Source organism: Microbacterium sp. (genome assembly GCF_051860965.1).
In the GTDB taxonomy this organism is placed as follows: Bacteria; Actinomycetota; Actinomycetes; order Actinomycetales; family Microbacteriaceae; genus Microbacterium.
The window spans coordinates 57,672-167,883 of the sequence record NZ_JBIMKU010000004.1 but is presented as its reverse complement, the minus strand read 5'-3'; the positions used below and the strand labels follow the sequence as shown (position 1 = coordinate 167,883).

Sequence of the window (110,212 nt, the reverse complement as noted above, 5' to 3'; positions counted from 1 at the left end):
CCGCGGGTTCCAGGTCCTCAACCCCGCCTATCCCGCCATCCGGCGCTGGGTCGACATCCCGGACCTGGGACTGCGCCGCTTCCCGGTCGGCGTGCGGGTGCGGCGCAGCGAGCGTTCCGTCGACCTGCGGCATCCCGTCCGGCATCCGCTGAGCATCCCCCGCACTCTCGCATCCGGCCTCGTATCGCCCCGCGACGCGGCGGCGCTCGCGCGCTGGATCGCGCCGGCACTCCTGCACCCGCGGCGCATGATCGCGGGCGCGGACCGCCCCTTGCGGGAGGGGTGGAATGCCGCGGGCCTGCGCGGCAGGCTGCGGACCGAGGTGCTCGAGCCGTTCCTCGCGGGCGTGCTCGCCGACGACACGGGCGGGACCTCCGACGTCTTCGCGCGGCTGCTCGTGCGGATGTTCGCGATCGGCGCCCCGGGCGTTCCCGATCGCGGCATCGCCGCCCTCCCCGCCCAGCTCGCCCGCACCGCCGAGGCGGAGGGCGCGACGATCCGGCTCGGCGCGCGTGCGACGGGTGTACGGCGCGCGCGCGGTCGCATCGAGATCGACGTCGCGGGTGCGGATCCGCTGCGCGCGGACGCCGTCGTCGTCGCCGTCGGCCCCGAGCGGGTGAGCGACCTCGTCGACGTGCCGCGGCCGGCGACGAAGGGCCTGCAGACGTGGTGGTTCGCGGCGGATGCGGCGCCGACCGGATCGGCTCTCCTGGCCGTCGACGGGCGCCGGTCGGGACCGATCGTCAACACCGTCGTCATGTCGGACACGGCACCCTCCTACGCCCCTCCGGGCGCGCACCTCGTACAGGCGACGTGTCTGCTGCCCGGCGACCGGCGCGACGCGGCGACCGAGGCGCAGGTGCGTCGCCAGCTCGGCGAGATGTGGGACGCCTCGGCGACCGTGTGGAGGCTCGTCCGACGCGACGACATCGTGCACGCCCTGCCCGTGCAGCCGCCTCCGCTGCGCGTGACCGCGCCGTCCCGGCTCGCCGAGGGGATCTATCTCGCCGGTGATCACCGCGACACCGCATCGATCCAGGGAGCCCTCGTCTCGGGGCAGCGCGCCGCGGTCGCCGTGCTCACCGATACCGGCCGTTCCTCGACCACGAGACCGCAGGAGACACCATGACCGAGAGCTCGCACGTGCCCGCCATCGCGACCCTCGTCGCCGCGGACGCCGTCGACAAGCCCACGGCGCTCGCGACGATCGCGCGGGCCGTCGGGTCCGCCGTCGACGCCACGCGTCCGGCCCGACCTCGGGTTCCGCTCGCCGGCGGAGTCTGGGTCGAGATCGACATCCCGAAGTTCGGCGAGCCGCCGCCCCTCGCGATCGACGTGCACTCCCCCGCCGGGTTCGAGGCCGCCAAGCGGAGTGCGCTGGCGCTGTTGGAGGTTCTGCGCGCCGCGACGGACTGGACGATCGTGACGGATTTCGACCGGGTGTACGACGTGCAGGGATAGGCCGAGAACGAGAGAAGCCCGGTCCTGTGGACCGGGCTTCTCTCGTTGGTGACCCCAGCGGGATTCGAACCCGCGTTACCGCCGTGAGAGGGCGGCGTACTAGGCCGCTATACGATGGGGCCGTTCGCGACAACCGTTCGATTATGCCATGCCTGCCGCACCCCGGCCAAATCGACGCGGGTTCGGCGCGCACCCTTGCCGCGCTCCCCCGCGAACGCTTGACTCTCCCTCATGCGAGTCACGAAATTCGAGCACGCGGCCCTCCGCGTCGACCTCGAGGGGCGCTCCCTCCTCATCGATCCCGGATCCTTCACGCTGCCGCTCGACGATCTGGCGCACGTCGTCGCCGTCGTGCTCACGCACGAGCATCCCGACCACTGGACCAGCGACCACCTGGACCGCATCCGCAAGGCCGTGCCGGACGTGCCGATCTACGGCCCGCAGGGCGTCGCGAACGCGGCGGGCGGCTACGACATCATCGTCGTGAGTCCCGGCGACACCGCCACGGTCGAGCCGTTCACGCTGCGGTTCTTCGGGGGCACGCACGCGGTCATCCACGAGTCGATCCCCGTGATCGACAACGTCGGCGTCCTCGTCAACGACGAGCTCTACTACCCCGGCGACTCCTACTCGGTGCCGAAGGGCGTCGAGGTCGGCCTGCTCGCCGCGCCGATCGGGGCGCCCTGGCTCAAGATCGGCGAGGCGATGGACTTCGTGCTCGCCGTCGCTCCGCGCCGCGCGTTCGGGACGCACGACATGACCCTCTCGGTCGCCGGCCACACCATGCACCACGCGCGGTTGAAGTGGGCCACCGAGCAGGGCGGCGGCGAGTACCTGGCTCTCGCGGCGGGCGAGTCCACCGAGATCTGAACGACGACGAAGGGCGATGGATGCGGCATCCATCGCCCTTCGTCGTGTCGGACGCTACTCGGCGTCGAGGTCCGTCTCGAGGAGCGCGACGAGCTCGTCGAGCGCCTGCTCGGCGCCCTCGCCCTCAGCCTTGAGCGTCACGACCGTGCCGTTCGAGGCGCCGAGCCCCATCAGCGACAGGATGCTGCCGGCGTTGAGGTCCTTGCCTCCTTCGACGGCGATCGTGACGGGGATCTTCTTCTCCTGCACCGCCTGCACGAAGAGCTTCGCGGGGCGGGCGTGCAGCCCCGAGCTGCTCGCGATGGTGGCTTGACGCTCTGCCATGGGTTCTCCTTCTTCGGCGTTCCTGCATCCACTCTGTCGCATGCCGGCGACGGATGCGAGTGATCAGACGGCGACGGCGACCGCCGAGGACTCCTCGGCCTCGCGCAGCTCCTTCGGGGCGACGTACTTCTTCAGCGCGATGATGAGGAGCGCCGAGACCACGGTGCCCGCGAGCAGGGCCAGGATGAAGCCCCAGATCGGGTTGATCGCGAAGAGCACGAAGATGCCGCCGTGCGGGGCGTAGGACTGCACGCTGAACACCATGCAGAGCGCACCCGTCACCGCACCGCCGACCATCGAGGCAGGGATGACGCGCAGCGGGTCGGCAGCCGCGAACGGGATGGCGCCCTCCGAGATGAACGACGCCCCGAGCAGCCAGGCCGCCTTGCCGTTCTCGCGCTCGACCGGCGTGAAGAGCGGACGGGCGAGCACGGTCGAGGCGAGGGCCAGGGCGAGCGGCGGCACCATGCCGGCGCACATGACGGCGCCCATGATGAGCAGCGGCGCCGGGTTGTCGGCCGATCCTGCGGCGAGGCCGGCGACGGCGAACGAGTACGCCACCTTGTTGACGGGTCCGCCGAGGTCGAAGCACATCATGAGGCCGAGGATCACGCCCAAGCCGATGGCGGCGCCACCCGACTCCGTCAGGCTCGTGAGCCAGTCGGTCAGCCACACCATGAGCGTGGCGATCGGTCGACCGAGGAACAGGATCATGAGACCGGATGCCACGATCGAGCCGACGAGCGGGATGATCACCACGGGCATGAGGCCGCGCAGCCAGCGCGGAGCCGGGAGACGACCGAGCCACCAGGCGACGACGCCCGCGAGCAGGCCGCCGATGATGCCGCCGATGAAGCCCGCGTTCATGAGCACCGCGACAGCGCCTGCGACGAAGCCGGGGGCGATACCGGGGCGATCGGCGATCGCGAAGGCGATGTAGCCGGCGAGGGCCGAGACGAGGAAGCCCATCGATGTCGCGCCGATCATGAAGGCGACGGAGCCGAGATACTGGCCGAGGCCTCCCGCCGGAAGATCCCACAGCGAGTTCTCGATGATGACCTTCGACGCGTCGTTGGTCACCTCGTAGCCCCCGAGCAGGAACCCGAGGGCGATCAGCAGACCGCCGCCCGCGACGAACGGGATCATGTAGCTCACGCCCGTGAGCAGGATGCGCTGGATGTTCGCGCCCCACGACAGCGTCTGGGTCGATCCGCCGCCGGCTCCGGCGGCGGCGGCCGTGCCGGGCACGCGCGCCCCGTTCGGGTCCTTGGCCGCCGCGATCGCCTCGGCGATGAGCGCGTCGGGCTGCTCGATGCCGCGCTTGACGCCCGAACGGACGACCGGCTTGCCCGCGAAGCGCTGCGCTTCGCGCACGTCGACGTCGTTGGCGAAGATGACGGCATCCGCACCGTCGATGATCTCGCGCGGGAGCGCCTGATAGCCGCTCGAGCCCTGCGGCTCCACCACGAGGTCGACGCCGGCCTTCTTGCCCGCCGCGGTCAGTGCGTCCGCCGCCATGAAGGTGTGCGCGATCCCGGTCGCGCACGACGTGACGGCGACGATCTTCGCGGGACGACCGTCGATCGTGTGGCTGCTGTCGGCGGAGGACGGCGCCGAGGCGGCGGCGGCCGGCACGGCGGCGGGAGCCGCGGCATCCCCTTCGCCGATCGCGCCGCGCACGATCGCCACGACCTCGTCGTTCGTCTTCGCGGCACGGAGCCCTGCCGTGAACTCGTCCTGCATGAGGCTGCGGGCGAGCTTCGACAGCACGGCGAGGTGCGCCTCGGCCGCGTTGTCGGGCGCGGCGATCAGGAACACCAGATCCGCCGGCCCGTCGGGTGCTCCGAAGTCGACGCCCGGCGTCAGACGCGCGAACGCGAGCGAGGGCTCGGTGACGGCGGCGCTCTTGGCATGCGGGATCGCGATGCCGCCCGGAAGCCCCGTCTCGTCCTTCTCCTCGCGCGCCCACGCGTCGGCGAAGAGGGCGTCCGCGTCGGTTGCGCGCCCTTCCGCGACGACGCGGGCCGCGAGGGCGCGGATGACCGCGGCCTTGTCGGCGCCGAGATCGGCGTCCAGGCTCACGAGAGCCGGAGTGATGGTGTCGGACACGGTGACCTCCAGTGGTCGATGTGGTTTCGTGTGGTTTTCAGTCGAGTGCCGAGACCGGCACGTCTGCGGAAGGAAGGTCGAGCGGACGCGGGGCCTGCGTGCCGGCGAGGGATGCCGCGGCCGCCCCGTACCGGATCGCCCGGCGGAGACGCTCCTCGGGAGCCGCGCCCTCGGACTCGGCGAGCAGGTAGCCGGCGAGCGAGCTGTCGCCCGCGCCGACCGTGCTCGCGACGCGGATGCGGGGAGCGGCCCCGCTCCACGCGCCGTCGCCGGTCACGAGGATCGCTCCGCGCGCACCCAGCGTCACGAGCGCCGCACGCGCGCGGCCGGGCACGATCGTGCGGGCGATGCCGAGCACGGCATCGGGCAGATCGGGCCCGCCGAGCCCGCCCCCCGCGAGCTCGGCGAGTTCTTCGTCGTTCGGCTTGATGAGGTCGGGAGCCGCCCGATCCACGACCGCCCGCAGCGCAGCGCCGGACGTATCGACCGCGATGAGCGGCGCAGAGGCGCCGTGCGCCGCGCGCACCGCCTGGATCACCTCGACGTAGAAGTCGTCGTCGACCCCGGGTGGCAGCGATCCGGCCAGCGCGAGCCAGCGCGCCCCCGCCGAGGCATCCACCACCGCGGCGATCAGCGCGAGGGACTCCCCGCCGGTGAGGGATGCGCCCGGGAGATTGATCTTGGTGGTCGTGCCCGCGGGGTCGGTGATCGTGAGATTCGTCCGGGTGCGACCCGCGACGGGAACGCGACGCGCTGCGATCCCCGTGGCGCGCAGCGCCGCGTCGAAGGGATCGTCCGGTGCGAGCGGCAGGACCGCGATTGTCTCCCGGTCGGCGGCGGCCACGGCGCGGGCCACGTTGATGCCCTTCCCGCCGGCGTCCTCACGCTCGCCCGTCGCCGACTGCACCTCGCCGGGCTGGAGTGGGGCATCGAGCCGGATCGCCCGATCCAGTGCGGGGTGCGCCGTGAGAGTCACGATCATGCGAGCCACACCTCCACTCCGGCCTCGTCGAGCGCGGCGGCAAGGAGCGCGTCGGGCTCGGCATCCGTCACCAGCACGTCCAGCTGGTCGAGAGGCGCGAACGAGACGAGCAGCTCGCGACCGAGCTTCTCGGCATCCGCGACGAGCACGACCCGACGCGCGGAGCGGACGATGGCGGACTTCACGGCCGCCTCGTCGGCATCGGGTGTGCTCGCGCCGAACCCGGCCGACAGGCCGTTCGTGCCGAGGAACGCGACATCAGGACGAAGGCCCGTGATCGCCTGGACGGTGCCGGATCCGACGGCCGCCTCGGTGAGGGGTCGCACACGGCCTCCGATGACCGAGAGCGACACCTGCGGGACGGAGGCGAGCGCGTTCGCGAGCGGCAGCGCGTGCGTCACGACATCGATGCGCGCCGTCGTCAGGCGGGGTGCGAGCTGGGATGCCACGGCGGCCGTGGTCGTTCCGGCGTCGAAGAAGACGGATCCGCGGAAGCCCTCGCCGAGGGCGTCGAGGGCGCGCCGTGCGATCGCGGCCTTCGCGGGCGCGTGGCGCAGCTCGCGCTCGACCAGCGACGGCTCCGAGGTACTGGCGCGTTCGCTCGGCACAGCGCCGCCGTGCACGCGACGCAGGGAGCCCGACTGCTCGAGCAGGTCGAGATCGCGCCGGATGGTCTCGGTCGTCACACCGAATCGGCGAGCGAGCTCCACGACGCTGACGCGCCCCTCATCGCCGAGCAGTCGCTCGATGAGATCGTGCCGCTCCGTTGCGTACATCCTGCGCGCCCTCCGTTGGTTTCCCACACAGTACAAGGCATTGCAACATAAAACAAGACTTCCGCGTGGAATAGTGTCGATGGATGCCCGACAAGCCGGCCGCAGAGGTGCTCATCGACGAGGCTCTCGTGCGCACCCTGCTCGCGCAAGCGGGGGCCATGATCCCGGATGCCGCCTCCCGCGCGCTCGTGAAGACCTCGGAGGGCTGGGACAGCGAGGTCTGGCGGATCGGCGACGACCTCGCCGTGCGGCTCCCCCGCCGCGCCGTCGCCGCACCGCTCGTCCTGCACGAGCAGCGGTCGCTGCCGGTCATCGGTCCGCGGGTCGAGGCGACCGGCATCCGGGTGCCCCTCCCGGTGTTCGCGGGGTCTCCGTCGTCCGAATATCCCTGGCACTGGTCGATCGTGCCGTGGTTCGAGGGCGCCCCGGGGCTTCACGTGGCCCGCGCGCAGCGCACCGGCTGGGCCGAGTCGCTCGCCGCCGCCCTGGCGGCCCTGCACGCGCCGGCGCCCGCCGACCATCCCGTCAACCCCTTCAGCGGTGTGCCGCTCAGCCACCGCGCTCCGCAGGTCGGGGAGCGCATCGCGCTCCTGCGTCGGACACGCACGCTCGCGCCCGGGGCGATCGACGCGCTCGAGGCGGCCTGGCAGGCCGGTGTCGACACTGCGCCCTGGAGCCGTCCTCCGGTGTGGATCCACGGAGACCTGCATCCGGGCAACCTCGTCGCCGACGGCGGGAGGCTCATCGCGATCATCGACTTCGGCGACGTCACGGCGGGCGACCCCGCCTATGACCTCTCGGTCGCGTGGCTCGCCTTCGACGCGGACGGACGCTCCCGATTCAGTTCGGCCCTCGACGGACGCTACGACGCGGCCACCTGGGTGCGCGCCCGCGCGTGGGCCGCGGCGATCGCGATGATGCTCGTCGTCCACAGCGACGACGATCCCGACTACAGCGCGCTCGGCGTGGAGTCCGTGTCGGAGGTGTCGCGCGGCTGAGTCTCGCGCGCGGGCGCTTCGCGCACCCACACGTCGATCCGGTCGTCGCGCCCCACGAAGCGCAGCAGCATGCCGTCGCGGAGCTGATCGTTGAGGATGCCCAGCATCCCGGACTGGACGGTGAAGTCGACCACGGGGTCGAGGTCCTGCGCGGCGCAGCCGATCGTGAAGGGTCGTCCGCGCGACGACAGCAGCACGCAGGGAGCGCCGATCCGGCTGCGCAGCTCCCACACGTCGATCTCGTGGAAGTCGCCGAAGTACTGCATCGTGGACGGATCGCCGTCGAATCCGCGCACGCGCTCATCGAAGTCGGCGCCCGTCTCGGGGGTCGACGACTCCGGGACGAGCGTGGCGTCGGGCCGGTCGGCCGCGAGATTCACCGCCGAGAGCGCGATCGCCGCGCCGATGCCCGCGCTCGCGAGCGCGATGACCCACACGGGGATGACCCTCCACCACTGCTTGCGCGGGGTCTCGGCAGCACGTGTCCCCTGCTCCACCGCGTCGTCGGCGGAGGTCGTCTCGATGGGCGGAGGATCGAGGCGGGGCGTCTCGATCGGGGCGGCTCCCCCACGACTCGCGTCGTCGTCGTCCGGGCGCGGTCGCTCCCGCACGGCAGGTTCCACCGGCACCGACGCCGCGGGCTCGTGCTCGTGCACCAGTTCCTCGAGGGCGCGCAGTCGCGCCACCGCCGTCGGATCGGCCGCGATGTCGGCGCCCGGTCCGTAGGCGCGTCGACGCAGCTCCGCGAGTTCGCGGGACTGCTCAGACGCCTGCGGCCGAACCTCCATCGCCCCATTATCGCCGCCCCCGAAGATAACGGTTGATCACGGTTTTGTCGCCTTCACACAAGAAATCGAGTCTCACTCCCCGTGAGACTTGGTGCCACCCCCAGCACGGGTGTGGAGAACGCGGATGCCGCGGCATCCGCCTGTTACATTCGCACCGCTCTCACGACAGCGACCTTCTGGGGTCCGTGCACCAGCGACGGTGCACGGTTCGAGGTGACCGCGACCCGCGGTCCGCTGTCGACCGGCGTCAGTCGGTGCACCCATCCACGCCTGCGCGCAGGCGCGACCACCCTTGGAGTGACTCAATGACGAGAACCGAAACCCACGCGCACGGCCTGGGCATGCGCATCGCCGTCATCGTGCTCAGCGTTCTGCTGGCTGCGATGATCGCGATGTACGTGCTCACGACGACGAAGATCTCAGCCGGCGCCGACGAACTCGCGGCCGGCGCTGCGCAGGCCGACGACGGATCGCAGCAGCTCGCCGACGGATCGGTCCAGCTCTCCGACGGCGCGGGCGAGCTCGCCGCGGGTGCGGTGAAGCTCGATGCGGGCGCGGCTGCCGCAGACGAGGGTGCCGCGAAAGTGGCCGCCGGCGCGAGCAAGGCGTCGTCGGGCGCAGCTCAGCTCGCCGACGGCGCCGTGACCCTCTCGGCCGGCGCGTCAAAAGCCGCCGACGGCGCGAGCAAGCTGGCCGCGGGCAGCACGGATCTCCGGAACGGCATCAGCGAAGCATCGGCCGGCATCGCGAAGCTCGATGCGGGCGCGCAGAAGCTGGCGGCGGGCGCGGCGCAGGTGAACGGCGGCGCTGCTCCCCTCATCGGCGGCATCCAGTCCGTCAGCATCGGCGCGGGCCAGGTCGCGGGCGGCGCGGCGACGCTCGCCGGCGGCACCAGCCAGGTGAGCGCGGGGGCCGCCCAGGTCTCCACCGGTGCGACGACGCTCCTCGGCGGTGCGAACGAGGTCTCCACCGGCGCCGGCCAGCTCGCCGACGGCACCGGGCAGCTCGCCGCAGGTGCGTCGTCACTCGCCGCCGGCTCTGCACAGGTGGCGGGCGGCGCAGGTCAGGTCTCCGGCGGTCTCGCCGCGCTCCTGTCCGCTCTGTCATCGGCGCAGGCCGATCCTGCGCTCATCCAGCAGGTGTCGCAGCTCTCGGCAGCTGCCGCTCAGGTCGCCGGCGGCGCCGCCTCGGTGTCCGATGGCGCCGCGATCCTGAACAGCAATGTCCAGACGCTGAAGGTCGGGGCGGACTCCCTGGCCGGCGGAGCCTCTCAGGTCGCTCAGGGCGCTGCGCAGCTCTCGGCGGGAGCGAGCAACGTCGCCCAGGGCGCAGCGGACGTCGACGCGGGCGCCTCAGCGCTCGCAGACGGAGCAGGCGCGGTCTCGGTCGGTGCGAAAACGCTCGCCGCGAAGTCCGCCGCGCTCACGGGGGGTACCGCGAGCGTCCAGGCGGGCGCGACCGAGATCGCCGGTGGTCTTGCGCTGCTGAACTCCAAGACCGGCAAGCTCGTCGACGGGGGCGTGACCATCAACACGAAGCTCAACGAACTCGCCGCCGGCAACAGCACCCTGTCCGCCGGTGCCGCGAAGCTCGAGAGCGGTGCGAGCTCACTCGCGACGGGCACGAGCGAGCTCTCCACGGGCGCGACCGCTCTGTCATCCGGCATCTCCGATCTCGCCGACGGCGCGGGCGAGCTCTCGGTCGGCTCGCAGCAGCTCGCCGACGGCTCGGGCGAACTGTCGGCCGGGGCCACGACCCTCGCGGACGGCAACGGCAAGATCGCGGACGGTTCCGACCAGCTCGCCGATGGCGCGTCGGGCGCGGCCCCGAGCCTGCTTCCGTGGATGCTCGGAATCGCTCTCGCAGGGCTGATCGCGATCGGCTTCTGGGTCGGTCACCGGGTGGAGCACCGCCGCCGCGCGGCCACAGCGGTAACCGCCTGATCGACCATCACGACGCAGGGGCGTGGGCTGGAGCATCCAGCCCACGCCGCCTTCGTCACGTCACGGACATGGCCCTGCAACCGTGTCGGCGCAAACGAAAAACCCCCGGATGACCGGGGGTTTTTTCGAGCTGGGGTACCTGGACTCGAACCAAGAACAAAGGTACCAGAAACCTCCGTGTTGCCAATTACACCATACCCCAATGGCCTCGACCGAAGCCGTGCCGAAGATCAAGCTTAGTCGACTTCGACGGCGAGGCCAAACCCGGCGTGTCGGGTCGGTCAGCCCACGCGGGCCACGAGCGCACCCAGCCGGCGGATGGATTCGGCCTTGCCGAGGAGCTCCATCGACTCGAAGAGAGGGGGCGAGATGCGACGTCCGCTGATCGCGACACGGGGCGGGCCGTAGGCGACGCGCGGCTTGAGCCCCAGGCCGTCGATGAGCGCCGTGGACAGCGCCTCCTGCACCGCGGCGGCGGTGAACTCCGCCTCGGGCACGAGCTCGAGGGCGCCGACCGAGGCGACGAGCACCTCGCCCGCGTTCGCGGGGAGCGCCGACAGGGCGTCCTCGGCGTAGGTCAGCTCGTCGGTGAAGAGGAAGCCCAGCATCCCCGGCACCTCTCCGAGAAGCTGCACGCGCTCCTGGACGAGTGGGGCGGATGCCGCGATCAGCGCGCTCTGCTCGGGAGTGAGCTCGTCGCCGAGCACCCCGGCCGCGCGCAGGTAGGGCACGATGCGCGCGGCGAAGTCATCGGGAGCGAGCATGCGGATGTGGTCGCCGTTGATCGACTCGGCCTTCTTCTGGTCGAAGCGCGCCGGGTTCGGGTTGACGTTCACGATGTCGAAGGCCGCCGTGAACTCCTCGAGCGAGAAGATGTCCCGGTCGGGGCCGATCGACCAGCCGAGCAGGGCGAGGTAGTTGAGCAGACCCTCGTGGATGAAGCCCTTCTCGCGCTGCAGGAACAGATCGGCCTGCGGGTCGCGCTTGGACAGCTTCTTGTTGCCGGTCTCGCCGAGCACGAGCGGCATGTGGCCGAATCGCGGCACGAAGTCGGTGACGCCGGCATCGATCAGCGCGGCGTACAGCGCGAGCTGGCGGGCGGTCGAGGGCATCAGGTCTTCGCCGCGGATGACGTGCGTGATGCCCATGAGCGCATCGTCCACGGGATTGGTGAACGTGTAGAGAGGCTGTCCGCCCGCGCGCACGACGACGAAGTCGGGGAACGACCCTGCCGGGAAGGTCACCTCGCCGCGGATGAGGTCGACGTAGGTGACGTCGTGCTCGGGCACGCGCACGCGCCACGCGGGCTCGCGGCCCTCGGCGCGGAAGGCCGCCTTCTGCTCGTCGGTCAGCGTGCGGTCGAAGTTGTCGTAGCCCAGCTGCTTCGCCCGGCCGGCGGCCTCGTTGCGCGCATCGATCTCTTCGGCTGTCGAGTACGACTCGTACACCGCACCCGCGTCGATGAGCTTCTGCAGGACGCCCGCATAGATCTCACCGCGCTGCGACTGACGGTACGGCTCGTGCGGACCGCCCTTCTCGACGCCTTCGTCCCAGTCGATCTCGAGCCACGTCAGCGCGTCGACGAGCTGGCGATAGCTCTCTTCGCTGTCGCGCGCGGCATCGGTGTCCTCCACGCGGAAGATCATCTTTCCGCCCGTGTGCCGTGCGTACGCCCAGTTGTAGAGCGCCGTGCGGACCATTCCGACGTGCGGAAGACCCGTCGGCGAGGGGCAGAACCGGACGCGGACGTCGGCGCCGGCTGCGGTCGTGGTGCGGGGATGGGGTGAGGAAGGCATCCTCACGATTCTACCGACGCCGATGCGCGGACCTCTCGCGCCACGTAGGCTCGGGCACAGCAGCTCCCACAGAGAGGCACGTCATGCTCCGTCGAACTTCTCTCGCCCTGGCGGCGTGTGCCGCCCTCGCCCTCGCTCTCGCGGCGTGCGCGACGGATCCCGGCGGCTCCGCCACGACTCCCCCGCCGTCACACAGCCCCGGCCCCTCGCTCACTCCCTCGCCGGACCCGACCGATCCGCCCTCCGCCGCGAACCTGCCCACCGACTGCGCCCAGGTGGGCACGGCAGCAACTCGCGCGGCGACGGTCGATCAGATGACCCTGCAGGGCGACGGCGTGGGTTTCGTGCGTCCCGCGCCGCAGGGCGCGACGCTCGCCCTGGGCTGCGACTGGATCCAAGGCGACGCGACGGGGTTCCTGCTGCTGATCAGCACGACCGACACCGCCGCCGCCGACGCGGCGATCACGGACCTCGGCGCGCAGGGCTGGACATGCGGAGCAGGACCGCAGGGCGAGGGCGACACGTGCACTCTCACGACCCCCAACGAGCAGTTCCCGGTCGACACCGTCGAGACCGTCGTCACACGCGGCGACGTGTGGATCTACTCATCTGCCACCAACGTCGACGGCGCAGCGTTGCTCAGCGACCTGCAGACCTCGATCTGGGCATCCTGATCTCGATCCAGGTCAGCTAAGCGAGCGCCGGAGAGCGCCGCCCGAGGGGCGAGAGCGCGGCGACGGCGACGACGAGCACGCCGACCGTGAGCGCGAGCCCGCCGTACCCGATCCAGCCCAGCACCACACCGGCGAGGATCGCGCCGACGCCGGCGACCATGCTCATCGTGAAGTCGCTGAGCCCCTGCCGTCGTGTGCGCCGCTCCTCCGACGACGCCTCGGTCAGGAGGGCGGAGCCGGCAACCGTCGTCGCGCTCCAGCCCAGCCCGAGCAGCACGAGTCCGACCGTGACCGCCGCGTTCGACTCCTGCCCGAACGACGCCGTGAGCAGCGCCGCGACGAGCAGGGCCTGCCCGACCAGGATCGTCGACACGCGGCCGAGCCGGTCGGCGAGGACGCCGAAGACCGGAGCGAGCGCGTACATGCCCGCGATGTGCAGACTCAGGGTGAGGCCGATGATCGCGAGGTCGGCGCCGTGGTGCAGGAGGTGGACCGGCGTCATCGCCATGACCGACACCATGACCCCGTGCGCGGCGGCGATCGCGAAGATCGCATAGCGGGCGACGGACGGCCGATCGGCCTTCGCGATGGCGCCGCCCCGGGCCGCGCTCTCCGCACGATCGGCGACGATCCGCTGCGCCAGAACGAGCGGATCGGGTCGCAGCAGGACCAGATACAGCCCGATCGCCAGCAGCTGTCCGACGATCGTGAACAGGTAGGGGCCGCTCAGGGGCGGCATCCCGATCGCATCCCCGACGAGCTCCCCCGGCCCTGTCAGATTCGGCCCGAGGACGGCGCCGATCGTCGTCGCCCACACCACGATCGACAGGTCGCGGCCGCGCGTCGCGTCGGTCGCGAGGTCGGCGGCGGCGAAGCGCGTCTGCAGATTCGCCGCCTGCCCGCCGCCCACCAGCAGAAAGGAGACCAGCAGCAGAGGGAACGACCGCAGGCCGATCGCCGTGACGACGAGCACGACGCCGACGAGGGCCGTCGCCATGCCGCTCGTGAGCGCGACTCGTCTGCCGAACCTTCGCGCGAGCGCCGCCAGGGGCACGGCGATCGCGGCGGTGCCGAAGGTGACCGCGGCGGCTGCCAGACCGGAGAACGCCTCGTCACCCGAGATCTCCGCGGCGAGCACGGCGCCGAGGGACAGCGTCGCGCCGAACGCGATGCCGCCCAGGACCTGGCCGAGCGACAGCACCCAGACGGTGCGGCGCTGGATGCGTGCCAGATCGAGGGAGGTGTCGGTCATCCCGCGTCGCGAGCGGTGTTGCGCAGGATGCCGAGCCCTGAGATCTCGACCTCGACGACGTCGCCCGCGACGATCTGGCCGACGCCGGCCGGCGTGCCCGTGAGGACGACGTCGCCCGGGAGCAGGGTGAACGCCGCCGAGGCGTACTCGATGATCTCGGCGAGCGAGAAGATCATGTCGGCGATCGGCCCCTGCTGGCGAACCTCGCCGTTGAGGCGCGTCGTGATGACGGCGTCGCCGGAGGGGTCGAACTCGGTCTCGATCGCCGGGCCCAGCGGACACGATGTGTCGAAGCCCTTCGCACGCGCCCACTGCCCGTCGCTCTTCTGCCAGTCCCGCGCCGTGAGGTCGTTGCCGATCGTGTAGCCGAAGACGTAGTCGAGCGCGTTCTCGGCCGACACGTTCTTGGCGATGCGCCCGACGACGGCCGCGAGCTCTCCTTCGAAGCTGATGAAATCGGAGTGCTTCGGCAGCACGACGGCGTCGCCGGGACCGACGACCGAGGTGTTCGGCTTGAAGAACAGCATGGGTGCCGTGGGCACGTCATTGCCGAGCTCCGCCGCGTGATCCCGATAGTTGCGGCCGACGCACACGACCTTGGAGCGCGGGATGACGGGCGCCAGGAGCGCGACGTCGCCGATCGGCACGCGCTCCCCCGTCGTGTCGAAGCCCGCGAACATCGGGTCGCCGTTCAGGACGACGAGCTCGCCCCCGTCGACGATGCCGAAGCGGATGGCGTCCTGATGGCTGAAGCGTGCGATCCTCACCCGTTCAGCCTATCGACCACTCCTCAGCCGTCGAGGCGGACGAGCCAGCCGTGCTTGTCCTCGCGGCGGCCGTACTGGATGTCGGTGAGCTCCTCGCGCAACGACAGGGCGAGCTCGCCGAGGGGCTGCTCGTCGAAGAAGTCTCGGCCCTTGAGCACGCCGATCGGCGTGACGACGGCGGCGGTGCCGCACGCGAACACCTCGACGATGTCGCCGGATGCCACGCCCTGTCGCCACTCGTCGAGTGACACGTTGCGGCCCTCGACCTTGTGGCCGCGGTCCTTCGCGAGCTGCAGGATCGAGTCGCGGGTGATCCCCTCGAGGATCGACGGCGACTCGGGCGTCACGATGGTGCCGTCCTTGAAGACGAACACGACGTTCATGCCGCCGAGCTCTTCGACGTTGCGATCCTGATCGAGGAAGACCACCTGGTCGCACTCGTTCTCGTACGCCTCGGACTGCGGCAGCAGCGACGCGGCGTAGTTGCCGCCGGTCTTCGCCGCTCCCGTGCCGCCCTTGCCGGCGCGGGCGTAGTCCTCGCTCAGCCAGATCGAGACGGGGCGCACACCACCGGTGAAGTACGCCCCGGCCGGAGACGCGATGACGTAGTACCCGACCTTGTTGGCCGGACGCACGCCCAGGAACGCCTCCTTCGCGAACATGAAGGGCCGCAGGTACAGGCTCTGGTCGGCGCCGGAGGGCACCCAGGCCCCGTCGACGGCGATGAGCTCGCGGAGGGACTGGATGAAGTAGGTGACCGGGAGCTCGGGCAGCGCGAGCCGGCGCGCGGAGCGCTGCAGGCGCCGGCCGTTCTGGTCGGGGCGGAACGTGTGGATCGAGCCGTCGGCGTGGCGGTAGGCCTTGATGCCTTCGAAGATCTCCTGCCCGTAGTGCAGCACCGCGGCGGCGGGATCGAGCGAGAGCGGGCCGTACGGCTGGACGCGCGGGCGGTGCCAGCCGCCGCCTACGGACCAGCAGATGTCGACCATGTGGTCGGTGAAGCTCGTGCCGAAGCCCGGGCTCTGCAGGATCTCGTCGCGCTGCGCGGTGGTCTTGGCGTTGAGGTTCTTCGTCACCGCGAACTGCAGCGGGGCGAGTCCCGTGTCGGGATCGGAGTCGATGAGGGTCATGTCACGTCCTGTGGTCTCTTGCGTCGAATGTTACGCCTGCAGCCGAGCGACGATCGCGTCGCCGATCTCGGACGTCGGGCGGGCAGTGCCGTCGCGGTGCGCGATGTCGGCCTCGACCGCGGTGGTGACGCGGTCCGCTTCGTCCGTGAGCCCGAGGTGATCGAGCAGCAGGGCGATGGAGAGGATCGCGGCCGTAGGGTCGGCCTTCTGTTGTCCTGCGATGTCGGGCGCCGATCCGTGCACGGGCTCGAACATCGAGGGGAACGTGCCGTCGGGGTTGATGTTGCCCGAAGCGGCGAGGCCGATGCCACCGGTGACGGCGCCTGCCAGATCCGTGAGGATGTCGCCGAAGAGGTTGTCGGTGACGATCACGTCGAAGCGGCCCGGGTTCGTGACCAGGAAGATCGTTGCCGCGTCGACGTGCAGATAGTCTACGGCGACGTCGGGATGCTCCGATGCCACGGCATCCACGATCCGCTTCCACATCCCGCCGGCGTGCACGAGCACGTTCGTCTTGTGCACGAGCGTGACCTGCTTGCGGCGCTGCTCGGCGAGGTCGAAGGCGAACCGCACGACGCGCTCGATGCCGTAGGCGGTGTTGACCGAGGTCTCGTTCGCGACTTCGTGGGGCGTGCCGCGGCGGATCGACCCGCCGTTGCCGACGTACGGGCCCTCGGTGCCTTCGCGCACGACGACGAAGTCGATGTCGCCCGGCTCGGCGAGCGGTCCGGGAACGCCGGGGTAGAGCTTCGACGGACGCAGATTGACGTAGTGGTCGAGCTCGAAGCGCAGCTTCAGCAGCAGTCCCCGCTCGATGTTGGCGTCCTTCAGGCGCGGGTCGCCGGGCACGCCGCCGACGGCGCCGAGCAGGATCGCGTCGTGCCCCTTGATCGCCTCGAGATCGGCGTCGGTCAGCGTGTCGCCGGTGTCGAGGAACCGGTCGGCGCCGAGGGAGAAGTGCGTCTTGTCGAAGCGGATGCCGCTCCCCGCCGTCGCGGCGTCGAGGACCTTCTCGGCCTCGGCGATCACCTCGGGACCGATGCCGTCACCAGGGATGACGGCGAGCTTGACGGTGTCGTTCGGGAACGTGCGCGGCATCCCGCCAGCCTACCGGCGCGGATCCTCATCCTCAGTTCTGCGCGAAGCCACCCACTTCTCGCGAATCCACCCGCCTCAGCGCGCAAAACGGGGTGGGTTCGCGAAAAGATGGTGGGTTCGGCGAAGCGGCGCACCGGTCAGGACCGGCGGCGGCCGAGCGTCATCGCCGCGATGACGGCGGCGAGCACGACCAGACCGGCACCGATGAGCGCCGTCGTGCCGACCCCCGCGTCGAATGCGTGGGCCGCGGCATCCTGCACCGCCGCGCCCAGCGATCCGCCGATCTCATCCGCCGCATGGACCGCGCCGGCGAGCGTCTCGCCCGCGGCGTGCGCCGCCTCGACGGGCAGCCCCGCGGGCAGAACGAGGTTGGCCCGGTAGAGGGCGGTGAGGATGCCGCCCAGCACGGCCGTTCCCAGGACCGCACCCAGCTCGTAGGCGGTCTCGGACACCGCGCTGGCTGCGCCCGCCTTCGCCGGAGGCGCGCTCGCGAGGATGAGCTCGTTCGAGACGGTCTCGGCCGCGCCGATGCCGATGCCGAGCGAGACGAACGCGCCGATGAGCAGCGCGAGGCTCTCGGGACCGGTTGCGAAGGCGACCGCGACATAGCCGAGCACCGAGAACGTCAGAGCGGCGGGTACGACGATCCGCGGCGGCACGCGCTTGGCGATCGGCACCACGATGAGTCCCGAGGCGATCATCGCCGCAAGGCCCGGCACGAGCGCGAAGCCCGCGACCATCGGGCTCAGCCCGACGACCAGCTGCAGGTGCTGCGCGACGAAGAACAGGAATCCCACGAGGCCCACGACGCTCAGGAGGTTCACCAGCAGCGCCCCGCTGAAGGTCGCGTTCTGGAAGAGCCGCATGTCGAGCATGGGCGTCTCGGCCTTGAGCTGGCGGCGCACGAAGAGCCACCCGAACACGATGCCGACGGCGAACCACACCCACGCGAGCGACGCGACGCCGTGCACCGCGAGCTCCTTGATCGCGTAGACGATCGGGATCATGGTCGCGAGCGACAGCACGATGCTGATCGGATCGATGCGCCCCGGGTTCGGGTCACGGCTCTCGGGCACGAGGATCGGCGCCAGCAAGAGCAGCGGCACGAGCACAGGGACGGCCATGAGGAAGACCGCGCCCCACGCGAAGTGCTCGAGCAGGATGCCGCCCACGATGGGCCCGAGCGCCGCGCCCGCCGAGAACATCGACGCCCACACCGCGATCGCGAAGCGTCGCTGATCACGATCGGTGAAGATGCTGCGCAGGAGCGACAGGGTCGACGGCATCAGCATGGCTCCGAAGACGCCCATGAGCGCGCGCGCAGCGATGAGCAGCTCGGCGTTGGGGGCGAACGCCGCGAGCGCCGACACGGCCGCGAAGCCGGTGGCGCCGATCAGCAGCATCCGTCGCCGTCCGAAGCGGTCGCCCAGGGTGCCCATCGTGACGAGCAGACCGGCGAGCACGAGCGGGTAGGCGTCGATGATCCACAGCTGCTGCGCGCTCGTCGGCTCGAGATCCAGGGCGATCGCCGGCAGGGCGAAGCTCAGGACCGTGTTGTCGACCGACACGAGCAGCACCGGGAGCATGAGCACGACGAGCGCCGCCCAGCCGCGCCAGCCGACCCGCTGGGTCTTCTCAGCGCGGATCGCCTCGGTGATCGTTTCGGTGGTCATGACAGTGCCTCAGTTTCTATACCGTCCAGCCGGTATAGTATCAGGGTCATGACCACGCTGTCGATACGATCGAGCCCATGAGTCGCCCTCCCCTCGCCCGCGAGAAGGTGCTCGACGCGTTCGAGGGGATCCTCGTGGAGGACGGCGAGAGAGCGGCGACGATGGATGCCACGGCCCGCGCCGCGGGCGTCTCGAAGGGCGGCCTGCTCTACCACTTCGCCTCGAAGGAGGCCCTCGAGGCCGGCATCCTGGCCCGCCTGCGTGCGCTCGTCGACGACGATGTCGCCGCGATGAACGCGGCCCCCGACGGAGCGGTCGCCTACTTCCTGCGATCGTCCGTCATGCAGAACGACCCGATCGATCGCGCGATCCTCGCGACCGCGCGACTCGCGCAGTCGGGCAACGCCGCCGCCTCGGACGCCCTGCGCAACGTGCGCGAGCTGTGGGCGGATGCGATCCGCCCGCATGCGAAGGACGAGGCGTCCCTCGATCTCGTGATGCTCGTGAGCGACGGGCTCTACTTCAACAACGCCCTCGAAGGCGGCTCGATCCCGGGTCCGGTCCCCCGCGGCGCCGCGATGGAGGCGCTCGTCGCGCTCGTGCAGCGCGCCATCCGCGACTGAGCGCTCACGCCCCCTGGAGCCGCCGCAGCTGCAGGAGCAGCGCGGGCCCGGAGCGATCGAGCACGGCACCGCCGACGCGTACGCCGACGAGGAGCGCGGCGAGGCCGACGACGACGCCCACGACGAGTGCGCTCCAGCCGAACACGGCCGATCCGGTGATGAAGCCGAGGATCACCAGCACCGCGGTCGGCACGAGGAGGGCGAGCACGACGCCCCACACGACGAAGATCTGCAGACCGGTCGTGAACGTGGCACCGGGCGCCGACTTGAAGGGGTTGTCACCGGCGGCCGGCACGGGCATCACGAACCGCGCGGACGAGATGCTCACGGCGCCGAACCCGGCCAGGAGCGCTCCGAGAGCGAGTCCGAGGATCGACGGCAGGTGCTGCCATTCGCCGGTGAGCGCGACCCCGCCGATCGAGAAGAGCACGGTGATCGGCACCGCGAACGAGGCGAGCGCCCCGAGCCGCCCGAGCCGATCCGCGCGCCCGCGGACGCCCGCGACGAGGTGCGTCGCGAACGCCGTGCCGTCGTACGAGATGTCCGTCGCGAGGGCGAGGGCGAAGATGAAGCCCGTGAGCGGACCGACCCACAGCATCAGCGCCGACGAGTCGTTCAGGCTCGAGTAGAACCACAGCAGCAGCGGGATGAGCTGCACCGAGATCAGCTGCCGCGTGTATCGGGGGTCCCTGCGCCAGTAGCTGAGACACCGTGCCGCGACGGCTCCGGCGGGCGTCTGCGGCACCCAGCCGAACGCGCCGATCCGGCCGCTCGCGACGGCTCGCGTCGTGGCGCGCGCCGGAGAAACGAGGGCGCGCGAGAGCGCTGCCCGCCACATCAGCACCAGCAGCGCGAGCGTCCCGCTCGCGATCAGCAGCCTCAGCAGCGCGCCGCCCGCGTCACCGGCCGCGACCGCCCCGGGAACGGCCCATGCGGCCCCCAGGGGCGACCAGCCGAGCGCGGTCGCGACCGCGGGGAGCACATCGATCGAGCTGCGCACGCCCTGCATCAAGCCGACGATGATGGGCCCCAGGAGGATCAGCGGGATGAGGATCAGGATGCCGGTGAGCTCGCGTGCTCGTCGGCTGCCCTGCAGTCCCGTGCTGGCCGAGGCGACCGCGCGCGAGCCGACGATCGCGATCAGCACGCCCAGCAGCGAGCACACGACCGCTGCGGCCGCCGCGACGGGATGGCGGAACCACGCGGCGGCGGTGGCGAGGCCCGCGACAACCGTGACGATGCCCGGGATGCCGAGCACCCCGACCGCCGTGAGGGCCACGAGCAGCGTGCGGACGGGGATCGGGAACTGAGCCAGCCGCGAGGGATCGAGCGTCTGCTCGATGCCCGTCAGCAGCACGGGGAAGGCCGTCCACCCCACGGTGAGAGCGGCACCCCCCAGGACGATGATGGTCGTCGTGACCTCGACGGGCGCGGCGACGCCGAGGGCGATGCATCCGGCGACGAGGAGTGCCAGCATCCCGAGCGCGTACAGCCCGCCGATGATCGTGGCTACGAGCTGCCACGTGCTGCGACGCAGGTTGTTCGCGAGGACCTGCAGCCGCAGCCTTACGAGCGTCGCAACCATTCCGGCTCCTGTGCGTGGTGGCGCCCTCCGACGAGCTCGACGAAGCGGTCCTCGAGGCTCTCGCCGCCGCGCACCTCGTCCACCGTCCCCGCCGCGAGCACGCGCCCTGCCGAGACCACCGCGACGTGGTCGCACATCCGCTGCACGAGATCCATGACGTGGCTCGAGACGATGACCGTCCCTCCGCCGCGCACGAACTCGGTGAGGATGTCGCGGATGTTGGCCGCCGATACGGGATCGACGGATTCGAAGGGCTCGTCGAGCACGAGGATGCGGGGCGCATGCACGAGCGCGCACGCCAGCGCGATCTTCTTGGTCATACCGGCCGAGTAGTCCACGACGAGCGTCCCCGCTGCATCCTCGAGGTCGAGGATGCGCAGCAGGTCGGCTGCGCGCTCTGCGACGGTCGCGCGGTCGAGACCGAACAGCATCCCGTTGTAGGTGATGAGCTGCTCGCCCGTGAGGCGGTCGAAGAGCTTGACGCCGTCGGCGAGATTGCCGATGAGCGCCTTCGCGCGCACCGGATCCCGCCATACGTCGATCCCGCCGACGACCGCGGTGCCGGCGTCGGGGACCAGCAGCCCCGTCGCCATGGCGAGCGTCGTGGTCTTGCCCGCGCCGTTCGGGCCGACGAGCCCGTAGAACGATCCGACCGGCACCGTGAGGTCGAGCGCATCGACGGCGAGCTTCTCGCCGAATCTCTTGGTGAGCCCGGTCAGCTGGACGGCGGGCGATCCGGCGTCGGCGGGGGCGGTCAGGGGCGGGGGTGGCGCGGCGTCGGTCACGGGGGTCCTATCGACGGGGTCGTTGTCACCGTACGGCACGGCCTCGGCGCCGAGCCAACCGTGGACGCGCGTGCCGCGGCCGTGCTAACGGGCGCTGCGAGCGGTCATGCCTCGGTGATCTCGATCTCGCGGAAGAGGTCCGCGTGGATCGCCGAGCGCACCTCGTCGAGGAGCGCGTCCGGCACGGGAGAGTCGACCGTCAGCACCGAGAGCGCCTGGCCGCCGGCCGTCCGACGCGCGATCTGCATGCCGGCGATGTTGATGCCCGCCTCGCCGAACTTCTGGCCGTAGACCGCCACGATGCCGGGGCGATCGGTGTAGAGCATGACGATGTGGTGCTTCTCGATCGGCAGCTCGATCGCGTAGTCATTGATCGCGACGAGCTTCTCGACCTGCTTCGTGCCCGTGAGCGTTCCCGACACCGAGAGCTGCGAGCCGTCCGACAGCGCGCCGCGCAGCGTGATCACGTTGCGGTACTCGGGGCTGTCGTCGTCGACGAGCAGACGCACCTCGACACCGCGCTGCTCGGCGAGCAGGGGCGCGTTCACGTACGACACGGTCTCGCTCACGATGTTCGTGAAGAGGCCCTTGAGAGCCGCGAGCTTGAGCACCGACACGTCGTACGCCTGCAGCTCGCCGTGCACCTCGACGTCGAGCGACGTGAGCGGCGAGTGGGCGATGGCGGCGAAGATCTGGCCGAGCTTCTCGACGAGCGGGATGCCGGGCCGCACGTAGGGGTCGATGACGCCGCCCGCGACGTTGACGGCATCCGGAACCAAGTCTCCGCCGAGCGCCAGGCGCACCGAGTTGGCGACCGAGACGCCCGCCTTCTCCTGCGCCTCCTCGGTCGACGCGCCGAGGTGCGGGGTCACGACGACGTTCGGCAGGTCGAGGAGCATCCGCGCGGAGCCGCCCTCCACGGGGGGCTCGGTCGTGAAGACGTCGAGCCCCGCGCCGGCGATCTCGTCGGTCGTGAGCGCCTTGAAGAGCGCCTCCTCGTCGATGAGGCCGCCGCGGGCGACGTTCACGACGTAGGCCGTGCGCTTCATGAGGCGGAACTGGTCGATGCCGATCATGCCCGTCGTCTCGGGCGTCTTGGGCATGTGGATCGTGATGAAGTCGCTCTGCTCGACGAGTTCGTCGAGCGAGACCAGCTGCACGCCGAGCTGCTGCGCGCGGGCGCTCGTGACGTAGGGGTCGTACGCGATGACGCGCATGTCGAACGCCTGCAGGCGTGCCGCGATGAGGGCGCCGATGCGGCCGAGGCCGATGATCCCGACCGTCTTCTCGAACAGCTCGGTGCCCGTGTAGGCGCTGCGCTTCCACTGCCCCTGCGCGAGGGAGGCGTGCGCGGCGGGGATGCGGCGCGCGAGCGACAGGATGTGGCCGATGGTGAGCTCGGCGGCCGAGATGATGTTGGATGTCGGGGCGTTGACCACCATGACGCCCGCCGTCGTCGCGGCCTTGATGTCGACGTTGTCGAGGCCGACGCCCGCGCGGGCGACCACCTTGAGCACGGGTGCCGCTGCGAGAGCCTCGGCATCGATCTTCGTCGCCGACCGCACGAGCACCGCGTTCGCCTCAGCGAGCGCCTCGAGCAGGGCCGGGCGATCGGTGCCGTCGACGTGGCGCACGTCGAAGTCGGGCCCGAGTGCGTCGATCGTGGCGGGCGAGAGTTCTTCGGCGATGAGCACGACGGGCTTCGTCACGGGTGGATCCTTTGTGGCTGCGGTGCGCGACAGCGCGAGAAGACGACGGATGCCACGCCGCACGCCATCGGGGCGAGGCTGTCGCAAGCCTACCGGCCGCACATGCCCCGGCCCGTACGTGTGACGCTCTGTCACAGGCTCCGTGGTCGCCGTCAGCCGCCGTAGATAGAGAAGCTGGTGGTCGCGAACGCAAGCACGTTGAGCCACAGCACCGCAACAAGTGCGAGGCCTGTCAGGAGGATCAGGGCGAACTGCCATGCGACTCGCCGCCAGCCCAACGCGAAGGCGGCGGCGAAGACCAGGATCGGGAAGACCACAGCGAACAGGAGGACGAACCATCCCAGGCCGTTGAGACCGAGGTAGCCGTTCGCCTGCAGGATGAGGAAGTCGAGGGCCGTCCAGACGGCATACGCGTAGAAGAGACCGAAGAGGCCAGCGATGGTCGCGATGCGCCACGTCGGCAGAGCCGGGCGACGCGCGTCGCCGATTCGTGCGCTCACTGTCCCACCATCCCGACCATCAGGAAGGGCCACGGCACGAGCAGGACCACGCCCGCCAGGTACCAGACGATCCGCAGCCACGCCTTCGACCGGCGGGTGAGGAGATAAGTCGTCGCGAACCAGAGAATCGGCGCGAGCACTGCGAAGAGCAGCGACGCGTAGTACGCAGGCGCCGCGACCGCCGCGACGGCGAAGAACTCGAGCCGCAGGCCGCCGATGATCCAGCCGATGACGTACAGCAGGTAGACGCCGCCGAAGACGCCGAGCGCGATGAGCGCTGCGTTGCTCATGGGCTCGCGGTCCCCCGGCATGACGACGCTTCCGTCGGCCTCGATGCGACCGACGTCGGCACTCCCCTGTCCGACGGCCGTGTAGCCCTTGGGCAGCGCGACGGGTGCGGCATCCATCGCCGTCTCGGACTCGTCGATCTCATCGGCGCGCTCGATCGCGCCGGGCGTGCCGACGTCGAGGGTCGGATCGTCGTCGCCCGACCAGCTGAGCGCGTCGTCGTCGGGGCGTGGTGTCACGGGCACCAGCGTAGCGTCACCCGCGGCCCCGCCGAGGTGTGCGACCCGATGGGGATGCTCGCGGAAAGAGGCCCGGCCATCGCCTCCGGGTGGGAGGTGATGGCCGGGCCCGAGACCGATCCGATCAGGAGCGGTGGTCGTGACGGGGACTCAGCGTGCGGCCGAGCCCTCGGTGTAGTCCGAGTCCGTCTGCTTCCAGGCGAACAGCGCGCGCAGGTCGCGGCCGACGGCCTCGATGGGGTGCTTCGCGGCCTTCTCGCGCAGCTCGAGGAACTCGGGCGCCCCGGCGTCCTGGTCTCCGATGAAGCGCTCGGCGAACGCGCCGGACTGGATGTCCTTGAGCACCGCCTGCATGTTCTCCTTGACACTCGGGTCGATGACGCGCGGGCCCGAGACGTAGTCGCCGTACTCGGCCGTGTCGGAGACCGACCAGCGCTGCTTGGCGATGCCGCCCTCCCACATGAGGTCGACGATGAGCTTGAGCTCGTGGAGCACCTCGAAGTAGGCGATCTCGGGCTGGTAGCCGGCCTCGACGAGCGTCTCGAAGCCGTACTGCACGAGCTGCGACGTGCCGCCGCAGAGCACCGACTGCTCGCCGAACAGGTCGGTCTCGGTCTCTTCCGTGAAGGTCGTCTTGATGACGCCGGCACGCGTGCCGCCGATCGCCTTCGCGTACGAGAGCGCAGTCGCCCACGCGGAGCCCGAGGCATCCCGCTCCACCGCGATGATGTCGGGGATGCCGCGGCCCGCGACGTACTCGCGGCGCACCGTGTGGCCGGGGGCCTTCGGCGCGACGAGGATGACGTCGACGCCCTCGGGCGCGTCGATGTAGCCGAAGCGGATGTTGAAGCCGTGCGCGAACGCGAGCGTCTGGCCGTCGCGCAGGTAGGGCTTGATGTGGTCGTTGTAGATGCCGCGCTGGTGCTGATCGGGCGCGAGGATCATGATGAGGTCCGCCCACTGGGCGGCGTCGGCGACGGACTTGACCTCGAAGCCGTCCTCGGTCGCCTTCTCGATCGACTTCGAGCCGTCCTTGAGGGCGATGACGACCTCGACGCCCGAGTCGCGGAGGTTCTGCGCGTGCGCGTGACCCTGCGAGCCGTAGCCGACGATGGCGACCTTCTTGCCCTGGACGATCGAGAGGTCTGCGTCTGCGTCGTACAGCAGTTCAGCCATGGGTGTGTCTCCTTGATTGCTGGGGTTCAGATGAAGCGGATGGATGCGTCAGCCGCGCAGGACGCGCTCGGTGATCGATTTGCCACCGCGGCCGATGGCGAGCAGGCCCGACTGGGCGAGCTCCTTGATGCCGAAGGGCTCGAGCGCGCGAAGGAAGGCGTCGACCTTGCCCTTGTCGCCCGTGACCTCGACGACGAGCGCGTCGGGCGCGTAGTCGACGATCGATCCGCGGAAGAGGTTCACGACCTCGAGCACGTTCGAGCGCGTCTGGTTGTCGGCGCGCACCTTGACGAGCATGTGCTCGCGCTGCACCGACGTGCTCATGTCGAGCTCGACGATCTTGATGACGTTGATCAGCTTGTTGAGCTGCTTCGTCACCTGCTCGAGGGGCAGTTCGTCGACGTCGACGACGACCGTGATGCGCGAGAGACCGGGCACCTCGGTGACGCCCACGGCGAGCGATTCGATGTTGAAGCCGCGACGGGCGAACAGCCCCGCGACACGGGTCAGCAGACCCGGCTTGTCCTCGACGAGGAGGCTCAGCACGTGACTCGACATGGTCAGTCCTCCTGCTCGAAGGCGGGCGCGTGGTCGCGCGCGTACTGGACGTAGCTGTTGCTGACGCCCTGGGGAACCATGGGCCACACCATCGCGTCGGCCGAGACCACGAAGTCGATCACGACGGGGCGGTCGTTCGTCTCGAGGGCGGTCCGGATCGCGGCATCCACGTCCTCCTCCTTCTCGACGCGGATCGCGAGGCAGCCGTACGCCTCGGCGAGCTTGACGAAGTCGGGGATGCGCACGGTGCCGTGCCCGGTGTTGAGGTTCGTGTGCGAGTAGCGGCCGTCGTAGAACAGCGTCTGCCACTGCCGCACCATGCCGAGCGAGGAGTTGTTGATGATCGCGACCTTGATCGGGATGTTGTTGATCGCGCAGGTCGCGAGCTCCTGATTGGTCATCTGGAAGCAGCCGTCGCCGTCGATCGCCCACACCTGTCGGTCGGGCTCGGCGACCTTGGCCCCCATCGCGGCAGGAACCGAGTAGCCCATCGTGCCGGCGCCGCCGGAGTTGAGCCAGGCGTTCGGCCGCTCGTACTTGATGAACTGCGCGGCCCACATCTGGTGCTGTCCGACGCCGGAGGCGTAGATGCCCTCGGGTCCGGTCAGCTCGCCGATCCGCGAGATGACGTACTGCGGCGACATGAGGCCGTCGGTGGGCTGGGTGTAGCCGAGGGGGAACTCGTCCTTCAGGCCGTCGAGGAACGCCCACCATTCGGCGATGTCGGGCTTCGTGGTGGCGGATGCCGCGCGGAACGCCGACGCGAGATCGACCAGGACGTCCTTCAGGTCGCCCACGATCGGCACGTCGGCCGTGCGGATCTTGGAGATCTCTGCGGGGTCGATGTCGACGTGCACGACCTTCGCGTTCGGGGCGAACAGAGCCGCCTTGCCCGTCACGCGATCGTCGAAGCGCGCGCCGAGCGAGATGAGCAGGTCCGCGTCCTGCAGGGCCAGCACGGCGGGAACCGTGCCGTGCATGCCGGGCATTCCGAGGTGCTGCGGGTGCGAGTCGGGGAACGCACCGCGCGCCATCAGGGTCGTCACGACGGGCGCGCCGGTGCTCTCGGCGAGGGCGAGGAGCTCGGCGGACGACTGCGAGCGGATGACGCCGCCGCCCACGTACAGCACGGGCCTCTTGGCCTCGGCGAGCAGCTGGGCCGCCGCCTGGATCTGCTTGCCGTGCGCCTTGGTGACGGGACGGTAGCCGGGCAGGTCGATCTTGGGCGGCCAGACGAACGGCGCTTCGGCCTGCTGGGCGTCCTTCGTGATGTCGACGAGGACGGGACCGGGCCGCCCCGTGCCGGCGATCTCGAACGCGGCGGCGATCGCACCCGGGATCTCGGAGGCGTCCTTCACCAGGAACGAGTGCTTCGTGATGGGCATCGTGATGCCCACGATGTCGGCCTCCTGGAAGGCATCCGTCCCCATGAGGGTCGAGAACACCTGGCCCGTGATGCACACGATCGGCACCGAGTCCATGTAGGCGTCGGCGATCGCCGTCACCAGGTTCGTCGCACCGGGACCGGAGGTCGCGATCGCGACGCCGACCTTGTTCGACGCCGCCGCGTAGCCCTCGGCGGCGTGACCGGCACCCTGCTCGTGGCGGACGAGGATGTGGCGCAGCTCGGTCGAGTCCATGAGCGGGTCGTAGACGGGGAGGATGGCGCCGCCGGGCAGACCGAAGACGTCGGTCACGCCGAGCATCTCGAGCGAGCGGACGACCGCCTGGGCGCCCGTGAGCACGGGCGCGGAAGAGGCGCGGGCAGGGGGCCGGGGAACAGCCGGCAGGGAATCGGCAGTCATGGGGTGATCCTCGATAGGAAGCGGGATGCGGGGTGCTACCCGGTCGTCGCGCCCTCCGCAGCGGAGCGCACGAGTCGGGAGTACTTGGCAAGGACGCCACGGGTATAGCGCGGGGGTAGCGGCTCCCAGCCGGAGCGGCGGGAGGCGAGCTCTGCATCATCGACGAGTAGGTCGAGCGTGCGAGCCGCGATATCGACCCGTATCAGATCACCATCGCGCACGAAGGCGATCGGACCAGCGTCCACCGCTTCGGGTGCTATGTGGCCGATGCACAGGCCGGTTGTGCCGCCTGAGAATCTGCCGTCCGTCAAGAGTAGTACATCTTTTCCGAGCCCAGCGCCCTTGATGGCCGCCGTGATGGCGAGCATCTCGCGCATGCCCGGCCCGCCCTTGGGCCCTTCGTAGCGGATGACGACGACGTCGCCGGCGGCGATCTCGCCCGCCTCGAGGGCATCCATCGCCGCACGCTCGCGCTCGAAGACGCGCGCCGGACCCTCGAACACGTCCGCGTCGAAGCCCGCCGACTTGACGACGGCGCCCTCGGGCGCGATCGAGCCGTGCAGGATCGTGATGCCGCCCTTGGCGTGGATCGGGTCGTCGAACGAGTGGATGACGGTGCCGTCGACGGGATCGGGGTCCAGGTCGGCGAGGTTCTCGGCGAGCGTCTTGCCCGTGACCGTGAGAGCGTCGCCGTGCAGCAGCCCCTCGTCGAGCATCGCCTTCATGATGACCGGGATGCCGCCGTGGCGGTCGACGTCGTTCATGACGTACTTGCCGAACGGCTTCATGTCGGCGACGTGGGGCACCTTGTCGCCGATGCGGTTGAAGTCGTGCAGCGTGAGATCGATGTCGGCCTCGCGCGCGATCGCGAGCAGGTGCAGGACGACGTTGGTCGAGCCGCCGAGCGCCATCGCGAGGGCGATCGCGTTCTCGAACGCCTCCTTCGTCAGGATGTCGCGCGTCGTGATGCCCTGGCGCAGCAGGTTGACCACGGCCTCACCGGAGCGGTGCGCGTAGTAGTCGCGGCGACGGTCCGCCGACGGCGGCGCTGCCGAGCCCGGCAGCGACAGGCCGAGGGCCTCGGCGACGGAGGCCATCGTGTTGGCGGTGTACATCCCGCCGCACGCGCCCTCGCCGGGCGCGATCGCGCACTCGATGCGCTTGAGGTCCGCTTCGCTCATCTTGCCCGCGAGGCACGCGCCGACCGCCTCGAACGAGTCGATGATCGTGACGTCCTTCTCGGTGCCGTCCGACAGCTTGACCCAGCCGGGCGCGATGGACCCCGCGTAGAGGAAGACGCTCGACAGGTCGAGGCGGGCCGAGGCCATGAGCATGCCCGGGATCGACTTGTCGCAGCCCGCGAGCAGCACCGAGCCGTCGAGGCGCTCGGCCATCATGACCGTCTCGACCGAGTCGGCGATGACCTCGCGCGAGACGAGCGAGAAGTGCATGCCCTCGTGGCCCATCGAGATGCCGTCGGAGACCGAGATCGTGCCGAACTGCAGCGGATAGCCGCCGCCGGAGTGCACGCCCTCCTTCGCGCCCTGCGCGAGGCGGTCGAGGCTCAGGTTGCAGGGCGTGATCTCGTTCCAGCTCGACGCGATGCCGATCTGCGGCTTCTCCCAGTCCTCGTCGCCCATGCCGACGGCGCGGAGCATGCCACGTGAGGTGGTCGCTTCGATGCCGTCGGTGACGACGCGGCTGCGGGGTTTGATGTCGATCTGGTTCTCAGTCCCGGGCATCCTCGAAGTCTATTCCCGCTCGTATGCCCTCTCGGTCGCGAGCTCGTCCAAGAACGCCGCGAGATCTTCGACGTCATCCACGAAGACGGATGCCGCGCTCTCGCTCGCTCCCACGTGCACGCCGAGATCGGCCTCGCCGAGACTCACGAGCGCGTCCTCGTCGGTGACGTCGTCGCCCGCGAAGATCACGGCCGTGGCGCCGACGCGTTCGCGCAGAGCCGCGATCGCCGAATCCTTGCCCTCGTGCCGGAAGGCGTACTCGACGATGTTCTTGCCCGTGCGGCGGCGCCAGTGCGGTGCCTCGGCGGCCACGATCGCATCGACCGCGGCATCCGCCGCCGCCGCCGTCTCGGGCGTCGCGGTGCGGGTGTGCACGCCGAGCCCGAAGGTCTTCGGCTCGATCCAGACGCCTTCCATGCCGTCGGTCGCCGCGACGGCGTGCCGGTACAGCACGTCGCGCAGCTCGTCGTCGACCTCATCGGCGTCGGGTTCGAGAGCACCCTCCCCCGGCACCCAGAACTCGGCGCCGTGACTGCCCGCCAGCAGGATCGGCGAGTCGTCCCCGTGCTCGGCGATCTCGCGCAGGTCGTGCAGGCTCCGCCCCGACACGAACGCGATCGTCGTGTCGGGCAGAGCGGAGAGGCGCTCGATCGCCGCTCGCGCGGCGGGGATCATGCGCGCCTTCATGGGCTCGTCGTGCAGGTGCGAGAGCGTGCCGTCGAAGTCGACGGCGATCAGCAGCCGATCGGCGTGCGCGATGCGGCCGAGGCCCTCTTCGCGGCTCAGACGGGTCATCGGGTCTCCCTGCGGGCGTGGGATGCCGCGGCCAGCGCGTCCAGGAATGATCGGGACCACGCGGCGACGTCGTTGTCGAGGACCTTCCGCCGGAGAGAGCGCATGCGCCGCCCCTGCTCGGCGGGCGGCATCTCGATCGCCCGCACGATGGTGTCCTTCAGTGCGTCGATGTCGTGCGGGTTGATGCGCAGGGCCGTGCCGAGCTCGTCGGACGCGCCGGCGAACTCGCTCAGGACGAGGGTGCCGCGATTGTCGACGCGAGCAGCCACGTACTCTTTCGCGACGAGGTTCATGCCGTCGCGCAGCGCTGTGACGAGCATGACGTCGGCCGCGAGGTAGAGGGCGACCATCTCCTCGCGCGGGAAGCCCTGGTGCAGATAGCGGATGGCGGTGTGACCGAGCGTGTCGTAGTCGCCGTTGATGCGCGTGACCATGAGCTCGATCTCGTCGCGCAGTTCGATGTAGGCCTGCACGCGCTCGCGGCTGGGGCTCGCGACCTGCACGAGCGTGGCGTCCTCGACGTTGATCCGTCCGTCTTCGATGAGCTCGCCGAAGGCCTTCAGGCGATGCCGGATGCCCTTCGTGTAGTCGAGCCGGTCGACGCCGAGCAGGATGTGCTTCGGGTTGCCCAGGCTCTCGCGGATCTCTGCTGCACGGGCCTGGATCTCGGGCCGCTTGGCCATCTCGACGTACGACTCCGCGTCGATCGAGATCGGGAACGCCTTCGCGACGGCGACACGCGTCGACCCGTCGGGCTCGGGGACGCGGATGCCCGTCGCCCGGGTCTCGTAGCGCAGCTGTCGACGGACGGCGCGCGCGAAGTTGCCGGCATCCGCCACCCGCTGGAAGCCGATGACGTCGGCGCCCAGCAGACCCTCGAGCACCTGCCGCCGCCAGGGAAGCTGCGAGTAGAGGCCGTATGCGGGGAACGGAATGTGATGGAAGTAGCCGATCGTCAGGTCGGGCCGCGCTTCCCGCAGAAGGCGCGGCACGAGCTGCAGCTGGTAGTCCTGCACCCATACCGTCGCGCCCGGGGCCGCGGCATCCGCCGCCGCCTTCGCGAAGCGCTCGTTGACGCGGACGTAGGCGTCCCACCACACGCGGCGGTAGCGCGGAGCCGCGATGACGTCGTGGTACAGCGGCCAGAACGTGTCGTTCGACATGCCCTCGTAGTAGAGCTCGACGTCGTCGGCCGACAGCGTCACGGGGATGAGGTGCGTGCCGTCGTGGTCGAACGGCTCGTGCTCGAGATCGGCCTGGCCGGGCCATCCGACCCACGCGCCGTGCTCGGCGCGCATGACCGGCTCGAGGGCGGTGACGAGTCCTCCCGGCGACGTCCGCCAGGACTCGTCGCCCTCGGCATCCACCACTCGGTCGACGGGCAGACGATTGGCGACGACGACGAATTCGGCCTTGGTCACGGAACTCCAGACGGCTGCGGGCGGTCCGTTCAGGCTATCGCAGGGGTGCCGGCCTCTCCGGCGCTTGACATCGTCGCGCGCGGTCGTCAAGGGCCGCGACGAAAGTCCCTCACGCGATAGCGTGGTGCCATGCGGAAGTACATCTTCGGAACAGGTCTGATCACGGCCGTCACGGGCGGCATCACCCTGCTCCGCGGGCTCCGCGAGAACGAGCCGTTCACGTGGCGCACGGCGCTCGCGTGGCTCAGCTGGGGCATCTCCCTCTCGCTCGCGATCGGAGCGGTCGTCGACACGCGGCGTGCGTCCCGCGGGCGCCTCGTCGCGGGCGACTCCCCCGTCCACGGCAAGGAGCAGAAGCTCCTCAAGCGGCGCGTCGGCCGCTAGGCCGACCCGATCTCCGCTGCGATCACCGGCGCGATCGCAGCAGCGCCGGCATCCGACATCACGATCGTGTAGTGATTGACGCCGTCGACGCGCTCGTGGACGACGTCGTATTCGGACAGCACGCGCGCGAGATGAGCGGGCGCGTACAGTCCCGGCTCCTGGTCCTGCAGACCGCGGGGCGCCGTGAGGAACCGGACGGGATGCCGCAGCCCCGCGAGTGCGTCGGTGAGCGTCGTGCCCGTGTTCTGGTCGATGCTGTCCTCGACGGTCGTCTCGTAGCTCGTCGCAGGTCGCAGCATCCCGTCGCCGTCGTCGACGAGGTCGTACGCCAGGTACGACTCGAGGGCGGGCGTCCAGGCGTCGCGGAAGGCCGGGTGATCGCGCCAGAAGTCCAGGTAGGCGTCGGTGTCGGCGAACCGCATGGACAGCCGCGCGGCGGTGGGACCGAGGATCGAGGAGACCATCGTGTCGGCGTCGAGGCCCGCCGGAACGTCGAGCGGCAGTCCGCCGTCGACGAGCACGAGGCGCGACACGCGCTGCGGATGCAGGTGCGCGAAGGCGACGGCGACGAACGCGCCCATCGAGTGGCCCACGACGACGATGCGGTCGATGTCGAGCGCGTCGAGGACGGCGGCGAGGTCGTCCGCGTGCGCGCGCATCCCCGCCTGACCTTCGAGCGCGTTGCTCGCGCCGCGGCCGCGAAGATCGGGAGCGACGGCGCGGACGCCCGGGAGCCGGTCGACGACGTACGGCCACGCGAGGTGCGAGGAGGTCACGCCGTGGATGAGGAGGACATCGGCCGTGCGGTCGCCCTCGGGGTCCCACACGGCGACCCGCAGATCGCCGCCGGAGACGGGCACGTCGAGCGTGCGATAGGAATGACCGGTCATCGCGCCGTCCAGCCGCCGTCCATCGTGTAGGAGGCGCCCGTGACCATGCCGGCCCTGTCGGAGGCCAGCCACCCCGCGAGCGATGCCACCTCGTCCGCTTCGACGAGCCGCTTGATCGCCGTCTCGGTGAGCATGATCTTCTCGACCACCTCGTCCTCGGGGATCCCGTGCAGCTTCGCCTGGTCGGCGATCTGCTTCTCGACGAGCGGTGTGCGCACGTACGCGGGATTGATGCAGTTGCTCGTGACGCCGTGCGGTCCGCCCTCGAGCGCGGTGACCTTGGAGAGCCCTTCGAGGCCGTGCTTCGCCGAGACATAGGCGGATTTGAACGCGGACGCCCGCAGGCCGTGGGCGCTCGAGATGTTGATGATGCGCCCCCATCCCCTCGCGTACATGCCGGGGAGAGCGGCGCGCACGAGCAGGAACGGCGACTCGAGCATGAGGCGCAGCAGCAGCCGGAAGGTGTCGGGATCGAACTCCTCGATCGGACTCACGCGCTGGATCCCGGCGTTGTTGACGAGGATGTCGACGTCGAGCTCCAGGTCGTCGAGAGCCGCGGTGTCGGAGAGGTCCACGACCCATGCGTCACCGTCGACCTCGGCCGCGGCGCGGGCTGCGGCATCCGCATTCAGATCCGCCACGGTGACGTGCGCGCCCCGCGCGGCGAACTCGTGCGCGCACGCGAGGCCGATGCCGCTCGCACCGCCGGTGATGAGCGCGCGCTTGCCCGCGAGATCCTGGTCTGTCACTGGTCTTCCTTCGGGGTGTCGCGCGGTGCGAGCGCATTGTCGATGAAGCGGGTCATGCCCGCGAAGACGACGGGGTCGAGCTCGACGGGCGGCTTGCCGTCGGCATCCCGCTCCCACAGCAGGAACCGCATGCCGATGAGCTCACCCATGCCCATGAGGGCCCAGGCCGTGGTCTCGGGATCGAGCGCACGGTCGACGTCGCCCGCCTGCTGCGCGGCGCGGAGGCCCGCCTCGTAGCCCTCGACGATGCGGGTGTAGTGCAGCCGCAGCACCTCCGGCGAGACGAATTCGGCTTCGCGGACGACCCGGTACAGCGCGGGATGCTCCGCGGTGAAACGGAAGAACCCCGCGAACCCCGCCCGTTCGGCCTCGAGCCGCGACCCGGCGCCGCCCATCGCCTCCGACATCGAGTGGCGCACGCGCCGGTTGAGGTCGACGACGAGAGCCTCGAAGATCGACTGCTTGCTGTCGAAGTAGAGGTAGAAGGTGCCCAGGCCGATCCCGGCTCGCTCGGTGATCTTGACGATGGATGCCTCGTGGTACCCCTGCTCGGCGAACACCACCTCGGCCGCTTCGAGCAGTCGCCGTCGCGTCGCCTCGCCGCGCTTGGTCAGCGGGCGACCGGTCGCCGGCGAGACGAGTTCATCGGTGTCATCGGGAACGCTCATGCCGCACCCCTTCCATGAGGTCCGTCGCCCGGGCCCGCAGACGCGAGCGGGCGAGCTTCTCGATCGTCGAGCGCGGGAGCGCCTCGACGAACTCGATGTGCACCGGCACCTTGAACGCGGCGAGATTGCGCCGCGCGTGGGCGACCACTTCGTCTCGCGAGAGCGACGCGCCCGGCTCGGCGACCACGAAGGCCACACCGCGCTCGCCCCAGACCGCGTCGGGAACACCGACGACGGCCGCCGATGCGATGAGGGGATGCAGGCACAGCGCGTACTCGACCTCGGCCGGCGCGACGTTCTCGCCGCCCGAGATGTAGATGTCCTTCAATCGGTCGACGATGCGGATGACACCCGCGACATCGCGCTCGACGAGGTCTCCCGAGCGCAGCCACGGCCCGCTCATCGCGGCCTCCGTCGCGGTCTCGTCGCCGATGTAGCCCGCGAAGACGCTCGGTCCGCGCACCCACAGCTCGCCGGTGGCCGCTCCCTCGAGCGGCAGTCCCGACTCGACGTCGACGATCTCGACGGCGACATGCGGATAGGGCCGGCCGACGGCACCCGGGTTCGCCGCCGCCTCATCGGCGGGCAGGTGCAGCACGTTCGGTGCGGCCTCGGTGAGCCCGTACCCCTGCGTCAGCGGGATGCCGCGACCGGCCCACTCCCGATGGAGGGCGACGGGCATCGTGGCGCCGCCCACGAGCGCGAGGCGCAGCGACGAGACCTCGGTCGCGTGCCAGTCGCGGTCCGCGGCGAGCAGTGCGTACTGCGTCGGCACGCCCATCATCGCCGTGACCCGGCGCTCCTCGATGAGCTGCAGGATGCGCGCGGGCTGGAAGGATCGCTCGAGCACGACCGTCGCGCCCACCCACCAGGCCAGGAGCGGCTGGCAGTTCCACGCCGCGACGTGGAACTGCGGCAGCATCGCCAGGACGACGTCGTCCTGCGTCAACGGCAGCGCCTGCGCGAGCGCGAGGTTGTTCCAGAAGCAGTTCGCGTGAGTGAGCACGACGCCCTTGGGTGCGGCCTCGCTCCCCGACGTGAAGATCACGAGCAGCGGGTCGTCGTCGCGCACGTGGCGACGAGTGCCCGGGAGGACGGCGCGCGGGACGGATGCTTCGATCCCTGTCGTGCCGAGCGCGGCCACCGGGGTGTCGATACCGCGGAGCGCTTCGCTCGCGACCGCCGCGTAGTCCTCTTCGACGAGGACGAGCGCGGGTTCCGAGCGCACGAGCACATCGCTCAGCTCCCGGGGTGTGAGCCGCCAGGAGAGCGGCACGAAGGCGACGCCCGACAGGGCGCACGCGAAGAAGGCGACGACGTGGTCGGTCGAGTTGCCCGACACGGTCGCGATGCGGTCGCCGGGGCCGTAGCCGGCATCCCGCAGCCGTTCGGCCAGACCGGATGCGCGCAGCGCGAGCGTTGCGTAGTCGATCGTGACGCCTCGGTCGTCGATCGCGATGCGCCGCGGCGACGTCGCCGCCCGATCGGTGAGCCAGCGGCCCACCGTGTGCGGATCGTCCTCGACGATGTCGTTCCACGCGATGCCGTCCATCGTCAGACCTTCACCTCGTCGGCGAGCTCCGCGGACTCCTCGAGCGACGGCAGCGACGTGCGCGCCCGCTCGCCTCGGCGGCGTCGCACAGCCTTGTCGACGGTGCCGGCGATGCCTCCGGGCAGGAACATCACCACCAGGATGAAGAGCACGCCGAGGATGAAGAGCGGCTCGGAGAGCGGGATGCGGAGGATGTCGGGCAGCCCCGCGATCGCCTCGGAGCCCGCGAGCACCGTGAGGCGCTGGTCGAGGAGCGTGTACAGCACACCGCCAACGATCGCACCCCATCGGAACCCGACGCCACCGAGGACGACCATGACGAGCACCGTGATGGTGAGATCGGCCGAGACGGCGCGCGGCACGGTGCCCGATTGCAGGAGCATGTACGCGACGCCGGCGAGACTCGCGAGCACCGCCGCGATCACGAAGACGACGAGCTTGACCGTGTACGGCCGCAGTCCCAGCACCCTGACGCGCTGCTCGTTCTCGCGCGTCGCCTCGGCGAGGTGTCCGAGCCGTGAGGTATCGACCCACAGCGTGACGAGGTACACGATCACGAGGATCGCGAGACACAGCCAGTAGAGGTTTCGGGTGTTGACGACGCCGATGAGGAAGTCGGGCACGTGCTCGGTCGGCAGGCTGAGGCCCTCCTCGCCGCCCGTGATCTGCGGATTGCGGCGCACGAGGACCGAGCCCGCCTGGGCGAAGGCGAGGGTGACCATCGCGAAGGGGATGCCCGACACCCGCATCGCGACCGCGCCCGTCGCGAGGGCGATGATCATTCCGCCGATGAGCGCGATGAACACACCGGGCCACAGGGGCACGCCGAAGTACTCCAGGGCGATGCCGAGGCCGTAGGCGCCGGCGCCGAAGTACAGCGCGTGGCCGAACGACAGCATGCCGGCGGTGCCGAGGAGCATGTTGTACGACAGCGCGAGGGCGGCGAACACCATGCACAGCGACAGCAGTGCGAGCGTGCCCGGCATGTAGGTGGGCGTGGGCAGGATGCCGGGCAGCGACAGGTTCAGCAGCGGCAGCACCGCCATGAACACGACGAGCGCAGCGCCGACGACGGCGGGCAGGAAGCGACGGATGTTCACGTCACGCCGCCTTTCCGAGCAGGCCCGCAGGCCGGATGAGCAGGACGAGGGCGAGCAGGATGACGACGATGAAGTCGCCGGTGCCGCCGAGGTAGAAGTTCGCGAACTGCTGCAGCACCGCGACGAGGACGGATGCGATGGCCGCTCCCGTCAGCGAGCCGAGGCCCCCGACGACCGTGACGATGAACGCGAAGATCAGCAGGGTCTGTCCCAGATGTGCCGAGACGAACGTGGAGTAGTGCATCGCGAGCACCCCGCCGATGCCGGCCGCCGCGCCGCCGATCGCGAAGACGAGGGTGAACGAGCGCCGCACGTCGATGCCGAGCGCGGTCACCATCGACCGGTTCTCGACGCCGGCGCGGATGATCATGCCGTAGCGGGTCTTCTTGAGGAACAGCACGAGTGCGGCGAGCACCAGGACGGCCGCGATCATGAGCACCCAGTAGGTGTTCGGGATCTTCGCACCCAGCACGTCGGTCGTCTGCTTGAGCCAGGGGGGACCCGCGATGTTGATGGCATCCGTCCCCCAGATGCCCTCGAAGAGGGCGACCGCGGCGAAGGACAGACCGACCGTGACGAGCACCTGCTCGATGTGCCGTTCGTAGAGGGGGCGGATCAGCACGAGCTCGGTGAAGGTCGCGAACAGGGCTCCGACGACCGCGCCCACCAGGATCGACAGCAGGAAGGATCCCCACGACTCGGTGCCGAGCGACGAGGCGACCCACCAGCCGATGAAGGCCGACAGCGTCAGGAACGCGCCGTGCGCGAAGTTCAGCACGTGCATGAGCCCGTAGATGAGCGACAGGCCCGACGCGACCAGGAAGTAGAGGGCGCCGAGTCCGACGCCGGTGATGAGGGTCAGGATCAGGGTGCTCACGCGGCGGCCTCCGTGTGCACGCCGAGCAGGCGGCGGGTCAGTTCTTCGTCGTCGAGGATCTCGGTCGCGTCGCCGGTGTGCACGACCCGGCCGCCGCTGATGACGATCGCGCCGTGCGCGAGACGGCGCACGACTTCGAGGTTCTGCTCGACGAGCAGGATGGGGACGATCTTGGATGCCTCGGCCAGCGCGTCGGCGACCTCGGTGACGAGCTTCGGCGCGAGGCCCTTCGTCGGCTCGTCGACGAGCAGGATCCGGTTGTCGTTCATGAGCGCGCGGGCGACCGAGACCATCTGCTGCTGCCCGCCCGACAGGCTGCCGGCCATCTGGTCGCGTCGCTGCACGAGGTCGGGGAAGAGCTCGGCGACGAACTCGCGGCGGGGGTTCTTCTGCCGCTCTGCCAGAGCGAGGTTCTCGGCGACCGTGAGCTTCGCGAAGACCTCGCGGTCCTCCGGCACGTAGCCGACGCCGCGCTGCACGATCTTGTAGGTGGGGAGCCCGTCGATGCGCTCCCCCGCGAGGCGCACCTCGCCCCGGCGCTGGATGAGGCCCATCAGGCCGCGCAGGGTCGAGGTCTTGCCGACGCCGTTGCGACCGAGGACGGCCGTGATGCCGGTGGCGGGAACCTCGAACGAGACGTCTTCGACGACCTGCTGCCCCGCGATGGAGCAGCGCAGACCGCTGACGGTGAGGATCGACGACGTCATGCGGCGGTGCCCGTTCCGAGATAGGCGCTCTGCACGAGCGGGTTGTCCATGATCGCCTGCGGGGTGTCGTAGGCGATGATCGTGCCGAAGTACATGACGGCGACCTTCTCGACGAGCCCCATGAGGACGTCCATGTGGTGTTCGACCATCAGGACCGTGCAGTTCTTCTCGGCCTGCAGGGTGCGGATGTTCTCGACGAGGCCCGCGACGTCGCCCGACGCGACACCGGCCATCGGCTCGTCGAGCAGGACGATGGATGCGTCGGTGGCCATGAGCACCGCGATCTCGAGCTTGCGCTTGTCGCCGTGCGAGATGTCGCCCGCCGCGGTGTCGGCCTTGTGATCGAGACCGACGGCGTGCAGCTGCCGCAGGGCGAGCTCGGTCGCGGCATCCGTCCGCTTCGGGAAGCGGAACAGGGACGCCGAGCCGCCGAGGCCGACCTGCGCGGCGAGCCGCACGTTCTCGAGGACGCTCAGTCGGGGGAAGAGCGACGAAGTCTGGAAGGTGCGCCCCAGTCCCGCCCGCGCACGGGCGGTCACCGATGCCGACGTGACGTCGGCGCCGTCCATCAGGATGCGCCCCGACGTGGGCTTCATCAGCCCGGAGATCACGTTGAACAACGTGGTCTTGCCGGCGCCGTTGGGCCCGATCACGCCGACCAGCGAACCGGCGGCGATGTCGAGGCCGACATCCTTGAGGATCGTCGCTCCGCCGATCTGCAGGCCGAGGCCCTCGATCGACAGCGCGGACGGGACGGGGGTGCTCACGACTACTTCGCCTCTGCCGGCGCGACGTCGTCGGCCGAGACCGTGTCGACGAGTTCGGGCACGAAGCTGCCGCCATCGGCGACGAGCTTGACCTGGTACATGTCCTGGATGAGCGCGTGGTCACCGGCGCGCACCGTCATGGTGCCCTTCGGACCCTCGAACTCGAAGCCCTCCAGCGCCGCGATCATCGCGTCGACGTCGCCCTTGCCCTCTTTCACAGCCTGGACGATCATGATGGCCGCGTTGAACCCGTCAGGGCTGAAGAGGTCGGGCGTGCCGCCGGCCTTCTCGATCGCGTCGACCATCGCCGTGTTGACGTCGTTGTCGGGCGCGCCCGGGAAGTAGTGGTTCAGGAAGCTGATCTTCTCCGACGCCTCGCCGTACGCACCGAACGTCGCCGAGTCGCCGAGACCGGTGACGACGGGGATCTCGTCCATGACTCCCTGCTGGCTCAGCGCCTGCCACATCGCGCCCGAGGTCGCACCGGCCCACGCGACGAACACGAGGTCGGGGCTGCCCGCGAGCACCTGCTGGGCGAACGGCGTGAACTCGGTCGCATCCTCGGGGACGAGCACCGAGTTGACCGTCGCACCCTGGGCGCCGAGGATCGCGGTGACCGCGGCCTCGTTGCCCGTGCCGAACGCGTTGTTCTGCGCGAGGACCGTGATCGTCTTGCCCTCGATGTCGTCGAGGAAGGTGCCGGCGGTCGCGACATCCTGCGCCGACTGGCGGCCCGAGCGGAACGTGTACTCGTTGATGCCCGTGATCGCGTCGGCCGCGGCCGGACCCGAGATGTAGAGCACCTTGTTCTGAGCCGCCTGCTCCGCGACGGCGAGCGCGACGCCCGACGAGGCGGTGCCGGCGATGATGTTGACGCCCGCGCCGACGAGTTCCTTGACGGCCGTGACGGCCTTGTCGGGGTCGCCCGCGTCGTCGCGGTACTCCACGACGATCTTCGTGCCGTCGACCTCGTCGGTGCCGTCGGTGGCGTACTCGAGGCCCGCCTTGAACGCGTCGAGGTACTGCTTGCCGTAGCCGGCGAGCGGACCCGTCTCGCTCGTGACGATGCCGACCGTGATCTCGGCGGGGCCGGCCTCACCGGACTCCTCGCCACCACCGGGCGCCGTGGACGGCGCGCACGCCGTGAGGAGGAGGGCGGCCGTGGCGACCACGGATCCCAAGAGCAGCTTCTTCGTAACCCGCATGTGCGTGCCTTTCACCATTGGAAGGATCTGGTGCCCGGGGAGGGCCTACCTGAAAACCGATTCAGGTAGTGGAAATGTATGAAACGAGACCTCGATCGTCAAGTCGAGGAGCCTCGCGTCGGCGTGTCGTTACCTGTTCGCGATGATCGCCGGCGTTGCATCCCATAGTTATATATCGTTGGTATGCTTATGTCGTGACTCATCTGGAAGACATCGAGACCCTGATCACGGCATCCGCCACCCTCACCCGCATCGCCGCCCTCGAGACCGGCAACGAGACCCCTGCGGCGCAGTGGCGCACGCTCGCGCTGCTGCGCGATCACGGCGCGCTCCGCGTGGGTGCGCTCGCGACCGTCAGCCGCGTGAGCCAGCCCGGCATGACGAGGCTCCTCGGCCAGATGGCCGACGCGGGACTCGTGGAGCGCGAGCAGGATGCCGCGGACTCCCGCGTCTCGATCGTCACCGCGACATCGGCGGGGCTCGCGGCGCTCGACGAGTGGCGCGATCAGCTCACCGCGGCGCTCGCGCCGCACTTCGCCGACCTCGATGAGCGCGAGTGGGAGGCGCTCGCGATCACGGCATCCATCCTCCGACGCAAGACCGTCGTCGCCGAGGTCGTCCGATGACCGCCACGACCGGCTCTCCGTGGCGCCAGCCCGCGCAGGTGTGGGCCGTCGCCTTCGCGTGCGTCGTCGCGTTCATGGGCATCGGGCTCGTCGATCCCATCCTGCCGGCGATCGCCGACTCGCTCTCGGCATCGCCGGTGCAGACCGAACTGCTGTTCACGAGTTACCTCGTCGTGACGGGCCTCGCGATGCTGGTCACGAGCTGGATCTCCAGCCGGATCGGCGCGAAGGCCACGCTGCTCGCGGGCCTCGCCCTGATCGTCGTGTTCGCGCTGCTGTGCGCATTGAGCGGCAGCGTCGATGCGATCATCGGCTTCCGCGCGGGGTGGGGCCTCGGCAACGCCCTGTTCATCTCGACGGCCCTCGCCACGATCGTCGGCGCGGCGTCGGGCGGCAGCGGTGCGGCGATCGTGCTCTACGAGGCCGCCCTCGGCCTGGGCATCGCGGTCGGCCCGCTGCTGGGAGGCCTGCTCGGCGAGATCAGCTGGCGCGGCCCGTTCTTCGGCGTCGTCGCGCTCATGGCGATCGCGTTCGTCGCGGTGCTCGTCCTGCTGCGCGGGCCGAGCGAGAAGCGCACGCCCGTGTCGCTCTCAGCGCCGTTCCGGGCGCTGCGCGAGCCCGCCCTCGCGGTGCTGGCCGTCACGGCGCTGTTCTACAACATCGGCTTCTTCGTGCTGCTGGCGTTCTCGCCGTTCCCGCTCGGCTTCGGCGCGATGGGCATCGGCCTGACCTTCTTCGGATGGGGCCTCGCTCTCGCGGTCACGAGCGTGTGGGTCGCGCCGGTCCTCGTGCGGCGGATGCCGCGCACGACCGTCATCCTCGTTGTGCTGCCCCTGCTCGCACTCGACCTCGTCGCGGCGGCGGTGTTCGTCGCGTCTCCCGCCGCGCTCGTCGCGTGCATCATCGTGGGAGGGCTGCTGCTCGGCATCATGAACACGGTGCTGACCGAGTCGGTGATGGAGGCGACCGACCTCCCCCGTTCGGTCGCGTCGTCGGCGTACTCGGCGGTGCGCTTCCTCGGAGGTGCGGCCGCTCCCCCGCTTGCGGCGCTGCTGTGGCACCTCTATGGTCCGAGTATCCCCTACGTGTTCGCGGCGGCATCCATCGTCGTCGCCGCACTCACGATCATGATCGGACGCCGCGCGCTCGCGCGGATCGACGGACGAGAGCCGGATGCCGCGGACGAAGCGGCGGCGGTGCTCGTGGGCGACGCCGCCTGACGGCGGCTTCGCAGGTTCCCGGCCGGCCGTTTCGCCGCGTCGGGTCTATAGGGAGCGGGCCCTCCGCGCTGACGCGGGGTGGCCCGTTCTCGTTCCTCCGCTCCCCTCTCGAACGCGAGGTAAGGAGAATCACGCCAGACAAGGATGATCCGGCCCGATCCATCCTCATCTGAGCGGATTCTCCTCATCTCGCTCACGCGTCGACGGGCTGCAGGCCCACGAATCGCATGCGGGGTTCGCCGAAGAAGCAGGACTGCAGCGCGACGTCGCCGCCGAGCCCCACGAGCTCCTCGGACGTCACGCCGGACTTGGCCGTGACGCGCACATCGACGACGCGGTGGATGGATGCGGTGCCCCCGGCATCCATCACCACGATCTCGTCGCCGATCTCGAGCGGCAGCACGACATCTCCCCCGGCGTTGTTGTGGGCCGCCCAGACGGGCGGAACGCCCTCGCGGTCGTAGGCGACCATGCGGGTGAATGTTCCGTCGAAGCGGTCGAGCTCGCGCTGTCCGCCCGTGGCGCCGAGCCGCGCTTCGGGGAGCGCGACGGAGTTGACGACCTTCGCCACCGTGACCTGCACCACGCCGTACGCGCGCTCGACGACCTCGGGCGCGACGATCGTCGTCGTGCCCACGGCGAATGCGGCGGCCACGATCGCGGCGCCGACGGTCGTGAGTGCAGTACGACGTGGTTTCGACATGTGTGCTCCAGGTTCGAGGGTGGCCATTCCAGCGTGTGGGACAGCACCCGCGAGAGCGCGCGAGAGGACGCGACTTGCGTAGTCGGCACGGCAGACCTGCGGCTTTCGGGATGCCGTCTGCGTACCGCGACGGGCAGTCGTGCCGAAACGACGAAAGGCCCCGCCACGCGGAGCCTTTCGGAGTGGTGCACCCCCTGGGACTTGAACCCAGAACCCACTGATTAAGAGTCAGTTGCTCTGCCGATTGAGCTAGAGGTGCAGGCGATCCGCGCGAGGCGAACCGAGGATAAACGTTACCATCACGATCGCGTCACTCGGAAATCGAGGGCGCTCCCGGGCGGTTATCCTTGGCTGGTGACCTCCCCCTCCATCGCACCGTCGTTCGACGCGCCGTTCGAGGGGGACCTGCACGCCGACCTCGACCTCGCGCTGCGACTGGCGGATGCGGCGGACGCGGCATCCATGCCCCGCTTCGACTCCCCTGATCTCGATGTGCAGGCCAAGCCCGACGCGACGTTCGTGACGGATGCCGACCTCGCGACCGAAGAGGCGATCCGCGCGATCCTGGCCGTCGAACGACCCGCAGACAGCGTGCTCGGCGAGGAGTTCGGAACGACCGGCGACTCGAACCGCCAGTGGATCATCGACCCGATCGACGGGACGCACAACTACCTCAAGGGCATCCCGATGTGGACGACCCTCATCGCCCTCGTGATCGACGGCGTGCCGCGCGTCGGCGTCGTGAGCCAGCCCGCGATCGGGCGGCGCTGGTGGGCGGCATCCGGCGCCGGCGCCTGGACGAACACGACGAACGCCCCGAAGCGCATCAGGGTGTCCGACACCGCCGAGCTCGACAAGGCGAGCGTGAGCTTCCAGAGCATCGAACAGTGGCGGGATGCCGGTGAACTCGACGCCCTCCAGCGACTCACGAGCAGCGTCTGGCGCGACCGCGGCTACGGCGACGCCTGGCCCTACATGCTGCTCGCCGAAGGCCGACTCGAGCTCGTCGCCGAGTTCGGCGTCAAAGAGTACGACATCGCCGCTCTCGTCCCGATCGTGACCGAGGCCGGCGGCAGGTTCTCCGCCTATTCGGGCGCTGACTCGCTGTCGGAGCGCTCGTCGCTCGCGACGAACCGGGTGCTCCACCAGCCGTTCCTCGACCTGCTTCATCCGTCCTGACTCCTCTCCCCCACCTTCACGGAGCCTTCTCGAATGACTTCCCGCATCCCCCGCCTCGGCGCCGCCCTCGTGCTCGCCGCGACGGCCTTCCTCGTGACCGCGTGCAGCTCCGCAGCCCCTGAGCCGACGCCGACGACGACCACGGCATCCAGCCCGACGCCCACCGAGCCCGCGCCCGAGGCGACCGAGACCGAGGCGCCCATCGCCGAGGACGCCACGTGCGAGAACATCATCCTCGAGCAGACGGTCGCCGACTTCGCGTCGGTCGGATGGACGTCCCAGGCGAGCCGGTTCTATCTCGGCGACCTCGAGATCGCCGACGGCATTCAGTGCGTCTGGGCCGACTTCGAAGGCCCCGCCGGCGATCATCTCCAGCTTTTCGGCTGGGCCCCGGTCTCCGATGAAGATGCCGCCACCGCGCAGGAGTCCCTCATCGCACAGGGCTGGATCCGCGAAGATGCGCCCGAGGGTATCTACATCACCGAGAACCCCGACACGACGATCGCGACCGACGAGAACGGCTACGGCATGACGTACCTTTTCACGCCCGGCAACGTGAAGCTCGCCGACACGAAGCAGGGCATCCTGCTCATCGACTGGCCCAAGGGCTGACGGAAGCCGTAGACCCCGAGCCGCGCCTCGGGTAGACACGGTGCATGTCTCAGACCGAGGAATGGCTCGACGGCTACATCCGCGCGTGGACGACGAAGGATGCCGCGGACGTCCGCGCGATCTTCACCGACGACGCGCAGTACTGGTTCCGACCTGACGATCCCGACCCCGTGATCGGGATCGACGCGATCGTCGAGATGTGGGGCGAGGACGAACCTCCGAACCCGCAGTACGAGTTCGACGTGCTGATCGAGGACGCGCGCCTGGGCATCGTGAAAGGCCACGTCGACTACCCGGGGCACCAGTTCTACTCCAACCTCTGGGAGGTGCACTTCGCGGAGGATGGGCGCGCCTCGAAGTTCGTCGAGTGGTTCATGACGCCCCGCAAGGAGGAATGATCGACGCGGATGTCACATCGCGCTCTGCGATGCCACGACGTGGCGCATCCTGCGCTTCGACGGTGGGCTGGATGCCGCGCAGACCGACTGCGTGATCTTCGAGCTCCTCGAGCCGCTCCTCCAGTCGTGAGCAAGTCATCGCCTGACGCTGAGCCGTTCCTGAGGGTGTGCGGCTAGAGTTTCGCGGACCACGAATCGTGAATCTGGGGGGAAACACGTTGTCGGACATCTGGACGCGCTGGGGAGCGCTCACGAAATCACTGATCAGCACGCGAATCGCTGTCGAGCGCGAACGCGCGCTCTGGGACGACCTCGACGTCACCGAGAAGTCGCAGCTGCGCCTGAAGACCTCGGCGCGCGAGAGCGGGCTCACGCTCGTCGACCACGTCGAGGCGCTCGACGACGAGAGCACGGTGCTCACCGCGACCTTCGTGCTCTCGTACGCACTCGCTGAGGCCGCCGCGCTGAACCGCCTCGGCTACGACTTCCGCGCGGGCTACGGCGTCGAGGACTGGGGCTCGCGTCTGCTGCTGGATGCCGGGCGCAGCTGGTCGGATGTGCCCGACGGGCTGTCGGGAGCGGTCGAGGTGGCGGTCATCCGCAACCTGATCCTCCACGGCCAGACCCAGGTCGACGTGCAGAGCTGCGTGCGACTCGCGACGGCGGGATGCATCTCGTACTCCGTCGGCGATCCCGTCACCCTCGACTACGAGCAGGTCGAGATCTTCCGCCGACGCCTGCGCGATCTGCTGACAGCGGGCGGGCTCGGGGACTGACCCCTCACCGGCCGTAGCGGTCGAGTCGCGTCCACGGCCAGTCCGCATCGATCCACGCGGCGACGGCATCCGCGAGCGGCCCGTCGAGTTCGGCGCGATCGGCACTGACCCACGACTGCACCGAGACGTCGAAGTCGGGCGACGAAGACGGGTAGAGGTAGACGCAGCCGATGACGTGATCGTCGTCGGGGTCGAGCACCGTGAAGGTGAATCCCTTCTTCGCCACGAAGTCCGCCGAATGACGGACGAGGTCGACGAGGTTCTCATCGGGCGTCATCCCCTCCAGCGGCGGCCAGCCGTCGTCCGGGTAGCTCGCCGTCGAGCGGATGTGCGCGATGCTCGAGGACCACGCCGCGAGATCCGAGGCGTTGTGCTGCGGACCCAGCGGCTCGAGCCGGAAGCCGGGAGCCGCGAGCGATGTCGGGGGCTCGAAGTCCTCCGGCACGAACCGGGGCCGGCGGCTGCCGATCGTCACCTCGACGCCCGAGGTCGAGGCCGCGGCCTTCCACGCGCGCCCGACACCGCGCACGCGCGTCCGGCCGTCCGGGTGCACGACGTACGCCGTGTGCTCGTCGACGGCGACGCCGAGCGGCGTCAGCCCGGCATCCACCGCCGCGACGATGCGCGAGAGCGTGCCCCACTGCGCCGCGTGCACGTCGATGCTGCCAGGCACGAGACCGAGCCCGTCGCGCACGTCGAGATCGTCGAGCTCCTCGCCGGTGTCTTCGGGCGCGACGATGACCCCGTCGAGCAGGTACCCGCCGACGATGGCTCGGGATGCCGCGACCGCCGCGCCCGCCGAGAACCCGGCATACGGCACGCCGGCGTCGACGGCCGCGCGGATCTGCGGCGCGATGCCGATGATCGCGTCGTGGTAGGCCGGGGTCAGTCCGCCGCCGACGAAGACGCCGTGGACGCCGTCGACCGCGGCCGCGTTGAAGGACTCCCCCTCGACGATCGCCTCGACCCTGACGCTCGCGACCGGCGCGCCCGCCGCGACCAGCACCGAGCGGAACCGCTCGATGCTCGAATCGTCGTCCTCCTCGAGCACGAGCAGCAGCGCGATGACGGGTTCGGCGGGGTGCGCGGCATCCATCGCCTCTCTCACGAACGGGGCCAGCACGGCCGCGCACAGCGATTCGTCGCGCCCGCCGCCCACGAGGTGAATGCTCATGCGTTCGACGCTAGCGCGACCCCGAGTTCTTCGCCCCGCATCGTCGCGAGCCGTTCGACCTCGGCGCGGAGAAGCGCCTCGTCGATCGGTGCGAACGCGTCGACCGTGACGACGCCCTTGCGGATCTTCCAGGTGCCCGCGACGACGCCGCCCATCACAACCAGGTTCGCTCCGTTCGAGACGAGAGACCGGCGATCGGACGGCACGATCCTCGCGTCGGCGGTGCCCGGGCCGGTCACCCAGGGGTCGTACGCCGGCAGCAGCCGCACGTCGGTCGAAGGCGCCACCGATACGATCTCGTCCACATCCGCGCGAAGGGCGTACGCCGGAGCCCGGTCGACCTCGACCGTCGTGACATCATCGCCGAGATCCGCGATCCACGAATGGACCCGCTTGCGCGGCACGCCGAGCCCCTCGGTCAACCAGGCGGCGATGTTCGCATCCGTCGCAGGCGCATAGGCATGAAGGTACGCCCGCACGGCACGCCGCCCGGCGTCGTCGAGGTCGAGCGCTTCCAGCGGCGGATCGACCAGCTGGAACGTCGCCGTGCCCTCGCGATTCGGCCCGAAGGTCATGTCGCCCCACCAGTGCAGGGGCTTGTACAGGGCGTCAGCGCCTGCCCCGCAAGCCGCGCGCGCGAGATGACGGAGGGCGGGCATGCCGTCGAGCTCTGCGCTCAGCTCGGTTCTGCTCTTCGGCCCCGTGCTGAGCAGGTCTCGCACCGCCTCTCGGAACGGCTGCCAGTCGTCGAGCGCGAAGCCGCCCTGCTTCTGCCAGCGCTCCGTCTTCCAGACACCCGTCGCGGTGCGCACCGTGAGCAGGATCGCCGCGGTCTCGCGCGTGAAGACGTACTGCCCGCCGCCGAAGGCGTAGCTGCGGATGACGTCCCCGCACGCGAGAGCTGCATCGAGCGCCGCGGGGCCCGGCTCCGCGCGGCGCGCCGCGATGGTGAGCCCCGCATTGTCAGGCGGCCACGCGCGAAACGCGATCACGCGGTCGGCGACGTCGGCGACCGACACCGCGTCGGGCTGCTGGAGCCCGTGTCGACGCAGCCGCCACGCGAGCGCCCGCGCCAGGTCGATGGAAACCGTCACCATCGTGCGACTCTACGGCGCAGGCCGGACACGCCAGCCAGGGACTCGCGATCCCTGGGTAGAGGGGGCCTTCATCCGGTGCGAGCCGATGCAGACGATGGATGCATGCCCAAGAACCACGACATCACCGTTCCCGACCTGACCGGAAAGCTCGCCGTCGTCACCGGCGCGAGCGACGGCGTCGGCCTCGAGATCGCCGCGCGCCTCGCCCGCGCCGGCGCCGAGATCGTCATGCCGGTGCGCAACCGCGCCAAGGGCGAGGCCGCCGCGGCGCGGATCCGCGAGCGGACGCCGGATGCCGGCACCCAGGTCCGCCCCATGGATCTCGCGTCGCTCGCATCCGTCGCCGCGTTCGCCGACGAGCTTCTCGCCGACGCACGCCCGATCGACTACCTGATCAACAACGCGGGTGTCATGACGCCTCCCACCCGGCAGGTGAGCGCCGACGGCTTCGAGCTGCAGCTCGCGACGAACCATCTCGGCCACTTCGCGCTCGTGGGGCGCCTGCGCCCGCTGCTGCGCAACGTCACCAGTCAGGTGAGCATCGCCGCCGACCAAGGCGCGATCAACTGGAACGACCTGCAGTGGGAGAACGGCTACGACGCCATGAAGGCGTACAGCTCGTCGAAGATCGCCTTCGGCCTGTTCGCGACGGAGCTGCAGCGGCGATCGGATGCCGCGGGCTGGGGCATCCGCAGCACCCTGTCGCACCCCGGCATCACGCCGACGAACCTGCTGTCGGCGCAGCCCGGAATGGGGCGCCCCGACGACACGACGGCCGTCAAGGTGATCCGCACGCTCTCGCGCCTCGGCCTCATCGTCGGCACGCCGGAGTCCGCCGCGCTGTCGGCCGTGTACGCGGCGACCAGTGCTGACGCCGTGGGCGGGCACCTCTACGGACCGCGGGGCTTCCGCCACCTGGGCGGCCCTCCGGCCGAGCAGCCGCTCTACTCGCGATTGCGGGATGTGGATGCCGCGGCCCGGGTGCGGCGCGAGTCCGAACGCCTTACGGGGGTCACCGTCGCCGCGTGAGACAGGGATCCCCGATCCCTTGTTCCCCGCATCCCGATCTCGGAGACTCGAACCATGGACAGAGCACAGCTGGCCGACTTCCTGCGCCGTCGGCGCGAAGCGCTGCAGCCCGAGGATGTCGGTCTGCGGCGAGGGTCGCGACGCCGCACATCGGGCCTCCGGCGCGAAGAGGTCGCCGCGCTCTGCGACATGTCGGTGGACTACTACAGCCGCCTCGAGCAGAGCCGCGGCCCCCAGCCTTCGGAGCAGATGCTCGCCGCGATCGCTCGCGGACTGCGGCTGACGCTCGACGAGCGCGATCACCTGTTCCGGCTCGCGGGTCATACCGCGCCGGTGCGCGGGCTGCGCGGCGATCACGTCTCGCCCGGCACGATGCGGGTGCTCGATCGGCTCGCCGACACTCCCGCGCAGGTCATGACCGAACTCGGCGAGACCCTGGCGCAGACACCGGCCGCCAGAGCGCTCTTCGGCGACGAGACGCGCTTCGAGGGTCACATGCGCAGCGTCGGCTACCGCTGGTTCATGGACCCCTCCGCGCGGAACGTGTACCCGGCCGAGGATCACCCCGAGCACTCCCGGGCGTTCACCGCCGACATCCGTCGCGCGTACGCGAAGCACGGCGCGCGCTCTCGCGCGGGCGCCATCGTCGACGCGCTGCTCGCCGAGAGTCCCGAGTTCGTACAGCTGTGGGAGGCCCACGAGGTGGGCACGGGGCACGCGCGCGAGAAGCGCGTGCAGCACGCCGAGATCGGCATCATGGACCTGCAGTGCCAGTTCCTCGTGGATCCCGAGCAGGGCCAGACGCTCCTCGTGCTCACCGCGACGCCGGGCACGGAGAGCTACGACAAGCTGCAGCTGCTCAACGTCATCGGAACGCAACAGCTGGCGGGCGGCGAGCGCTAACGTTTCGGGCATGGAGCGTTTCGACACGATCGTCATCGGTGCGGGTGTCTCGGGCCTGACCGCTGCCCGTCTTCTCGCGAAGGAAGGCCGTCGCGTCGTCGTGCTCGAGGCGCGCGACCGAACCGGCGGCCGCGTGCACACCGACCGCACCGACGGGCGCATCACCGACTTCGGCGCATCCTGGATCCACGGCATCACCGACTCCCCCGTGTACGCGGCGGCGCGGGCCTTCGGCATGCGCACGGTCGAGTTCACCGTCGGCGGCTACCAGCCCGACAGCCGGCCGATCGCCTACTACGGTCCCGACGGCGTGCGGCTGACGGATGCCGAGGCACGGGCATCCATCGCCGACATCCACGCCGTCGACGCGACGCTCCTCGAGGTCGTCGCCGATTCGGCTCCGGATGCCTCGTACCTCGACGTCACCGACGAAGCCGTCGCGCGACAGGGGTGGGATGCCGAGCGAGCCGAGCGCGTGCGCGAGTACATGCAGCACCGCTCCGAGGAGCAGTACGGGGCCTGGATCGCCGACCTCGCCGCCCACGGGCTGGACGACGACTCGATCGACGGCGACGAAGTCGTCTTCCCCGACGGGTACGACCGCCTGCCGACGCACCTCGCCGAGGGCCTCGACGTGCGACTCGAGCACGTGGTCTCGCGGGTGGCATGGTCGGGCGACGGAGTCGTCGTGACGACCGACCGCGGGGAGTTCGCCGCGGCCGACGCCGTCGTCACGGTGCCGGTCGGCGTGCTGCAGTCGTCCGACTTCGTCATCGATCCGCCGCTGCCCGAGCCGAACGCCTCGGCATTGGGCCGGCTGACGATGAACGCCTTCGAGAAGGTGTTCCTGCGGTTCGACGAGAAGTTCTGGGATGACGGGGTCTACGCGATCCGCCAGCAGGGCCCCGAGGGCGTGTGGTGGCATTCGTGGTACGACCTCACGGCGCTGCACGGCACGCCGACGCTGCTCACCTTCGCCGCCGGTCCGGCCGCGATCGCAACACGCTCGTGGGCGCCGGATCGCGTCGTCGATTCGGTGCTGACGCAGCTGCGCCGGCTGTACCGAGACGCCGTGCCGCAGCCCACGCACGTCGACATCACGCACTGGCAGGACGACCCGTTCTCGCACGGCTCGTACGCGTACATGACAGTCGGGTCGACGACCGATGACCACGAGGTCATCGCGACACCGGTCGGCGACGTGCTGCACCTCGCGGGCGAGGCGACGTGGACGGACGACCCTGCCACCGTCACCGCGGCCCTGCTCTCGGGCCACCGCGCGGCGGAGCGGGTTCTCGGTCGCTCGGTCGCGGTCGAGAGGCTCTGGTCGGACTAGCGCCTGCCCCTGCCCTTGCTCTTGCGCTCGAGCTCCTTCGAGATGGCCCCGCCCGACATGACGCCACCGGCACTCGTCGCGGACATGACCGAGGCCACCGACACCCACGACATGATCGCGAGCAGCGACACGGCCGAGCCGATCCCGAGGATCGAGCCGAAGGAGCCGATCGATCCGATCGAGCACGCCGAGCCGACGCTGCCGATCGACAGGACGGAGTTCTTCGACGCGATCGAGAGGACGGATCCGCTCGACCAGAGCGAGAGCACGGACTTCTCGTTCTTCATGGCACTCCCCTCGTTCGCGTCCGAGGCTACTCGCGGGTGCGGTCGCGGCGGAAGCCACGTGCAGGTCGCGGTGGATGCTCGATCTGAGCTCAGCCTGAGCGCTATCGTGGGCACGTCCGAACCCCGCAGTTCATCCCGCACACGAATCAGGGAGTCCTGATGGCCACTTCACGACCTTTCGGTGTCACCCTCGTCGCGATCATCGCGTGGATCACCGGCGCACTGCAGATCATCACCGGCATCTTCTCCCTCTTCGGAGCCAACTTCGCCCTCGGGATCATCGCGATCGTGGTCGGTGTCATCACGATTCTGGTGAGCCTGGGCCTCTTCGGCGGTAGCAACGGCGCTCGACTCATCGTGACGATCGTCTTCCTGCTGAACATCGCGGGCTCGATCTACCTGCTGGTGACGCAGCCGGGTCAGGCCTGGAGCGCGGTCGGCAGCATCATCCTGCCGCTCATCGGCCTGATCCTGCTCTACACGTCCCGCGCGAACGCCTTCTTCAAGAGCTGAGCCACCGGCGTCTCGACGCGCGGAGTCAACGCCGTCGATGCTCGACGCCCACGCGGTCGTGAGTGCCCTGCGCGATGGCGAGGGCACTCACGAGCGCCGCAGCGCCGGTCTTCGAGCCGAGAGGGTCGGCGCGTCAGATGCTGAACCCCGGATGCGTCGCGAATGCGCCGTCGATAACGACGTTGGCCCGCTGGCGAGCGGCCTGGCGGAGGGCGCTCGTCGTGCGCGCACCCTGGGCGTAGTACCACCAGAGGTAGAGGGCGCCGTACATCCACGCGCCGTTGTAGTCCCACGTCGAGTCGGCGCCGTCCTTGCCTTCGCCGAACGTCGAGCCGGCCGGGAACTTCGCGTTGTGCGACTTGGCCGAGTGCCGCGACTCGTGCAGCAGCGTCTCGGCCCGCCCGGGCACGTGCTTCGAGTAGAAGAAACCGAGATAGAGCTCGACCGTTCCCCCTGAGAAGCTCGCGATCTTCGAGCCGTCGCCGCACTTCGAGCGCAGGTCGTCGATGTGCTCGCGCACGTAGCGACGCGCCCAGTTCAGGCACGCGCCCGAGTACGAGTCGTTCTGGTAGTCGGATGCCGAGTACGTCAGCGCGTAGCATCCGTTGAACGCCCGGGCGAGCGGCTGATCGGTGTTGCAGGGGTCATCCCATCCGAAGCCGTCGTCCCAGTAGTTCTTGTTGCCCGAGAATCCGTAGGTGCCCCAGAAGTAGTCGATGTACACCTGATTGCAGATGGATGCTCCGTAGAAGCTGTCGCCCGACGCGTTCTTGTCGGGGACCGTGTACGTGCAGTGGACCATGATGTTCTCCAGATCGTCAGATGCGAGTGTTCGTCAGCCGTCGAACGGCTCGGGAAGGGGGCGACGCGGTCGGGGCTTGGCTCGCCCGATCTGCGCGCGATCGGCCTGCGGCGCTTCCTCGACGGGGATGCGCTTCAGCTCGGTGATCCAGGAGTCGCCGCGATCCCCCAGGATGCTGCGTGCCTTCTCGATCGCGTCGTCACGACCGCCGTCGACGAGTGCGAACCACGAGGCGCGGCGCAGCGAGACGTAGTCGCTCGCCGAGATGGTCTCGAGCAGCGTGTCCGTCGTGTCGACGTCCCGATGCTGAAGCCGGGCGAGACCCTCGATCGCCGTGGTGCGGAGGATGACCTCCTCTGTCACGGTGCTCAGGCCATGCGACGGATCCTCCGCCTTCTCGGGCGGGATCGGCGCCCGGACGAGCTCGACCAGCGCGTCCGCGGCATCCGGACTCTCGAGGTCGACGATCAGCTGCGTCAGCGCCCATCTCTCCTCGTAGGCGTCCTCCTCCAGCGAGCCCGCGGTCTTCGCGACGAGCGTCACGAACTCGGGATCGCCCGAGGCGCGCTTGAGTGCGCGTTGATAGAGGGCGTCGGCACGGGCACCGCTCGACGTCATCGTGCCGATGATGTCGATCAGTCGTGCGTAGGCGTCGGGATTGCCGGAGATGTCGGGGATGACCCGCCGCGAGCCCGCTTCTGCGAGGTCTCCTTCGGCTTCCCTTCGTTCACCGCCCAGGCTCGGGGTGTCATCGTTGCGCGGCATGACCGCTCCTCTCCACCGGGCTCGGGGTCGAACCCGTCTTCACACCTGAAGAGGGCATCGCGGGCGAGGTGATACGCGATGAGATCTTTCCCAGGACGGTCGAAGCCCGGATGCTTTACCGCGCGAGCGTGCGTCTCGGCGCTAGAGGTTTCGACCTCCGCGGTACCGGGCGGCCGGGTGTCGATCGGGAAGCCGTGGGCCATCGCCGAACAGTCGTTCGCGGAGCGTTTCGCCCGCGACGTAGCCGTCGCGCATTCGACCGCGTCGTCGGAGCTCAGGCACGACGAGCTCTCCGAAGTCGCGCAGCGTGTCGAAGGAGTGGTACTGGCGCAGATTGATTCCATCGATGCCGTCTTCGTCGGCGCTAGCGCCCCGTACTCTTCCGGCAGGCGGAGGGTCTGGTCGTCGGCGCCGATCGCACGGATGGTTGAGGGCAGCCCGAAGCCCAGTCCACTAGGTCGGCGACGCGTACCCTGTTGTCATGGTTCTCGCTCCGTGCCTTCTGCTGCTTGTAGGGCCGTGGAAGCGCGCTCGGAGTGAGTCTCAACAGCCCGGAGTCCCCCGGTGACCCCGCAGCTAACGGGCGACCGGACGTCCCCGCCCACTCTCACCCTGTTCTGCGGGCCGCCAGGCGCGGGCAAGACGACCGTAGCGACCCGCCTCGAGGCTGAAGGTCACGGAATTCGACTGGCGACGGATGACTGGCAGGCTCGGCTCGGCATCCCGCACGCCGACGCGGACTTTCACGATCGGTTGCAACGCGTGCTCTACCGTCATGCGCTGGCGCTCCTGGGTTCCGGCATCGACGTGATCTTGGAAGACGGCCTCTGGATGCCCGCCGAACGGTCACAGAAGTTCGCCGATGCACGCGCATCCGGCGCACGGATCTCCTGGCACGTGTTCGAGGTGAACGAAGAATTGCTCTGGGACAGGTTGAAGCGCCGCAACGTCGACTCCAACGCCAACGCGTACCCGATCAGCAGAACCGAGCTGGCGCGCGCGCTCTCGCTGTTCGTCCCGCCCACCTCCCGCGAGATGGCATCGGTCGATGAGCTGATCATTCACCGAGCCAGCAACGGCTGAACCTGAGCAGACCCATCTACGGCCCAGCCTGAACGAAGCCAACGCCTACGAGCTGCGAGTGGCGCTTATCGAACGTCTTCCGAACCCGGCCAGGCATACCCGGATCTAGTCGCAGACTCTGGCAGCTCAACGACCGGTCGACAGGCTGTAGTGGGACTAGCGTGGGGCACATGGGTCTCAGCGACTTCCCCGTGCGCGCGTCAATCGGCGTTGCCGACATCCATCGTGCGGTCGACTTCTACGAGGGGATCCTTGGGCTCGAGAAGGTCAGCGAGGGTCCGAGCGCTGACATCGACGGCGGAGGCCGCACCTATCGAGCGGGCAGCGGAACCCTGCTCAACGTCTTTGAGACCCCCAACGCCGGCGGAGCGCAGTCAACTGTCGCGACCTGGTACGTCGACGATGTCGATACTGTCCTCAACGAACTCACCCACGCTGGAGCAGAGATACCTCGATACGACGGTCTCGGACAGGACAAGCAAGGAATCGCTCCGCGAGCAGGCGGCGGGCGCATCTTCTGGATCGCCGACCCCGACGGCAACACCATCGCCATCGAGGCAGACAAGTGACCTCTGCATGCCGCCCTGTTGAGTCTCTGCGGACCCGATTAGATCCCGACCGCATCTGATTGTTACCACCGCCCTACCCGAGCGTCCACGTAGGGTCAGCGTTGCTGACGCCCCCACGCTGAGGCGCTGCGACGCCCGTTCAGCGATCCAAGTGGGCCGCTCGGGCGTCGTGCACGCATCCTCCCCACTGCGGACAACCTTCGTGACGACGGCGGCGCACCGAGAGCCATTGTCGAAATCCGCGTCGGTGGCTAGATTCGCTATCCCGAGGGAAGGACACTGATTATGAGCCGCGATCGTTGAGATACCCAAACGAGCCCCCGCCCGATGTTGTCGAGCGGGGGCTTCGTGTCTGTATGGCCATCCATGCGGCGATCCTCATCGCATCCATTGCCGCACGCGACCCGGAGCGAGGCGATCGGCATGCACGTTCGTGACATCAACATCGAACGCCAGACCGTCTAGGTGAATCGCGCCGCAGTCGAGGTCGAAGGTGGCATCGTCGTCGGAGCACCGAAGAACCGGAGCGCAGCATCGTCCCCCACCCCGCCTTCCTCGAGGCCCGCTCAAAGCGATGTGTGGGCGAATCGCGATACCGTCCCGAGCCCGAGCGAACGAAAAGGGCCAGAAATCCGCGTGATTCCGCAGTTTTCTGGCCCTCTTCTGTGACAGCGGCTCGTGGAGATGGGGGGAATCGAATTCTGCCGAGGCCCCCGCGCCGTTCCGCGGATTTCGGCCAGATCCGCGTGATTCCGCGGACTTCTCGGCCTTTCGTGGGTGTGCTCAGACCACCGAAACTGCACTGGATTCCACCGATTGTGGGCAAATTGTGGGCAAATCGGATGCCGCGACTCCCCTGCTCCGCTCAGGCATCGGCGCTTCGACAATCGGCCGAATCAGCGGTCGGGATCGGTGGAGTTCCCGTCGAAAGCGATTCCTAAGCGGAGCGCGCCAGCGCGCAGTCTGGAAAAAGCGAGCGATGGGAACGGAGCCGAGCCCGACCGCTATCCTCTCGCCGTCGGAGCGGGATTGCACTGCGCCCGCTGACCGATCGCCCTCGGACGCTTCGACATCCGTCGTCACAATGCGCGCCTGGCCCTTGTCATATGTGTGGGTGCGCACGAGCGCGCCGGACATCACGGAAGGCAAGGTCATGGCAAGAATCGTCGTCATCGGAGGCACGGGCCTCATCGGTTCGAAGGTCGTCGCGAAGCTCACAGAGCACGGACACGAGGCGGTGGCCGCTGCGCCGAACACGGGAGTGAACACGCTCACCGGCCAAGGGGTTGCGGAGGCGCTCGCGGGAACCGATGTCGTCGTCGACGTCTCGAACTCGCCGTCGTTCGAGGAGAAGGACGTGCTCGACTTCTTCGTGACGTCCACGACGAATCTCCTGGAAGCCGAAAAGGTCGCCGGAGTGAAGCACCACGTCGCGCTCACCATCGTGGGCACCAACCGCCCGCAGAACATCCCCTACTTCCGCGCCAAGATCGCACAGGAGAAGCTCATCCGCGACTCTGGTGTGCCGTACTCGCTCGTGCACGCGACGCAGTTCTTCGAGTTCCTCGGCAGCATCGCGGACATCTCGACGGACGGCGATGTCGTCCGCCTGCCAGGCGCGCTCATCCAGCCGATGGCAGCGGAGGACGTCGCGACTGCGGTGGCCCGCACGGCTGCCCGCGGACCGGTCGGTGACATCGAGATCGCAGGGCCGGAAGCATTCGGTCTCGATGAGTTCGTGCGGCGAGGGCTCGCATTCCGCCGAGACGCTCGGACCGTCATCCGAGACGACGAGGCGCACTATTACGGTGCGCACATCGAGGAGCGCACGCTGATCCCGGTCGAAGGGGCTGAGATCTTCGAGACTCGTCTGGAGCAGTGGCTTCCCCTCAACCCCCCTCGCCGGTGAGGGTGTCTCGCTCTGGTTGACGATGAGCGGGAACATCGAATCCTGACCCGATGATTCAGCATCCGCCCTCCCCTCCCGCACATCATGTGGGAAGGGAGGGCGGAATCGTTGGTGCGCCGGCGGGTCAGTCGACGTCGAAGTGAGAGATCTTCGCCGGGTTCAGAACGATCCAGAGGTGAGCGATGGCATCCTGCTTCGTCCCGAGCGTGATCACCCCGGCAACTCCATGATCGTCGCGGATCAAGATCCCCGGCTCACCGTTGATGGATCGCTCCTCGAGCGTGACCCGCGCATACTGCGCGAGGATCCCCAGGATCAGATCAGAGACCTCGCGAGCACCGTCGGCCTGGTGCGAGGGGCACGAGACTGCTCCACCGGTGTCGACGACGGCGTCGACGTCGGACGTGAGGATGCGCGCGATCAGCGCAAGGTCACGTTGTTCACAACCTGCGATGAGCGCGCGAACAGTCTCTTGGAGCCGCGCCTGCTGGGCAGCCTTCGCCTGCGGATCGGAGTGCCGTGACGAGTTGCGCCACCATGTCATGCGCCCACCGTCGTGACGTGCTGAAGCTTGTCGGGGCTCATGATCCAGAGCAGTTGACGGATGCCATCGGCGGTCGCCGTCACCGTGAGCGCGGTCGTCACGACGCCGCCCTCGGACAGGGTGACGGCGGGCTGGCCGTTGACCTCGACCCAGTCGATCGTCTTGCCAGTCCAGAAGTGGCTGGAGAATGCGGCGACGAACTTCGCCACTCGAGATTGGCCGATGACCGGGACTCGGGCCGCGAGCTTTATGCCGTTGCCGTCGGAGTAGCTCACGACGTCAGCGGCGAAGAGCTCCTCGAGCGCCGCGGCATTGCCGCGCTGGGCGGCAGAGAGAAAGGCTTCGAGCAGCCGGCGCTGTTCTCCCGCAGCCACGGTGGCGCGTCGTTCGGCGGCGAGATGCTTGCGTGCGCGGCTGACGAGCTGGCGTGCAGATGTGGGGGTGGTCTGGACGATGTCGGCGATGCGCTCGTACGGGTAGTCGAACGCTTCCCGAAGCACATAGGCCGCGCGCTCGGTGGGAGTGAGCTTCTCGAGCAGGATCAGCATTGCGTACTGCAACGCTTCTCCGCGCTCGGCGCCCAGTGACGGATCGTCAGCCGTGTTGATCGGCTCGGGGAGCCACGGGCCGATGTACGTCTCGCGACGAGTGTGCGCCGACTGCAGCGAGTTGATCGAGAGCCGGGTGGTGATGGTCGAGAGGAATGCTGTCGGCTCGAGCACCTCGTCACGCCGGGTCGACTGCCAGCGGATCCAGACATCCTGAAGGATGTCCTCGGCATCAGCGACGCTGCCGAGCATGCGATAGGCGATGCCGAAGAGCCGTCGCCGACACTGCTCGAACGCTTCCGTCGCCACGGCCAGGTCCTGCATGCTCGCGTCGTCTGCCACGGTCGTCCGCCTTCCCGGGATGAGGGCGCGACGGCGATCGCGACCTGCGTTGCACTGTTGACAAGGCAGCGCGGGCGTTTGTGACACGATCGGGAGAATCGTCTCGATTCAGTGTGGCACCGCGGCGCGCGTCTGCCACTCGTGCAGCCGTGTCGGCCTGATCGTGGCGACCGCTTCGGGCAGAAGATCACGCTCAGCGAGGCGCGCCCCGAAGTAGGTGCCGAGCGGATCGGCAACGATCTCGCGCTCGTCCTGTCGGAACCGCAACTCACGTCGGGCGAGGTCGGCCAGCCCGAAGACCTCTGGACCGGCGAATTCCACGACCCCGTTCACCGGCTCGCCGAGCGCGGTGTCGGCCACCGCCGAAGCCACGTCGTCCGCGGCCATAGGCTGCACGAGCACATCCGCGAGGTGGGCGACTCGACCGCGGGTGGCGGTCTCGGTGATGCTGCGGATGAACTCGAAGAACTGCGTTGCGTGCACGAGTGAGTAGTCGTGACCAGAGTCGGCGATGAGGCGCTCCTGCGCGGCCTTCGCGATGAAGTACCCGCCTTGCGCCCTCGCGAGACGGGTCGTGCCGACCACCGACAGCGCGACGTGGTGTCGGACTCCGGCGGCAGCGCCATACGTCAGCAGGTTCAGGGTGGATGCTTCGAAGAACTCGAGCGCGCCCGCCACGTCCGTGTAGCTGGAGTTCGAGACGTCGACGACGGTCTGCGCTCCGTCGAGCGCGGCCTCGAGCCCTTCGCCCGTGAACGAGTTCACGCCGGTGGCACGCGCGGCGGTGACGACCGCGTGCCCTCCGCGCTCCAGCACATCGACGAGTCGGCTCCCGATCAGTCCGGTGCCTCCGATAACGGTGATTCTCATGTCGTGTCCCTTCCTCAGTCATACGAACAGACCGGACAGACGTGCGGTTTGTGACGACGCCCTCGCAATCGGCTAGGCGTGTCACAACGGCGATCGTCGCCCTGTCCTTCCTGGTGAGCCGCACGAACCCCGGCCGCTCGCAGACCTCATGACAAGGACGACGACATGAACGACCACACCCTCGAACATGAAGCACAGGCATTCGCCCGGGCCGCCGCGACCCCGCCGTTCCTCGCAGACCTCGGCGTGCAAGGCGCGCGTGCGCTGCTGGACGGCGTACAGGCGGGACCTGTGCCGAAGCCCGACGTCGCCGACGAGTGGATCACCGTCGCCGCTGAGGTCGGAGACGTGAGGGTCCGAATCGTCAGGCCGGTCGGTGCGACGGAGCTGCTGCCGGTTGTGCTTTACGTGCACGGTGGCGGCTGGGTACTCGGTGACGCCGGCACCCACGATCGCCTCATCCGCGAACTGGCCATCGGTGCCGAGGCCGCGGTCGTGTTCGTCGAATACGACCGTTCGCCCGAGGCCCGGCATCCTGTCGCGATCGAACAGGCGTACGCCACCGCGCGGTGGATCACGGATGCAGGGGAAGGTCACGGGCTGGATGCGGGTCGGCTCGCCGTGGCGGGCGACTCAGCCGGCGGCAACATCGCCGCAGTGCTCACGATCCTCGCGAAGAAGCGCGGCGACGTCGCGTTCATCCATCAGTCGCTCTACTACCCCGTCACCGATGCCGGCCAGGACACCGCCAGCTACCGAGAGTTCGCTGAAGGCTTCCACCTTCGCGCCGACGCGATGGCTTGGTTCTGGGACAACTACCTCCCTGCCGACGCCGACCGCCACGACGTGACCGTCTCACCGCTGCGAGCGCCGATCGACGAGCTGAAAGGACTCCCCGAGACCTTCCTCATCGTCGACGAGAACGATGTTCTCCGCGACGAAGGTGAGGCCTACGGGCGACACCTGATCGCGGCGGGCGTCCGCACCACGCTCGTCCGCTACGACGGCACCATCCACGACTTCATGATGCTCGACCCGCTGCGCTCGTCGGCTGCCGCGACCGCCGCCATCGAGCAGGCCGTCCACGTCCTCCGCAAAGCATTCGCGCAAGCCTGACTCCCCTCGAAACAACACCCCATCAGAAAGAAGGAACATCATGCACGACCAGAAGCCGACCATCGTCCTCGTCCACGGAGCATTCGCGGAGTCCGCCTCGTGGAACGGCGTCATCGCCCAACTACTCGCCCACGACGTGCACGTCGTTGCTGCGGCCAACCCCCTTCGCAGCCTCGCCGGCGATGCCGCGTACGTGCGCGACGTCATCACATCCATCGGCGGACCCGTCGTCCTCGTCGGCCACTCCTACGGAGGAATGGTCATCACCGCCGCCGCCGCCGAGAACCCGGCCGTGGTGGGGCTCGTCTACGCCGCCGCATTCGTCCCTGAGACCGGCCAGAGCGCCTTCGACCTGTCGACGAGCGCGCCGGGCAGCACGCTCGGCGACGCACTCGCGGCCTATCCCGTCGCGAGCGGAGGCAACGAGATCGCCATCCGCCAGGAGCTCTTCCACCACCAGTTCGCCGCCGACGCCTCCGAGGCGGACGCCGCGCTCATGGCGGCGACTCAACGGCCCGTGACACAGGCGGCGCTGTCCGAGCCTCTGGCCGCCGAGCGCCCGGCCTGGAAGGACATCCCGGCGTGGTTCGTGTTCGGTGACGCCGACCTCAACATCCCTGTCGCCGTTCACCGCGCCGGCGCCGATCGCGCCGGATCGCGAGGCACCCGCGAGATCGCCGGAGCCTCGCACGCGATCAGCGTCTCGCAGCCCGACGCTGTCACCGCCACGATCGTCGACGCCGCCAAGGCATACGTCTCCAGCCTCACGTCATCCGCCGCCGCGTGACCCGGCGAGGGAGCTTCGCGCCGTCTTCCGCGGAGCTCCCTCCCACCGGTCCGCAGATCCCCGTTCCTGGAGGACACCTTGACTCTCAACTCTCTCCCTTTCGAGACGATCGATGCTGGCGAGCTCTCCGTCGCGTATGTGGATGCGGGCGATCCTTCCGCTGAACCCGTCGTGCTCCTTCACGGGTATCCGTACGACGTGCACGCCTTCAGCGAAGTCATCCCGATGCTCGTCGACGCGGGCTTCCGGGTGGTGGTGCCCTACCTGCGCGGTCACGGGCCGACACGGTTCCTGAACGACTCCGCGCCCCGCTCGGGTCAGCAGGCGGCGCTCGGCGCGGACCTGCTCGCATTCATCAACGCACTGAAGCTCGAGCAGCCGATCCTCGCCGGATACGACTGGGGCGGCCGAGCGGCGTGCGTCGTCGCGGCTCTCTGGCCCGAACGCATCTCAGGACTTGTGGTCGTGAACGGCTACCTCATCCAAGACATCTCGGCATCTCGCACCCCGATTCGTCCGGACCTCGAAGCGGGGTTCTGGTACTTCTGGTACTTCGCAACCGCACGTGGCGTCGCCGGCCTGCAGCAGAACCGGAAGCAGATCGCGGACGTCATCTGGCGACGCAACTCGCCCGAGTGGCCGTTCTCCGACGCACAGCTCGATCAGGCGGCCGCCGCGTTCGACAACCCTGACTACGTCGATGTGGTGATCCATTCGTACCGCCACCGGCTCGGGCTCGCCCCCGGCGCACCCGCCTACGAGGCGCTCGAGCAACGCCTGGCGCTGACTCCGACCATTAGCGTGCCGACCATCACCCTCGACGGAATGGCCGACGGCAACTTCCCCGCCACGGACGGATCACAGCACGATCGATTCTTCACAGGCCCCCGTGAACACCGCCAGGTGCCACACGCGGGACACAACCTTCCCGCCGAGGCCCCCGCCGCATTCGGCGCCGCTATCCTCGCAGTCGCGGAGCCTCCGGGCGACGGCGCCGGCACGCCCTGACCAGGTCGATGGATACGAGCCCGTCACTGAAGACCACAACACCTCCACGCTGTGCGAGGCACTCGGCAGCGAGCGGCCGCGGACGGCCTACGCGTCATCCCGCGGGCGCAACTCGTTTGCTCAGAGCCTGACGACTGAGGCCGGTACGCATTGAGAGTGCGGACCACGCGACGCCCTGAGCCCTTAGCTCGGCGATCAGCGCGTCACGTTGGCGGAGCAGCTTAGCCTCCTCGCGGTGAAGCTTTGAGAGCGCATTCGAAACCTCGGTCAGCCGACGAAGATCCGATTGTTGAGTCGTCTTCTTCTCCCAAGGAGTCGACGCTCGAGCCCGACTCTGCACCACCGCCTGAGCCGGGACAGCACGTGAAGACTGATCCGGGAATGCGGCCGCCGGTCGTCGAAACGAGGAGCCATCTCCAGCTCGTAGTCTCGGGGCTGGCGGCGTGGGATCGGATTCTGCGGACACGTCAGCAACAGATTCAACGTGGCGCGCACGGCTCTCCGCCGCGACTCGGCTTTCCCAATCTGCCGCGACTTTTCGCTGCTTGTACCGCCCGCGAGCCATACAACCAGGTTGACACGCGATCCGCGACCACGCAAGGTGACGCGCCTACCTCACCGATTGGTGCCTGCGTGCATCACTTCTCGTTGTCAGGCGGCGGGTCTGAGTTCGCGGATCAGATCCTTCAGTTCGTGGATCTCCTGTCTGAGTTCCTCGACCTGGCGTTCGGTCGCAGTCGTCGTCTTGGTCGCCTGGTCCGCGACCCGCTCAACGATCCAGGATGCGAGCGTCGCCGTGACAACACCGATCAGCGCGATGCCACCGATCATGAGGCCGACTGCCGCGATCCGTCCCGTAACCGTCAGCGGGAAGAAGTCGCCGTAGCCGACCGTCGTGATCGTGACGAACGCCCACCAGATGGCGTCGCCGAACGTGGTGATGTCCCCGCCCGCTCCGCGCTCGGCGTCCAGTACGGCGAGTGCAGCGATGAACACAACGAGCACAGTCGCGCCGACGGTGTAGATCACAACTCGACCGCGTAGCAATGTGCCGGTTCCGCGGCCGAGGATCGCGAGCACGGTGAGGAAGCGCATCAGCCTCAGGGGTCGCAGCATCGGCAGCACCACGATCGCGAGATCGAGCAGGTGTCGATAGAACCATCGCCACCTGTGTTCAGTGATGACGAGCCGAGTGATGTAGTCGATCGCGAACACGAGCCAGGTCAGCCAGAGGGTCACCTCGCACACGGCACTTAGGAGTCCGTCTGGCCGAGCCAGAATCTGAACAGCGTACGCAGTCAGGAAGAGGATGGCTGCGACGGTGAGCGGCCACTCAGTGACCTTCTCCCAGCGCGCGATTCGTTGCCCATACATGCTCGTGATTATCCACGCAGACGCGCTTCGTCATCCCGGCCCAGTGGTCGCCTGCCGCCGGCGTGCGTATGTCGAACCCAACGGCGCAAGAACCTCGGGCCGGGTAATCGGCCGTCTCTAGCCCGACGACTGGAGTCGGTATTTAACCGGGCCAGGGTGCTTGTTGCTCGACCGGGCTCCGTGCAGTCGGTACGGCACCTGACAGCGCGCAGAATGAAAGCATGCCGTCAACGTTCGTGGTCGTGACCGACGCCGATGTGAGCTCGCAGGCGCTGTTCGAGATCTCTCTCAACATCGACGCACACGTGTCGTCGATGGAGCAGTCCGGCGAGCGCGCGATCGCCGGCACAACCTCGGGCACGATCGGTCTGGGTGAGACCGTCACCTGGCGCGCACGCCACTTCGGCATCTGGTTCACGATGACCTCGAAGATCACAGCACTGGAGAAGCCCACGCGATTCGTCGACGAACAGGTGCGCGGACCGTTCAAGACGTTCGCTCACGAGCATCGGTTCGAGTCAGTGGGAAACGCATGCCGGATGACAGACACCATCACCGTCGGATCGCCCATCTTCGGGTGGCTTGCCGAACGCATGGTTCTCGTTACCTAGCTGCGACGCCTCATCTCCAAGCGGAACCAACACCTACTCGCCGAACTGACCTGAGCCGCACGCTCGACGACGCCCGCTCGCGCGGGCAGATGCGCTAGGTGCTTCGGTTTCCTGCGTCAGCCTCTGCCCATACAAGTCCGAGGTTGATCTCGCGTTTCCAATCTTTGTCGGATCGTTCGAGAATCTCGCGCGCAGCGATCGCCGTGCCTTCGAGCTCATACCGGTCGGCGGAATCGAGCGAGTCGTAGAACTCGAGGTAGATGGACGCGAGCCGGCGTGCGATCGAATGGATGGCCATCGCTCGCGTTGACGTCGCCTGGTCGTGAAATGGAGGAGTTGCTTGTCTGCCCGATCCCGGTCGCTATCAGTGAGAAACCCGCGGTGTGCCCAGGACGGAACGTAGTGGGCCGCCACCACGTCGTCCTTGCGCACGTTCGGCCGACCGCCGAGAAACTCGTCCATCAAACGAGCGTGAGCGATGAACGACTCGACGAGAGCAGCCAGCATCCCGGTGGGCAGGGCGTTCTCGTCGCTCGATGCAGCCTGCGTCAGTCGCGCGTGCGTGAAGTCGACCATCCCGAGCTCGTAGCGAAGCTCCCGCGCGATTTCTATTGGAATGGGCACTGGGTCTCCGATGGTCGCGTGATCAATAGAACGTAGTGCACGGCATCGGCCTACGGCGTCCCAGCACACCGACCCCCAGGGGATCCGAGGCCGGGTCAAGGGTGTCGGAGCCGGACCTCCGAGCTAGTCGACACCCTCGGACTCGATCCAACTTCGGCCGGCCCCACCATTCTCCGAATTGCCCGCGCAAATCCCTCCGATCGCACCCCGCACGACGCCTCCCTGCCGGGCAAGCGATCAGCTTTTCGAAAGCTCGTAACCTCCGGGAGTGCGTTCCGCGAGCGGACGGAGATCGCCGACCGCGCTCGCTCCTCGTACTCCGCTGCGATCAGTGACGGGATCCGTCGATTGGAGGCAGTATGAGCCCATGCCGACTGGAGACGCGTTTCGCCGTCCTGCCGCTCCGAGTCCCCTACCGTTTGGCCGGCTCGATGCACCGTTCGGCCCGCACGACGGCGAGCCGCCTCCCATCGATCAACCCTGGAGTGCGGAGGCGGGGTTCACCGATTTCGACTGGGCGTTCGTGCGTTGCTTCCCGGCCGCATCGCGCTGGGCGACGGAGATTCTGCTTGCCGCTACCCCTCGCGACCAACATCAGACCGTTGTCGAAGGGGAAGCAGCTTTCATTTACTTGGTAACGCTGAGAGACGCGATGGTTTCCGCCGCGGCTGACGTCACGACCACCTATGACGCCACAAGCTGGCTGTATCTGATCCGGCGGTTGAACCCACTCGCTTTGGCACTTGCCTCGTCGGGTTCGCCGCAGTACCAGAGCGACGAAACGGAGCGGGTCGCCGAGAACCTCGCCGGCAACGCTGACGGCGAGTTGGTTGATTTCAGGGCGACTGCTGTTTCAACTGATGTGTCGATGAGGCTCGCACGCCTAATGGCACTCGCCCTCATGACGAACAGCCTCGAGAGCGCGATCCGAAGCGCGAATAAGGGTGTTAAGTACCTGGTGCGGCGTAATCGCAAACCGCGTCCCGTGGAGAGCGACTCTCTGCGGGAGGCGCTCCGCGAGTTCGATCTCCGCAATAGCTGGAGGTCCGCCGATGAAATGCCGCGGTTGGAGACGGTCACTGGGGACACTTTCAGCGGCGATCCTCCGATGCTCGTGGCGTATCGCTTGAAGGACGGCATCGCTCCGGACGAGACGTGGTCGGGTCCTTTCAGGGGCGCGACTCTGGCAAGAGAACCCGTACAGTTCACTGTCCGAGCGTTCACCACCAACACTCCCACGCGCAGTGTGCTGGGCGAGCACGGGGTGCTGGAGAACCTCGATGCGCCGAGTGTCTCCGCGTCCCTGATTATCTTCGGAAACGCGTTGTTGCACCACGTCATCGACCACGATTCAGAGGCAGGGCTATCACTCCCCCACTTCGGCACCCTGCACCGTACGACGTCGGCGCTGCTGGACGACCTCGATGAGACGTTGAGGAAGCCAGACATCGCACAGTGGCTCGCGGCAAACGGGCAGGCAGCACTGACTAGCGCGGACATCATCAGCAACGTCCGGGATCTTTACGAGCACGGTCGGCGGAGTCTTCCGGGGCCGATTTTGAGAGAGTGTCACGGCGAGATCGTCATCGATGCATGGGCGTATGTCTGGCACCTCATCGATGCGCTACAGCTCTCTCCGCAGAGGGGTGGTGCGATCGCGAACCTCACCGCCACCAAGTTCGAACTCGCAACCCAGACGCTCATCGACGCCAGCGTTTATGCGCCGCCACCCGAGCTGAGAGACTTGCGAGGTCGCACCCTGCGACTGAACGGGCAGTCGATCACCGATACCGACGCGATCCTGGTCGCGGGCGGAAAAGCCTTCTTGGTCTCGTGCAAGAACTTCGTTGTCCGTTTGGACTACATGGCTGGTGAGTACGCCGCCGCTCGCAACGCACGCTCACGCCTTGAGGCAGCGCTCGACGACTGGCGGAGCAAGATCGCAACCCTTCGCGCGACGCCGATTGGGGATAACTACGACCTGTCCGGCTATGAGATCGAGGGCTTCATTCTGGTCCCTGAGCTCCTGTTCACGCCGCGTAGCGACTCTCGCGAGCTCTTGCGTTTCGGGCGCCCCGACCTTTTTTTCACGAGGGTTGAGAGCTTCGCTCAGTTCGCCGCCACGCTTGAGATGGCCAGGTGGCCGCGGTACGGCCCACCGTCTCTCCCCAGATGTGATTAGCCCACCGACCGCCCCCTGCCGAGGGGGCCACTCTGACTGAATGCCGTTCAGAATCTCTGAGGCTCCTGCCGCCAACGAGGTGCTCGACAAGCACCTCTCGCTGTTTGAGGCGATGGCGCTCGATCAGCAATATGGAGTGCGAAGACCGGAGTCACACGTGCGTCAAGTCGAGGTTGCAGAAGGAGGTCAGTACTCGGGGAGGCTCGAGAAATCGAACTCCGAGCGATGTCCGGTCCGGTTGAAGTGGATCGTGTACGGATCGTCCGGGAGCGTGCTGATATCAGCGGGCAGGTGCCGGTCTGTCACATAGACGCGGGAGTTCTGCGCTTGGGTGAGCCCCGCGAATCCGCCACCCGGCGCGAGGTCTCGACGGATGCGCGCTATGACGGCTGGGATCGAGCTTGTTGGCGCGCCCATCCATCGCGTCCGCTCATCCCGCAGCAGACAGTAAACCGCACGCGCGACTTCGTAGCTCGATCCGTCGATGACCCGAATCGAATCCTTCGGCCAATACACCGTGTAGTCGCCGGCGCCGCCACCGAGATCGCGGATAATCCTCTCGATTGTCACTCCCTGGTATCCGGCCGCCAGCGCCTCGACGAGGTCCTCGTACGTGAAAGCGCGTTCGGCAACATCGTCCGTCATGCCCGCAGCCTATCGGCGGAGCCGGCGTTCGCAGGCGAAAGTTAGACGTCCTCGAACCCGGCGAAGCCGCGCATGTTCGCGCGCGGGTCGCTACGTATCTCTGCTAGAGCGGACTCGGGGCTTCGGACCCATCGTCGGAGGCGCTGGTCGAGGATCCCCGCGTCCTTTACTGCTGCGGCCCAGTCGCCGGGATCGACTTCCAGCTGTGTGATGTATGCGCCCACCCAACTAGCAAGGACCGTCGTGTCCTCTCCAGAGGCGAGCCCCGTGGCGGTGAGCTTCTTCGTGTGGTTCGCCATCACCACGAGGGGGTGGCGCGCGGTGCTGGGAACAAGCTTCCCCTGAAGCAGATCCGATCCGTACTCGCTGAGCGCGGCCGCGTACGGTGCCCTCAAACTGACCGCGGATATCTCGTTCGCCTTTGCAAGCGCGTCGCTCGCATCTCTGCGAGCCCGCAGCGTGGACGCTTCGGCAGCGACCGCGCCGGCTTGAGCTTTGCTCGCCACGATGGCCTGCCACCAAGCGATCGCGGCTGCTCCAGCACTCACCACAAACAGGCCGACGTTGACGATGAGCGCAGGAAGTTCCACGCCGGAACTCTATCGGCGGCGGCGTCACGGTTGTTTGCGCGAACGTTGGCGTTCGCCCATATGGCGGCACGTTGCTGTCGAGCGCTCGCCGTCCGCCTTTCGGGCGCCGCTCGTGCACGGATCCAACCTGCGACGTCCGGTTCAGCGACGCCTCGGGAATTCGCAGCCGTGAGGCGTGCGATCTGGACGAGTCGCTCGAAGGACGGCTGGGCCCGGAGGGGGATCCAAGGTATCGCCGCGTCGAGATGGTTGCACGACTGAGACAGTTCAAGGATCTCTTCACGGGTGAGCGACCCCGCGCGCGTCGCCCAACCGAAGATGTTCGCATCGACCATTACTGCATCGACACCTCGATACTCCGCGCCGCGCTCGACCGAATCGGGCCAGGGCGCCGCGAAGTGCTCGTCCATGAGCTGCTGGAGCTCACTGCTCTCTGCCACGTGGTCACCATAGCGAGCGAGTGGACCACCCGCGCGAATCAACGTACGCTCCGGGCGCATTACTCTCGCATCGTGTGCGAGACGTGATGCGGATCGGCAACAGGACGCGCCGCCGTCGGCGGCCTGAGCTACTCTGACTGCGAGGTCAGCATGGGAAGCATCGCGAGCTATCAGGCGGCGGCCGGCCGCCGCTATCGCGTTCGCTGGCGCGACGACGGCACTCGTCGGCAGGTCGAGAAGCGCGGGTTCCGGACGAAGCGCGACGCCGAGATCTTCCTCGCTCGCACGGAGGTCGCTCGCACCGACGGTTCCTACACCGACCCGTCAGCGGCAAGAGCCACGGTCGGCGACCTCGGCACCGAGTGGATGCGCAACAAACGACACTCGCTCAAGGCGTCCTCATACAGCTCGCTCGAGACGTCATGGCGCGTCTACGTTCGCCCGCGGTGGGAAGACACCCGCATCGGCGACATCCGGGCATCCCAAGTGGAACAGTGGATCCGCGAGCTCTCCGAGGGCACCGCGGCGACGAACCGCACGAAGAGCAGCGGGGTCACGGGCAAGCCGAGATCGGCGACGGTCGTCTATCGCGCGCTCGGCGTGCTCGCCGGCATCCTCGACACCGCAGTCCGCGACGGACGTATCCCCCGCAACGTCGCCCGCGGCGCGCAGAACTTGCCGACGAAACGCTCCGAGAAGCCGCGGCGATACCTCACACATGCCGAGGTCGTCCGCCTTGCCGAAGCCGCGAGCACATCGACGTACCGAACCCTGATCCTCGTCCTCAGCTACTGCGGACTCCGATGGAGCGAGGCGATCGGCATGCACGTTCGTGACCTTAACTTCGATCGTCAGCGCATCCAGGTCAATCGTGCTGCCGTCGAGGTCGAAGGTCGGATCGTCGTCGGAGCGCCGAAGAACTGGGAGCGGCGGATCGTTCCCTTCCCGGATTTCCTCGAAGAGCCGCTCAAAGAGATGTGCAGCGGCAAGGGGCCGGACGACCTCGTGTTCACCGACGCTGAGGGTTCCCATCTGCGTCGGGCGAAGACGAGCGTCGGCGCGACCTCCTGGTTCGCCGCCGCGCTCGAGCGGTCCGGCGTCGAGCGACTCACGCCGCACGACCTTCGGCACACGGCCGCCAGCCTCGCCATCTCATCGGGCGCGAACGTGAAGGCCGTGCAGCGCATGCTCGGTCATAAGTCCGCGGCGATGACTCTCGACACCTATGCCGACCTGTTCGAGGACGACCTGGCCGATGTCGCCGCGCGCCTCAACCAGGGGGCTCTCGCCGCCGACGTCAGCCGGATCGTTCAGATATGACTGTGGGCAAGCCCGAAATGTGTGGGCAAAGTGTGGGCAAATCGCGAATCGACACCAAGCCAGAGCAAACGAAGAGGGCCAAAAATCCGCGTGATTCCGCGGATTTCTGGCCCTCTTTCATGACAGCGGTTGGTGGAGATGGGGGGAATCGAACCCCCGTCCATCGCTGAATGTCCACGCATTCTCCGGGCGCAGTCTGTGAAGACGTTCTGCTCGGCTCCGACCTTTGTCACAGACACCTAAGTCGACGAGCCCAGCCTGGGAAGAGTCCCGTGTGACGTCCAGACGCCGTCACACAGCAAGTCCCCTAGATGACGCGAGGATCCGTAGCGGGGACGCCTACGGTCTCACGGAGTTCAGGCTCGCTTAGGCAGCGAGGGCGAACTCATTGCGATTTGCATCGGCAATTATGGTTTTGCAGAGGTCGTTTACGAGATAACCCTGCATCCTCGGCCCGCTTCTCGTGGGTACGCAGGCGATGTCGAAACCGATCATCCCCGTGGTCCTCTTGCGAGGTGGCCGCTGTCACACTGTGGAGTTTCCAACTGCTGGATGCCGGAGCACCAGAGCTTTTCAGGATACACCTAACCCGATCGTCGTGCCGCTCCCTCCCGCGCAGCGGCACGACGATCGGAGCCTAGGCGGCGACGACGACCCGGCGCGCGCGGGGCGCCTCGGTCTCGGCGCTGCCGAGCGTCGCGATGTGCCAGCCGGCATCCATCCACTTCTGCACGGGCAGGCAGCGCCGGGCGTCCACGATCGCGCGGTGCGCGACCAGCCGCCCGAGAGCTCCGGGATCGGCGGTCGCGATCTCGGGCCACTCGGTCAGCACGAGCACGAGGTCGGCGCCCGTCACCGCGGCCTCCATCGAGGCGGCGTACGTCAGCGTCGGGAACGACCGCTTCGCCGTCGCATTCGCCTCGGGATCGTAGACCGACACGAGCGCACCCCGCAGGTGCAGCGCCGCCGCGACATTGAGCGCGGGCGAGTCGCGCACGTCGTCGGTGTCGGGCTTGAACGCGACGCCGAGCACCGCGACGCGGGCGTTCAGGATGTTCACCGGGCACGTCGACATCGCGAGCTCGACGACGCGCTGACGCTGGGCCATGTTGATCTCGTCCACCTGCTGCATGAGCCCCACGGCCTGCAGCGCGCCCAGCTCGCCGGCGCGATGAGTGAGCGCGCGGATGTCCTTGGGCAGGCATCCCCCACCGAACCCCAGCCCTGCGTTCAAGAAGCGTCGGCCGATCCGCGCGTCGTAGCCGATCGCATCGGCGAGGGTCGAGACATCCGCCCCCGCCTTCTCGCACACTTCGGCGATCGCGTTGATGAACGAGATCTTCGTCGCGAGGAACGCATTGGCGCTCACCTTGACGAGCTCGGCGGTCGGCAGGTCGCACGTGACGACTGGCGCTCCCGCCGCGATCGCCGGCCCGTAGAGGCGGCGCAGCAGCCCCTCGGCCCACGGCGAGGCTCCCCCGACGACGATGCGGTCGGGCCGAAGGGTGTCCTCGACGGCGTAGCCCTCGCGCAGGAACTCCGGATTCCAGTCGAGCTCCACGTGGATCGAGGTGGGAACCAACTCGTCCACCATGTCGCGCAGGCGCTGTGCGGTGCCCACCGGCACCGTCGACTTGCCGACGATCAGCCCGTCGTGCGTGAGCGCGGCGGCGACGGCACGAGTCGCGCCCTCGACGAACGAGAGGTCCGCCGCGTGACTCGACGCCTGCTGCGGCGTGCCCACGCAGATGAAGTGGATGTCGGATGCCGCGACCGCCGCGCCGAGGTCGGTCGTGAACGACAGACGGCCGGCCGCGATGTTCTTGCGGATGAGCTCGGGCAGCCCGGGCTCGTAGAAGGGCACCTCGCCCTCCTCGAGCGCGGCGATCTTGGCAGGGTCGTGGTCGACGCCGATGACGGTGAAGCCCATCTCGGCGACGGCCGCGGCGTGCGTGGCGCCGAGGTAGCCGGTGCCGATGACGCTGACGCGCAGCGGCGTCTCGTCGTCGAACGGTACGGGTGCGGGGCGGAGGTGCGGGGACATGTGGATCTCCTTTTCTCAGCAGAACGGCAGGACGAGGCAGTGCGGAACGGTCAGTAGGCGATGAGGCGGAAGTTCGCCCCGGGCGAGGCGATGCCGGTGCGGAAGGCCGCGAGCGACGCGGCCCGGGAGTCGATGCGCCAGTCGTTGGTGACGAGTTGGCCCTGGCTGACGGTCGTGACGGCGATGTTGAACCACGCGAGACCGATGATGTCGGCGTTCTCGGGCTGGGCGAGCGCACCGAACAGGCTGTTCAGCCACTCGACCTTCTTGCCGCCGTTCTCGGTCGCCCCGACCTCGGCGAGCAGGATCGGCTTGTCGGTGAGCGCCCGCAGCTGGGCGAGCGTCGCGCCGAACGTGTAGTCGAAGGTGAAGTCGTTCGCCGTGACGAACGGCTGCCGGAGGTACCCCGAGATGCCGACCACGTCGACGTACTCGTCACCCGGGTACAGCGACTGCAGGTACGCCGGATCCTGGTGCCGGGCGGGCAGATTGTTGACGATGTTGGGCGCCCACGTCCAGATCACGAAGGCGTTCGCCCCCTCGGCCTCGAAGATGTCGTGCACGTGCCGCCACACGGCGACGTAGTCCCCGGGATTGTTTCCGTTGTTGGACGAGCCGTTCGTCTTCTGCTCGTTCCACGGGTACCACGTGCCGTTCATCTCGTGATTGAGACGGATGCCGAGCGGCAGGCCCGTCTTGACGACATCGCGTGCGTACTGCCGCAGATAGTCGTCGAACGCCCCCGACAGGATGCGGGGAAGCGCGTACTCCGGGTCCTCCGGCACGTCGTTCGCGGCCGCGATCGGACGCGACTCCCACGTGAGCATCGGCAGCAGACCGCGCTCCCACGAGCGCACGACGGCATCGCCGCGGAAGGTCTGATCCCAGCCCCCGAAGTAGCCGACGAGCGACTGGCGCGTGCCGACCTTCACCGCCGCGTCGTCGAACGTCGCGAAGTTGAAGGGCGCCTGCGCCGTGTACATCCCGAAGTACCGCTGCGTCGGCGCGATGAGGGATGCCACCGGCGGCGCCGTCACGGCAGGCGACGTCGACGGGCTCGACGGCGCGGGCGCGGGATCGACCGCCTGCTCGCCGCCGCCCTCGGGCGACGTGCGATAGACCGTCACCGTTCGGACGGGCTGCTCGGGCTCGGGCGCCGCAGTCGGGGTGGGAGTCGGTGTCGGGGTCGCCGTCGGCCTGGGTGTGGGCTTCGGCGTGGCCGTCGCGCTGGACTTCTCGGCCGCATCGAGCTGATCCTGCAGCGCGGCGTTCTCGGCCAGCGCGGCCGCGAGCTGATCCTCGGCGCTCGGACCGGGGGTGAAGCCGCCCGGCGACGCCCACACGACGGCGCTCGTCGCGACGAGCGCGACCGTCAGCACGAGTCCGCCGAGAGCGGTCAGCTTCGAAGCGCGGCCGCTCGAGGCCCACCAGTTGCGCGGGTTGATGTCAGACAATGATCCAGACCTCCAGGGCGATGATCGCGGCGCCGATGACGTAGGGCCACGCGGCTTTCGGGTTCAGGCGACGACGCTGCGGGCGGGCGGGTGCGGTCGGGTGCGATTCCGCGGCGACGACCGTCTGCGTCTCCGTCGCGGTCGCGAGGCGGCGCTCGACACGCGTCTGCGTCGACACGGCCGCGCGGCCGGGCGCGGCATCCCGCTCGGGGACGATCTCGCCGAAGAGCTCGTCGACCGGCTCCCGGCGATCCGCATCTTCGAGCTCGCGGTGCATCCGCTCGCTGACGGGGTCGGGCACGACCTGCTCGTCCGACGTGGGCGCGTCGCCGCCGGCGTACGCCCCGGCACGGGTGCCCCAGCCGCTCGCGTGACCCATACGGAAGAACCCGATGAGCCGGATCGGCATGAGGAACATCGTCGAGGTGATGATGAACACGGGCAGACGCAGGAAGTCGCTGGGCTTCTCGGACAGGTGCCGGAGCTGCCGGATCGCCATGCTCAGCACCGACGAGACCACGATGAGCGCGATGACCCAGATGACGCCGGATCCGACGCCGAACTCCTGCAGGATCGCGGCGTAGAAGTTCTCGCCTGCGCCCACGGTGGCGCGATAGACCCAGCCGAGCAGGACTCCCGCGAGGAGGAACGGGAGGATGATGTCCATCGCCATGAACAGCGCGAGCATCGGAGCGTGGCCCAGCATCCACGGCATCATCCGCAGCGTGTTGTACTGGCTGCCCCGCGCCCACCGCAGCTGCTGCTTGTAGAGCTTCTTGAGCTGCAGCGGAGCGTCGGTGTAGACGAGGCTCGTGTGCTGATAGACGGTGCGGTAGCCCTCCTGCAGGGTCAGGTTCGTGAGCGTCCGGTCGTCCGAGATCTCCAGGAAGACGCCCATGAACTTCTGCGTCATGAACTTGTCCATGACGTTGACGAGGATGCTGCGACGGAACGCGATCGTGCGTCCGGGCAGGCAGCCCACCTGGCCGACGACGCTCTGCGCCGGCATCGAGTACAGCGACCGCGTGTTCTCGAGCCAGTCCGCCCACCGGGTGATCCAGCTGCGCTCGGGCTCGAGGATGCGCTGGCGGGTCGTCACGCCGCCCACGCGCTCGTCCTTGAACGGCTTCACGAGCTCGTCGAGCGCGTCGGGCATCCAGATCGTGTCCGAATCGACGAGCACCGAGATCTCGTACTTCGACAGTTCGACGCCGACCTTGACCGCGTTGCGCTTGCCGGCGATCGGCGTGTGCACCCAGCGGACGGCGGGGGCGAACTCGGCGCAGACCTCCTCCAGATCGAGATTGCGCGCCCCGTTAATCACGACGATGATCTCGTCGGGCTTCTGGTCGATGATGCGGCGCAGCACATCGCGGAAGAGATCGAGGGGCTCATCGACGACGGGGATGATGACGCTCGTGCCGGCGCGGTGCGGCTCGGTGTACGGCCGGTAGCGCATGCTCACGAGGACCTTGAGCAGCCACATCCCCCAGATGAGAAGGGAGTACACGGCGAACAGGTACAGCTCGGGGTAGCCCCCCAGCATGTGGCGGACCTGCAGCAGGAAGATGAACACGGCACTCCTTCCGGATGGGGTGGGTAACCCACCACGCCGGGGGCCGTTCGTGACACGAGTCCACGCCGTCTCCCGGCGGCCCGCAACCAACGCACCGGGACTGTCACGCAACGTTTACGGGACCGCTCTGTCGGCTTTCTGGCGGACACGTCGCCGCTAAACGCCAGATCGGGCGGTTGAAAATCTTCAACCGCGAGCGCCCATTCGGTTTTGGGCTCCCAGTTTCGGTTGATCTGACCGACACATTCCCCATGTGCGGCGGAAACACGGCCGTCCCCCAGATGGCGGACGTCCTCTCGCGATGCCGCCCACGCCACGTAGGCTCATCGCATGAGCGAAGTGATCATCACCGTGCGCGGCGAGCACGAGACCCGCGTGGCCCCCGAAGAAGCCGTCGTGCACCTGTCGGTGCGCGCCGAAGGCCCCGAACGCGGTCCCGTCGTCGAGAAGATCTCGGCGCTCACCGCTCCCCTGCGCGACGACCTCGCCGCCCGCAAGCTCGCGGGCGGCGTGAGCGACTGGTCCAGCCAGCGCGTGTCGCTCTGGGCCAACCGCCCCTGGAACAACGAGGGCAAGCAGCTCGCACTCGTGCATTACGCCTCGGTCGAGGTCACCGCGACGTTCACCGACATCGCCGCGCTGTCGTGGTGGATGACCGAGGTCGCGCAGCGCGACGGCGTGCAGATCGACAACCTCGTGTGGCGCCTGTCGCCCGACTCTGCGCGCCTCACAGAGGGCGCGGTGTCGTCGCAGGCCGTGCGCGTCGCGGTGGACCGCGCGACCGCCTACGCCACCGCCATCGGACTCAGCACCGTCACACCGCTCGAGATCGCCGACGTCGGCCTGCTCATGCGCGGCGGCGGAGACGCGCCGCAGGCGCCGCAGCCGCGCATGATGGCGATGGCCAAGGCATCCTTGGACTCAGCCGGAGCCGCACCCGCGATGGAGTTCCAGCCCGAGGACATCGTCGTGTCGGCCGCCGTCGAGGCCCGATTCAGCGCGAAGTAGTCAGTCGCCGAGGCGGTTGCGCGAGCGCATCGCGCGCTCGGCCTCGCGCTTGTCTTCGCGCTCGCGGATCGTCTGCCGCTTCTCGTACTCGCGCTTGCCCTTCGCGACCGCGATCTCGACCTTCGCACGGCCGTCCGAGAAGTACAGCTTGAGCGGCACGAGGGTGTACCCGCCCGCCGACACCGCGTGCGAGATCTTGATGATCTCGTCCTTGTGCAGGAGCAGCTTGCGCGTGCGCTTGGTCGCGTGGTTGGTCCAGTGGCCCTGCGAGTACTCGGGGATGTGCACGGCATCCAGCCACGCCTCGCCGCCGTCGATGTACGCGTAGCCGTCGGTCAGGTTGGCACGCCCCTGACGCAGCGACTTCACCTCGGTGCCCGTGAGCACGATCCCCGCCTCGTAGGTCTTCTCGATGGCGTAGTCGTGCCGGGCTTTACGGTTGGTCGCGACGACCTGTTCACCGCGTTCCCTGGGCATGGTGGCTCCTTGATGATGGATGCCGCGGGCCGCGGCAGCCTGTCAGTCTATCGCAGAGGGTCTCAGGCGCGGAGCCAGCGCCGGATCGCGAAGCCGGCCGACAGCGCCGCGAGCAGCACGCCGATGACGACGATGATCGGCACGACAACCCAGGCCTCCGGCATCCCGACCCACGTCGAGACGAACGTGATGCGCCCGCGCAGGTAGCCGTTCACGCCGAAGTGCACACCGGCGAGGATCGCCCCGCTCGCGAGGATCGACCCGATGAGCGCGGCGAACACGCCCTCGAGCACGAACGGCGTCTGGATGAAGCGATTGGATGCTCCGACCAGCCGCATGATGCCGATCTCGCGCCGTCGGGCGAAGGCCGAGAGCCGGATCGTCGTCGCGATCAGCAGCACCGCCGCGATGAGCATGAGCGCCGCGATCCCGACCGCGATGTATGTCGCGACGGTCAGCGCCGAGAAGAGCGGCTCGAGATACTCGAGCTCGTCCTTCACCTGCTCGACGCCGGCCTGTCCTTGGAACGCCTCGATCAGCACGTCCGACTGCGTCTGGTCGACGAGGTTCACCGAGAACGAGCTGTTGAACTGCTCGGGCGTCAGCAGGCTCGCGTAGTCCGCCGGGAAGAGGTCGAGGGCGTTCTGGTACGCCTCGTCCTGCGTCTCGAAGCTGGTGCCGCGGATCAGCGTCGCGATCGCGGGACTGTCGAGCTTCGCCTGGACCTCGGCGATCTGCTCCTCGGTGGCCGCTCCCCCGGTGCACGTCTCGGCGGTCGAGATCGCACTGCACATGTAGACCGACACCTGGGCGCGGTCGACCCAGTAGTCCTTCATCGTGCCGATCTGCATCTGCATGAGGATCGCCGCACCGACGAACGTGAGCGACACGAACGTCACGAGCACGACCGAGATGACCATCGAGGCGTTGCGCCGCAGGCCCGAGAGCGCCTCGCCGAGGATGAGACCGACCCTCACGTCGTCGGCCCCACTTCGTCCTCGTCGCGTTGACCGTGCAGGCCCAGCCGGTCGGCGAGCCCGAGCTCAGAGACATCCATCTCGATCGCCTCGACGACCGGGATGGGGTTCGTGCGGGGGCGCTCCGGCTCCTTCGTGATCGGGCGATCGACGGCTGCCGGTTCGGGTTCCGGTTCGGGCTCGCGGTCGGGCGTGGTCTCAGCCTCTTCGAGCATCTCGGCCTTCTCCGCCTCGGCGATCTCCTCGGCGACGGCGGCGGCGACCTCGCTGGCCGCGGGCTGCTCGCCCGTCTCGTTCTCGACGATCTCGCGGTGCAGCTCGAGCACGGCGGTGAGCGCCGCGACGGCGGCTGCCCCGCGCTCGGGTTCGGGTGCGAGGCTCGGGATGCCCGAGGTGTCGCCGTATCCGCCGTGACGCTCGTCGCGGACCATCTCGCCGTCCTTCAGCTCGATGACGCGACGCTGCATCTGGTCCACGAATCCGGCCTCGTGCGTGGCCATCACGACGGTCGTGCCGCCGGCATGGATGCGCGAGAAGAGCTGCATGATGTCCACCGAGGTCGCGGGGTCGAGGTTGCCGGTCGGCTCGTCGGCCAGCAGCACCTGGGGGCGGTTCACGAGGGCGCGTGCGATCGCGACGCGCTGCTGCTCGCCGCCCGACAGCTCGTGGGGCAGGCGCTTCTCCTTGCCCTCGAGGCCGACGAGCGCGAGCACTTCTGGCACCGCCTGCTGGATGAAGGCGCGCGACGAGCCCGTGACCTGGAGCGTGAAGGCGACGTTCTGGAAGATCGTCTTGCCCGGCAGCAGGCGGAAGTCCTGGAAGACGGCTCCGACGTGGCGCCGGAAGTACGGCACCTTGCGGTTCGACAGCGTGCGCAGGTCCCGCCCGAGCACGACGACGCGGCCGTCGCTCGGGGTCTCCTCACGCAGGATCAGGCGCAGACACGACGACTTGCCCGAACCGGACGCGCCGACGAGGAAGACGAACTCGCCCCGCAGCACCTCGAAGTCCACATCGTTCAAGGCGGGTCGGGCTGTGCCGCGGTAGCGCTTCGTGACGTTCTCGAACCGGATCATGGCTCAGCCAGCCTAAGCAGGTGCGGCCCGATCCCTCCGAGCGACACCCGGGGGCGCAGCATCCATCGTCAGAACGATCGTCGCGCACCCCACCGACACGGCAGTCGACGGCCCCCCGGTGTGGCACGGGTTCACGAACACGGGATCGGGGCCGCCGCGGATCATGTGCATCCACGCCTCGGATCGCATCGTCCAGGAGTTCATGGACGGCGAGGAGTCGTACGAGCTCGCTGAGCCGCTTCGGTCGCGGAGGGGGCCTCGGTCTGCCGCGCTGCCTACAGCCGCTTGATCAAGATGAGCGTCGGGCCGTCCCAATCCAGACCATCGAACTCGTGCATGGGAGCGAAGCCGAGCGAGAGGTAGAACGAACGCGTCGCGGCATACCCGGGGTCTTCGAAGGACGCGCCGACGGTGTGGACCTCCAGATACTGGCATCCGTCACGGCGCAGCGCTTCCTCGCCCGCTTCGACCAGCTTCCGTCCGTGGCCGCCACCGCGATGATCGGCGTGCACAGCGATGAGGCTCAGCTCGGCGGACTGCGGGAAGTGGCGCTCGAAGAGCGCCACACCGACAACATCCCCGTGTTCGTCCTCGCTGACGTAGGACTCCAGCACGGTCGACTTCGCTGCGTAATCGACGATCGCGTCTTCGATCCCGAACCACGCGGGCAAGGAGCGAAGGATGCGCTCGGTCGCCTGCGGGTCCGAACGCTTGTGCACGGTCCCGTTCATCGACTCGGTCAGTCGTCGTTCGGACGCTTGCGCCAGCGGATGCCCGCGTTGATGAAGCCGTCCAGGTCGCCGTCGAAGACCGTCGCGGGGTTGCCGACCTCGTGGCCGGTGCGGAGGTCTTTCACGAGCTGCTGACCGTAGAGGAAGTACGACCGCATCTGGTCGCCCCAGCTCGCGGTGATGACTCCCGCGAGCTCCTTCTTCTTCGCCGCCTCTTCCTCGCGCTGGAGCAGCATGAGCCGCGTCTGCAGCACGCGCATCGCGGCCGCGCGGTTCTGGATCTGCGACTTCTCGTTCTGCATCGAGACGACGAGGCCCGTCGGAAGGTGGGTGATGCGCACAGCCGAGTCCGTCGTGTTGACCGACTGGCCACCGGGCCCGGACGAACGGAAGACGTCGACGCGGATGTCACCCTCGGGCACCTCCACCTCGACCGCCTCTTCCATGACCGGGATCACTTCGACCGCCGCGAACGAGGTCTGACGCTTGTCGGCGGAGCCGAAGGGGCTGATGCGCGCGAGGCGGTGCGTGCCCGCTTCGACCGACAGCGTGCCGTACGCGTACGGAGCATCCACTTCGAAGGTCGCCGATTTGATGCCCGCACCCTCGGCGTAGGAGGTGTCCATCACCTTGACGGGGTACTTGTGACGCTCGGCCCAGCGCAGGTACATGCGCAGGAGCATCTCGGCGAAGTCGGTCGCGTCGTCGCCGCCGGCGCCGGAGCGGATCGTCACGACCGCGGAGCGATCGTCGTACTCGCCGTCGAGGAGCGTCTGCACTTCGAGCTCGCTGATGATGTCCTCGAGTTCGGCGAGTTCCTTGCGGGCCTCGTCGGCGGAGTCCTCGTCCTCCATCTCGTTGGCGAGCTCGATGAGGACGTCGAGGTCGTCGAGGCGGCTCTCGACATCGGTGATGCGCTTGAGCTCGGCCTGGCGGTGGCTCAGAGCGCTCGTGACCTTCTGCGCCTCATCGACGTCGTCCCACAGATTCGGAGCGCCGGCTGCCTCGCTCAGACGAGCGATCTCGGCGGTGAGTGCGTCGACGTCCACGACGGCGCGGATTTCGCCGAACGTGGAGCGCAGCGCCTGGATGTCGGCGGAAAGATCGAGTTCGAGCATGACACTCCAGACTAACGTGCATGCGGCATCCCCCCGCGTCCCATCGGCTGAAGCGCTGTGCGCCTGACCCCAGCGGCTAGCGTGGATCACCGTGACCGAACCTGTCGAGCCCCGCGCACGGGACGTGCTGTGGCGGTTCGGCCCGATGGTCTACGGCCCGACCGTGCTCTTCGCCCTCGGCGAGGGCGCCGTCATCCCGCTCATCCCCGTCATCGCCGCACAGCTCGGAGCGGATGTCGCGACCGCCGCCCTCGTCGCCGCGGCGCTCGTCGTCGGGCAGCTGTGCGGGAACATCCCGGCCGGCTGGGCGGTCGCGCGCATCGGCGAGCGACTGACGATGGCGATCGCGGGAGCGGTGGCCACCCTGGCGGTCGTCGCGCTCGCGCTCGCGCCCTCGCTCGGCGTCTTCGCGATCGCAGTGCTGCTGATCGGCTTCTGCGCCGCGGCCTTCGGCCTGGCCCGCCATTCGTTCATGACGACCCGGGTGCCCCTCGCGTTTCGGGCCCGCGCGCTCTCGCTGCTCGGCGGCACCTGGCGCCTGGGCATGTTCATCGGGCCGTTCGTCGCCGCGGCCCTGATCGCGGTCTTCGGCGACGAGCACGCCACGATCTGGTTCTTCGGCGCGTGCCTGATCGCGACGATCCTGCTCGTCCTGCTCGGCCCCGATCCCGAGAAGCAGTTCGCTCCCCCACCCGCCACGCTCGTGGAGGACACGGGTGAGCCCGTCACGGGATCGATCCCGACGGCCGAGCGCATCGGAGTCTTCCGCACGATGTGGCGCTACCGCGGCGTGCTGTCGCGCCTCGGGCTGGCCGCGGCATCCCTCTCGGCGGTCCGATCCGCACTTCACGTCGTGCTGCCCCTGTGGGGGCTGTCGATCGGCCTCGATGCGCAGACGATCGCGCTCGTCGTCGGCGTCTCGGGAGCGATCGACTTCGCGCTCTTCTACGCCAGCGGGCAGGTCATGGACCGCTTCGGCCGACTCTGGGCGGCGCTGCCGGCGATGGTCCTCATGGGCGCGGGCTTCGTCGCGCTCGCCTTCACGCACGATCTCGCTCAGTCGGCGATGTGGTTCGCGCTCTTCGCCGCCGTGCTCGGCGTCGGCAACGGCCTGTCGAGCGGGATCCTTCTGACCCTCGGGGCGGATGCCGCGCCCAAGGCCGATCCCGCGCCGTTCCTCGGTTCCTGGCGCACGCTGACCGACGCAGGCGGCGCGGCGGCTCCCCTCCTGGTGTCGGCGATCGCCGCGGCATCCACCCTCGCCGTCGCATCCGGCGTCATCGGCGTCATCGCCTTTCTCGGTGCCGCCGCATTCGTGCGGTGGGTGCCGCGACCGACACCTCCCCCGGCTGGCGCACGCTGACGGGTCTCGCCGTGACGGCCTCAGCGCAGCGCGGTGCGGCTGGTCGCCGTCGCCTCGAGTGCGACGCCGTCGGGCGCGAAGAGCGAGAGGACGGGTGGATGCCACTCCCCCGCCACCGTGACGCGCGCCGAGACGCCGTCCGGTGTGCCCGCCGCCACGAGCGCGACGTCGCCGCCGAACGCCTCGACGACGGCATCCGCCTGCGCGCGCACACCCGCCGGTGACAGCTCCGCGACCGGGTCACCCTCGACCACGACGAGCGCGAAGCCGTCGGCACCCGCGAGGGCAGCGGCATCCGCCGCCGCATCGAGCCGCTTCTGCGCGAGGTAGAGGCTCGTCGCGTCGACGCAGACGAGCAGCGCGGTGAGAGCGAGGACGGCGTACCCGATCGTGAGGAGCAGAACGCTGCCGGTGTCGTCGGAGCGCGTCATCGCGCGCCCCACAGTCGTGACACCTTCTGCACGGCGGTCGCCTCGATGGGGATGCGGGCGAGCCCATCGAGACCGAGGACCGGCGGCACGAGCGGCAGCACGACCGTCGTGCGCAGGGTCACGGTGAGCACGGCGCCCGCTTCGGGGCACTCCGCTCCCGCGGGCGAGCATGCGAGCGAGACCGACACCGCACCGGGATCGAGGCCGTAGTCCGCCGTGACCGCGGCGAGCACCCGATCCGACCGGGCGGCGGCATCCGAAGCATCCTCCGCCGTCGCGATCACCCGCGCGATATGCCGGGCGCCAGTCTCTGCACCGAGCGACTGACCCTGAAGGGCACCGAGCGCGATGACGAGGTAGACGATCGGCACGAGGAGGAGCAGACCCACGAGGATGAACTCGAGCGCCGCCGAACCGCGATCGTCGTGCTCAGTCGAAGGATTCGACGGGCGCATGCGCGGTCACCTCCAGCGTGCCGGGGGCTCCGAGCAGCCCGAGGATCGGCAGCGCCGCCCGCACCGACACCTCGATCATCGGTTCGCCGAGCCGCCCTGTCTCGCGTACCGCGATGTCGGTCGCGTACTGCTCGCCGACGGTGCGGGAGATGATGTCTCGCGTGCGGTCGGCACCCGTCGCGTGCGTCGTGTCGGCGAGCGCCGCGACGTACGCGCCCTCGACCGCCGCGTCGTGAAGGACGTTGCGCACATAGAGCGCGAGTCCGAACTGCAGGACTCCGAGCGTCAGGAACGTGAGCACGAGTCCGACGAGCAGGAACTCGACGGGAGCAGAGCCCGCGTCGTCCGCGAGCCCGCGCCGCGGCTCAGAAGCCACTGACGCGCGAGATCGCCTGCTCGAACAGGCCCGACAGCGCGGGGCCTGCGACGGCCCAGATGAGCACGACGAGCCCGGCCGTCATGAGCGTGATGAGCACCCAGCCGGGCACGTCGCCGCGCTCGTCGCGGTCGAGATCGTGGAGCGCTGCGCGCGCTCCGGCGAGAAGTGATCGGAACATGAGTTACCCCCTTGATGGTCAGCCGAGGCCGAGTCGAAGCAGAAAGATCCCCGGAAAGACGGCGAAGAGCACGCTGAGGGGAAGGATGAGGAACACGAGCGGTGACAAAAACGGATATACACTCCTCTCATGACTAAGCGCGCGGCCCTCTACGTACGGCAGTCGAAGTCGGATGACGAGGGCATCGAACGGCAGATCCAACGCACCACGGCGCTGGCGGTCGCACGGGGATGGTCGATCGCCGGCACGTTCACTGATGACGACGTCTCGGCGTCGAAGCCGCGCGGTGCGAAGACTGCCTGGGGACAGATGCTCGCTGCGTCCAACAACCTCGACGTCGTCATCGCCGTAGACCTCGACCGCATCGCTCGCTCGACTCGAGATCTCAATACTCTGATCGACCACGGGCTGGCCCTCGTTACCGTCGACGGTGAGATCGATCTTGCGAGCGCTGATGGCGAGTTCCGCGGCACGATGCTCGCCGCAATCGCAAGGTTCGAGACTCGCAGGAAGGGCGAACGTCAAAGGCGCGCGAGCGACCAGCGAGCCGCAAAAGGGCTGCCGACCACGCGACCCGGTTACGGCTATCGGCGCGTGGACGGCCGCGACCTAGTGGAGCCGGCCGAGGCTGCGGTAATCCGCGATGCCGCCCGACGTGTTTTGGACGCCGACTCCTTGCGATCGATCGCTGCCGATCTCGCAGCCCGCGGCGTGCCGAGCCCCACAGGTGCGCCCTGGCAGGGTGTAACGCTGAGACAGCTCCTGCGGCGTCCCTCGCTCGCAGGGATGCGAACGCATCGCGGCGTTGTCGTCGGCGAGTTCGACCCCTCAGCGCATCCACCAATCCTCGATCGCGACACGCACGATCGGCTTGTCGCTCTGTTCGACGATCCGACGCGGGCGGCGAGTTCACGGGTCGGGCACCCCCCGAAGTATCTGCTCGCGGGGATCGCCCTGTGCGGGCTGTGCGGAGGCAGAATGAAGCGTCTCCCCCCGTGGACGCCGAAGCCCGGCCAGAAGTCCAAGCCAGTGAAGGCTGCATACGCCTGTGGCGATTGCCACAGGGTCCGGCGGCTGCAGGATCCTGTCGACGAGCTCGTCACGGAGATCCTGCTTCGGCGTCTCGAGCGCCCCGATGCGGCAGAGCTGTTCACTGCCGGGGACCCCGATGCCGTCCGCGCGACCCGCGAAGCGATCTCGGCTGTCGACGCACGTTTAGCAACTGCAGCTGACATGTTCGCGGACGAGGCGATCGATGCCGCGCAGCTCGCCCGGATCACTGCGAAGGGTCGCTCAGAGCGGGAACGCCTCGAGGCGGCGCTAAACGACGCGCTGCCGCCCGTTCTCCCGCAGGCTGCTGTGGGAGCCCAGGCGCGGGCCTCATGGGCGTCCTATGGCGTTGAGCGTCGTCGAGCAATCCTGAACGCGTTGATGCGCGTCACGATCATGCCTGCTGGCGCCGGCGCCGCTTTCAGTCCCGACCTGATCCGGGTCGAGTGGCTGTCGGAGAACACGTAGAGACTTCTCGTCGATCGACGGGCAGAAGTAGGCCCCGTGCCGCTGGCAGGCGACACGGGGCGGATCATCACATCACAGGAGGATGCAATGACCACCAACGAAGATATCGCCTCACGCGGTCCTGATACGTCAGTCCCGGAGATTCTGCAGCAGTCCTGGAAGCAGATCACTGGAGTTCGCGACTGGAGAGCCCTGTTGCTCGCGAATGCGACGGGGCGCCCCGGCGATGTAGACGCCTTCCCCGATTGGTATCGAGAGATCGACGTGTCCGCAGACGGATCAATCTCGATCAGCAACATCGGTCGCAAGTATGGAAATCGTCGCGATCGAGAATGGGTTGTGGAGACGGCGGGGTGCGCGGATCTTCTCCAGTGGGAGGACTGCGGCACTCTCGCCGAAGACCTGCGACGGGCTTCCGTCTATACGCGGATCCTGAATGCCGAGCACGCGATTTCGATTCCCGGCACGTGGACCGCTCACCCGACGCTGACGACCGTGGGCGTCGACATGTCGGCGACGATGCGCGATGACGACAGCTGGCGCATCGGCCCGCAGGTCTCGTCCGTCGGCATCTGTATCGGTCGCTTCGTCGAGGTCGGTCGGGAGCGCGTGGACCGGGTCGCACATACGATCCTCGTGAGCGTTGACGACGAGGATGAGTGAGCTATGAGGACGGCCGGTACGCACGTGGTCGTGTGCGAGGACCACGACGAGCCGCTGCTCGTCGCGGTCCTCGACCGGCATCTCGGGCCGTGGCTCGGCGAGAAGACACCCCGCGTAGATGTGTGGCGAACCGTCGAGTCCACCCGGGCGGAGCATCATTCATCCAGCGACACCCCCGCGACGTGGGACGCCCCCGAGCGAATCACCCTGCGTTGCACGCGCTGCAGCGCGGAGCATCGCGACCAGCCGCTCACGGTGAAGGGCACCACGCTGAGTGCCGGCCTCGATGCCCTCCCCGCGGGCACTCTCGCGAAAGATGCGCGCGGCAGATTCATCTTGACGCGTACGCTGCTACGATCCCTAGCAAGACGCTTCTAAGCCACGACCGCGAATTCGGCATTGTCGCGGGCACTCGCTCCTCCCAGCAGAGGGGCTAGGTCCCATGCCCGCGGAGGCTTCCGATGCCCACAACTATCCAGGGCGCACGCGCACGCGTCGCCGCATTCACACGCTCTCGAGCAGCTGACGATCCAGATCTTGTCGACGCACGCCGCGATCTCGCGGCCGCGAACCTCGAGAAGCACATCACCCGCGTCGTCGCCGACGCTCCTCCACTCACCGACGCGCAGCGCACACGACTCGCATCCCTCCTCCGCGGAGGTGCGTCGTCGTGACCGCAAAGAGAAACCGCCCCGGTGGAAACGAGGCGGCTTCGGGGGCGCAGGGGCCCGAACTCAAGCCCCAGGATACCTCTGACACCAACACGATCGCCGGATCGCCACAGGACACCTTCGGAGTGACCGCACGCGACGCGTCTGCGCGTCAGCCAGCTGTGGTCGTACTGACGCCCCGGAAGGGGCCAGCGATCGCTCTGGAGCGTCGTGAGGCGTGGGAGCTGCACAAGGCGATCATGAATGCCGTGCTTCGCATAGACCGCACGGAACGGGAGTCCGCTCTCGCAGGTCGGATCCGTGCAGCAAAGCGAGCTTCCCGTGGCTGACGCGCGCATCCCCGAGCGATACCTATCCGATCGACGAATCCTCCGTCTCAGTGACGCCGAGCGTTCATGTCTCTTCATGGCCACGACATGGAGCGTCTCGAACCGCACCGATGGTCGCGTCGAACGAGACGATCTCCCGCTGATCCCCACGTTCCGATCTGATGTCGTCGCAAGACTCGTCCAGCTCGAACTCTGGGTGCCCGATGGCGACGACGCCTGGATCATTGCGGACTACGCACGAGACCAGACTTCGCGAACGGACTTCGAGGTGCTCGAGAACAACCGCCGACGCGATCGGGAGAAGAAGCGCCGGCAACGCTCCAAGTCCCCCGGGACCGTACCCGGGGACAGTCCCGGGGGACTGCACAGGCAAGGACAGGCAAGGCAAGAGCAAGAGCAAGGCCAGGACGATGTGGAAGTGGATCAGCAGACTGGTCAGGTGCGGCAGTGGGCTGCTCGAGTACCAGGCAGCGACGACTGGGAGAGTCCCGATTCACCGGGCTCGATCCTGAGCCAGCGGGGTGCAGCATGACTCGCCTGTCCGCCGAAAATCTCGATGTCGACCGATCCCTGCCCACCTCCCGCACGGTGCGGGCGCGTTTCTCCCCGCACCGATTCGAGTCGCGTCGCGTTTCGATTCAGAACCTCGTTCTCCGCGTAATCCCGCGGGTTTCGAGCCTCAATTGGCGCGGGAAGTGGTGTCGCGATACGCGTCGCGTTTCGAATCGAGGTGGCTCGTGACCGGGGCGGAGCGGGACGCGCAGCTCGCGGCGGAGGCTGCGCGATGGCGCCGGCGGTTCCGAGCGACACAGGCCGTGCTCGAGGAGTATCAGCTCGAAGAGCTGCGTCGACGGGTGGCGGGAGTGATCGACTTCGAGCTGTTCGAGCGACTCATCGGCCGCGAGAACGTGGTCACGGCCGAGGGCCGCATCGACGATCACGAGCTCGCGGTGCGGATCCGTGCCGAGCTGGAGAAACATCCGGAGCTAGATCTGCGTGTCGGAGCGCGAGTTTCGTAGATCCGCGCTATCATGGCGGAGCCAGGTTGCAGTCGGTCAGGGATCGCGCAGCCGGGGCAGTCACTCCAGGGGAGAACCGCGGTCGGATCTGGGATCGCGCGGGATCATCACGATTTCTCTGGAGTCCGCATGGCTCAGCCATCAGTCCACGGCGATCCGCGGGCGAAGTTCCGCGCCGATCTCGCCGCCCGCTTCGACCTCCCCGCAGACGCCACCAACGAGCAGCTGTTCGCCGCGATCGGCGCCGTGAAGGCTCGAGCGATCAAGAACGAGTTCGTCACGGCAGTTCCGACCAGCGAGATCCGCGATCTCCGCGCGGCCGCCGACAACAATGCCTACAGGGCAATGTTCGGCGACGACGGAACGGCCGGCTTCACCGCGAGCGACATCGCACTCGACACCCGTAGCGACGATCAGGTCTACGCAGAGCTGTTCGGAGGTGCGCGATGACGCACGACTATGTCACCAGCCGCGAGCAGTACGTCGTCGTCGGCCACCTGGTCGTCGCTGAGACTTTCGACGGCCAGCGAACGTACGTCTACCGGAACGGTCTGTTGCCGGAGGACACCGTACCCGCTCAGGTGCGGCAGCTCCTCGCGGAGGGCTTCATTCGGCCGGTCGGAGGTGGTCGCTGATGGCCGGCCTCGCTCGCCCGCTCTCGTGGGGTGATCTGCTTGCGTTCCAGGCGCAGTGCGAAGTGCTCGGTATCGACACCCCACGGCCCATCGTTCGAGCGCTTGAGCTCGTCGAGGTCGTGCGAGCGCACGCGACATCGACGACGCGGTCGCAGTTCCTCGAGATGAGCGACGACGAAGCGCGCGACGCGGTCACCGACATCTCGATCCGCGCACACGTCGACCACCAGAACAGCGTCGGATTCTCACTCGGTGGCATCCGCTTCCAGGACCAGCTGCTGCTCGAGACCCGCGCCGCGATGCTCCCGCTTCTCGATCCGCTCGTCGAGTCGCTGCAGGCGGAGTTCGCGCGTCTCGCAGCGCCGATCGTCGACGGGGTGCAGCGATACGGGTTCAACGGCTTCACGACCGCGGCGACCATCCTTGACCTCGCCGACGATAAGGCGGCTGCCGCGTTCCGCGCTGTGAAGGCAGCTTGGTCGGCGATCGGCCCGATCGTGTCGTTCCGTATCTCTGTCTCGCAGGTCTTCGGGGTTAGCCCCACGCACGCCGAGCAGGGTGTCGAGTACGGCGGTGACGGAGCAGATCTGGTCGACTTCACCGTCTGCTTCGCGGAGGGCGACACGTGGTCGACGGACGGGTTCTCTTACATCAACGGGACGAGCCGCTCCAGCATCGACTGGTACAAGCTCGCCGCCGGCGGACTCCGGTTGAACACGCCGAGCGATGTGAGGGAGAAGATCGTCGCACGCGAACGCTTCATCCGCCACGCCACCCCCATGGACGGTTCAAACGAGTTCGACGCCGCCGTCCAGGATGCACTCGCCACGGACGCTGACTTCATCGCCAAGGTGGCGGAGCTCGACTCCGCGCGCGCCGCTCTCGCCGACGTCAAGAACGACGACTGATGGCTGAGTACGTGCCACTCTATGCGCCAGGCAAGGCGATCACTCTCGTCGCGTCGGCGGCGATCACCGGCGGGCAGCTCGTTGGGCTCTCAGGCGTGGGAACCGTCGCGCCGACGTCGGCCGCGGCGCATTCCTGGATCGGTGTCGCAGGCCACGATGCCGCGACGGGTGAGGCGGTCACCGTCCACAAGTCAGGCGTGCAGCGCCTCACGACGTCGGCAGGCGTCACAGCCGGTCAGACGCTCGAAGCAGCGTCCACGGGTCGTGTGGCGCCGCACACGAATGGCACGAACGACGTGAACGTCGTCGGCCTCGCGCTCACGACTGCCAGCTCCGGCGCTCTCGTCGAAGTGAAGCTGTCGAGGTAGTCGGATGAGCTTGCCTAGGGGCGTCAACACCCGACCACGCATCAGGTCGCTCATGACGCAACAGCGGGTGAAGCGTAGAGGCTGGGGTTTCTCGTTGCGTGGTGCCTTTCGGCCCTGTCAGAACCTCCGCTGCGCCCCTAGGCAGACGACCGGTGTCGATCTAGAAGTGACCCTTCAGGCCGTCGCTGTCGCCGTCGACATTCCGCCACGCCGCCTCGCCGCTGGTCTTCGCCACCATGATCCCGTCGCCCTTGTCGACGAGCCTGCTCAGCGAGTCACGAAGCTCGACAGCCGTCATGGTGGTCTCTACCAGCCAAAGGCTCTCCAGCGGCTTCGCGGAGTACGGCAGGCTCCGGAGGTACTTCAGAAGGTCGTCGTAGTTCCGACCGGGAGCCCGGAGGTCGTAGGACACGAGGTACGAGGTCATGGTGCTCTCCTTCGAGCCGTTGAGCGAATGAAGTCATCGTCGCATCGCAACGCCGCCAAAATCCAGCATCGACCCGCAACGCGGACCACCTCCCGCCCGGGTGGTCCTCCCCCTCCGGGCGCTGAGCGCGTTTCCATCACTTCGCGGCGCCAGATCCGCGTCCTTCTTGCGATCGCGACGGTTCTGACGGCTCGCGAGACGACGTCGAGAGTGGGTTGAGATGGTCGACCAGGTAGGTCAGGGTGCGTACGCGATCGTCCCCACGTTCAAGGGCTTCCGGAAGGCCGTCTCCACCGAGACGGACGCTGCGGCGAAGCAGTCCGACAAGGGCTTCCGTGCCGCGTTCTCCAAGACGGGCGAGAAGTCCGGCAAGGAGACTGGCGCCGGGTTCAAGAAGGCGTTCGAGGGCCAGTCCGGCGGGTTCACAGACAAGGCGACGAAGGAGCTCGCGTCGGCGGCCGCGAAGGTGTCGACCGCTCGCCTTCGGGAGCAGGATGCGGCGGGGAAGGTCCGCCTCGCGGAGCGGCAGCTCGCTGAGGCTCGGGATCGGTACGCGTCGGACTCTTCGCAGGTGGTTCGCGCCGAGGAGCGCCTCGAGTCGGCCTCTCGTCAGCTCGGTCGCGCGCAGGACGTCGCCCGCTCGTCGACGAACGATCTCCGCGATGCGCAGGCTCGCCTCGCATCCGCGGCCGACCGCGCTGGCGACGAGCTCGAGGAGGCCGGCCGACGCAGCGGGACGCGCTTCTCGTCGGGGTTCAAGGCGATCTTCGCCGGGTCGTTCGTGGGCAACCTGGCCGCGAACCTCACCTCGCAGATCGGCTACGCGGTCGGCTCGGGTTTGCGGTCGGCGATCGAGTTCGGCATCGGAACGATCGACATCGCGTCGAGCCTGAACGAGTCACTCAACGCCGTCACCGTGGCGTACGGCGATGCTGCCGCGGCGGTGCTCAAGCTAGGGGACGACAGTGCGAAGGCGTACGGTCTCAGCAAGCGGGAGCTCAACGGGTACGCGACACAGTTCGCCGGGTTCGTGCAGACGATCGCCGGAAGCAGCGGTGACGTGGTGGGGACGCTTGAGCAGCTCATCGGCCGCGGTTCGGACTTCGCGTCGGTCTACAACCTCGAGGTCTCGGACGCCCTGGAGAAGTTCCAGTCGGGCCTCGCCGGCGAGACGGAACCGCTGCGGAAGTACAGCATCGATCTCTCAGCGGCGAGGGTGGAGGCCTACGCCTACGCGAACGGGATCGCGGCTGCCGGCGATGAACTCACCGAGGCGCAGAAGGTCCAGGCCCGCTACGGGGCGCTCCTCGAGCAGACCGCGAAGGTTCAGGGCGACTTCCTCAACACATCGGGTGAACTGGCGAACGTCAACCGCCGCAACGCGGCCACCTGGGATGACCTGCAGGCGAAGATCGGTACCGGGTTCCTCCCGATCGCCACGGATCTCGCAACGATGCTCTCGGATGACCTCTTCCCGGTGTTCGAGCAGCTGGTCAACGAGCAGGGGCCCGCTCTGTCGAAAGCATTCGTCGACGTGGTGCCGGCGTTCGCCGAGATGGCCAAGGACGTGCTCCCGAAGCTCCCAGGCCTCTTCAAGTCGATCGTGGAGTCGCTGCCGGCGCTGATCGAGGGTGCGGCGGCGCTGGCCGGTCCGATCATCTACGTGTCGCAGGCGCTGTCCAACCAGACCGCCTTGCTGGGTGCATTCTTCGACCTCATCACGGGCAACAAGAGCATCGACGAGATCGGGGAGCAGCTCCTGAATCTGAGCGGTCCCCTCGGCGACGTGTTCCGAGCAGCCGACGACATGGGCCGCGGATTCCGCAAAGCGATCGACACGACGGTTGCTGAGGGTCTCCGGTTCGCCCACGAGGTCGGCGCGAACATCGATGCCGCGATCTCGTTCATCCGGTCGCTCCCCGAGCGTGCCGGGCAGTTGTTCTCGAAGGCGGGATCTCTGCTGGTCGACTCGGGGAAGGCGCTGATTCAGGGCTTCATCGACGGAGTGAACCAGATGTTCAAACCGGCCGGCGACGCCGTCGCGGGAGTGCTCGACTGGGTGAAGGGGTTCTTCCCCCAGTCCCCGGCGAAGCGTGGCCCGTTCTCAGGGAGCGGCTGGACCAGCCTGCCGAAGTCGGGCGGCGCACTCATGGAGCAGTGGAGCTCCGGGTTCGTTCGTCCCGAACTGACCGGCCGCATCTCGGCGGGCCTGACGGCGACGGCGGCGATCGTCCCAGCGACGACCTCGAAGGCGCCGGCGATCTACGTCCAGAACCCGTTCACCGGCGAGTACTTGCTCGCCAGGGTCGCGGACGTCGCTGACGGGCGGGTCGCCGCGAAGGCGAAGTCCGACGACGTCGTGTACTCGGGAGGGAAGGCGTCGCTATGAGCTACTCCGACCAGGTGCTACTGCAGGCTCTCCTACTCGTCGACGGCGCGACCGGAGACGAGCAGCGTGCGGCCGAGGCTTACGAGGCCGCGTACGCCGCCACACGGCGCCGTGGGGGCAACATCGACGCGATCCACGTCGCACAGTGGCTCGCGAGCTCCGTCGCTCAGTTCATCCAGCAGCGCCCTGACTGGCGGCCGATGCTCGATGAACAGATCCTCCAGGCCCGATTGATCGCGGACCTGGATCTACCGGGTGTCGAGCCCGAACTAGCCGAGGACTAACCGTCTTCACCACCTGACAAGGAGCACGACCATGGGTAACGCACTGGACGCCAGCGGGAAGCCGATCTTCTCCTCAACCCCGCCGCAGACTGTCGTCGATCTGCAGGCGGGCGTCGACTACACGAAGAAGTACGCGTTCCGCCGTGCGGGCACCGCCAGCGCGCGCTCGGGTCTCGCTCCGGGTGAGATCTGGGACGGCCTCGAGTTCTACGAGACTGACACCGAGCTCACTTTCGAGTACGACGGCAGCGGATGGAACCGTAGGTCGCCGGCGCTCCTCGCGATCGAGACGGCGAACACGCAGACCCTCACGAGCGGCGCGTATGCGGACGTCGTCTTCACCGGCCAGACGCCAGCGACGATCGGCGTCGGTCTGAGCATCGTCCCGGCGACCGGCATCGTCACGTGCAGCCTCGCGGGCCTCTACAGGATCTTCGGCGCCGTCACTTTCGCACTCGGAGGCAGCGCCAGCACCCACGCACTCGCGGTCAGCATCAACGGGTCCACGACCTACTCGCGCCAGGCCTCGAGCAACGCGTCCGCCGTTGCCGAGACGGTCGACGTGGAGGCCTTCCTGCAGCTGAACGCGAACGACACGGTCAAGCTCCGCGCGATCCAGAACTCGGGCGCCAATAAGGTCATCGGCGCGGCCAACGGCTACAGCACTCAGCTCATGGTCCAGCGCCTCGCTTGACGACCGCCTGGTACGGTCACTCGCATGAGTGGAGCGTATCTGCGTGAGGGGCGACCCCCGACCTATGAAGAGTGCCTCGAGGAGGCGCTCGCGATCTACGTCCGCGCCTGGTACGACGATCACCCGGAGGCGCTATTGCCGCTCGAGGACCCTTCGTAGCCGGAGCTGGTGCACCGGGTCATTCTGCAGCGTCTGCCGGAACCACGCGAGCAGCGTCTCCTCTTCGACGACTCGGGCCCTCTGGCCGTCACGGAGCCCCCAGGTCATGGCCATGCCCGTGCCGGCGCCATCGTCGGATGGTGCGGTCGTCACGGCCGACGCGTTTCGCGGCCTCGTGGTAGTCCAGCCAGACAGCCTCGGTCATAGGTAGATGGTCCCTGAAGAACCCGAGAATGGGCCGAGGGCAGCAATCTTTATTCACGCTTGTCGGGAAGGAGCATGTAGATCTCCTTGCGCCCGGAGCTCTCGATGAGACCGCGCTTGGCGTCCTCGCGCGCATCGTCCGCCTGCGCGTGGAGCACGTGCGCGAGCGGTGCGCCGCGGTCGAGCGCCGCGACGATCTGGTCGATCGTGCGCGAGAGCGGCGCGAGCTCGAGGCGGGCCGACAGCCGCAGGAGCGCGTCCGAGAGCGACGCCCCGGTGCCGACGGCGACGACCGCCTCGCGAAGCTCGGCGGTCAGCTCGCCGGACCCGACGTCGCTCACGCGCCGCAGCGAGTCGAGGATGCCCTCGCCCGCCGACAGGCACAGGGTGAGGAACTCGAGAACGGTCGGCAGCTCCTGCTCGATCCGGGTGATGCGCGCCCGAGCCGCTCGCGTCAGGTGGACGTCGCACAGGATGACCCCCGTGACACCGAAAAGGGGCGGCACCAGCCAGACCGCCGTGGTCGCGGCCCCCGTGAGCACGAGGATCACGACCAGCACACCGCCGGCGGCCACGCCGGCGACGGACCACGCGAGCTGCCGTCCGCGGAAGGCCGCGGCATCCATCGCCCATCCGCTCTGACGCAGTCGCCGCTCGATGGAGGCCGATGCGCCGACCACGCGCCCGAAGCGCGCTTGGGCGTCGCGCCACACGGAGAGCAGATCGTGACCGCCGCCGATCGGAGGGCTCGTCAGGCCGAGGGGATCCGTCACATCACGGAGGTAGGGCGCGAGCCGGCGCGAGAGTCCGACCGCGCGCCACCGCGGGCCGAGCGAGAGAAGCAGGCACACGCCGACGCCGAGTGCGGTGCCGAGGACGACCGCGAATGCGAGATCCGTCATCCGAACCACCGTCGCGGCTCGGGCAGTCGACCGAGCCGGATCATGACCCGGAACGCCACGAACGACACGGCTGCGCCGCCGATGATGAGCGCCACGCCCTCGGGACTGCCGTACGCCTCGGCGCCCTCGGGGCGCAGCGCCAGCAGCGCGAGGATGACCCACGGCGCGGCGACGCCCAGCACGGCGGCGCCTCGGATCCAGGATTGACGGGCCTCGACCTCGGCGCGCAGGGCGGCGTCGGCGCGGACGGACGCCGCGAGGGCGCGCAGCACGGGCGTGAGCTCGGTGCCGCCGACCTGGCGCGCCATGCGCAGCGTCTCGAGGATACGATCGGCGACCGGATCGGCGAGCATCGCCTTGAGACGTGCCGCGCTCGAATCGAAGTGACCGGATGCCGCGAGATCGCGATCGAAGGATGCGAAGGCCGGTCGCAGCTCGACAGGCGCCGACCCGGCGAGACTCGCGACGGATTCGGGAAGGGACATGCCTGCGCGCACCGACGCGATGAGCAGATCGCACACGTCGGGCCAGAGTCCGCGGCGGGTGCGCTGGAGCTTCGTGCGGCGCGCTCGAAGCCACGCGAGGGGCGCGATCGCGCCGGCTGACGCGGCGACGACGGCGAGAGCGCCGACCTGGGTCACGAGCCACGCGACGGCCGCGGCGACGGCAGCGCAGCCCACCGCGATCGCGGTGAGCTGCAGCGGAGAGACCCGCGCGAGACCCGCCTCTTCGAGGAGACGGGCGATCCGCCCCGATGCGGGCGCCGCGACGCGTGCAGCGCCGGCCGGCCACAGCCACGGCGACAGGGTCAGCAGCACCCCGGCGGCGAGAGCGGCGCCCCAGACGAAGGTCATGCGGCCGCTCCGTAGACGGTGCGCGCCGAGATCTCGCCTTTCGACAGCCCGGTCGGCTCGATGATCTCGACGACGCGGCGACGACCCGCGGCATCCCGTGCGCAATGCACCACGAGATGCACCGACGACGCGACGGCCGGCAGCACGAACCCGGCGTCGATGTTGCGGCCCGCCAGCAGCGGCAGGGACGCGAGCTTCACGAGCGCCTCACGGGCCGAGTTCGCATGGATCGTCGCCGCGCCCGGGATGCCGGTGTTGAGCGCGAGAAGAAGATCGAGCGCCTCGGCGTCGCGCACTTCTCCGACGACCAGGCGGTCGGGCCGCATGCGCAGGGCCTCCTTCACGAGTCGGCGCAGCGTGACCTCGCCCGTCCCCTCGAGACTCGGCTGACGCCCCTGCAGCGCGACGATGTCGGGCGCGGATGCCGCGAGCTCGAAGGTCTCCTCGACCGAGACGATCCGGTGCCCCGGCGGGCACGCGGCGATGAGAGCCGCGAGGAGCGTCGTCTTGCCCGCGTGGGTCGCACCGGAGACGAGGATGCTGCGCCCCGACGCCATGGCGTCTTCGAGCAGGTCTGCGGCACGGAGGTCGAGCGACCCCGACGCGACCAGCTGGTCGAGGGAGCGGTAGGCCGGGAGGAACTTGCGGATGTTGACGGCCCAGTGCCGACGAGTGATGTCGGGAATGACGACGTGGAGGCGACTGCCGTCGGGCAGTGAGGCGTCGACGAACGGCTGGCTCAGATCGACGCGGCGACCGCTCGCATGCAGCATTCGCTCGACCAGATCGCGAACGACGGTGTCGGTGAGCGCCAGCGGCACGCGTTCGGCGACCCCGGCGCGCGCGACGAAGACGCGATCGGGGGCATTGATCCACAGCTCCTCGACCGTCGGATCGTCGAGGTGGACCTGCAGCGGCCCGTACCCCGACACGGCGGCGAGCGCGTCGCGCACGCACGCGGCCTCGTCATCGACCGGCGCGAGTCCGCGTGCAAGGGCGAAGTCGTTGTGCCGCCGCACTTCGGCACGGGCGAGACGCAGTGCTCGATCGGGGTCTCTCGACGGATCCGTCTGCTCGACCCGCAGCCGCTCGCGCACGCGCTCGGCCACGGCGGTCGCGGCAGCGGAGGGAGCGGCGGCGAAAGTCACCGGAGGATCATCGCCCGGCGCCTCCGGGGGCATCCCGAAGTTATCCACAGCCCCCGCGCTGCGACGTCTAGTTCGGAGACAGCCCCAGCACGGGGTACAGCACGGTGAATCCCTCGGTGAGCCCGCCGTTCAGGCCGTCGACGACGTGTCCGGCTCCGGGAACCTCGTAGTAGGTCGTCTTCATGCCCGCCGCCTGTGCCTCGGCCGAGACGGCCATCGCCGCCGGGATGAAGTCGGGGTCGGCGCCGCCGACGGTGAAGACCGCCGTCACCCCGTCGTAGGACCCCGGCTTCGCGGCCTTCATGATGTTGATGGGCTTGGATGCCTCGAAGGCCGCCTGATCGCCGCCGTAGATCTGCTGGGTCACGCTGGCGGGATCCTCCGAACCGGGGAACTCCTCCCCCGAGATGTCGAGGATGTTCTTCCAGGCGGTCGGCTCGAGCGCGCCGTACTTGATGGCGCATCCGCCGCCGTTCGAGTACCCGGCGATGACCCACGACTTCGGGTCATCGATGATGTTGAGGTTCGCCTTCGCCCAGGTCACGACGTCTTTCGTGATGTACGACTCGGCGTTGCCGTAGGCCTTCGAGTCCGCGCAGGCCGGGTCGCCGCCCGAGCCGATCTGGTCGGCGACGATGACGATCGGCGCGAGACCCTTGTTCTCGGCGGCGAATGTGTCGAGCACATCGCCGATATAGCTCGGGTCGGGGTTTCCCGGGTAGCCCATCATCATGATGACCAGCGGGAGACGCGGCGGATCCTTCACGAGCGCCGCAGGAGGCAAGTAGATGCCGGCGTCTCGGGCGGCGAACCCGGACGTCGTCGCGGGGATGCTCTGCGTGCCCTGCGTGCCTTTGGCCGGCATGTCCGCGGGCGGGGTCCACGTCTCGTAGAGCGGTCCGCTCGGACCCGTCGGGCTCGCGCTGTTCGTCGGGATCGCGATGGGGTTGTCGCCCGCCGCGCCGAAGAGCGAGCCGAGCGTGGGATTGAGACCGTAGAACGCGTTGACGCCGATGACCCCCGTGATCGCGAACCACACGATCGCGACGACGGCGACGATCTTCCGCCACACGGGGTTCTGCCACAGGCTCACGACCGCCAGCCCGATCCCGGCGAAGGCCGCCATGGCCCAGAAGCACACTTCGAGCGGGAGCGCGCTGCCGAAGGCATCCGTCGCATTCGCGATGAGGTAGATCGCCGCGGCGATCACGGCACCGCCGAGGACGCCGATCGCGGCGGTGAGCATCCACCGCGCGGTGGGCGTGCGGATCAGCAGGATGACGGCCAGCGCGACCGCGACGCCGTAGACGATCCACGGCACGGGGCCGTCCACGATCGGGATGTCGAGCAGGGACACGCGCTCACGCTATCGACCGACCGGGGGCCTGCGCCAGAGGACGATGGATGCGGGGGCCACCCCCACAGCCGGAGCACAGGTCGCTCAGTAGACTGATCGCACCCGCGGGAGTGGTGGAATTGGCAGACACGCAGGATTTAGGTTCCTGTGCCTTCGGGCGTGTGGGTTCAAGTCCCACCTTCCGCACGGGTTCGCTCGATCGAGCGAGCCACCGCCGACCGATCCGACCGACGGGAATCCCGCACCGTGCACGCCGTTCCTACCGCCCTCATCCCCTGGCTCGACCCCGAGACGATCATCGCGGGGGCAGGCCCCTGGGCGCTCCTCGTCGTGTGCTTCATCGTGTTCGCCGAGACGGGACTACTGGTCGGGTTCCTCCTCCCGGGCGACACCCTGCTCGTGATCTCCGGCCTCCTGTCCCACCCGCAGGATTACGCGCCGAACGGCGTGTTCGGCATCAGCGTGTGGTGGGTGGCACTGCTGATCGGCCTGGCCGCCTTCGTCGGCGGCGAAGTCGGGTACTACATCGGCCACAAGGCGGGCCCTGCGATCTTCGAGCGCAAGGAGTCGGGCCTGTTCAGCGTCAAGAACGTCGAGCGGACCAACGCGTTCTTCGAGCGCTTCGGCGGACTCACGATCATCCTGGCCCGCTTCGTGCCGATCGTCCGCACGTTCGCGCCTGTCGCGGCGGGCGTCGGCCACATGAACAAGTGGCGCTACACGCTCTACAACTTCATCGGCGCCGTCATCTGGGGCTTCGGACTCACGATGTTCGGCTATGCCATCGGCTTCATCCCGCCCGTCGCGTGGTTCGTGCAGGAGTACATCGACCTGATCCTGCTCGCCGCGGTCGGCGGCACGGCGCTCGTGACGCTCTGGCACTACTTCCGCGAGCGCCACAAGGCGAAGAAGCTCGCGGCCGCGGGCGCCGACGTCGTGACCGATCACACCGAGGCCGAGGCCCTCGTGCTCGACCCCGAGGTCTTCGACCGCGGTCCCGAGCACCACGACGGTGAGGCGCCGAAGGCCTAGGACGCCTTCTTCTTGGCGGCCGGCTTCTTGGCCGCCGTCTTCTTCGCAGCCGGCTTGCCGGACGCCTTCGACGTCTTCCCCGATGCGCTCGCGGCATCCGTCTTCGCAGTCGAACCCGCACGGGCCGCGCGCGACTTCTCGACGCTGGCGCGCAGCGCCTCCATGAGATCGATGACCTCGCCGCCGGAGTCCTCCTCGTCGTGCGTTCCGAAGGTCTCGGCCGTGTCGAGGGCATCGCCCTTCTCGATCTTGGCGTCGATGAGGGTGCGCAGCTCCTGCTGGTACTCGTCGGTGAAGGCCTCCGGGTCGAAGTCGCTCGCGAAGCTCTCGACGAGGGATGCCGACAGCTCGAGCTCCTTCGCAGAGATGCGCACCGTCTCGTCGAGGGCGGGGAAGGATGCCTCGCGCACCTCATCGGCCCACAGGAGCGTCTGCAGGACGAGGACGTCGCCGCGCACGCGGAGTGCAGCGAGACGCGTCTTCTGCCGCAGCGAGAAGCGCACGATCGCCGTGCGATCGGTCGCCTCGAGCGTCTTGCGCAGCAGGACGTACGCCTTCGGCGACGCGGAGTCGGGCTCGAGGTAGTACGCCTTGTCGAGGGTCAGGAGGTCGACCTGCTCGCTCGGCACGAATTCGACCACGTCGATCTCGCGGCTCTTCTCGGACGGAAGCGACGCGAGATCCTCTTTCGTGAGCACGACGGTCTGCTCGCCGTCGTCGTACGCCTTGTCGATGTCCTGGAACGGCACGACCTCGCCGTCGATCTCGCAGATGCGCTGGTACCGGATGCGTCCGCCATCGGCGGCGTGCACCTGGTGCAGCGACACATCGTGGTCCTCCGTCGCGGAATAGACCTTCACCGGCACGTTGACGAGGCCGAAGGTCAGCGCGCCCTTCCAGATCGCTCTCATCACACCAGTACACACCTGTCACACCTCTCGCGGCTAGCCTGAACGCATGCCCGGTGAGCAGCTCGTCCGCGTCGACGGCCGCCGCGTGCGTCTCACGAACCTCGAGAAGGTGCTCTACCCCGAGACCGGCACGACGAAGGGCGAGGTGATCGACTACTACAGTCGCATCGCCCCCCTGCTCATCCCGCACGTCATCGGGCGTCCCGTCACCCGCAAGCGCTGGCCCGAGGGCGTCGGCACCGAACAGGATCCGGGCATGGTCTTCTTCGCGAAAGACCTCGAGCGCGGCGCGCCGTCGTGGGTGCAGCGCTCGCCCATCGAGCACTCGAGCGGCGCCAAGGACTACCCGCTCGTCGGCGATCGCGCGACTCTGGTGTATCTGGCGCAGGTCGCGAGCCTCGAACTGCACGTGCCGCAGTGGCGGTTCACCGCAGACGGCGAGCGCGGCCCGGCCGACCGCCTCGTCCTCGACCTGGATCCGGGGCCCGGCGCGGGCCTCGCCGAGTGCGCGCTCGTCGCGCAGTGGGCTCGCGCGATCCTCTCCGACATGGGCCTCGAGCCGTTGCCCGTCACGAGCGGGAGCAAGGGCATCCATCTGTACTCCGCCCTGCCGCCCGGACACACGACGGAACAGTCATCGGCCCTCGCGAAGGAGCTCGCCCGCGCGATCGAGGCCGACCACCCCGACCTGGTCGTGAGCAGCATGAAGAAGGCCGAGCGCGACGGCAAGGTGCTGATCGACTGGAGCCAGAACAACGGCGCCAAGACGACGATCGCCCCGTACTCGCTGCGCGGCCGCCCGCATCCGACGGTCGCGGCTCCCCGCAGCTGGGACGAACTCGACGATCCCGATCTGCGGCAGCTCGAGTTCGCCGAGGTCCTCGCACGCATGGAGACGATCGGCGACCCCCTCGCCGCTCTCGGCTTCGGAGCCGGGGCCCGCGAAGCGGGCGACGGACCCCTCGCCGCCTACATCTCCAAGCGCACGGCCGGGAAGACCCCCGAGCCTGTGCCGTCGAACCCGCTCGGCGCCACGAATGTCGGCGACCTGCCGACCTTCGTCATCCAGGAGCACCACGCGACCGCGCTGCACTGGGACTTCCGCCTCGAACACGACGGCGTGCTCGTGAGCTGGGCGGTGCCGCGCGGCATCCCGCCGTCGTACCGGCGCAACAATCTCGCGATCATGACCGAGGACCACCCCATGGACTACGCGTCGTTCGAGGGGGTGATCCCCGCGAAGGAGTACGGCGGCGGCGAGGTCACGATCTGGGATCGCGGCACGTACGAGCTCGAGAAATGGCGCGAGGACGAGATCATCGCGACGCTCGAGGGACAGCCCGGCGGTCCGCTCGGCCGCGTGCGACTCGCCCTCATCCGCACCGAGGGTGCGGGTGAGAAGTCCAGCTGGCTGCTGCATCGGATGAAGACGGATGCCGCGGGCCGCGCGCAGTCCGACGGCCAGCCGATCATCGCCCGGGGCGCGACGGAGGCGGCGCCGTTCGCCGTCGGGCGGGCGCGAGACGCTGCGCCTGCGCCCGTTCCGGCCGCGAGCGCACTGACCCCGATGCTCGCGACCGTCAGCTCACCGGGGATCGCACGGCGGTCCGCCCAGCGCTGGGGACCCTGGGTCGAAGCCAAGTGGGACGGCGTGCGCGCGATCGGCTTCTGGGACGGAGAGCGCCTGCACCTGCGCGCGCGCAGCGGCAACGACATCACTGCGAAGTACCCCGAGCTCACGACTCTCGACGCCGGGCTCGGAACGGACCCGGTGGTGCTCGACGGCGAGATCGTGGCGCTCGACGAGCGCGGCCGGCCGAGCTTCCCGCTGCTGCAGAACCGCATGAACCTCTCGAAACCGCGCGAGATCGCGAAGGAAGCCCCGCGCACGCCGGTGCGCTGGTATCTGTTCGACGTCCTGGCCCACGGATCGACCGACACCGCTGCGCTGCCGCTCGCGGAGCGGCGAAAGGTCCTCGAGCAGGTCGCCGAGGGGGCGATCGCTCCGATCGTGGTCCCTCCCGTGTTCGACGACGTGGATGCCGCGCTCGACGCGAGCCGGCAGTTCGGTCTCGAAGGGATCGTCGTGAAGGATCCGGCATCCCGCTACCGACGCGGCATCCGGTCCGAATCGTGGCTCAAGGTCAAGATCACGCACGCGCAGGCCGTCGTGATCGGCGGTATCCGCCCGGGGAGAGGTCTGCGCTCGGGCTCGATCGGTTCGCTCCTGCTGGGCATCCCGGGTCCCGACGGACTGCAGTACGCGGGCCGGGTCGGGTCGGGATTCAGCGAGAAGACCCTCGCGCTGCTCGAGAAGACGCTGACGCCGCTGCGCAGCGAAGACAACCCCTTCGTGGGCGTGCCGCGCGAAGACGCCGCGGACGCGCTCTGGGTGCGGCCCGAGATCGTCGGCGAGGTCGAGTACGCCGAGTTCACGCCCGGCGGGATCCTGCGCCACTCGCGGTGGCGAGGGCTCCGGCCCGACACGTCGCCGAGCGAGGTCGTGCGCGAGGACTAGCTTCGCGGCTTCGCGGGTCGCAGCAGATCGAGGGCGAGGACGATGCCGATCGCCGCGCCCGTCGTGTTGGCGACGATGTCGAGGATGCTGGGCGTCCGCTCGAGGAGGAAGGCCGCCTGCCCCGCCTCCATGACGATCGACACGCCGACGGCGATCAGCAGGGCGAGCGTGCCGCGCCGTCGCAGCGTCGCGACGAGCAGGAGCCCGAACGGCATGAACAGCACCACGTTGGCGAGGAACTCGATGCGCTCGTAGGTGAGCCATGGCACCGCCTGCGTCATGGATGCCAGGATCGCGTCGGCATCGCGATCGATCGGCACGGGCCAGAACGCGACGAATGCGAGGCCGACCACGTAGAGCAGGAGCCACAGTCCCGGCTCGCTGACGATCGCGACGGCGATGCTGCGTCGTCGCGGTCGGGCCGTGCTCGCGACTGCGAGCGGAGGCGCGACGGACGCCGCGGGCGATTCGGGCTGCGCGGACGTGGTCAATGGGCTCCCTGTGGAAGAGGGCGCCGCCCCCATGCCGCGCACAGCGCGAGCATACCCCTAGGCGTGCGCGTCGTGCTCGACGTGATCCGCGGGCTCGAGCTGGAAGGTGGAGTGCTCGACGTCGAAGTGCTCGGCGAGGCAGCTCTGCAGCTTGGCGAGGATCGACGACGACCTGCCGTCCGCGAGGGCCTCGGCATCCACCACGACGTGCGCGCTGAAGACCGGCGCACCCCGCGTGAGCTGCCATACGTGCACGTCGTGCGCGTCGACGACGCCCGGCGTCGAGAGGATGTGCTCGCGGATCTCGTCGACGTGCATGCCCTTCGGCGTCGACTCCGAGAGCACGGAGAACACCTCGCGGAGCAGTGAGATCGCACGGGGCACGATCATCGCCGCGATGAGGAGCGAGGCGATCGCATCCGCGGGCATCCACCCCGTCGTGACGATGACGATCGCGGCGACGATGACGGCGGCGGATCCGATCAGATCGCCCAGCACTTCGAGGTAGGCGCCGCGCACGTTGATGCTGCGGCGCTGCGCGGCGCTCAGCAGCCACATCGCGACCGCGTTCGCCAGCAGGCCGATCACGGCGATCACGAGCATCAGGCCGCCCGCGACCTCGGTCTCTTCGGGGTTCAGCAGTCGCGACACGCCTTCGACCGCGACCCACACCGACAGCAGGATGAGGATCACGCCGTTGGCGAGGGCGCCGAACACCTCGGCGCGCTGGTACCCGAAGGTGCTCCGCGCATTCGCGGGTCGGGCGGCGACGATGCTGGCGATGAGCGCGATCACGAGGGCTGCGGCGTCGGTGAACATGTGTGCCGCGTCGGCGAGGAGGGCGAGGGACCCCGAGAGCGCGGCGCCGACGATCTGCACGAGCATGACGACGGTCGTGATGGCGAGCGACACGGCGAGGAGACGGCGATTGCTCGCGCCTCGGATGCCGCCCGCTGGCGCGTGATCGTGCATGGCTCCAGGCTAGGCCCGGTGCCGACTGTCGAGTGCGCTTCGCGCCCAGTCGGGAATGAGTCTGATTCTCGTTACAGGCCGGCGAGGAGCGGGACGAGCGCGCGGAACGCCCGCGAACGGTGGGATGCCGCGTTCTTCTCCTCGGCGGACCACTCCCCGACCGTGCGCTCCTGGCCGTCGGGGATGAAGATCGGGTCGTAGCCGAAGCCGCCCGCGCCTGACGCCTCCACCGCGAGGCGTCCCGGCCAGACGCCCTCGACGACATGCTCGTCGGCGCCCGGCACCACCAGCGCGATCGTCGAGACGAACTGGGCGGTGCGACCCGGATCCCGGACGTCGGAGAGCTGATCGAGCAGCAGGTTCAGGTTGGCGGCGGCATCCTTCGCGTGTCCTGCCCAATACGCCGAGAAGACGCCGGGCGAACCGCCCAGCACGTCGACGCAGATGCCGGAGTCGTCGGCGAGCGCCGGCAGCCCCGTGTGCACCGCCGCCGCCCGCGCCTTGATGAGCGCGTTCTCGGCGAACGTCACGCCGTCCTCGACCGGCTCGGGGCCGTCGTAGCCGATCACCTCGAGGTCGGGCCGCGTCGCGGCGACGATCGCGGCGAACTCCTCGACCTTGTGCGCGTTGTGGGTCGCGAGGACGAGCTGCCGTGTCACGACTGCTCCAGAGCCGCCAGCTGCATCGCGCGCAGGTCGGCGCATCCTGCGACACCGAGCTCGAGCAGGGCGTCGAGCTCGCGCTTGTCGAACGGCGCGCCCTCGGCGGTCCCCTGCACCTCGACGAACAGGCCGCGACCGGTCACGACGACGTTCATGTCCGTCTCGGCGCGGACGTCCTCCACGTACGCGAGGTCGAGCATGGGCTCGCCGTCGATGATGCCGACGGAGATCGCCGAGACCGTGTCGATGAGCGGAGTGGAGCGCTGCGCGATGAACTTCTTCTCACGGCCCCACTCGATCGCGTCGGCGAGCGCGACGTAGGCTCCCGTGATGGCGGCCGTGCGCGTGCCGCCGTCGGCCTGGAGCACGTCGCAGTCGATCACGATCGTGTTCTCGCCCAGCGCCTTCGTGTCGACCACGGCGCGCAGCGCCCGGCCGATCAGGCGCGAGATCTCGTGCGTGCGACCGCCGACTCGGCCCTTGATGCTCTCGCGGTCGTTGCGCGAGTTCGTCGCCCGGGGCAGCATCGCGTACTCGGCCGTCACCCAGCCCTTGCCCTTGCCCGTGAGCCAGCGCGGGACGCCGTTCGTGAAGGACGCCGTGCACAGCACCTTCGTGCCGCCGAACGAGATGAGCGCCGAGCCCTCGGCGTGGGCGCTCCAGCCGCGCTCGATCGTGACGGGGCGGAGCTGGTCGGTCGCGCGGCCGTCGGCGCGGACGATATCGGTCATGGGGAGCCTTTCGGGTGGGCTATCGGGGAAGGTCGATGGCGCCGGTCTGGACGAGCTGGACTTCGCTCACTTCGCGACCCATCAGGCGGTGCGCGAGGCGCAGGAACTCGTCGGCGGAGTCGCCGGTGGCCTCGTAGACGTGGCGGGACGCGGCATCCGGACCCGCCAGAAGGTCACGGGAGACCAGCTGTCGGTAGACGTCCTTCGCCGTCTCGGTGTCGCTCGAGACGAGCGAGACGTCGGGGCCCATGACATAGCTGATCGCGCCCTCGAGGAAGGGATAGTGCGTGCAGCCGAGCACGAGCGTGTCGACACCGGCGTGCCGCAGCGGCGCGAGGTACTCCTCGGCCACGGCGAGCACCTCGGGCGAGTCGGTGACACCCGCCTCGACGAACTCGACGAACCGCGGGCAGGCCTGCGCGAAGACCGTGAGCCGCTCGTTGACCTCGAGCATGTCCTGATACGCGCCCGAGCCGATCGTGCCGGCCGTGCCGATGACGCCGATGCGCCCGTTGCGCGTCGTCGACATCGCGGTGCGCACGGCGGGGCCGATGACCTCGACGACCGGCACGTCGTAGCGCTCCCGTGCGTCGCGGAGCATGGCGGCCGATGCCGTGTTGCACGCGATCACGAGCATCTTGACGCCCTGGTCCACGAGGGAATCGAGCACTTCGAGCGCGTACCGGCGCACGTCGGCGATGGGCTTGGGACCGTACGGCGAGCGGGCGGTGTCGCCGATGTAGAGGATCGATTCACGGGGCAGCTGTGCCGAGACCGCTCGCGCCACCGTGAGTCCCCCGACACCCGAGTCGAAGATTCCGATGGGGGCGTCGTTCACGATGGACCAGCCTACGCCAGACCGCCGCGTCGCTAGGCTGACCGCATGCCCGCATCGAGCGCCCTGCACACGGATCGATACGAACTCACGATGCTCGACGCGGCCCTGCGCGACGGCACCGCGCAACGCCACTGCGTCTTCGAGCTCTTCGGGCGCCGGCTCTCGGGCGGCCGCCGCTTCGGCGTCGTCGCCGGAACAGGACGACTGCTGAGCCTGCTGCGGGACTTCCGGTTCGGCGACGACGAGCTGCGCTTCCTGCGCGACGAGAAGGTGGTGGATGCCGCGACCGTCTCCTTCCTCGAGGGCTACCGTTTCACCGGCTCGATGACGGGCTACCGCGAGGGTGAGCTGTACTTCCCGGGCTCCCCCATCCTCACGGTGGAGGGCACGTTCGCCGAGGCGGTGATCCTCGAGACCCTCGCGCTCAGCGTGCTCAACCACGACTCCGCCGTCGCCACCGCGGCATCCCGCATGAGCATCGCCGCCGGCGATCGGCCCCTCGCCGAGATGGGCTCGCGCCGCGCGGGCGAGGAGTCCGCCGTCGCCGCGGCGCGCGCGGCCTTCATCGCCGGCTTCGGGGCGACGTCCAATCTCGAGGCGGGCAGGCGCTGGGGCATCCCGACGATGGGCACCGCCGCCCACGCCTGGACGCTGCTGCACGACACCGAGGAAGACGCGTTCCGCTCTCAGATCGCGGCGCTCGGCGTCGGCACGACGCTGCTGATCGACACGTACGACATCCGCGCCGGCGTCGAGACCGCGATCCGCGTCGCGGGCACGGACCTCGGCGGCGTCCGCATCGACTCCGGCGATCTGCCGATCGTCGCCGGCGAGGTGCGCGCGCAGCTCGACGAGCTCGGAGCGACCGGCACGCGCATCACCGTGACGAGCGACCTCGACGAGTACGCGATCGCGTCGCTCGCGGCATCCCCCGTCGATGCATACGGCGTCGGCACGTCGGTCGTCACCGGCTCCGGCGTGCCAACCGCCGGCATGGTCTACAAGCTCGTGGCGAGACAGGACGCCGCAGGCGGCTGGGTCTCCGTCGCGAAGGCGTCGACCGACAAGGGCTCGAAGGGCGGCCGCAAGGCGGCGTTCCGCACGCTCGAGCGCGGGACGGCCACGAGCGAGCTGGTCTCGGTCTCGGACGGCTTCGAGCCCGTGTCGACGGCGGCGGAGCATCCCGACGCACGCGCGCTCCAGGTGCCGCTCGTCGTCGACGGCGAGATCGACGTGGCGTTCGAAGGGGCGCCGGGCGTGCTCGCGGCGCGCGCCCACCACGCTCTCGCTCGCGAGGAGCTCCCCGTGCGAGGACTCGCGCTCAGCAGGTCGGATCCGGCGATCCCCACGGTCTACGTCGACGCGTGAGTCACTGCGTTCCGCGAGGCAAGGGAGTTGTCGCGACAGAAGGACGTTCCGCCTCGGATCATCCTCGTCTCGCGAGATCCTCCTTGGCTCGCGAACACGCGGTCGACCGTCGGAACGGCCGACTCTTGATCAGCCGACGAGGGACTCGTAGATCTCTTTGCAGGTCGGGCAGACGGGGAACTTCTCGGGGTCGCGGCCCGGCGTCCACTTCTTGCCGCACAGCGCGCGCACCGGCTTGCCGGTGATCGCCGACTCGAGGATCTTGTCCTTCTTGACGTAGTGCGAGAAGCGCTCGTGGTCGCCCGGCTCGATGTTCTCCTCGCGGATGAGCTCTTCGAGCTCGCGGTCGAGGGTGGTCGTTCCACCCTGATCGGGGGTATCGAGGGGGGTGCTCATGGTGAGCCAGTCTAGCCGCGGACGATGGCGGGCGGGCGGGCTCACGTCGCTTCGGCGAACTCCATGAGACGGCTGCCGCGGCGCTCGAACGCCAGCGATCCCAACCCGATGCCGACCGCGAAGACGACGGCGCCGATGCCGACACCCCACCACAGGGCCACCGTGGCGAGATCGGCGTCGCCGGTCATCGCGAGCCACGACAGCCACAGCACGGGAGCCGTCAGCGCGATCGCCCCGAACATCACGAGGGTCTGGGCCATCGCACCCGACGAGCCGACACGCTGGGGCTGCTGGAACGGGCTCTCGCCCGGCCGCGAGACGGCGTAGGGGGCGACGGCTGAGGAGATGCTCGAGAGTCCCAGCGCCGAGAAGAAGAGCGAGACGCACACGCCGGTCAGGGCGGGCAGGAGCATCCATCGCCCGTACACCGCGACCGACACGGGGATCGCGACCGCGAGCAGGGGGACGCCGACGAGGAGGACCGGCACGAGACGCCCCACGCGGTCGGAGAGGCCCCGGACGCCACTCGCGAGGTGCATCCATACCGCGGTCGAGTCGTAGGCGAGGTCGTTGTGCGGGAGCCATCCGAGGAACAGCGCCGCCAGAAGCACGGGCAGGAGGAGCGCGATCTCGGGCGGCACGCCCGCGATGAGCAGTGGGACGGGCGCGACGGCGGCGGCGATCGGGATGACCACGAGATTCATGACGTACCGGCGGTCGCGGAACCAGTACTGCAGGCTGCGGGCGGCGATGGCTCCCCCCGCGGTGCCCGGGGCGACGCCGAACCAGCCGAGTCCGGCGCGCTCGCGACCCGAGGTCGGGCGCTCCGTCGTCGTCAGCAGGCGACGCACGAGCCACCACCAGAGCAGCCCCAGCAGCGCGAGTGACAGCACCGCGATCGCGAGCGAGAGTCCGGCACCGGGATCGCTCTGCGCCACGAGGCCGGGGAAGGCCCACGCGGCTCCGAACGGCGTGAGGGCGAGTACATCGACCGCCTCCGACAGCTGACTCGGCACCGTGCCGTCCCACTCGAGCGATGCGAGGAAGACGCCCACGGGCACGACGACCACGAGGATCGCGAGCACGAAGAGCCCCGTCAACTCGCGCGAGCGCCGGTCGCGCAGGAAGAGCGAGGTCAGCGCCATGCAGACGCGCGCGAGGAGCACGCAGGTCGCGACACCGAGGATGACGGACACCGCTCCCGCCGCCCACGGCACACCGTGCGCGCCCCACAGCACGGCGCCTGCTATCGCGAAGGCGAGGAGTGCGGCGATCGGCACGCTGACGAATCCGGCGAGCACGAGCACGGCGGCCAGGCGGCCGTGCGGAATGTCCAGGAGCGCGAATCGGCGCGGATCGAGGGGATCGGCCGCCGCCGCGACGACCGGCGCGAGCGCGAACCCCAGCGTGATGGCCGACCCGCAGAGCACGGTGACGGCGAGGGCCACCTCGTCCGCGGCATCCCGCAGCGTCAGCAGCGCCCAGCAGGCGGCGACGGTCGCCGTCACCAGAAGGATGAGTCCGATCACGACGCGCGTCGCACGACCCGTGTCGCCCCGCAGGGCGCCGACGAGGAGGGCGATCCTCAGTCGGAGAACGTGTGCAGCCACTCCAGGCCCTCCACGTCGCTGAGGCCACCTGCGAGTTCGATGAAGCGCTGCTCGAGCGTGAGCTCGCCCCGCACGTCGTCGATCGTGCCCTCGGCGAGCACCTGGCCCGCGACGAGCACCGCGACGCGCGTGCAGACGC

General features: G+C 68.8%; 117 protein-coding genes, 4 tRNA genes and 1 other RNA gene (2 of these 122 only partly in view). 48 read left to right on the top strand and 74 right to left on the bottom strand.

Annotation, left to right across the window (positions count from 1 at the left end):
• Window positions 1-1,129: the 3' portion of an FAD-dependent oxidoreductase gene (locus tag ACTIFV_RS09155; protein WP_439592478.1), read on the top strand. 158 nt of this gene lie to the left of the window's left edge; the window shows 1,129 of its 1,287 coding nt (coding positions 159-1,287); the start codon falls outside the window, past its left edge; its stop codon occupies window positions 1,127-1,129.
• On the top strand, window positions 1,126-1,461 hold the full coding sequence (locus ACTIFV_RS09150) for a hypothetical protein (protein WP_439592477.1): 336 nt from the start codon (window positions 1,126-1,128) through the stop codon (window positions 1,459-1,461). The genes ACTIFV_RS09155 and ACTIFV_RS09150 overlap by 4 nt, the downstream gene beginning before the upstream one ends.
• 46 nt (window positions 1,462-1,507) lie before the next feature.
• On the opposite strand, the gene ACTIFV_RS09145 is transcribed toward ACTIFV_RS09150, so the two are convergent.
• Window positions 1,508-1,583 (bottom strand) — tRNA-Glu (locus tag ACTIFV_RS09145).
• Window positions 1,584-1,692: 109 nt separating this feature from the next.
• On the opposite strand from ACTIFV_RS09145, the gene ACTIFV_RS09140 reads away from it, so the two are divergent.
• Window positions 1,693-2,331 carry an MBL fold metallo-hydrolase gene (locus ACTIFV_RS09140; protein WP_439592476.1) on the top strand — a complete coding sequence of 213 codons (639 nt, stop codon included), beginning with the start codon at window positions 1,693-1,695 and terminating at the stop codon, window positions 2,329-2,331.
• 54 nt (window positions 2,332-2,385) lie between these two features.
• On the opposite strand, the gene ACTIFV_RS09135 is transcribed toward ACTIFV_RS09140, so the two are convergent.
• The 4 genes from ACTIFV_RS09135 to ACTIFV_RS09120 all read right to left on the bottom strand — a co-directional run bounded on the left by ACTIFV_RS09135 (window position 2,386) and on the right by ACTIFV_RS09120 (window position 6,522).
• Window positions 2,386-2,655 carry an HPr family phosphocarrier protein gene (locus ACTIFV_RS09135; RefSeq protein ID WP_248149020.1) on the bottom strand — a complete coding sequence of 90 codons (270 nt, stop codon included), beginning with the start codon at window positions 2,653-2,655 and terminating at the stop codon, window positions 2,386-2,388.
• A 63-nt stretch (window positions 2,656-2,718) separates the two neighbouring features.
• Window positions 2,719-4,764 (bottom strand): PTS fructose transporter subunit IIABC, encoded by a 2,046-nt coding sequence (locus ACTIFV_RS09130; protein ID WP_439592475.1) that lies wholly within the window; start codon window positions 4,762-4,764, stop codon window positions 2,719-2,721.
• A gap of 37 nt (window positions 4,765-4,801) precedes the next feature.
• Complete coding sequence (locus ACTIFV_RS09125) at window positions 4,802-5,746, bottom strand: 1-phosphofructokinase family hexose kinase (RefSeq protein ID WP_439592474.1); 945 nt, start codon at window positions 5,744-5,746, stop codon at window positions 4,802-4,804.
• On the bottom strand, window positions 5,743-6,522 hold the full coding sequence (locus ACTIFV_RS09120) for a DeoR/GlpR family DNA-binding transcription regulator (RefSeq protein ID WP_439592473.1): 780 nt from the start codon (window positions 6,520-6,522) through the stop codon (window positions 5,743-5,745). Before ACTIFV_RS09120 ends, ACTIFV_RS09125 begins: the two co-directional genes overlap by 4 nt.
• An 83-nt stretch (window positions 6,523-6,605) precedes the next feature.
• Here ACTIFV_RS09120 and ACTIFV_RS09115 point away from each other — a divergent pair, with 83 nt between their 5' ends.
• The gene (locus tag ACTIFV_RS09115; protein ID WP_439592472.1) at window positions 6,606-7,520 is read left to right on the top strand and encodes a phosphotransferase; all 915 of its coding nucleotides are present in this window, start codon (window positions 6,606-6,608) and stop codon (window positions 7,518-7,520) included.
• Here the strand turns inward: ACTIFV_RS09115 and ACTIFV_RS09110 are convergent.
• Complete coding sequence (locus tag ACTIFV_RS09110) at window positions 7,472-8,308, bottom strand: hypothetical protein (RefSeq protein ID WP_439592471.1); 837 nt, start codon at window positions 8,306-8,308, stop codon at window positions 7,472-7,474. The two genes, ACTIFV_RS09115 and ACTIFV_RS09110, sit on opposite strands and share 49 nt — an antisense overlap.
• 305 nt (window positions 8,309-8,613) lie before the next feature.
• Here ACTIFV_RS09110 and ACTIFV_RS09105 point away from each other — a divergent pair, with 305 nt between their 5' ends.
• Window positions 8,614-10,251: a hypothetical protein gene (locus ACTIFV_RS09105; protein ID WP_439592470.1), complete on the top strand. Its 1,638-nt coding sequence runs from the start codon at window positions 8,614-8,616 to the stop codon at window positions 10,249-10,251.
• A gap of 130 nt (window positions 10,252-10,381) precedes the next feature.
• On the opposite strand, the gene ACTIFV_RS09100 is transcribed toward ACTIFV_RS09105, so the two are convergent.
• Window positions 10,382-10,453: transfer RNA gene (locus ACTIFV_RS09100), tRNA-Gln, on the bottom strand.
• Window positions 10,454-10,532: 79 nt separating this feature from the next.
• A complete protein-coding gene (gltX, locus tag ACTIFV_RS09095; RefSeq protein WP_439592469.1) occupies window positions 10,533-12,047 on the bottom strand; it encodes a glutamate--tRNA ligase in 1,515 nt (504 codons plus the stop codon).
• Between the two features lie 83 nt (window positions 12,048-12,130).
• Between gltX and ACTIFV_RS09090 the strand changes: the two genes are divergently transcribed.
• Window positions 12,131-12,721 (top strand): hypothetical protein, encoded by a 591-nt coding sequence (locus tag ACTIFV_RS09090; RefSeq protein WP_439592468.1) that lies wholly within the window; start codon window positions 12,131-12,133, stop codon window positions 12,719-12,721.
• 16 nt (window positions 12,722-12,737) lie between these two features.
• Here the strand turns inward: ACTIFV_RS09090 and ACTIFV_RS09085 are convergent, their stop codons facing one another.
• The 5 genes from ACTIFV_RS09085 to ACTIFV_RS09065 all read right to left on the bottom strand — a co-directional run bounded on the left by ACTIFV_RS09085 (window position 12,738) and on the right by ACTIFV_RS09065 (window position 18,641).
• Window positions 12,738-13,973 carry an MFS transporter gene (locus ACTIFV_RS09085; RefSeq protein ID WP_439592467.1) on the bottom strand — a complete coding sequence of 412 codons (1,236 nt, stop codon included), beginning with the start codon at window positions 13,971-13,973 and terminating at the stop codon, window positions 12,738-12,740.
• The gene (locus ACTIFV_RS09080; RefSeq protein ID WP_439592466.1) at window positions 13,970-14,740 is read right to left on the bottom strand and encodes a fumarylacetoacetate hydrolase family protein; all 771 of its coding nucleotides are present in this window, start codon (window positions 14,738-14,740) and stop codon (window positions 13,970-13,972) included. Before ACTIFV_RS09080 ends, ACTIFV_RS09085 begins: the two co-directional genes overlap by 4 nt.
• Window positions 14,741-14,763: 23 nt before the next feature.
• The gene (locus tag ACTIFV_RS09075; protein ID WP_439592465.1) at window positions 14,764-15,870 is read right to left on the bottom strand and encodes a branched-chain amino acid aminotransferase; all 1,107 of its coding nucleotides are present in this window, start codon (window positions 15,868-15,870) and stop codon (window positions 14,764-14,766) included.
• A gap of 30 nt (window positions 15,871-15,900) precedes the next feature.
• Window positions 15,901-16,968, bottom strand: a complete 1,068-nt coding sequence (locus ACTIFV_RS09070) for a 3-isopropylmalate dehydrogenase (protein ID WP_439592464.1) — start codon at window positions 16,966-16,968, stop codon at window positions 15,901-15,903.
• A 137-nt stretch (window positions 16,969-17,105) separates the two neighbouring features.
• A complete protein-coding gene (locus ACTIFV_RS09065; protein ID WP_439592463.1) occupies window positions 17,106-18,641 on the bottom strand; it encodes an MFS transporter in 1,536 nt (511 codons plus the stop codon).
• Window positions 18,642-18,718: 77 nt separating this feature from the next.
• Between ACTIFV_RS09065 and ACTIFV_RS09060 the strand changes: the two genes are divergently transcribed.
• The gene (locus tag ACTIFV_RS09060; protein ID WP_439592462.1) at window positions 18,719-19,264 is read left to right on the top strand and encodes a TetR/AcrR family transcriptional regulator; all 546 of its coding nucleotides are present in this window, start codon (window positions 18,719-18,721) and stop codon (window positions 19,262-19,264) included.
• A 4-nt stretch (window positions 19,265-19,268) separates the two neighbouring features.
• Here the strand turns inward: ACTIFV_RS09060 and ACTIFV_RS09055 are convergent, their stop codons facing one another.
• The 11 genes from ACTIFV_RS09055 to ACTIFV_RS09005 form a co-directional block, all read right to left on the bottom strand.
• Complete coding sequence (locus ACTIFV_RS09055; RefSeq protein ID WP_439592461.1) at window positions 19,269-20,849, bottom strand: transporter; 1,581 nt, start codon at window positions 20,847-20,849, stop codon at window positions 19,269-19,271.
• On the bottom strand, window positions 20,831-21,634 hold the full coding sequence (locus tag ACTIFV_RS09050) for an ABC transporter ATP-binding protein (protein WP_439592460.1): 804 nt from the start codon (window positions 21,632-21,634) through the stop codon (window positions 20,831-20,833). Before ACTIFV_RS09050 ends, ACTIFV_RS09055 begins: the two co-directional genes overlap by 19 nt.
• Window positions 21,635-21,738: 104 nt before the next feature.
• On the bottom strand, window positions 21,739-23,343 hold the full coding sequence (serA, locus tag ACTIFV_RS09045) for a phosphoglycerate dehydrogenase (RefSeq protein ID WP_439592459.1): 1,605 nt from the start codon (window positions 23,341-23,343) through the stop codon (window positions 21,739-21,741).
• 152 nt (window positions 23,344-23,495) lie between these two features.
• The gene (locus ACTIFV_RS09040) at window positions 23,496-23,843 is read right to left on the bottom strand and encodes a bacitracin resistance protein (protein ID WP_439592458.1); all 348 of its coding nucleotides are present in this window, start codon (window positions 23,841-23,843) and stop codon (window positions 23,496-23,498) included.
• A complete protein-coding gene (locus tag ACTIFV_RS09035; protein WP_439592457.1) occupies window positions 23,840-24,370 on the bottom strand; it encodes a DNA polymerase III subunit gamma/tau in 531 nt (176 codons plus the stop codon). Before ACTIFV_RS09035 ends, ACTIFV_RS09040 begins: the two co-directional genes overlap by 4 nt.
• Before the next feature lie 150 nt (window positions 24,371-24,520).
• Entirely contained in the window at window positions 24,521-25,546 is a 1,026-nt protein-coding gene (ilvC, locus tag ACTIFV_RS09030) for a ketol-acid reductoisomerase (RefSeq protein WP_439592456.1), read from the bottom strand.
• Between the two features lie 48 nt (window positions 25,547-25,594).
• Entirely contained in the window at window positions 25,595-26,104 is a 510-nt protein-coding gene (gene ilvN / locus ACTIFV_RS09025; protein ID WP_439592455.1) for an acetolactate synthase small subunit, read from the bottom strand.
• A 2-nt stretch (window positions 26,105-26,106) separates the two neighbouring features.
• The gene (locus tag ACTIFV_RS09020; RefSeq protein WP_439592454.1) at window positions 26,107-27,909 is read right to left on the bottom strand and encodes an acetolactate synthase large subunit; all 1,803 of its coding nucleotides are present in this window, start codon (window positions 27,907-27,909) and stop codon (window positions 26,107-26,109) included.
• 35 nt (window positions 27,910-27,944) lie between these two features.
• Window positions 27,945-29,651: a dihydroxy-acid dehydratase gene (gene ilvD, locus ACTIFV_RS09015; protein ID WP_439592453.1), complete on the bottom strand. Its 1,707-nt coding sequence runs from the start codon at window positions 29,649-29,651 to the stop codon at window positions 27,945-27,947.
• A 9-nt stretch (window positions 29,652-29,660) separates the two neighbouring features.
• On the bottom strand, window positions 29,661-30,446 hold the full coding sequence (gene otsB / locus ACTIFV_RS09010; RefSeq protein ID WP_439592452.1) for a trehalose-phosphatase: 786 nt from the start codon (window positions 30,444-30,446) through the stop codon (window positions 29,661-29,663).
• The gene (locus tag ACTIFV_RS09005; RefSeq protein ID WP_439592451.1) at window positions 30,443-31,867 is read right to left on the bottom strand and encodes an alpha,alpha-trehalose-phosphate synthase (UDP-forming); all 1,425 of its coding nucleotides are present in this window, start codon (window positions 31,865-31,867) and stop codon (window positions 30,443-30,445) included. The genes otsB and ACTIFV_RS09005 overlap by 4 nt, the downstream gene beginning before the upstream one ends.
• Before the next feature lie 129 nt (window positions 31,868-31,996).
• On the opposite strand from ACTIFV_RS09005, the gene ACTIFV_RS09000 reads away from it, so the two are divergent.
• Window positions 31,997-32,251 (top strand): hypothetical protein, encoded by a 255-nt coding sequence (locus ACTIFV_RS09000; protein ID WP_439592450.1) that lies wholly within the window; start codon window positions 31,997-31,999, stop codon window positions 32,249-32,251.
• Here ACTIFV_RS09000 and ACTIFV_RS08995 read toward each other — a convergent pair.
• Genes ACTIFV_RS08995 through ACTIFV_RS08955 form a run of 9 tightly spaced genes read right to left on the bottom strand, consistent with a single transcriptional unit; the run spans window position 32,248 to window position 40,766 of the window.
• Window positions 32,248-33,141: an alpha/beta hydrolase gene (locus tag ACTIFV_RS08995; protein ID WP_439592449.1), complete on the bottom strand. Its 894-nt coding sequence runs from the start codon at window positions 33,139-33,141 to the stop codon at window positions 32,248-32,250. The genes ACTIFV_RS09000 and ACTIFV_RS08995 overlap by 4 nt on opposite strands.
• A complete protein-coding gene (locus ACTIFV_RS08990) occupies window positions 33,138-33,890 on the bottom strand; it encodes a 3-hydroxybutyrate dehydrogenase (protein WP_439592448.1) in 753 nt (250 codons plus the stop codon). The genes ACTIFV_RS08995 and ACTIFV_RS08990 overlap by 4 nt, the downstream gene beginning before the upstream one ends.
• A complete protein-coding gene (locus ACTIFV_RS08985) occupies window positions 33,887-34,558 on the bottom strand; it encodes a TetR/AcrR family transcriptional regulator (RefSeq protein ID WP_439592447.1) in 672 nt (223 codons plus the stop codon). The genes ACTIFV_RS08990 and ACTIFV_RS08985 overlap by 4 nt, the downstream gene beginning before the upstream one ends.
• A complete protein-coding gene (locus tag ACTIFV_RS08980; RefSeq protein WP_439592446.1) occupies window positions 34,542-36,110 on the bottom strand; it encodes a class I adenylate-forming enzyme family protein in 1,569 nt (522 codons plus the stop codon). The genes ACTIFV_RS08985 and ACTIFV_RS08980 overlap by 17 nt, the downstream gene beginning before the upstream one ends.
• Window positions 36,111-36,112: 2 nt before the next feature.
• Window positions 36,113-37,156 (bottom strand): branched-chain amino acid ABC transporter permease, encoded by a 1,044-nt coding sequence (locus tag ACTIFV_RS08975; RefSeq protein WP_439592690.1) that lies wholly within the window; start codon window positions 37,154-37,156, stop codon window positions 36,113-36,115.
• A gap of 55 nt (window positions 37,157-37,211) precedes the next feature.
• Complete coding sequence (locus tag ACTIFV_RS08970; protein WP_439592445.1) at window positions 37,212-38,087, bottom strand: branched-chain amino acid ABC transporter permease; 876 nt, start codon at window positions 38,085-38,087, stop codon at window positions 37,212-37,214.
• The gene (locus ACTIFV_RS08965; RefSeq protein WP_439592444.1) at window positions 38,084-38,794 is read right to left on the bottom strand and encodes an ABC transporter ATP-binding protein; all 711 of its coding nucleotides are present in this window, start codon (window positions 38,792-38,794) and stop codon (window positions 38,084-38,086) included. The genes ACTIFV_RS08970 and ACTIFV_RS08965 overlap by 4 nt, the downstream gene beginning before the upstream one ends.
• On the bottom strand, window positions 38,791-39,561 hold the full coding sequence (locus ACTIFV_RS08960; protein WP_439592443.1) for an ABC transporter ATP-binding protein: 771 nt from the start codon (window positions 39,559-39,561) through the stop codon (window positions 38,791-38,793). Before ACTIFV_RS08960 ends, ACTIFV_RS08965 begins: the two co-directional genes overlap by 4 nt.
• Before the next feature lie 2 nt (window positions 39,562-39,563).
• Complete coding sequence (locus ACTIFV_RS08955) at window positions 39,564-40,766, bottom strand: substrate-binding domain-containing protein (protein ID WP_439592442.1); 1,203 nt, start codon at window positions 40,764-40,766, stop codon at window positions 39,564-39,566.
• A 194-nt stretch (window positions 40,767-40,960) separates the two neighbouring features.
• On the opposite strand from ACTIFV_RS08955, the gene ACTIFV_RS08950 reads away from it, so the two are divergent.
• Both ACTIFV_RS08950 and ACTIFV_RS08945 read left to right on the top strand, forming a co-directional pair.
• Window positions 40,961-41,392 carry a MarR family winged helix-turn-helix transcriptional regulator gene (locus ACTIFV_RS08950; protein ID WP_439592441.1) on the top strand — a complete coding sequence of 144 codons (432 nt, stop codon included), beginning with the start codon at window positions 40,961-40,963 and terminating at the stop codon, window positions 41,390-41,392.
• Window positions 41,389-42,612, top strand: coding sequence for an MFS transporter (locus tag ACTIFV_RS08945; protein ID WP_439592440.1), 1,224 nt, complete (start codon window positions 41,389-41,391; stop codon window positions 42,610-42,612). Before ACTIFV_RS08950 ends, ACTIFV_RS08945 begins: the two co-directional genes overlap by 4 nt.
• 193 nt (window positions 42,613-42,805) lie before the next feature.
• On the opposite strand, the gene ACTIFV_RS08940 is transcribed toward ACTIFV_RS08945, so the two are convergent.
• Window positions 42,806-43,315: a hypothetical protein gene (locus ACTIFV_RS08940; protein ID WP_439592439.1), complete on the bottom strand. Its 510-nt coding sequence runs from the start codon at window positions 43,313-43,315 to the stop codon at window positions 42,806-42,808.
• A gap of 183 nt (window positions 43,316-43,498) precedes the next feature.
• A tRNA-Lys gene (locus tag ACTIFV_RS08935) sits at window positions 43,499-43,574 on the bottom strand.
• Window positions 43,575-43,669: 95 nt separating this feature from the next.
• Between ACTIFV_RS08935 and ACTIFV_RS08930 the strand changes: the two genes are divergently transcribed.
• The 4 genes from ACTIFV_RS08930 to ACTIFV_RS08915 all read left to right on the top strand — a co-directional run bounded on the left by ACTIFV_RS08930 (window position 43,670) and on the right by ACTIFV_RS08915 (window position 46,280).
• The gene (locus ACTIFV_RS08930; protein ID WP_439592438.1) at window positions 43,670-44,494 is read left to right on the top strand and encodes an inositol monophosphatase family protein; all 825 of its coding nucleotides are present in this window, start codon (window positions 43,670-43,672) and stop codon (window positions 44,492-44,494) included.
• A 33-nt stretch (window positions 44,495-44,527) separates the two neighbouring features.
• Window positions 44,528-45,106, top strand: a complete 579-nt coding sequence (locus ACTIFV_RS08925; RefSeq protein WP_439592437.1) for a hypothetical protein — start codon at window positions 44,528-44,530, stop codon at window positions 45,104-45,106.
• A gap of 44 nt (window positions 45,107-45,150) precedes the next feature.
• On the top strand, window positions 45,151-45,504 hold the full coding sequence (locus tag ACTIFV_RS08920) for a nuclear transport factor 2 family protein (RefSeq protein ID WP_439592436.1): 354 nt from the start codon (window positions 45,151-45,153) through the stop codon (window positions 45,502-45,504).
• Window positions 45,505-45,722: 218 nt separating this feature from the next.
• The gene (locus ACTIFV_RS08915) at window positions 45,723-46,280 is read left to right on the top strand and encodes a hypothetical protein (protein WP_439592435.1); all 558 of its coding nucleotides are present in this window, start codon (window positions 45,723-45,725) and stop codon (window positions 46,278-46,280) included.
• A 4-nt stretch (window positions 46,281-46,284) separates the two neighbouring features.
• On the opposite strand, the gene ACTIFV_RS08910 is transcribed toward ACTIFV_RS08915, so the two are convergent.
• Entirely contained in the window at window positions 46,285-47,454 is a 1,170-nt protein-coding gene (locus tag ACTIFV_RS08910) for a Type 1 glutamine amidotransferase-like domain-containing protein (RefSeq protein WP_439592434.1), read from the bottom strand.
• Complete coding sequence (locus tag ACTIFV_RS08905) at window positions 47,451-48,551, bottom strand: DNA glycosylase AlkZ-like family protein (protein ID WP_439592433.1); 1,101 nt, start codon at window positions 48,549-48,551, stop codon at window positions 47,451-47,453. Before ACTIFV_RS08905 ends, ACTIFV_RS08910 begins: the two co-directional genes overlap by 4 nt.
• 102 nt (window positions 48,552-48,653) lie before the next feature.
• On the opposite strand from ACTIFV_RS08905, the gene ACTIFV_RS08900 reads away from it, so the two are divergent.
• From ACTIFV_RS08900 to ACTIFV_RS08890, 3 genes are read left to right on the top strand one after another with little or no spacing between them, the layout of a single operon-like run.
• Window positions 48,654-49,580, top strand: a complete 927-nt coding sequence (locus tag ACTIFV_RS08900; protein WP_439592432.1) for an SDR family oxidoreductase — start codon at window positions 48,654-48,656, stop codon at window positions 49,578-49,580.
• A gap of 54 nt (window positions 49,581-49,634) precedes the next feature.
• The gene (locus ACTIFV_RS08895) at window positions 49,635-50,483 is read left to right on the top strand and encodes a helix-turn-helix transcriptional regulator (protein ID WP_439592431.1); all 849 of its coding nucleotides are present in this window, start codon (window positions 49,635-49,637) and stop codon (window positions 50,481-50,483) included.
• 10 nt (window positions 50,484-50,493) lie between these two features.
• Window positions 50,494-51,819: a flavin monoamine oxidase family protein gene (locus ACTIFV_RS08890; RefSeq protein WP_439592430.1), complete on the top strand. Its 1,326-nt coding sequence runs from the start codon at window positions 50,494-50,496 to the stop codon at window positions 51,817-51,819.
• Here ACTIFV_RS08890 and ACTIFV_RS08885 read toward each other — a convergent pair.
• Window positions 51,816-52,106, bottom strand: coding sequence for a hypothetical protein (locus ACTIFV_RS08885; RefSeq protein ID WP_439592429.1), 291 nt, complete (start codon window positions 52,104-52,106; stop codon window positions 51,816-51,818). The genes ACTIFV_RS08890 and ACTIFV_RS08885 overlap by 4 nt on opposite strands.
• Before the next feature lie 159 nt (window positions 52,107-52,265).
• Between ACTIFV_RS08885 and ACTIFV_RS08880 the strand changes: the two genes are divergently transcribed.
• Window positions 52,266-52,619, top strand: a complete 354-nt coding sequence (locus tag ACTIFV_RS08880; RefSeq protein ID WP_439592428.1) for a hypothetical protein — start codon at window positions 52,266-52,268, stop codon at window positions 52,617-52,619.
• Between the two features lie 133 nt (window positions 52,620-52,752).
• Here ACTIFV_RS08880 and ACTIFV_RS08875 read toward each other — a convergent pair whose 3' ends face one another.
• Window positions 52,753-53,421 (bottom strand): hypothetical protein, encoded by a 669-nt coding sequence (locus ACTIFV_RS08875; protein WP_439592427.1) that lies wholly within the window; start codon window positions 53,419-53,421, stop codon window positions 52,753-52,755.
• A gap of 33 nt (window positions 53,422-53,454) precedes the next feature.
• Window positions 53,455-54,186, bottom strand: a complete 732-nt coding sequence (locus ACTIFV_RS08870) for a hypothetical protein (RefSeq protein ID WP_439592426.1) — start codon at window positions 54,184-54,186, stop codon at window positions 53,455-53,457.
• 564 nt (window positions 54,187-54,750) lie between these two features.
• Between ACTIFV_RS08870 and ACTIFV_RS08865 the strand changes: the two genes are divergently transcribed.
• From ACTIFV_RS08865 to ACTIFV_RS08850, 4 genes are all read left to right on the top strand, one after another.
• Window positions 54,751-55,269: an AAA family ATPase gene (locus ACTIFV_RS08865; protein WP_439592425.1), complete on the top strand. Its 519-nt coding sequence runs from the start codon at window positions 54,751-54,753 to the stop codon at window positions 55,267-55,269.
• 170 nt (window positions 55,270-55,439) lie between these two features.
• A complete protein-coding gene (locus ACTIFV_RS08860) occupies window positions 55,440-55,838 on the top strand; it encodes a VOC family protein (RefSeq protein WP_439592424.1) in 399 nt (132 codons plus the stop codon).
• A gap of 1,153 nt (window positions 55,839-56,991) precedes the next feature.
• Entirely contained in the window at window positions 56,992-57,747 is a 756-nt protein-coding gene (locus ACTIFV_RS08855; RefSeq protein WP_439592423.1) for an SDR family oxidoreductase, read from the top strand.
• A 175-nt stretch (window positions 57,748-57,922) separates the two neighbouring features.
• Window positions 57,923-58,270, top strand: a complete 348-nt coding sequence (locus ACTIFV_RS08850) for a hypothetical protein (protein WP_439592422.1) — start codon at window positions 57,923-57,925, stop codon at window positions 58,268-58,270.
• 17 nt (window positions 58,271-58,287) lie between these two features.
• Here the strand turns inward: ACTIFV_RS08850 and ACTIFV_RS08845 are convergent, their stop codons facing one another.
• A complete protein-coding gene (locus ACTIFV_RS08845) occupies window positions 58,288-59,181 on the bottom strand; it encodes an RNA polymerase sigma-70 factor (protein ID WP_439592421.1) in 894 nt (297 codons plus the stop codon).
• Between the two features lie 108 nt (window positions 59,182-59,289).
• The gene (locus ACTIFV_RS08840; protein WP_439592420.1) at window positions 59,290-60,051 is read right to left on the bottom strand and encodes an SDR family oxidoreductase; all 762 of its coding nucleotides are present in this window, start codon (window positions 60,049-60,051) and stop codon (window positions 59,290-59,292) included.
• 165 nt (window positions 60,052-60,216) lie between these two features.
• Here ACTIFV_RS08840 and ACTIFV_RS08835 point away from each other — a divergent pair, with 165 nt between their 5' ends.
• From ACTIFV_RS08835 to ACTIFV_RS08825, 3 genes are all read left to right on the top strand, one after another.
• Window positions 60,217-61,167: an alpha/beta hydrolase gene (locus ACTIFV_RS08835; RefSeq protein WP_439592419.1), complete on the top strand. Its 951-nt coding sequence runs from the start codon at window positions 60,217-60,219 to the stop codon at window positions 61,165-61,167.
• A gap of 40 nt (window positions 61,168-61,207) precedes the next feature.
• Window positions 61,208-61,954: an alpha/beta fold hydrolase gene (locus ACTIFV_RS08830; protein WP_439592418.1), complete on the top strand. Its 747-nt coding sequence runs from the start codon at window positions 61,208-61,210 to the stop codon at window positions 61,952-61,954.
• Window positions 61,955-62,032: 78 nt separating this feature from the next.
• Complete coding sequence (locus ACTIFV_RS08825) at window positions 62,033-62,962, top strand: alpha/beta hydrolase (RefSeq protein WP_439592417.1); 930 nt, start codon at window positions 62,033-62,035, stop codon at window positions 62,960-62,962.
• 651 nt (window positions 62,963-63,613) lie between these two features.
• Here the strand turns inward: ACTIFV_RS08825 and ACTIFV_RS08820 are convergent.
• Window positions 63,614-64,336 carry a potassium channel family protein gene (locus tag ACTIFV_RS08820; RefSeq protein ID WP_439592416.1) on the bottom strand — a complete coding sequence of 241 codons (723 nt, stop codon included), beginning with the start codon at window positions 64,334-64,336 and terminating at the stop codon, window positions 63,614-63,616.
• Window positions 64,337-64,557: 221 nt separating this feature from the next.
• Between ACTIFV_RS08820 and ACTIFV_RS08815 the strand changes: the two genes are divergently transcribed.
• The gene (locus ACTIFV_RS08815; protein ID WP_439592415.1) at window positions 64,558-64,947 is read left to right on the top strand and encodes an SRPBCC family protein; all 390 of its coding nucleotides are present in this window, start codon (window positions 64,558-64,560) and stop codon (window positions 64,945-64,947) included.
• 94 nt (window positions 64,948-65,041) lie between these two features.
• Here the strand turns inward: ACTIFV_RS08815 and ACTIFV_RS08810 are convergent, their stop codons facing one another.
• Window positions 65,042-65,245 carry a hypothetical protein gene (locus ACTIFV_RS08810; protein WP_439592414.1) on the bottom strand — a complete coding sequence of 68 codons (204 nt, stop codon included), beginning with the start codon at window positions 65,243-65,245 and terminating at the stop codon, window positions 65,042-65,044.
• Window positions 65,246-65,938: 693 nt separating this feature from the next.
• Here ACTIFV_RS08810 and ACTIFV_RS08805 point away from each other — a divergent pair.
• Complete coding sequence (locus ACTIFV_RS08805) at window positions 65,939-67,753, top strand: hypothetical protein (protein ID WP_439592413.1); 1,815 nt, start codon at window positions 65,939-65,941, stop codon at window positions 67,751-67,753.
• A gap of 186 nt (window positions 67,754-67,939) precedes the next feature.
• Here ACTIFV_RS08805 and ACTIFV_RS08800 read toward each other — a convergent pair whose 3' ends face one another.
• The 3 genes from ACTIFV_RS08800 to ACTIFV_RS08790 are packed head-to-tail and all read right to left on the bottom strand — an operon-like array spanning window position 67,940 to window position 69,428.
• Complete coding sequence (locus ACTIFV_RS08800) at window positions 67,940-68,398, bottom strand: hypothetical protein (RefSeq protein ID WP_439592412.1); 459 nt, start codon at window positions 68,396-68,398, stop codon at window positions 67,940-67,942.
• A 41-nt stretch (window positions 68,399-68,439) separates the two neighbouring features.
• Entirely contained in the window at window positions 68,440-68,988 is a 549-nt protein-coding gene (locus ACTIFV_RS08795) for a hypothetical protein (protein WP_439592411.1), read from the bottom strand.
• Window positions 68,943-69,428 carry a hypothetical protein gene (locus ACTIFV_RS08790; RefSeq protein WP_439592410.1) on the bottom strand — a complete coding sequence of 162 codons (486 nt, stop codon included), beginning with the start codon at window positions 69,426-69,428 and terminating at the stop codon, window positions 68,943-68,945. Before ACTIFV_RS08790 ends, ACTIFV_RS08795 begins: the two co-directional genes overlap by 46 nt.
• Window positions 69,429-69,578: 150 nt before the next feature.
• On the opposite strand from ACTIFV_RS08790, the gene ACTIFV_RS08785 reads away from it, so the two are divergent.
• Window positions 69,579-70,748 (top strand): tyrosine-type recombinase/integrase, encoded by a 1,170-nt coding sequence (locus ACTIFV_RS08785; protein WP_439592409.1) that lies wholly within the window; start codon window positions 69,579-69,581, stop codon window positions 70,746-70,748.
• Between the two features lie 130 nt (window positions 70,749-70,878).
• Here the strand turns inward: ACTIFV_RS08785 and ssrA are convergent.
• The 4 genes from ssrA to ACTIFV_RS08765 form a co-directional block, all read right to left on the bottom strand.
• Window positions 70,879-71,247, bottom strand: a transfer-messenger RNA (tmRNA) gene (gene ssrA / locus ACTIFV_RS08780).
• 138 nt (window positions 71,248-71,385) lie between these two features.
• Window positions 71,386-72,792 carry a UDP-glucose dehydrogenase family protein gene (locus ACTIFV_RS08775; protein ID WP_439592408.1) on the bottom strand — a complete coding sequence of 469 codons (1,407 nt, stop codon included), beginning with the start codon at window positions 72,790-72,792 and terminating at the stop codon, window positions 71,386-71,388.
• A 50-nt stretch (window positions 72,793-72,842) separates the two neighbouring features.
• Window positions 72,843-74,246, bottom strand: a complete 1,404-nt coding sequence (locus ACTIFV_RS08770) for a glycoside hydrolase family 26 protein (RefSeq protein ID WP_439592407.1) — start codon at window positions 74,244-74,246, stop codon at window positions 72,843-72,845.
• Window positions 74,239-75,822 (bottom strand): glycosyltransferase family 2 protein, encoded by a 1,584-nt coding sequence (locus tag ACTIFV_RS08765; RefSeq protein WP_439592406.1) that lies wholly within the window; start codon window positions 75,820-75,822, stop codon window positions 74,239-74,241. The genes ACTIFV_RS08770 and ACTIFV_RS08765 overlap by 8 nt, the downstream gene beginning before the upstream one ends.
• 330 nt (window positions 75,823-76,152) lie before the next feature.
• Here ACTIFV_RS08765 and ACTIFV_RS08760 point away from each other — a divergent pair, with 330 nt between their 5' ends.
• On the top strand, window positions 76,153-76,830 hold the full coding sequence (locus ACTIFV_RS08760; protein ID WP_439592405.1) for an SIMPL domain-containing protein: 678 nt from the start codon (window positions 76,153-76,155) through the stop codon (window positions 76,828-76,830).
• Here ACTIFV_RS08760 and smpB read toward each other — a convergent pair whose 3' ends face one another.
• The 5 genes from smpB to prfB form a co-directional block, all read right to left on the bottom strand.
• Window positions 76,831-77,307: an SsrA-binding protein SmpB gene (smpB, locus tag ACTIFV_RS08755; protein WP_439592404.1), complete on the bottom strand. Its 477-nt coding sequence runs from the start codon at window positions 77,305-77,307 to the stop codon at window positions 76,831-76,833.
• Between the two features lie 62 nt (window positions 77,308-77,369).
• Window positions 77,370-78,284: a permease-like cell division protein FtsX gene (ftsX, locus tag ACTIFV_RS08750; protein ID WP_439592403.1), complete on the bottom strand. Its 915-nt coding sequence runs from the start codon at window positions 78,282-78,284 to the stop codon at window positions 77,370-77,372.
• The gene (gene ftsE, locus ACTIFV_RS08745; RefSeq protein ID WP_439592402.1) at window positions 78,281-79,360 is read right to left on the bottom strand and encodes a cell division ATP-binding protein FtsE; all 1,080 of its coding nucleotides are present in this window, start codon (window positions 79,358-79,360) and stop codon (window positions 78,281-78,283) included. Before ftsE ends, ftsX begins: the two co-directional genes overlap by 4 nt.
• Before the next feature lie 275 nt (window positions 79,361-79,635).
• A complete protein-coding gene (locus tag ACTIFV_RS08740; protein WP_439592401.1) occupies window positions 79,636-80,079 on the bottom strand; it encodes a GNAT family N-acetyltransferase in 444 nt (147 codons plus the stop codon).
• Window positions 80,080-80,099: 20 nt separating this feature from the next.
• Window positions 80,100-81,209, bottom strand: coding sequence for a peptide chain release factor 2 (gene prfB, locus ACTIFV_RS08735; protein ID WP_439592400.1), 1,110 nt, complete (start codon window positions 81,207-81,209; stop codon window positions 80,100-80,102).
• Window positions 81,210-81,354: 145 nt separating this feature from the next.
• Here prfB and ACTIFV_RS08730 point away from each other — a divergent pair, with 145 nt between their 5' ends.
• Window positions 81,355-82,572 carry an MFS transporter gene (locus ACTIFV_RS08730; protein WP_439592689.1) on the top strand — a complete coding sequence of 406 codons (1,218 nt, stop codon included), beginning with the start codon at window positions 81,355-81,357 and terminating at the stop codon, window positions 82,570-82,572.
• A 20-nt stretch (window positions 82,573-82,592) separates the two neighbouring features.
• Here ACTIFV_RS08730 and ACTIFV_RS08725 read toward each other — a convergent pair whose 3' ends face one another.
• From ACTIFV_RS08725 to ACTIFV_RS08710, 4 genes are read right to left on the bottom strand one after another with little or no spacing between them, the layout of a single operon-like run.
• Window positions 82,593-83,003: a pilus assembly protein TadG-related protein gene (locus tag ACTIFV_RS08725; protein WP_439592399.1), complete on the bottom strand. Its 411-nt coding sequence runs from the start codon at window positions 83,001-83,003 to the stop codon at window positions 82,593-82,595.
• A complete protein-coding gene (locus ACTIFV_RS08720) occupies window positions 83,000-83,458 on the bottom strand; it encodes a TadE family protein (RefSeq protein WP_439592398.1) in 459 nt (152 codons plus the stop codon). Before ACTIFV_RS08720 ends, ACTIFV_RS08725 begins: the two co-directional genes overlap by 4 nt.
• Window positions 83,433-83,834, bottom strand: a complete 402-nt coding sequence (locus ACTIFV_RS08715) for a TadE/TadG family type IV pilus assembly protein (RefSeq protein ID WP_439592397.1) — start codon at window positions 83,832-83,834, stop codon at window positions 83,433-83,435. Before ACTIFV_RS08715 ends, ACTIFV_RS08720 begins: the two co-directional genes overlap by 26 nt.
• Window positions 83,824-84,015: a hypothetical protein gene (locus ACTIFV_RS08710; RefSeq protein WP_439592396.1), complete on the bottom strand. Its 192-nt coding sequence runs from the start codon at window positions 84,013-84,015 to the stop codon at window positions 83,824-83,826. Before ACTIFV_RS08710 ends, ACTIFV_RS08715 begins: the two co-directional genes overlap by 11 nt.
• Before the next feature lie 129 nt (window positions 84,016-84,144).
• Between ACTIFV_RS08710 and ACTIFV_RS08705 the strand changes: the two genes are divergently transcribed.
• From ACTIFV_RS08705 to ACTIFV_RS08660, 10 genes are all read left to right on the top strand, one after another.
• Entirely contained in the window at window positions 84,145-85,533 is a 1,389-nt protein-coding gene (locus ACTIFV_RS08705; protein ID WP_439592395.1) for a recombinase family protein, read from the top strand.
• Between the two features lie 87 nt (window positions 85,534-85,620).
• A complete protein-coding gene (locus ACTIFV_RS08700) occupies window positions 85,621-86,196 on the top strand; it encodes a hypothetical protein (protein WP_439592394.1) in 576 nt (191 codons plus the stop codon).
• Between the two features lie 3 nt (window positions 86,197-86,199).
• Window positions 86,200-86,574, top strand: a complete 375-nt coding sequence (locus tag ACTIFV_RS08695; RefSeq protein ID WP_439592393.1) for a hypothetical protein — start codon at window positions 86,200-86,202, stop codon at window positions 86,572-86,574.
• 83 nt (window positions 86,575-86,657) lie between these two features.
• Window positions 86,658-86,870: a hypothetical protein gene (locus ACTIFV_RS08690; protein WP_439592392.1), complete on the top strand. Its 213-nt coding sequence runs from the start codon at window positions 86,658-86,660 to the stop codon at window positions 86,868-86,870.
• Window positions 86,871-87,272: 402 nt separating this feature from the next.
• A complete protein-coding gene (locus ACTIFV_RS08685) occupies window positions 87,273-87,728 on the top strand; it encodes a hypothetical protein (RefSeq protein WP_439592391.1) in 456 nt (151 codons plus the stop codon).
• A 205-nt stretch (window positions 87,729-87,933) separates the two neighbouring features.
• Window positions 87,934-88,215, top strand: coding sequence for a hypothetical protein (locus ACTIFV_RS08680; protein ID WP_439592390.1), 282 nt, complete (start codon window positions 87,934-87,936; stop codon window positions 88,213-88,215).
• A gap of 129 nt (window positions 88,216-88,344) precedes the next feature.
• A complete protein-coding gene (locus tag ACTIFV_RS08675; protein WP_439592389.1) occupies window positions 88,345-88,665 on the top strand; it encodes a hypothetical protein in 321 nt (106 codons plus the stop codon).
• A complete protein-coding gene (locus ACTIFV_RS08670; protein ID WP_439592388.1) occupies window positions 88,662-88,850 on the top strand; it encodes a hypothetical protein in 189 nt (62 codons plus the stop codon). The genes ACTIFV_RS08675 and ACTIFV_RS08670 overlap by 4 nt, the downstream gene beginning before the upstream one ends.
• Window positions 88,850-89,758 carry a hypothetical protein gene (locus ACTIFV_RS08665; protein ID WP_439592387.1) on the top strand — a complete coding sequence of 303 codons (909 nt, stop codon included), beginning with the start codon at window positions 88,850-88,852 and terminating at the stop codon, window positions 89,756-89,758. The genes ACTIFV_RS08670 and ACTIFV_RS08665 overlap by 1 nt, the downstream gene beginning before the upstream one ends.
• On the top strand, window positions 89,758-90,126 hold the full coding sequence (locus ACTIFV_RS08660; RefSeq protein ID WP_439592386.1) for a DUF2190 family protein: 369 nt from the start codon (window positions 89,758-89,760) through the stop codon (window positions 90,124-90,126). The genes ACTIFV_RS08665 and ACTIFV_RS08660 overlap by 1 nt, the downstream gene beginning before the upstream one ends.
• Window positions 90,127-90,286: 160 nt before the next feature.
• Here ACTIFV_RS08660 and ACTIFV_RS08655 read toward each other — a convergent pair whose 3' ends face one another.
• A complete protein-coding gene (locus ACTIFV_RS08655; RefSeq protein WP_439592385.1) occupies window positions 90,287-90,553 on the bottom strand; it encodes a hypothetical protein in 267 nt (88 codons plus the stop codon).
• A 220-nt stretch (window positions 90,554-90,773) separates the two neighbouring features.
• Between ACTIFV_RS08655 and ACTIFV_RS08650 the strand changes: the two genes are divergently transcribed.
• Genes ACTIFV_RS08650 through ACTIFV_RS08635 form a run of 4 tightly spaced genes read left to right on the top strand, consistent with a single transcriptional unit; the run spans window position 90,774 to window position 94,079 of the window.
• Window positions 90,774-92,942: a hypothetical protein gene (locus ACTIFV_RS08650; protein WP_439592384.1), complete on the top strand. Its 2,169-nt coding sequence runs from the start codon at window positions 90,774-90,776 to the stop codon at window positions 92,940-92,942.
• Window positions 92,939-93,226, top strand: a complete 288-nt coding sequence (locus ACTIFV_RS08645) for a hypothetical protein (protein WP_439592383.1) — start codon at window positions 92,939-92,941, stop codon at window positions 93,224-93,226. Before ACTIFV_RS08650 ends, ACTIFV_RS08645 begins: the two co-directional genes overlap by 4 nt.
• Window positions 93,227-93,257: 31 nt before the next feature.
• The gene (locus tag ACTIFV_RS08640; protein ID WP_439592382.1) at window positions 93,258-93,920 is read left to right on the top strand and encodes a hypothetical protein; all 663 of its coding nucleotides are present in this window, start codon (window positions 93,258-93,260) and stop codon (window positions 93,918-93,920) included.
• Between the two features lie 24 nt (window positions 93,921-93,944).
• Window positions 93,945-94,079, top strand: a complete 135-nt coding sequence (locus ACTIFV_RS08635) for a hypothetical protein (protein WP_439592381.1) — start codon at window positions 93,945-93,947, stop codon at window positions 94,077-94,079.
• A gap of 254 nt (window positions 94,080-94,333) precedes the next feature.
• On the opposite strand, the gene ACTIFV_RS08630 is transcribed toward ACTIFV_RS08635, so the two are convergent.
• The 4 genes from ACTIFV_RS08630 to ACTIFV_RS08615 form a co-directional block, all read right to left on the bottom strand.
• Window positions 94,334-95,185 carry a type II secretion system F family protein gene (locus ACTIFV_RS08630; protein ID WP_439592380.1) on the bottom strand — a complete coding sequence of 284 codons (852 nt, stop codon included), beginning with the start codon at window positions 95,183-95,185 and terminating at the stop codon, window positions 94,334-94,336.
• Window positions 95,182-96,039, bottom strand: a complete 858-nt coding sequence (locus ACTIFV_RS08625) for a type II secretion system F family protein (protein WP_439592379.1) — start codon at window positions 96,037-96,039, stop codon at window positions 95,182-95,184. The genes ACTIFV_RS08630 and ACTIFV_RS08625 overlap by 4 nt, the downstream gene beginning before the upstream one ends.
• Window positions 96,036-97,187: a CpaF family protein gene (locus tag ACTIFV_RS08620; protein WP_439592378.1), complete on the bottom strand. Its 1,152-nt coding sequence runs from the start codon at window positions 97,185-97,187 to the stop codon at window positions 96,036-96,038. Before ACTIFV_RS08620 ends, ACTIFV_RS08625 begins: the two co-directional genes overlap by 4 nt.
• Window positions 97,188-97,254: 67 nt before the next feature.
• Window positions 97,255-98,544 (bottom strand): alpha/beta hydrolase, encoded by a 1,290-nt coding sequence (locus ACTIFV_RS08615; protein WP_439592377.1) that lies wholly within the window; start codon window positions 98,542-98,544, stop codon window positions 97,255-97,257.
• A 104-nt stretch (window positions 98,545-98,648) separates the two neighbouring features.
• Between ACTIFV_RS08615 and ACTIFV_RS08610 the strand changes: the two genes are divergently transcribed.
• Together ACTIFV_RS08610 and ACTIFV_RS08605 are read left to right on the top strand one after the other, a co-directional pair.
• Window positions 98,649-98,730, top strand: a tRNA-Leu gene (locus ACTIFV_RS08610).
• A 60-nt stretch (window positions 98,731-98,790) separates the two neighbouring features.
• A complete protein-coding gene (locus ACTIFV_RS08605; RefSeq protein WP_439592376.1) occupies window positions 98,791-99,576 on the top strand; it encodes a DedA family protein in 786 nt (261 codons plus the stop codon).
• Here the strand turns inward: ACTIFV_RS08605 and ACTIFV_RS08600 are convergent.
• Window positions 99,573-100,487, bottom strand: coding sequence for a Ku protein (locus ACTIFV_RS08600; RefSeq protein WP_439592375.1), 915 nt, complete (start codon window positions 100,485-100,487; stop codon window positions 99,573-99,575). The genes ACTIFV_RS08605 and ACTIFV_RS08600 overlap by 4 nt on opposite strands.
• A 46-nt stretch (window positions 100,488-100,533) precedes the next feature.
• Between ACTIFV_RS08600 and ACTIFV_RS08595 the strand changes: the two genes are divergently transcribed.
• Window positions 100,534-103,005: an ATP-dependent DNA ligase gene (locus ACTIFV_RS08595; RefSeq protein WP_439592374.1), complete on the top strand. Its 2,472-nt coding sequence runs from the start codon at window positions 100,534-100,536 to the stop codon at window positions 103,003-103,005.
• Here ACTIFV_RS08595 and ACTIFV_RS08590 read toward each other — a convergent pair.
• The 5 genes from ACTIFV_RS08590 to murI form a co-directional block, all read right to left on the bottom strand.
• Window positions 103,002-103,496, bottom strand: a complete 495-nt coding sequence (locus ACTIFV_RS08590; protein ID WP_439592373.1) for a VanZ family protein — start codon at window positions 103,494-103,496, stop codon at window positions 103,002-103,004. The two genes, ACTIFV_RS08595 and ACTIFV_RS08590, sit on opposite strands and share 4 nt — an antisense overlap.
• Window positions 103,497-103,553: 57 nt before the next feature.
• Window positions 103,554-104,468, bottom strand: coding sequence for a cation diffusion facilitator family transporter (locus ACTIFV_RS08585; protein WP_439592372.1), 915 nt, complete (start codon window positions 104,466-104,468; stop codon window positions 103,554-103,556).
• A 71-nt stretch (window positions 104,469-104,539) separates the two neighbouring features.
• Complete coding sequence (rdgB, locus tag ACTIFV_RS08580; RefSeq protein ID WP_439592371.1) at window positions 104,540-105,172, bottom strand: RdgB/HAM1 family non-canonical purine NTP pyrophosphatase; 633 nt, start codon at window positions 105,170-105,172, stop codon at window positions 104,540-104,542.
• Entirely contained in the window at window positions 105,124-105,861 is a 738-nt protein-coding gene (rph, locus tag ACTIFV_RS08575; protein ID WP_439592370.1) for a ribonuclease PH, read from the bottom strand. Before rph ends, rdgB begins: the two co-directional genes overlap by 49 nt.
• 19 nt (window positions 105,862-105,880) lie before the next feature.
• Window positions 105,881-106,699, bottom strand: a complete 819-nt coding sequence (gene murI / locus ACTIFV_RS08570) for a glutamate racemase (RefSeq protein ID WP_439592369.1) — start codon at window positions 106,697-106,699, stop codon at window positions 105,881-105,883.
• Window positions 106,700-106,744: 45 nt separating this feature from the next.
• Here murI and ACTIFV_RS08565 point away from each other — a divergent pair, with 45 nt between their 5' ends.
• A complete protein-coding gene (locus ACTIFV_RS08565; protein WP_439592368.1) occupies window positions 106,745-108,067 on the top strand; it encodes a nicotinate phosphoribosyltransferase in 1,323 nt (440 codons plus the stop codon).
• Window positions 108,068-108,196: 129 nt separating this feature from the next.
• Here ACTIFV_RS08565 and ACTIFV_RS08560 read toward each other — a convergent pair whose 3' ends face one another.
• The 3 genes in view from ACTIFV_RS08560 to ACTIFV_RS08550 are tightly spaced (at most 41 nt apart) and all read right to left on the bottom strand, a layout consistent with a single transcriptional unit that may run on beyond the window.
• Window positions 108,197-108,463, bottom strand: a complete 267-nt coding sequence (locus ACTIFV_RS08560) for a DUF3039 domain-containing protein (RefSeq protein WP_248152779.1) — start codon at window positions 108,461-108,463, stop codon at window positions 108,197-108,199.
• A 41-nt stretch (window positions 108,464-108,504) separates the two neighbouring features.
• A complete protein-coding gene (locus ACTIFV_RS08555) occupies window positions 108,505-110,073 on the bottom strand; it encodes a hypothetical protein (protein ID WP_439592367.1) in 1,569 nt (522 codons plus the stop codon).
• Window positions 110,049-110,212, bottom strand: the 3' portion of a protein-coding gene (locus ACTIFV_RS08550; RefSeq protein WP_439592366.1) for an ATP-binding cassette domain-containing protein. Its footprint extends 1,204 nt past the window's final position; the window shows 164 of its 1,368 coding nt (coding positions 1,205-1,368); the start codon falls outside the window, past its right edge; its stop codon occupies window positions 110,049-110,051. The genes ACTIFV_RS08555 and ACTIFV_RS08550 overlap by 25 nt, the downstream gene beginning before the upstream one ends.

Bases quoted from the DNA above. Each gene is read 5' to 3' on its own strand.
- ACTIFV_RS09055 (WP_439592461.1), bottom strand. From the start codon at position 20,849: ATGGTTGCGACGCTCGTAAGGCTGCGGCTGCAGGTCCTCGCGAACAAC.
- ACTIFV_RS08965 (WP_439592444.1), bottom strand. From the start codon at position 38,794: ATGACGTCGTCGATCCTCACCGTCAGCGGTCTGCGCTGCTCCATCGCG.
- ACTIFV_RS08805 (WP_439592413.1), top strand. From the start codon at position 65,939: ATGCCGACTGGAGACGCGTTTCGCCGTCCTGCCGCTCCGAGTCCCCTA.
- ACTIFV_RS08900 (WP_439592432.1), top strand. From the start codon at position 48,654: ATGCCCAAGAACCACGACATCACCGTTCCCGACCTGACCGGAAAGCTC.
- ACTIFV_RS08705 (WP_439592395.1), top strand. From the start codon at position 84,145: ATGACTAAGCGCGCGGCCCTCTACGTACGGCAGTCGAAGTCGGATGAC.
- ACTIFV_RS08815 (WP_439592415.1), top strand. From the start codon at position 64,558: ATGCCGTCAACGTTCGTGGTCGTGACCGACGCCGATGTGAGCTCGCAG.
- ACTIFV_RS08775 (WP_439592408.1), bottom strand. From the start codon at position 72,792: ATGTCCCCGCACCTCCGCCCCGCACCCGTACCGTTCGACGACGAGACG.
- ACTIFV_RS08685 (WP_439592391.1), top strand. From the start codon at position 87,273: ATGGCCACGACATGGAGCGTCTCGAACCGCACCGATGGTCGCGTCGAA.
- ACTIFV_RS09065 (WP_439592463.1), bottom strand. From the start codon at position 18,641: ATGACCACCGAAACGATCACCGAGGCGATCCGCGCTGAGAAGACCCAG.
- ACTIFV_RS08910 (WP_439592434.1), bottom strand. From the start codon at position 47,454: ATGAGCATTCACCTCGTGGGCGGCGGGCGCGACGAATCGCTGTGCGCG.
- ACTIFV_RS08785 (WP_439592409.1), top strand. From the start codon at position 69,579: ATGGGAAGCATCGCGAGCTATCAGGCGGCGGCCGGCCGCCGCTATCGC.
- ACTIFV_RS08700 (WP_439592394.1), top strand. From the start codon at position 85,621: ATGACCACCAACGAAGATATCGCCTCACGCGGTCCTGATACGTCAGTC.
- ACTIFV_RS08625 (WP_439592379.1), bottom strand. From the start codon at position 96,039: ATGACCTTCGTCTGGGGCGCCGCTCTCGCCGCCGGGGTGCTGCTGACC.
- ACTIFV_RS08690 (WP_439592392.1), top strand. From the start codon at position 86,658: ATGCCCACAACTATCCAGGGCGCACGCGCACGCGTCGCCGCATTCACA.
- ACTIFV_RS08810 (WP_439592414.1), bottom strand. From the start codon at position 65,245: ATGGCCATCCATTCGATCGCACGCCGGCTCGCGTCCATCTACCTCGAG.
- ACTIFV_RS08710 (WP_439592396.1), bottom strand. From the start codon at position 84,015: ATGTTCCGATCACTTCTCGCCGGAGCGCGCGCAGCGCTCCACGATCTC.
- rdgB (WP_439592371.1), bottom strand. From the start codon at position 105,172: ATGCGCCGACCTGCGCGCGATGCAGCTGGCGGCTCTGGAGCAGTCGTG.
- ACTIFV_RS08855 (WP_439592423.1), top strand. From the start codon at position 56,992: ATGGCAAGAATCGTCGTCATCGGAGGCACGGGCCTCATCGGTTCGAAG.
- ACTIFV_RS08760 (WP_439592405.1), top strand. From the start codon at position 76,153: ATGAGCGAAGTGATCATCACCGTGCGCGGCGAGCACGAGACCCGCGTG.
- ftsE (WP_439592402.1), bottom strand. From the start codon at position 79,360: ATGATCCGGTTCGAGAACGTCACGAAGCGCTACCGCGGCACAGCCCGA.
- ACTIFV_RS08640 (WP_439592382.1), top strand. From the start codon at position 93,258: ATGGGTAACGCACTGGACGCCAGCGGGAAGCCGATCTTCTCCTCAACC.
- ACTIFV_RS08720 (WP_439592398.1), bottom strand. From the start codon at position 83,458: ATGCGCCCGTCGAATCCTTCGACTGAGCACGACGATCGCGGTTCGGCG.
- ACTIFV_RS08875 (WP_439592427.1), bottom strand. From the start codon at position 53,421: ATGGTCCACTGCACGTACACGGTCCCCGACAAGAACGCGTCGGGCGAC.
- ACTIFV_RS08725 (WP_439592399.1), bottom strand. From the start codon at position 83,003: ATGACGCGCTCCGACGACACCGGCAGCGTTCTGCTCCTCACGATCGGG.
- ACTIFV_RS09090 (WP_439592468.1), top strand. From the start codon at position 12,131: ATGCTCCGTCGAACTTCTCTCGCCCTGGCGGCGTGTGCCGCCCTCGCC.
- ACTIFV_RS09120 (WP_439592473.1), bottom strand. From the start codon at position 6,522: ATGTACGCAACGGAGCGGCACGATCTCATCGAGCGACTGCTCGGCGAT.
- ACTIFV_RS08860 (WP_439592424.1), top strand. From the start codon at position 55,440: ATGGGTCTCAGCGACTTCCCCGTGCGCGCGTCAATCGGCGTTGCCGAC.
- ilvN (WP_439592455.1), bottom strand. From the start codon at position 26,104: ATGTCGAGTCACGTGCTGAGCCTCCTCGTCGAGGACAAGCCGGGTCTG.
- ACTIFV_RS09115 (WP_439592472.1), top strand. From the start codon at position 6,606: ATGCCCGACAAGCCGGCCGCAGAGGTGCTCATCGACGAGGCTCTCGTG.
- ACTIFV_RS08635 (WP_439592381.1), top strand. From the start codon at position 93,945: ATGAGTGGAGCGTATCTGCGTGAGGGGCGACCCCCGACCTATGAAGAG.
- ACTIFV_RS08890 (WP_439592430.1), top strand. From the start codon at position 50,494: ATGGAGCGTTTCGACACGATCGTCATCGGTGCGGGTGTCTCGGGCCTG.
- ACTIFV_RS08940 (WP_439592439.1), bottom strand. From the start codon at position 43,315: ATGTCGAAACCACGTCGTACTGCACTCACGACCGTCGGCGCCGCGATC.
- ACTIFV_RS08655 (WP_439592385.1), bottom strand. From the start codon at position 90,553: ATGACCTCGTACCTCGTGTCCTACGACCTCCGGGCTCCCGGTCGGAAC.
- ACTIFV_RS08975 (WP_439592690.1), bottom strand. From the start codon at position 37,156: ATGGCGGTGCTGCCGCTGCTGAACCTGTCGCTGCCCGGCATCCTGCCC.
- ACTIFV_RS08800 (WP_439592412.1), bottom strand. From the start codon at position 68,398: ATGACGGACGATGTTGCCGAACGCGCTTTCACGTACGAGGACCTCGTC.
- ACTIFV_RS08645 (WP_439592383.1), top strand. From the start codon at position 92,939: ATGAGCTACTCCGACCAGGTGCTACTGCAGGCTCTCCTACTCGTCGAC.
- ACTIFV_RS09140 (WP_439592476.1), top strand. From the start codon at position 1,693: ATGCGAGTCACGAAATTCGAGCACGCGGCCCTCCGCGTCGACCTCGAG.
- gltX (WP_439592469.1), bottom strand. From the start codon at position 12,047: ATGCCTTCCTCACCCCATCCCCGCACCACGACCGCAGCCGGCGCCGAC.
- ACTIFV_RS08630 (WP_439592380.1), bottom strand. From the start codon at position 95,185: ATGACGGATCTCGCATTCGCGGTCGTCCTCGGCACCGCACTCGGCGTC.
- ACTIFV_RS09105 (WP_439592470.1), top strand. From the start codon at position 8,614: ATGACGAGAACCGAAACCCACGCGCACGGCCTGGGCATGCGCATCGCC.
- ACTIFV_RS08925 (WP_439592437.1), top strand. From the start codon at position 44,528: ATGACTTCCCGCATCCCCCGCCTCGGCGCCGCCCTCGTGCTCGCCGCG.
- ACTIFV_RS08695 (WP_439592393.1), top strand. From the start codon at position 86,200: ATGAGGACGGCCGGTACGCACGTGGTCGTGTGCGAGGACCACGACGAG.
- ACTIFV_RS08730 (WP_439592689.1), top strand. From the start codon at position 81,355: ATGGTCTACGGCCCGACCGTGCTCTTCGCCCTCGGCGAGGGCGCCGTC.
- ACTIFV_RS08820 (WP_439592416.1), bottom strand. From the start codon at position 64,336: ATGTATGGGCAACGAATCGCGCGCTGGGAGAAGGTCACTGAGTGGCCG.
- ACTIFV_RS08835 (WP_439592419.1), top strand. From the start codon at position 60,217: ATGAACGACCACACCCTCGAACATGAAGCACAGGCATTCGCCCGGGCC.
- ACTIFV_RS08920 (WP_439592436.1), top strand. From the start codon at position 45,151: ATGTCTCAGACCGAGGAATGGCTCGACGGCTACATCCGCGCGTGGACG.
- ACTIFV_RS09150 (WP_439592477.1), top strand. From the start codon at position 1,126: ATGACCGAGAGCTCGCACGTGCCCGCCATCGCGACCCTCGTCGCCGCG.
- ACTIFV_RS08840 (WP_439592420.1), bottom strand. From the start codon at position 60,051: ATGAGAATCACCGTTATCGGAGGCACCGGACTGATCGGGAGCCGACTC.
- ACTIFV_RS08660 (WP_439592386.1), top strand. From the start codon at position 89,758: ATGGCTGAGTACGTGCCACTCTATGCGCCAGGCAAGGCGATCACTCTC.
- ACTIFV_RS08880 (WP_439592428.1), top strand. From the start codon at position 52,266: ATGGCCACTTCACGACCTTTCGGTGTCACCCTCGTCGCGATCATCGCG.
- ACTIFV_RS09000 (WP_439592450.1), top strand. From the start codon at position 31,997: ATGCGGAAGTACATCTTCGGAACAGGTCTGATCACGGCCGTCACGGGC.
- ACTIFV_RS09020 (WP_439592454.1), bottom strand. From the start codon at position 27,909: ATGACTGCCGATTCCCTGCCGGCTGTTCCCCGGCCCCCTGCCCGCGCC.
- ACTIFV_RS08870 (WP_439592426.1), bottom strand. From the start codon at position 54,186: ATGCCGCGCAACGATGACACCCCGAGCCTGGGCGGTGAACGAAGGGAA.
- ACTIFV_RS08565 (WP_439592368.1), top strand. From the start codon at position 106,745: ATGCCCGCATCGAGCGCCCTGCACACGGATCGATACGAACTCACGATG.
- ACTIFV_RS08670 (WP_439592388.1), top strand. From the start codon at position 88,662: ATGACGCACGACTATGTCACCAGCCGCGAGCAGTACGTCGTCGTCGGC.
- ACTIFV_RS08665 (WP_439592387.1), top strand. From the start codon at position 88,850: ATGGCCGGCCTCGCTCGCCCGCTCTCGTGGGGTGATCTGCTTGCGTTC.
- otsB (WP_439592452.1), bottom strand. From the start codon at position 30,446: ATGACCCGTCTGAGCCGCGAAGAGGGCCTCGGCCGCATCGCGCACGCC.
- ACTIFV_RS09070 (WP_439592464.1), bottom strand. From the start codon at position 16,968: ATGCCGCGCACGTTCCCGAACGACACCGTCAAGCTCGCCGTCATCCCT.
- ilvD (WP_439592453.1), bottom strand. From the start codon at position 29,651: ATGCCCGGGACTGAGAACCAGATCGACATCAAACCCCGCAGCCGCGTC.
- ACTIFV_RS09125 (WP_439592474.1), bottom strand. From the start codon at position 5,746: ATGATCGTGACTCTCACGGCGCACCCCGCACTGGATCGGGCGATCCGG.
- ACTIFV_RS08945 (WP_439592440.1), top strand. From the start codon at position 41,389: ATGACCGCCACGACCGGCTCTCCGTGGCGCCAGCCCGCGCAGGTGTGG.
- ACTIFV_RS09060 (WP_439592462.1), top strand. From the start codon at position 18,719: ATGAGTCGCCCTCCCCTCGCCCGCGAGAAGGTGCTCGACGCGTTCGAG.
- prfB (WP_439592400.1), bottom strand. From the start codon at position 81,209: ATGCTCGAACTCGATCTTTCCGCCGACATCCAGGCGCTGCGCTCCACG.
- ACTIFV_RS08885 (WP_439592429.1), bottom strand. From the start codon at position 52,106: ATGAAGAACGAGAAGTCCGTGCTCTCGCTCTGGTCGAGCGGATCCGTC.
- ACTIFV_RS08985 (WP_439592447.1), bottom strand. From the start codon at position 34,558: ATGAGCGTTCCCGATGACACCGATGAACTCGTCTCGCCGGCGACCGGT.
- ACTIFV_RS08830 (WP_439592418.1), top strand. From the start codon at position 61,208: ATGCACGACCAGAAGCCGACCATCGTCCTCGTCCACGGAGCATTCGCG.
- ACTIFV_RS08905 (WP_439592433.1), bottom strand. From the start codon at position 48,551: ATGGTGACGGTTTCCATCGACCTGGCGCGGGCGCTCGCGTGGCGGCTG.
- rph (WP_439592370.1), bottom strand. From the start codon at position 105,861: ATGACCGATATCGTCCGCGCCGACGGCCGCGCGACCGACCAGCTCCGC.
- ACTIFV_RS09075 (WP_439592465.1), bottom strand. From the start codon at position 15,870: ATGACCCTCATCGACTCCGATCCCGACACGGGACTCGCCCCGCTGCAG.
- ACTIFV_RS08675 (WP_439592389.1), top strand. From the start codon at position 88,345: ATGGCTCAGCCATCAGTCCACGGCGATCCGCGGGCGAAGTTCCGCGCC.
- ACTIFV_RS09135 (WP_248149020.1), bottom strand. From the start codon at position 2,655: ATGGCAGAGCGTCAAGCCACCATCGCGAGCAGCTCGGGGCTGCACGCC.
- smpB (WP_439592404.1), bottom strand. From the start codon at position 77,307: ATGCCCAGGGAACGCGGTGAACAGGTCGTCGCGACCAACCGTAAAGCC.
- ACTIFV_RS08585 (WP_439592372.1), bottom strand. From the start codon at position 104,468: ATGCACGATCACGCGCCAGCGGGCGGCATCCGAGGCGCGAGCAATCGC.
- ACTIFV_RS08895 (WP_439592431.1), top strand. From the start codon at position 49,635: ATGGACAGAGCACAGCTGGCCGACTTCCTGCGCCGTCGGCGCGAAGCG.
- ACTIFV_RS08560 (WP_248152779.1), bottom strand. From the start codon at position 108,463: ATGAGCACCCCCCTCGATACCCCCGATCAGGGTGGAACGACCACCCTC.
- ACTIFV_RS08980 (WP_439592446.1), bottom strand. From the start codon at position 36,110: ATGGACGGCATCGCGTGGAACGACATCGTCGAGGACGATCCGCACACG.
- ilvC (WP_439592456.1), bottom strand. From the start codon at position 25,546: ATGGCTGAACTGCTGTACGACGCAGACGCAGACCTCTCGATCGTCCAG.
- ACTIFV_RS09110 (WP_439592471.1), bottom strand. From the start codon at position 8,308: ATGGAGGTTCGGCCGCAGGCGTCTGAGCAGTCCCGCGAACTCGCGGAG.
- ACTIFV_RS08995 (WP_439592449.1), bottom strand. From the start codon at position 33,141: ATGACCGGTCATTCCTATCGCACGCTCGACGTGCCCGTCTCCGGCGGC.
- ACTIFV_RS08650 (WP_439592384.1), top strand. From the start codon at position 90,774: ATGGTCGACCAGGTAGGTCAGGGTGCGTACGCGATCGTCCCCACGTTC.
- ACTIFV_RS08595 (WP_439592374.1), top strand. From the start codon at position 100,534: ATGCCCGGTGAGCAGCTCGTCCGCGTCGACGGCCGCCGCGTGCGTCTC.
- ACTIFV_RS09085 (WP_439592467.1), bottom strand. From the start codon at position 13,973: ATGACCGACACCTCCCTCGATCTGGCACGCATCCAGCGCCGCACCGTC.
- ACTIFV_RS08600 (WP_439592375.1), bottom strand. From the start codon at position 100,487: ATGAGAGCGATCTGGAAGGGCGCGCTGACCTTCGGCCTCGTCAACGTG.
- ACTIFV_RS08955 (WP_439592442.1), bottom strand. From the start codon at position 40,766: ATGCGGGTTACGAAGAAGCTGCTCTTGGGATCCGTGGTCGCCACGGCC.